Annotated in this window: 99 protein-coding genes and 2 pseudogenes (2 of these 101 cut by a window edge); 58 read left to right on the plus strand and 43 right to left on the minus strand. The window is 70.4% G+C overall.

The genetic code is table 11. The annotated features are described in order from the left end of the window. Positions 1–576, plus strand: partial view of an alpha/beta hydrolase gene (locus HUT18_RS22910; RefSeq protein ID WP_176102442.1) — the final stretch only. 1,029 nt of this gene lie to the left of the window's left edge; only the last 576 of its 1,605 coding nucleotides appear in the window; the start codon falls outside the window, past its left edge; the stop codon is at positions 574–576. Between the two features lie 46 nt (positions 577–622). Here the strand turns inward: HUT18_RS22910 and HUT18_RS22915 are convergent, their stop codons facing one another. Continuing rightward, a complete protein-coding gene (locus HUT18_RS22915; RefSeq protein ID WP_176102443.1) occupies positions 623–1,411 on the minus strand; it encodes a phosphatase in 789 nt (262 codons plus the stop codon). A gap of 219 nt (positions 1,412–1,630) precedes the next feature. On the opposite strand from HUT18_RS22915, the gene speB reads away from it, so the two are divergent. From speB to HUT18_RS22940, 5 genes are all read left to right on the plus strand, one after another. Continuing rightward, a complete protein-coding gene (speB, locus tag HUT18_RS22920; protein ID WP_176102444.1) occupies positions 1,631–2,638 on the plus strand; it encodes an agmatinase in 1,008 nt (335 codons plus the stop codon). Positions 2,639–2,941: 303 nt separating this feature from the next. Further along, complete coding sequence (locus HUT18_RS22925) at positions 2,942–3,889, plus strand: serine hydrolase (protein ID WP_176102445.1); 948 nt, start codon at positions 2,942–2,944, stop codon at positions 3,887–3,889. 96 nt (positions 3,890–3,985) lie between these two features. Then, complete coding sequence (locus tag HUT18_RS22930; RefSeq protein ID WP_254878760.1) at positions 3,986–7,813, plus strand: ABC transporter ATP-binding protein; 3,828 nt, start codon at positions 3,986–3,988, stop codon at positions 7,811–7,813. 126 nt (positions 7,814–7,939) lie between these two features. Beyond that, entirely contained in the window at positions 7,940–8,347 is a 408-nt protein-coding gene (locus HUT18_RS22935) for a hypothetical protein (protein ID WP_254878761.1), read from the plus strand. Between the two features lie 244 nt (positions 8,348–8,591). Further along, positions 8,592–10,007 carry a S28 family serine protease gene (locus tag HUT18_RS22940; protein ID WP_176102447.1) on the plus strand — a complete coding sequence of 472 codons (1,416 nt, stop codon included), beginning with the start codon at positions 8,592–8,594 and terminating at the stop codon, positions 10,005–10,007. Between the two features lie 208 nt (positions 10,008–10,215). Here HUT18_RS22940 and HUT18_RS22945 read toward each other — a convergent pair whose 3' ends face one another. The 4 genes from HUT18_RS22945 to HUT18_RS22960 all read right to left on the minus strand — a co-directional run bounded on the left by HUT18_RS22945 (position 10,216) and on the right by HUT18_RS22960 (position 15,887). After that, entirely contained in the window at positions 10,216–12,045 is a 1,830-nt protein-coding gene (locus HUT18_RS22945; protein WP_176102448.1) for a glycoside hydrolase family 3 protein, read from the minus strand. 483 nt (positions 12,046–12,528) lie between these two features. Beyond that, entirely contained in the window at positions 12,529–13,356 is an 828-nt protein-coding gene (locus HUT18_RS22950; protein ID WP_176102449.1) for a sugar phosphate isomerase/epimerase, read from the minus strand. Beyond that, a complete protein-coding gene (locus tag HUT18_RS22955; RefSeq protein WP_176102450.1) occupies positions 13,353–14,327 on the minus strand; it encodes a bifunctional helix-turn-helix transcriptional regulator/GNAT family N-acetyltransferase in 975 nt (324 codons plus the stop codon). Before HUT18_RS22955 ends, HUT18_RS22950 begins: the two co-directional genes overlap by 4 nt. 513 nt (positions 14,328–14,840) lie before the next feature. Then, positions 14,841–15,887 carry a LacI family DNA-binding transcriptional regulator gene (locus HUT18_RS22960; protein WP_176102451.1) on the minus strand — a complete coding sequence of 349 codons (1,047 nt, stop codon included), beginning with the start codon at positions 15,885–15,887 and terminating at the stop codon, positions 14,841–14,843. 433 nt (positions 15,888–16,320) lie between these two features. On the opposite strand from HUT18_RS22960, the gene HUT18_RS22965 reads away from it, so the two are divergent. Then, complete coding sequence (locus tag HUT18_RS22965; RefSeq protein WP_176102452.1) at positions 16,321–18,552, plus strand: ATP-dependent RecD-like DNA helicase; 2,232 nt, start codon at positions 16,321–16,323, stop codon at positions 18,550–18,552. A 305-nt stretch (positions 18,553–18,857) separates the two neighbouring features. Further along, positions 18,858–20,174, plus strand: a complete 1,317-nt coding sequence (locus HUT18_RS22970) for a citrate synthase (protein ID WP_176102453.1) — start codon at positions 18,858–18,860, stop codon at positions 20,172–20,174. A gap of 766 nt (positions 20,175–20,940) precedes the next feature. Here HUT18_RS22970 and HUT18_RS22975 read toward each other — a convergent pair. The 4 genes from HUT18_RS22975 to HUT18_RS22990 all read right to left on the minus strand — a co-directional run bounded on the left by HUT18_RS22975 (position 20,941) and on the right by HUT18_RS22990 (position 25,529). Continuing rightward, positions 20,941–23,262, minus strand: coding sequence for a cation-translocating P-type ATPase (locus HUT18_RS22975; RefSeq protein WP_176102454.1), 2,322 nt, complete (start codon positions 23,260–23,262; stop codon positions 20,941–20,943). Positions 23,263–23,374: 112 nt separating this feature from the next. Then, positions 23,375–23,680, minus strand: a complete 306-nt coding sequence (locus tag HUT18_RS22980; RefSeq protein ID WP_176102455.1) for a heavy-metal-associated domain-containing protein — start codon at positions 23,678–23,680, stop codon at positions 23,375–23,377. A gap of 431 nt (positions 23,681–24,111) precedes the next feature. Continuing rightward, positions 24,112–24,306 carry an AlpA family transcriptional regulator gene (locus HUT18_RS22985; RefSeq protein ID WP_176102456.1) on the minus strand — a complete coding sequence of 65 codons (195 nt, stop codon included), beginning with the start codon at positions 24,304–24,306 and terminating at the stop codon, positions 24,112–24,114. Positions 24,307–24,629: 323 nt separating this feature from the next. Then, the gene (locus HUT18_RS22990) at positions 24,630–25,529 is read right to left on the minus strand and encodes a sugar phosphate isomerase/epimerase (RefSeq protein WP_176102457.1); all 900 of its coding nucleotides are present in this window, start codon (positions 25,527–25,529) and stop codon (positions 24,630–24,632) included. Positions 25,530–25,791: 262 nt separating this feature from the next. Between HUT18_RS22990 and iolC the strand changes: the two genes are divergently transcribed. From iolC to HUT18_RS23010, 5 genes and pseudogenes are all read left to right on the plus strand, one after another. Continuing rightward, positions 25,792–26,778 carry a 5-dehydro-2-deoxygluconokinase gene (gene iolC, locus HUT18_RS22995; protein ID WP_303246585.1) on the plus strand — a complete coding sequence of 329 codons (987 nt, stop codon included), beginning with the start codon at positions 25,792–25,794 and terminating at the stop codon, positions 26,776–26,778. 148 nt (positions 26,779–26,926) lie between these two features. Beyond that, a complete protein-coding gene (iolB, locus tag HUT18_RS33315) occupies positions 26,927–27,748 on the plus strand; it encodes a 5-deoxy-glucuronate isomerase (protein ID WP_217710512.1) in 822 nt (273 codons plus the stop codon). Next, positions 27,745–29,631 (plus strand): 3D-(3,5/4)-trihydroxycyclohexane-1,2-dione acylhydrolase (decyclizing), encoded by a 1,887-nt coding sequence (gene iolD, locus HUT18_RS23000; RefSeq protein ID WP_217710513.1) that lies wholly within the window; start codon positions 27,745–27,747, stop codon positions 29,629–29,631. Before iolB ends, iolD begins: the two co-directional genes overlap by 4 nt. A 132-nt stretch (positions 29,632–29,763) precedes the next feature. Further along, the gene (locus HUT18_RS23005; RefSeq protein WP_176102459.1) at positions 29,764–31,272 is read left to right on the plus strand and encodes a CoA-acylating methylmalonate-semialdehyde dehydrogenase; all 1,509 of its coding nucleotides are present in this window, start codon (positions 29,764–29,766) and stop codon (positions 31,270–31,272) included. Positions 31,273–31,393: 121 nt separating this feature from the next. Continuing rightward, a pseudogene (locus HUT18_RS23010) lies at positions 31,394–31,735 on the plus strand (helix-turn-helix domain-containing protein); the annotation flags it as partial. Positions 31,736–32,350: 615 nt separating this feature from the next. Here the strand turns inward: HUT18_RS23010 and HUT18_RS23015 are convergent. Then, positions 32,351–33,433: a HAMP domain-containing sensor histidine kinase gene (locus tag HUT18_RS23015; RefSeq protein ID WP_176102460.1), complete on the minus strand. Its 1,083-nt coding sequence runs from the start codon at positions 33,431–33,433 to the stop codon at positions 32,351–32,353. After that, a complete protein-coding gene (locus HUT18_RS23020; protein WP_176102461.1) occupies positions 33,426–34,121 on the minus strand; it encodes a response regulator transcription factor in 696 nt (231 codons plus the stop codon). The genes HUT18_RS23015 and HUT18_RS23020 overlap by 8 nt, the downstream gene beginning before the upstream one ends. Positions 34,122–34,253: 132 nt before the next feature. Here HUT18_RS23020 and HUT18_RS23025 point away from each other — a divergent pair, with 132 nt between their 5' ends. Together HUT18_RS23025 and HUT18_RS23030 are read left to right on the plus strand one after the other, a co-directional pair. After that, the gene (locus tag HUT18_RS23025; RefSeq protein WP_176102462.1) at positions 34,254–34,982 is read left to right on the plus strand and encodes a M15 family metallopeptidase; all 729 of its coding nucleotides are present in this window, start codon (positions 34,254–34,256) and stop codon (positions 34,980–34,982) included. A gap of 153 nt (positions 34,983–35,135) precedes the next feature. Then, positions 35,136–36,278 carry an endonuclease/exonuclease/phosphatase family protein gene (locus HUT18_RS23030; protein WP_217710514.1) on the plus strand — a complete coding sequence of 381 codons (1,143 nt, stop codon included), beginning with the start codon at positions 35,136–35,138 and terminating at the stop codon, positions 36,276–36,278. Positions 36,279–36,550: 272 nt separating this feature from the next. Here the strand turns inward: HUT18_RS23030 and HUT18_RS23035 are convergent, their stop codons facing one another. Then, positions 36,551–37,159 carry a ClpP family protease gene (locus tag HUT18_RS23035; RefSeq protein WP_176102464.1) on the minus strand — a complete coding sequence of 203 codons (609 nt, stop codon included), beginning with the start codon at positions 37,157–37,159 and terminating at the stop codon, positions 36,551–36,553. A 1-nt stretch (position 37,160) separates the two neighbouring features. Then, complete coding sequence (locus HUT18_RS23040) at positions 37,161–37,814, minus strand: ClpP family protease (protein WP_176102465.1); 654 nt, start codon at positions 37,812–37,814, stop codon at positions 37,161–37,163. Between the two features lie 240 nt (positions 37,815–38,054). Here HUT18_RS23040 and HUT18_RS23045 point away from each other — a divergent pair, with 240 nt between their 5' ends. Continuing rightward, positions 38,055–38,585 carry a hypothetical protein gene (locus HUT18_RS23045; protein WP_254878762.1) on the plus strand — a complete coding sequence of 177 codons (531 nt, stop codon included), beginning with the start codon at positions 38,055–38,057 and terminating at the stop codon, positions 38,583–38,585. Between the two features lie 37 nt (positions 38,586–38,622). Here the strand turns inward: HUT18_RS23045 and HUT18_RS23050 are convergent, their stop codons facing one another. Beyond that, complete coding sequence (locus tag HUT18_RS23050) at positions 38,623–39,900, minus strand: HNH endonuclease signature motif containing protein (RefSeq protein ID WP_176102466.1); 1,278 nt, start codon at positions 39,898–39,900, stop codon at positions 38,623–38,625. A gap of 213 nt (positions 39,901–40,113) precedes the next feature. Here HUT18_RS23050 and HUT18_RS23055 point away from each other — a divergent pair, with 213 nt between their 5' ends. Continuing rightward, positions 40,114–40,533 (plus strand): hypothetical protein, encoded by a 420-nt coding sequence (locus tag HUT18_RS23055; RefSeq protein WP_176102467.1) that lies wholly within the window; start codon positions 40,114–40,116, stop codon positions 40,531–40,533. Between the two features lie 467 nt (positions 40,534–41,000). On the opposite strand, the gene HUT18_RS23060 is transcribed toward HUT18_RS23055, so the two are convergent. From HUT18_RS23060 to HUT18_RS23070, 3 genes are all read right to left on the minus strand, one after another. Then, entirely contained in the window at positions 41,001–41,339 is a 339-nt protein-coding gene (locus tag HUT18_RS23060; RefSeq protein WP_176102468.1) for a hypothetical protein, read from the minus strand. Further along, on the minus strand, positions 41,332–41,994 hold the full coding sequence (gene msrA, locus HUT18_RS23065) for a peptide-methionine (S)-S-oxide reductase MsrA (protein ID WP_176104746.1): 663 nt from the start codon (positions 41,992–41,994) through the stop codon (positions 41,332–41,334). The genes HUT18_RS23060 and msrA overlap by 8 nt, the downstream gene beginning before the upstream one ends. Before the next feature lie 111 nt (positions 41,995–42,105). Continuing rightward, entirely contained in the window at positions 42,106–43,224 is a 1,119-nt protein-coding gene (locus HUT18_RS23070; protein ID WP_176102469.1) for a hypothetical protein, read from the minus strand. A 148-nt stretch (positions 43,225–43,372) separates the two neighbouring features. Between HUT18_RS23070 and HUT18_RS23075 the strand changes: the two genes are divergently transcribed. Continuing rightward, complete coding sequence (locus tag HUT18_RS23075; RefSeq protein WP_176102470.1) at positions 43,373–44,530, plus strand: cystathionine gamma-synthase; 1,158 nt, start codon at positions 43,373–43,375, stop codon at positions 44,528–44,530. A 193-nt stretch (positions 44,531–44,723) separates the two neighbouring features. Here the strand turns inward: HUT18_RS23075 and HUT18_RS23080 are convergent, their stop codons facing one another. The 3 genes from HUT18_RS23080 to HUT18_RS23090 all read right to left on the minus strand — a co-directional run bounded on the left by HUT18_RS23080 (position 44,724) and on the right by HUT18_RS23090 (position 46,201). Then, positions 44,724–44,975 carry a hypothetical protein gene (locus tag HUT18_RS23080; protein ID WP_176102471.1) on the minus strand — a complete coding sequence of 84 codons (252 nt, stop codon included), beginning with the start codon at positions 44,973–44,975 and terminating at the stop codon, positions 44,724–44,726. Further along, positions 44,972–45,532 (minus strand): RNA polymerase subunit sigma-70, encoded by a 561-nt coding sequence (locus HUT18_RS23085; RefSeq protein ID WP_176102472.1) that lies wholly within the window; start codon positions 45,530–45,532, stop codon positions 44,972–44,974. The genes HUT18_RS23080 and HUT18_RS23085 overlap by 4 nt, the downstream gene beginning before the upstream one ends. A gap of 171 nt (positions 45,533–45,703) precedes the next feature. Then, on the minus strand, positions 45,704–46,201 hold the full coding sequence (locus tag HUT18_RS23090; protein ID WP_254878763.1) for a MarR family winged helix-turn-helix transcriptional regulator: 498 nt from the start codon (positions 46,199–46,201) through the stop codon (positions 45,704–45,706). A gap of 215 nt (positions 46,202–46,416) precedes the next feature. Between HUT18_RS23090 and ilvA the strand changes: the two genes are divergently transcribed. The 3 genes from ilvA to HUT18_RS23105 all read left to right on the plus strand — a co-directional run bounded on the left by ilvA (position 46,417) and on the right by HUT18_RS23105 (position 50,096). Continuing rightward, positions 46,417–47,646, plus strand: a complete 1,230-nt coding sequence (ilvA, locus tag HUT18_RS23095; protein WP_176102474.1) for a threonine ammonia-lyase — start codon at positions 46,417–46,419, stop codon at positions 47,644–47,646. Between the two features lie 594 nt (positions 47,647–48,240). After that, entirely contained in the window at positions 48,241–49,245 is a 1,005-nt protein-coding gene (locus HUT18_RS23100; protein WP_176102475.1) for an ATP-binding cassette domain-containing protein, read from the plus strand. After that, positions 49,242–50,096, plus strand: a complete 855-nt coding sequence (locus HUT18_RS23105) for an ABC transporter permease (RefSeq protein WP_176102476.1) — start codon at positions 49,242–49,244, stop codon at positions 50,094–50,096. The genes HUT18_RS23100 and HUT18_RS23105 overlap by 4 nt, the downstream gene beginning before the upstream one ends. A 107-nt stretch (positions 50,097–50,203) precedes the next feature. Here HUT18_RS23105 and greA read toward each other — a convergent pair whose 3' ends face one another. After that, complete coding sequence (gene greA / locus HUT18_RS23110) at positions 50,204–50,701, minus strand: transcription elongation factor GreA (protein WP_176102477.1); 498 nt, start codon at positions 50,699–50,701, stop codon at positions 50,204–50,206. A gap of 239 nt (positions 50,702–50,940) precedes the next feature. Continuing rightward, positions 50,941–51,378 carry a DUF4307 domain-containing protein gene (locus HUT18_RS23115; RefSeq protein ID WP_176102478.1) on the minus strand — a complete coding sequence of 146 codons (438 nt, stop codon included), beginning with the start codon at positions 51,376–51,378 and terminating at the stop codon, positions 50,941–50,943. Positions 51,379–51,580: 202 nt separating this feature from the next. Here HUT18_RS23115 and mca point away from each other — a divergent pair, with 202 nt between their 5' ends. Together mca and HUT18_RS23125 are read left to right on the plus strand one after the other, a co-directional pair. After that, the gene (gene mca, locus HUT18_RS23120; protein WP_176104747.1) at positions 51,581–52,441 is read left to right on the plus strand and encodes a mycothiol conjugate amidase Mca; all 861 of its coding nucleotides are present in this window, start codon (positions 51,581–51,583) and stop codon (positions 52,439–52,441) included. Further along, positions 52,434–52,691 carry a hypothetical protein gene (locus tag HUT18_RS23125; RefSeq protein WP_176102479.1) on the plus strand — a complete coding sequence of 86 codons (258 nt, stop codon included), beginning with the start codon at positions 52,434–52,436 and terminating at the stop codon, positions 52,689–52,691. The genes mca and HUT18_RS23125 overlap by 8 nt, the downstream gene beginning before the upstream one ends. Before the next feature lie 115 nt (positions 52,692–52,806). Here the strand turns inward: HUT18_RS23125 and HUT18_RS23130 are convergent, their stop codons facing one another. Further along, complete coding sequence (locus tag HUT18_RS23130; RefSeq protein WP_176104748.1) at positions 52,807–56,025, minus strand: tetratricopeptide repeat protein; 3,219 nt, start codon at positions 56,023–56,025, stop codon at positions 52,807–52,809. A 200-nt stretch (positions 56,026–56,225) separates the two neighbouring features. On the opposite strand from HUT18_RS23130, the gene HUT18_RS23135 reads away from it, so the two are divergent. The 3 genes from HUT18_RS23135 to HUT18_RS23145 are packed head-to-tail and all read left to right on the plus strand — an operon-like array spanning position 56,226 to position 59,497. Then, positions 56,226–56,621 (plus strand): DUF4357 domain-containing protein, encoded by a 396-nt coding sequence (locus HUT18_RS23135; RefSeq protein WP_176102480.1) that lies wholly within the window; start codon positions 56,226–56,228, stop codon positions 56,619–56,621. A 55-nt stretch (positions 56,622–56,676) separates the two neighbouring features. Beyond that, positions 56,677–58,311, plus strand: coding sequence for a DUF262 domain-containing protein (locus tag HUT18_RS23140; RefSeq protein ID WP_176102481.1), 1,635 nt, complete (start codon positions 56,677–56,679; stop codon positions 58,309–58,311). After that, positions 58,301–59,497, plus strand: coding sequence for a type II toxin-antitoxin system HipA family toxin (locus HUT18_RS23145; RefSeq protein ID WP_176102482.1), 1,197 nt, complete (start codon positions 58,301–58,303; stop codon positions 59,495–59,497). Before HUT18_RS23140 ends, HUT18_RS23145 begins: the two co-directional genes overlap by 11 nt. Before the next feature lie 293 nt (positions 59,498–59,790). Here HUT18_RS23145 and HUT18_RS23150 read toward each other — a convergent pair whose 3' ends face one another. Continuing rightward, complete coding sequence (locus HUT18_RS23150; protein WP_176102483.1) at positions 59,791–60,516, minus strand: FadR/GntR family transcriptional regulator; 726 nt, start codon at positions 60,514–60,516, stop codon at positions 59,791–59,793. A gap of 435 nt (positions 60,517–60,951) precedes the next feature. Here HUT18_RS23150 and HUT18_RS23155 point away from each other — a divergent pair, with 435 nt between their 5' ends. The 3 genes from HUT18_RS23155 to HUT18_RS23165 all read left to right on the plus strand — a co-directional run bounded on the left by HUT18_RS23155 (position 60,952) and on the right by HUT18_RS23165 (position 64,721). Continuing rightward, a complete protein-coding gene (locus HUT18_RS23155; protein WP_176102484.1) occupies positions 60,952–61,995 on the plus strand; it encodes a substrate-binding domain-containing protein in 1,044 nt (347 codons plus the stop codon). Between the two features lie 105 nt (positions 61,996–62,100). Then, positions 62,101–63,690, plus strand: coding sequence for a sugar ABC transporter ATP-binding protein (locus HUT18_RS23160; RefSeq protein ID WP_176102485.1), 1,590 nt, complete (start codon positions 62,101–62,103; stop codon positions 63,688–63,690). Further along, on the plus strand, positions 63,687–64,721 hold the full coding sequence (locus HUT18_RS23165; protein WP_176102486.1) for an ABC transporter permease: 1,035 nt from the start codon (positions 63,687–63,689) through the stop codon (positions 64,719–64,721). Before HUT18_RS23160 ends, HUT18_RS23165 begins: the two co-directional genes overlap by 4 nt. A gap of 99 nt (positions 64,722–64,820) precedes the next feature. Here the strand turns inward: HUT18_RS23165 and HUT18_RS23170 are convergent, their stop codons facing one another. Further along, entirely contained in the window at positions 64,821–65,216 is a 396-nt protein-coding gene (locus HUT18_RS23170; protein WP_176102487.1) for a RidA family protein, read from the minus strand. Between the two features lie 175 nt (positions 65,217–65,391). Between HUT18_RS23170 and HUT18_RS23175 the strand changes: the two genes are divergently transcribed. Together HUT18_RS23175 and HUT18_RS23180 are read left to right on the plus strand one after the other, a co-directional pair. Then, positions 65,392–66,471, plus strand: coding sequence for a YafY family protein (locus HUT18_RS23175; RefSeq protein ID WP_176102488.1), 1,080 nt, complete (start codon positions 65,392–65,394; stop codon positions 66,469–66,471). Positions 66,472–66,588: 117 nt separating this feature from the next. Beyond that, positions 66,589–68,607, plus strand: a complete 2,019-nt coding sequence (locus HUT18_RS23180) for a serine/threonine-protein kinase (protein WP_176102489.1) — start codon at positions 66,589–66,591, stop codon at positions 68,605–68,607. Between the two features lie 92 nt (positions 68,608–68,699). Here HUT18_RS23180 and HUT18_RS23185 read toward each other — a convergent pair whose 3' ends face one another. Beyond that, positions 68,700–69,878 (minus strand): acyl-CoA dehydrogenase family protein, encoded by a 1,179-nt coding sequence (locus HUT18_RS23185; protein ID WP_176102490.1) that lies wholly within the window; start codon positions 69,876–69,878, stop codon positions 68,700–68,702. A 368-nt stretch (positions 69,879–70,246) separates the two neighbouring features. On the opposite strand from HUT18_RS23185, the gene HUT18_RS33935 reads away from it, so the two are divergent. Beyond that, complete coding sequence (locus HUT18_RS33935; RefSeq protein ID WP_368661571.1) at positions 70,247–70,402, plus strand: hypothetical protein; 156 nt, start codon at positions 70,247–70,249, stop codon at positions 70,400–70,402. Positions 70,403–70,497: 95 nt separating this feature from the next. Here HUT18_RS33935 and HUT18_RS23195 read toward each other — a convergent pair whose 3' ends face one another. Continuing rightward, the gene (locus HUT18_RS23195; RefSeq protein WP_176102491.1) at positions 70,498–71,064 is read right to left on the minus strand and encodes a Uma2 family endonuclease; all 567 of its coding nucleotides are present in this window, start codon (positions 71,062–71,064) and stop codon (positions 70,498–70,500) included. Positions 71,065–71,250: 186 nt separating this feature from the next. On the opposite strand from HUT18_RS23195, the gene HUT18_RS23200 reads away from it, so the two are divergent. After that, entirely contained in the window at positions 71,251–73,329 is a 2,079-nt protein-coding gene (locus HUT18_RS23200; RefSeq protein WP_176102492.1) for a thioredoxin domain-containing protein, read from the plus strand. Between the two features lie 116 nt (positions 73,330–73,445). Next, entirely contained in the window at positions 73,446–74,000 is a 555-nt protein-coding gene (locus tag HUT18_RS23205) for an SUKH-4 family immunity protein (protein ID WP_176102493.1), read from the plus strand. Between the two features lie 87 nt (positions 74,001–74,087). Here the strand turns inward: HUT18_RS23205 and HUT18_RS23210 are convergent, their stop codons facing one another. Continuing rightward, positions 74,088–74,819 (minus strand): Mut7-C RNAse domain-containing protein, encoded by a 732-nt coding sequence (locus tag HUT18_RS23210; protein ID WP_176102494.1) that lies wholly within the window; start codon positions 74,817–74,819, stop codon positions 74,088–74,090. Positions 74,820–75,215: 396 nt separating this feature from the next. After that, positions 75,216–75,965 carry a hemolysin III family protein gene (locus HUT18_RS23215; RefSeq protein ID WP_176102495.1) on the minus strand — a complete coding sequence of 250 codons (750 nt, stop codon included), beginning with the start codon at positions 75,963–75,965 and terminating at the stop codon, positions 75,216–75,218. Positions 75,966–76,213: 248 nt separating this feature from the next. Here HUT18_RS23215 and HUT18_RS23220 point away from each other — a divergent pair, with 248 nt between their 5' ends. The 3 genes from HUT18_RS23220 (at position 76,214) to HUT18_RS23230 (ending at position 79,287) form a co-directional block, all read left to right on the plus strand. After that, positions 76,214–78,046 (plus strand): phosphoenolpyruvate carboxykinase (GTP), encoded by a 1,833-nt coding sequence (locus tag HUT18_RS23220; RefSeq protein WP_176102496.1) that lies wholly within the window; start codon positions 76,214–76,216, stop codon positions 78,044–78,046. Positions 78,047–78,254: 208 nt separating this feature from the next. Beyond that, positions 78,255–78,659, plus strand: a complete 405-nt coding sequence (locus HUT18_RS23225; protein WP_176102497.1) for a DUF4440 domain-containing protein — start codon at positions 78,255–78,257, stop codon at positions 78,657–78,659. Positions 78,660–78,879: 220 nt separating this feature from the next. Then, entirely contained in the window at positions 78,880–79,287 is a 408-nt protein-coding gene (locus HUT18_RS23230; protein WP_176102498.1) for a PPOX class F420-dependent oxidoreductase, read from the plus strand. A 12-nt stretch (positions 79,288–79,299) separates the two neighbouring features. Here HUT18_RS23230 and HUT18_RS23235 read toward each other — a convergent pair whose 3' ends face one another. Then, positions 79,300–79,728: a hypothetical protein gene (locus HUT18_RS23235; protein ID WP_176102499.1), complete on the minus strand. Its 429-nt coding sequence runs from the start codon at positions 79,726–79,728 to the stop codon at positions 79,300–79,302. Between the two features lie 258 nt (positions 79,729–79,986). Between HUT18_RS23235 and HUT18_RS23240 the strand changes: the two genes are divergently transcribed. Continuing rightward, positions 79,987–80,277, plus strand: a complete 291-nt coding sequence (locus HUT18_RS23240) for a hypothetical protein (protein WP_176102500.1) — start codon at positions 79,987–79,989, stop codon at positions 80,275–80,277. Positions 80,278–80,358: 81 nt separating this feature from the next. On the opposite strand, the gene HUT18_RS23245 is transcribed toward HUT18_RS23240, so the two are convergent. Further along, positions 80,359–81,570, minus strand: coding sequence for a pyridoxal phosphate-dependent aminotransferase (locus tag HUT18_RS23245; RefSeq protein WP_176102501.1), 1,212 nt, complete (start codon positions 81,568–81,570; stop codon positions 80,359–80,361). Between the two features lie 130 nt (positions 81,571–81,700). Here HUT18_RS23245 and HUT18_RS23250 point away from each other — a divergent pair, with 130 nt between their 5' ends. Beyond that, a complete protein-coding gene (locus HUT18_RS23250; protein ID WP_254878764.1) occupies positions 81,701–82,342 on the plus strand; it encodes an alpha-ketoglutarate-dependent dioxygenase AlkB in 642 nt (213 codons plus the stop codon). 44 nt (positions 82,343–82,386) lie between these two features. Here HUT18_RS23250 and HUT18_RS23255 read toward each other — a convergent pair whose 3' ends face one another. The 3 genes and pseudogenes from HUT18_RS23255 to HUT18_RS23265 all read right to left on the minus strand — a co-directional run. Beyond that, a complete protein-coding gene (locus HUT18_RS23255; RefSeq protein WP_176102503.1) occupies positions 82,387–83,709 on the minus strand; it encodes an alanine racemase in 1,323 nt (440 codons plus the stop codon). A 113-nt stretch (positions 83,710–83,822) separates the two neighbouring features. After that, on the minus strand, positions 83,823–84,038 hold the full coding sequence (locus tag HUT18_RS23260) for a helix-turn-helix transcriptional regulator (RefSeq protein ID WP_254879079.1): 216 nt from the start codon (positions 84,036–84,038) through the stop codon (positions 83,823–83,825). A 123-nt stretch (positions 84,039–84,161) separates the two neighbouring features. Further along, positions 84,162–84,272, minus strand: a pseudogene (locus HUT18_RS23265) (DNA-binding protein); the annotation flags it as partial. Between the two features lie 94 nt (positions 84,273–84,366). On the opposite strand from HUT18_RS23265, the gene HUT18_RS23270 reads away from it, so the two are divergent. Then, positions 84,367–85,845 (plus strand): Nramp family divalent metal transporter, encoded by a 1,479-nt coding sequence (locus tag HUT18_RS23270; protein ID WP_176102504.1) that lies wholly within the window; start codon positions 84,367–84,369, stop codon positions 85,843–85,845. Between the two features lie 110 nt (positions 85,846–85,955). On the opposite strand, the gene HUT18_RS23275 is transcribed toward HUT18_RS23270, so the two are convergent. Continuing rightward, on the minus strand, positions 85,956–86,804 hold the full coding sequence (locus tag HUT18_RS23275; RefSeq protein WP_217710515.1) for a polysaccharide lyase family 7 protein: 849 nt from the start codon (positions 86,802–86,804) through the stop codon (positions 85,956–85,958). A 198-nt stretch (positions 86,805–87,002) separates the two neighbouring features. Further along, the gene (locus HUT18_RS23280) at positions 87,003–87,785 is read right to left on the minus strand and encodes an FHA domain-containing protein (protein WP_176102505.1); all 783 of its coding nucleotides are present in this window, start codon (positions 87,783–87,785) and stop codon (positions 87,003–87,005) included. 252 nt (positions 87,786–88,037) lie between these two features. Between HUT18_RS23280 and HUT18_RS23285 the strand changes: the two genes are divergently transcribed. The 12 genes from HUT18_RS23285 to HUT18_RS23340 all read left to right on the plus strand — a co-directional run bounded on the left by HUT18_RS23285 (position 88,038) and on the right by HUT18_RS23340 (position 100,284). Beyond that, positions 88,038–89,924, plus strand: coding sequence for a serine/threonine-protein kinase (locus HUT18_RS23285; protein ID WP_254878765.1), 1,887 nt, complete (start codon positions 88,038–88,040; stop codon positions 89,922–89,924). Positions 89,925–90,222: 298 nt separating this feature from the next. Then, positions 90,223–91,188, plus strand: coding sequence for a hypothetical protein (locus HUT18_RS23290; RefSeq protein WP_176102507.1), 966 nt, complete (start codon positions 90,223–90,225; stop codon positions 91,186–91,188). Positions 91,189–91,242: 54 nt separating this feature from the next. After that, positions 91,243–91,950 carry a Flp pilus assembly protein CpaB gene (gene cpaB / locus HUT18_RS23295; protein ID WP_176102508.1) on the plus strand — a complete coding sequence of 236 codons (708 nt, stop codon included), beginning with the start codon at positions 91,243–91,245 and terminating at the stop codon, positions 91,948–91,950. Between the two features lie 91 nt (positions 91,951–92,041). Beyond that, a complete protein-coding gene (locus tag HUT18_RS23300; RefSeq protein ID WP_176102509.1) occupies positions 92,042–93,670 on the plus strand; it encodes an AAA family ATPase in 1,629 nt (542 codons plus the stop codon). Between the two features lie 137 nt (positions 93,671–93,807). Beyond that, on the plus strand, positions 93,808–94,122 hold the full coding sequence (locus HUT18_RS23305) for a TadE/TadG family type IV pilus assembly protein (RefSeq protein WP_176104751.1): 315 nt from the start codon (positions 93,808–93,810) through the stop codon (positions 94,120–94,122). Positions 94,123–94,275: 153 nt separating this feature from the next. Next, complete coding sequence (locus HUT18_RS23310) at positions 94,276–95,619, plus strand: CpaF family protein (RefSeq protein WP_176102510.1); 1,344 nt, start codon at positions 94,276–94,278, stop codon at positions 95,617–95,619. A 58-nt stretch (positions 95,620–95,677) separates the two neighbouring features. Then, on the plus strand, positions 95,678–96,619 hold the full coding sequence (locus HUT18_RS23315; protein ID WP_176102511.1) for a type II secretion system F family protein: 942 nt from the start codon (positions 95,678–95,680) through the stop codon (positions 96,617–96,619). Between the two features lie 7 nt (positions 96,620–96,626). Continuing rightward, the gene (locus HUT18_RS23320; RefSeq protein WP_176102512.1) at positions 96,627–97,517 is read left to right on the plus strand and encodes a DUF5936 domain-containing protein; all 891 of its coding nucleotides are present in this window, start codon (positions 96,627–96,629) and stop codon (positions 97,515–97,517) included. Between the two features lie 569 nt (positions 97,518–98,086). Beyond that, on the plus strand, positions 98,087–98,326 hold the full coding sequence (locus HUT18_RS23325) for a hypothetical protein (RefSeq protein WP_176096592.1): 240 nt from the start codon (positions 98,087–98,089) through the stop codon (positions 98,324–98,326). Continuing rightward, positions 98,323–98,964 carry a pilus assembly protein TadG-related protein gene (locus HUT18_RS23330; RefSeq protein WP_176104752.1) on the plus strand — a complete coding sequence of 214 codons (642 nt, stop codon included), beginning with the start codon at positions 98,323–98,325 and terminating at the stop codon, positions 98,962–98,964. The genes HUT18_RS23325 and HUT18_RS23330 overlap by 4 nt, the downstream gene beginning before the upstream one ends. A gap of 32 nt (positions 98,965–98,996) precedes the next feature. Further along, positions 98,997–99,587: a hypothetical protein gene (locus HUT18_RS23335; protein WP_176102513.1), complete on the plus strand. Its 591-nt coding sequence runs from the start codon at positions 98,997–98,999 to the stop codon at positions 99,585–99,587. A gap of 4 nt (positions 99,588–99,591) precedes the next feature. Then, the gene (locus HUT18_RS23340) at positions 99,592–100,284 is read left to right on the plus strand and encodes an OmpA family protein (RefSeq protein ID WP_176102514.1); all 693 of its coding nucleotides are present in this window, start codon (positions 99,592–99,594) and stop codon (positions 100,282–100,284) included. Positions 100,285–100,302: 18 nt separating this feature from the next. Here HUT18_RS23340 and HUT18_RS23345 read toward each other — a convergent pair whose 3' ends face one another. After that, positions 100,303–100,755, minus strand: coding sequence for a hypothetical protein (locus tag HUT18_RS23345; protein WP_176102515.1), 453 nt, complete (start codon positions 100,753–100,755; stop codon positions 100,303–100,305). Between the two features lie 533 nt (positions 100,756–101,288). Between HUT18_RS23345 and HUT18_RS23350 the strand changes: the two genes are divergently transcribed. Beyond that, positions 101,289–102,107, plus strand: a complete 819-nt coding sequence (locus tag HUT18_RS23350) for a hypothetical protein (protein ID WP_176102516.1) — start codon at positions 101,289–101,291, stop codon at positions 102,105–102,107. 129 nt (positions 102,108–102,236) lie between these two features. Here HUT18_RS23350 and HUT18_RS23355 read toward each other — a convergent pair whose 3' ends face one another. The 5 genes from HUT18_RS23355 to HUT18_RS23375 form a co-directional block, all read right to left on the minus strand. Next, positions 102,237–103,259, minus strand: coding sequence for a 1-acyl-sn-glycerol-3-phosphate acyltransferase (locus HUT18_RS23355; protein ID WP_217710516.1), 1,023 nt, complete (start codon positions 103,257–103,259; stop codon positions 102,237–102,239). Beyond that, positions 103,256–104,011, minus strand: a complete 756-nt coding sequence (locus HUT18_RS23360) for a GNAT family N-acetyltransferase (RefSeq protein ID WP_176102517.1) — start codon at positions 104,009–104,011, stop codon at positions 103,256–103,258. Before HUT18_RS23360 ends, HUT18_RS23355 begins: the two co-directional genes overlap by 4 nt. A 406-nt stretch (positions 104,012–104,417) precedes the next feature. Further along, complete coding sequence (locus HUT18_RS23365) at positions 104,418–106,406, minus strand: glycoside hydrolase family 3 protein (RefSeq protein WP_254878767.1); 1,989 nt, start codon at positions 106,404–106,406, stop codon at positions 104,418–104,420. A gap of 266 nt (positions 106,407–106,672) precedes the next feature. Beyond that, positions 106,673–106,864: a hypothetical protein gene (locus HUT18_RS23370; protein ID WP_176102519.1), complete on the minus strand. Its 192-nt coding sequence runs from the start codon at positions 106,862–106,864 to the stop codon at positions 106,673–106,675. Positions 106,865–106,873: 9 nt separating this feature from the next. Beyond that, positions 106,874–107,725 (minus strand): helix-turn-helix transcriptional regulator, encoded by an 852-nt coding sequence (locus tag HUT18_RS23375; RefSeq protein ID WP_176102520.1) that lies wholly within the window; start codon positions 107,723–107,725, stop codon positions 106,874–106,876. Positions 107,726–108,010: 285 nt separating this feature from the next. On the opposite strand from HUT18_RS23375, the gene HUT18_RS23380 reads away from it, so the two are divergent. Further along, a complete protein-coding gene (locus tag HUT18_RS23380) occupies positions 108,011–108,511 on the plus strand; it encodes an ATP-binding protein (RefSeq protein ID WP_254878769.1) in 501 nt (166 codons plus the stop codon). Between the two features lie 50 nt (positions 108,512–108,561). Here the strand turns inward: HUT18_RS23380 and HUT18_RS23385 are convergent, their stop codons facing one another. Then, positions 108,562–109,074, minus strand: a complete 513-nt coding sequence (locus tag HUT18_RS23385; protein ID WP_176102521.1) for a DinB family protein — start codon at positions 109,072–109,074, stop codon at positions 108,562–108,564. A 306-nt stretch (positions 109,075–109,380) separates the two neighbouring features. On the opposite strand from HUT18_RS23385, the gene HUT18_RS23390 reads away from it, so the two are divergent. From HUT18_RS23390 to HUT18_RS23405, 4 genes are all read left to right on the plus strand, one after another. Continuing rightward, complete coding sequence (locus HUT18_RS23390; protein WP_176102522.1) at positions 109,381–110,460, plus strand: helix-turn-helix transcriptional regulator; 1,080 nt, start codon at positions 109,381–109,383, stop codon at positions 110,458–110,460. Between the two features lie 1,048 nt (positions 110,461–111,508). After that, a complete protein-coding gene (locus HUT18_RS23395) occupies positions 111,509–112,270 on the plus strand; it encodes an isoprenyl transferase (RefSeq protein WP_176102523.1) in 762 nt (253 codons plus the stop codon). A gap of 544 nt (positions 112,271–112,814) precedes the next feature. After that, complete coding sequence (locus tag HUT18_RS23400; protein ID WP_176102524.1) at positions 112,815–114,137, plus strand: PhoH family protein; 1,323 nt, start codon at positions 112,815–112,817, stop codon at positions 114,135–114,137. 417 nt (positions 114,138–114,554) lie between these two features. Further along, positions 114,555–114,923 carry the 5' portion of a transglycosylase SLT domain-containing protein gene (locus tag HUT18_RS23405; protein ID WP_176102525.1) on the plus strand. Its footprint extends 366 nt past the window's final position, so 369 of the gene's 735 nt are visible here — the first part of the coding sequence; it begins with the start codon at positions 114,555–114,557; its stop codon lies off the right edge, out of view.

Genomic DNA, 114,923 nt, shown 5'->3' on the forward strand with positions numbered 1-114,923 from the left:
GCGCAGACCGGCATCATCTCCGCGCTCTACAGCCAGGAACAGTGGCCCTACCTCGCCGCCGGACTCAACGAGGCCATGAACAAGGGCACCGGAGATCTGCTGCTGCTCCTCGCCGACTCCTACAACGGCCGTGACCGGAAAGGCCGTTACAGCACCCAGGGCCCGTCCAACCGTGCCGTCAACTGCGTGGACGACAAGGAGCGCTACTCGGTCGAGGACGTCGAGCAGAGCCTGCCCGCGTTCCGCGAGGCGTCCCCGGTGTTCGGCGACTCGCTTGCCTGGGGCATGTACGGCTGCACCGGCTGGCCGGTGAAGGGTGAGACGAACGGTCCCGAGGTCTCCGCGAAGGGTGCGGCGCCGATCGTGGTGATCGGCAACACCGGTGACCCGGCCACCCCGTACGCGGGCGCCCGGAAGATGGCCGAGGCGCTCGGCAAGGGCGTGGGCGTCAACGTGACGCTGAAGGGCGAGGGTCACGGCGGCTACAACACCGGCAACCCGTGCCTGCAGAAGGTCGTGGACGGCTACTTGCTGAACGGCAAGGTTCCGGCGCCGAACACCACGTGCACCGCCTGAGGTTCGCCCGCGGCGCCACCGCGCGGGCGCCGTACGCGGTGGTGGGTCAGAGCAGTCCGGCCGTGCCCAGCAGATACGCCGTCAGCGGGTCGTAGTAGCGCGGGCTGCGGACGTGGTCGTCCAGCGGGACCACGACCTGGAGGGTGCCCTCGGCCTCGCCGAGGAAGAGGGCGGGGTCGTTGCTGTCCGCGTAGCCGACCGCGTCGATGCCGCGCTGACCGGCGCAGCCCGCCCAGCCGTGGTCGGCGACCACGAGGTCGGGCAGGGCCAGGCCCTCGGCGGCCAGAGAGTCGAGGATCGCGGCCATCGGCGCGGGGGAGTGGGTGTGCCAGAGGGTGGCGCCGCGTTCCAGGACGGCGACGTCCGCGAACTGGAAGACCATGCCCTCGTCGGCCATCAGACCGTCCGGGATGACCACGATGTCGCAGCCCGCCGCGCGCAGCGCCTCGGCGGTGGCGCGGTGCACGTCGAGCAGCCCGCCGGGGTGGCCGGTCGCGAACAGCACCCGCTGCCGGTCGGCGGCCGCCTTGCGCAGGCGGCCCGCGAGCCGGTCGAGGGCGTCCACGGTCAGCTCCGGGTCGATGGTGTCCTGGCCCTGCCGGTGCTCGGGGTCGTCGTTCACACCGCAGCGCTCGGCCATCACGGCCAGGACGTCCTGCTCGTCGCCCCAGCGGTCGCCGAGTTCGAGGCCCAGCCAGTAGTGCCGGTCGCCGTTCGCGAGCTTGCGGTAGTGGGAGAGGTTGTTCTCCCGCGGCGTGGCGACGTCGCCGGCGATACGCGTACGAACGAGATGGGCGACCAGATCGGCGCGGCTGGGGATCCCGGGTATTGGCATGCCCACCATTGTGCCGTCGACGGCTCCGCGGACGCCCCTCCTCCGCCCCGCTGGGACGCGGGTCACCCGCGATCGCCCGGGAACATCGGCGGCCAAGGCCTTGTGAGACAGTGCGCCGGGCGCCGCATTGACCCGGAAACGTACACTTCAGCGCCGCGTCCGCCCACCGGCGGGCCCGGTACCGTGCAAGCGCCACAAAGCGTAGGAAAGGCCTTATCGATGAGCAGCGACGCGACCTCCCGGCACACCGGGGCCCCGGCCGGTCCCGCGGAGCCCGTGGGCCCCGTTGATTCCTCCCGTATCCCGCGCTACGCGGGACCGGCGACCTTCGCGCGGCTGCCGCGCCTGGACGAGGTCGGGCGGGCCGGGGTCGCCGTGGTGGGTGTGCCCTTCGACTCCGGCGTCTCCTACCGGCCCGGCGCCCGGTTCGGCGGCAACGCGATCCGGGAGGCCTCGCGCCTGCTGCGCCCGTACAACCCGGCCCAGGACGCCTCGCCGTTCGCGCTGGCCCAGGTCGCGGACGCGGGCGACATCGCCGCGAACCCGTTCAACATCAACGAGGCCGTCGAGACCGTCGAGGGCGCCGCCGACGAACTGCTCGGCACCGGCGCCCGGCTGATGACGCTCGGCGGCGACCACACCATCGCGCTGCCGCTGCTGCGCTCGGTGGCGAAGAAGCACGGCCCGGTCGCGCTGCTCCACTTCGACGCGCATCTGGACACGTGGGACACGTATTTCGGCGCCGAGTACACGCACGGCACCCCGTTCCGGCGCGCGGTCGAGGAGGGCATCCTCGACACCGAGGCGCTGTCCCACGTCGGCACGCGCGGCCCGCTGTACGGCAAGAAGGACCTGGACGACGACGCCAAGATGGGCTTCGGCATCGTGACCTCGGCCGATGTGATGCGGCGCGGCGTGGACGAGATCACCGACCAGCTCCGCCAGCGCATCGGCGACCGGCCGCTGTACATCTCGATCGACATCGACGTGCTCGACCCGGCGCACGCGCCCGGCACCGGCACCCCCGAGGCGGGCGGCCTGACCTCCCGCGAACTCCTGGAGATCCTGCGCGGCCTGGCCTCCTGCCACCTGGTCTCGGCGGACGTGGTCGAGGTGGCGCCCGCGTACGACCACGCCGAGATCACCTCGGTCGCCGCCTCGCACACCGCGTACGAGCTGACCACGATCATGGCGCGGCAGATCGCGGCGGAGCGCGCGGGCGCCTGACGGGGCGCCTTCCGGACGCCCGCGCCGGTCCGCACGCCCGGCGCAAGTCGATCAACGTCGTGCGCGGGGTGCGACCCGCCCGCGACGGGAGAGACCGCTCACACCGGGGCGCCGCCCGAGGCTCAAGCAAAGGGCCGGGGCGGCGCCCCGCGACTGTCTGAGATGTGCGCTACAGCAGCACGTGTCCCGGTTCGCCCACACTGGCAGCCGTTCGTACGGCGAGTGGGCACCGGAATTCCCCGGCGCCGGTGCGGTCCGCACCGGTCGTTGCCCTCGCCCCTGTTCAGGAGCAAGGGAGTTCCGATGTCGCATGTGCCGCCTAGGCGTGCCCGGATTCTCGCGGGCACCCTCACGGCCTCCGTCCTGGTGCCGCTGGCCGCCTGCGCCTCGGCGACCGCGGCGACGGGGACCGAGGGACGGGGCGGCGCCGAGCGGCAGGGCCCCCGGGTGGCCTGCGCCTCGGGTCAGGCCGGGCTCGCCGAGCGTCTGGAGCGGGACATCGACCGGGCGCTGCACGGCCGCGCGGGCACGGTGGCCGTCTCGGTCCACGACCCCGGTACGCGGACCTCCTGCGCCCTGCACGCCAAGAGCGCCTTCGACTCGGCCAGCATCGTCAAGGTGACCGTGCTCGCCGCCCTGCTCCGCACCGCCGAGCAGGAGCACCGCGCGCTCACGGCCGAGGAGCGGGACCGCGCCGAGGCCATGATCACCGAGTCGGACAACAAGGCGACCTCGGCCCTGTGGAAGCAGCTCGGCCGCGAGCGGATACAGGACTTCCTGGACGCCGCCGGAATGCGCGACACCGTGCCGGGGCCCGGCCGCTTCTGGGGCCTGACCCGGGTGACCGCCGAGGACGAGCAGCGGCTGCTCGACCTGATCACCCGCGCGAACCCGGTCCTGAGCGACGCCTCCCGCGCCCGCCTCCTGGAGGACATGGCCGCGGTCGTCCCCGACCAGCGCTGGGGCACCCCCGCCGGAGCCCCCGCCACCGAACTCGCCCACCTCAAGAACGGCTGGCTCGAGCGCGAGAAGCAGGGCTGGCGGGTGCACAGCATCGGCGCCTTCCAGGGCGCGGGCCGCGCGTACACGATGACCGTGCTCACGCAGGGCAACAAGAACTTCGCGTACGGCGTCGACACCATCGAGGGGGTCGCACGCGCCGTGCACAAGGAGCTCGGCAACGCCGACGCTCCGGCGCGTGCGCTGCCGCTGCTCCAGCCCGTACGCCCGCCCGCGCTGCTGGCCCAGTGACGCCGCTGGTCCACGCGATTTGTTGCAGTGGGATGAAATCACCGCTCGCGGATGTTGGTGCCTTGCGGCAGGACAACGGGGACGGGAGGCATCCGGGTGGCACGCGAGGTGCGACACGAGGACCGGCGGGCAGCCGGCCAGGGCACGAGCAGCGACGGCACGGACAGTGACGGCACGGGCCGGAGTGATGCCGCCCAGGGCTGGGCCCGGCGGCTTTTCGCGTATGCCTGGCGGCACCCGGCGGACGTGGTGCTCTCGCTCGGTGCCTCGCTGCTCGGCATGGGCGTCATGGCGCTGGTGCCGCTGATCACGAAGGTGATCATCGACGATGTGATCGGCGACAAGAGCCGCTCCATGGGCGTCTGGGCCGCGGTCCTTATCGCCGCCGCGGTCGTCGTCTACGCCCTCGCCTATCTGCGCCGCTACTACGGCGGCCGGCTCGCCCTCGACGTGCAGCACGAACTGCGCACCGAGATGTACGACGCGATCACCCGGCTCGACGGACGCCGCCAGGACGAGCTGTCCACCGGGCAGGTCGTGGGCCGGGGCACCAGCGACCTCCAGCTCATCCAGGGCCTGCTCTTCATGTTGCCGATGACCATCGGCAACGTCCTGCTCTTCCTGGTCTCACTCGTGATCATGGCCTGGCTCTCGCTGCCGCTGACCCTGGTCGCCCTCGCGGTCGCCCCCGGCGTCTGGTTCATCGCCAAGCGCAGCCGCAGCAAGCTGCATCCGGCGACCTGGTACGCGCAGGCCCAGGCGGCCGCGGTCGCCGGTGTGGTCGACGGTGCCGTCTCCGGGGTCCGGGTGGTCAAGGGCTTCGGGCAGGAGGAGCAGGAGACCGGCAAGCTGCGGGAGGTCGGGCGCAAGCTCTTCGCCGGGCGGCTGCGCACCGTACGCCTCAACTCGCGCTACACCCCCGCGCTCCAGGCCGTGCCCGCGCTCGGCCAGGTCGCGATGCTGGCGCTCGGCGGCTGGCTGGCCGTGCGCGGCCAGATCACGCTCGGCACCTTCGTCGCCTTCTCCGCCTACCTCGCCCAGCTCGTCGGCCCGGTGCGGATGCTGGCCGTGGTGCTCACCGTCGGACAGCAGGCCCGCGCGGGTGTGGAGCGGGTGCTCGAACTGATCGACACCGAGCCCAGCTTCGAGGACGGCCACAAGGAGCTGCCCGCCGACGCCCCGGCCGGGGTCGAGTTCGACGACGTCTCCTTCTCGTACCACGGCAGGGACGGCGCCGAGAGCGCCCGGCCGGTCCTGGACGGGCTCAGCTTCGAGATCCGCCCCGGCGAGACCCTGGCCGTGGTCGGCGCCTCCGGCAGCGGCAAGTCCACCGTCTCGCTGCTGCTGCCGCGCTTCTACGACGTCACCCACGGCGCCGTCCTCATCGGCGGCCACGACGTACGCGAACTGACCCTGTCCTCGCTGCGGGCCGCGATCGGCCTGGTGCCCGAGGACAGCTTCCTGTTCTCGGACACGGTGCGCGCCAACATCACGTACGGCTTCCCCGACGCCACCCAGGAGCAGCTGGAGAACGCGGCCCGCGCCGCACAGGCGGACCGTTTCATCGCCGACCTGCCGCAGGGCTACGACACCAAGGTCGGCGAGCACGGCCTGACCCTCTCCGGCGGCCAGCGCCAGCGCGTCGCGCTCGCCCGCGCCATCCTCACCGACCCGCGTCTGCTGGTCCTCGACGACGCCACCTCCGCCGTGGACGCCCGCGTCGAGCACGAGATATTCGAGGCGCTGCGCAGCGTGATGGCCGGACGCACCACGCTGCTCATCGCCCACCGCCGCTCCACCCTGAACCTCGCCGACCGCATCGCGGTCCTGGACGGCGGACGTCTCGCCGACATCGGTACGCACGACGAGCTGACCGCGCGCAGCGCCCTGTACCGCAGGCTCCTGACCGACCCCGACGAACTGGGCGCCGCCTCGCCGGGCCACGTCGCGGCAGCTCAGGGCCCGGACCCGGAGGCCGAGGCGCGCGCGGTGCGCGAGGAACTGGACGCCGAGTTCGACGCGGAGCGCGGCCTCACCCCGGCCTTGTGGAGCGGGGACCGCGAGCCCCGGGACACCGCCATGGAGGGCATGCCCTCCACCCCCGAACTGCTCGCCGAGGTGGACCGGCTGCCACCCGCGACCGACACCCCGGACGTCGACGAACGGCGGGCCGTCACCCCCGAGGACTCCTACGGACTGCGCCGCCTGCTGCGCGGATTCGGCGGACCGCTGCTGTTCGCGCTCGCGCTGGTCGCGGCGGACGCGGGGATGGGCCTGCTGTTGCCGGTACTGATCCGGCACGGCATCGACGAGGGCGTGAACGAGCTCGCCCTCGGCGCCGTGTGGACGGCCTCCCTGCTGGCACTGCTCGCGGTCGGCGCCCAGTGGGTGGCCCAGACCGGGGAGACCCGGGTGACCGGCAGGACCGGCGAGCGGGTGCTCTACGCGCTGCGCCTGAAGATCTTCGCGCAGCTCCAGCGGCTCGGCCTCGACTACTACGAGCGCGAGCTGACCGGGCGGATCATGACCCGGATGACCACGGACGTCGACGCCCTGTCGACCTTCCTGCAGACCGGTCTCGTCACGGCCTTCGTCTCCGTGGTCACCTTCTTCGGGATCATGGTCGTGCTCGTGGTCATCGACCTCCAGCTGGCACTCGTCGTCTTCCTGACCCTGCCGCCGCTGATCGTCGGCACGTACTTCTTCCGCAAGAAGAGCGTGCAGGCCTACGAACTCGCGCGGGAGCGGGTCTCGGCGGTCAACGCCGACCTCCAGGAATCCGTGTCCGGCCTGCGCATCCTCCAGGTCTTCGGGCGCGAGGCCTCGGGCCGCGAGCGGTTCGCCGAGCGCAGCTTCGCCTACCGCGAGGCCCGGGTGCACGGCCAGTGGCTGATCTCCGTCTACTTCCCCTTCGTCCAGCTCCTTGCCTCGGCCGCGGCGGCCGCCGTGATCGTGGTCGGCGCGGGTCGTATCGACGAACGCAGCCTGTCCACCGGCGCGTTGGTCGCGTATCTGCTCTACATCGACCTCTTCTTCGCCCCCGTCCAGCAGCTCTCGCAGGTCTTCGACGGCTACCAGCAGGCCTCCGTCTCGCTCGGCCGCATCCAGGAACTCCTGCGCGAACCGACCTCCACCCGTACCGCTGACAAGCCGCTCGACGTCGGCGCGCTGCGCGGCGAACTCGCCTTCGAGGACGTCGACTTCGCCTACGGCGACGAGGAGGAGGCGCTCACCGGCATCCGTCTGCAGATACCCGCGGGCCAGACCGTCGCCTTCGTCGGCGAGACCGGCGCGGGCAAGTCCACCCTGGTCAAGCTGGTGGCACGGTTCTACGACCCGACCGGCGGGCGGATCACCGTCGACGGCATGGACCTGCGTGACCTCGACCTCACCGGCTACCGGCACCGCCTCGGCGTGGTCCCGCAGGAGGCCTACCTCTTCGTCGGAACCGTGCGCGACGCCATCGCCTACGGCCGTCCCGGGGCGAGCGACGCCGAGGTGGAGGCGGCCGCCCGTGCGGTCGGCGCGCACGAGATGATCGCCCGGCTCGACGGCGGCTATCTGCACGAGGTGGCCGAACGCGGCCGCAACCTCTCCGCCGGACAGCGCCAGCTCATCGCCCTCGCCAGGGCGGAACTGGTCGATCCGGACATTCTGTTGCTGGACGAGGCGACCGCCGCACTCGACCTGGCCACCGAGGCCCAGGTGAACCAGGCCACCGACCGTCTCACCGGCAAGCGCACCACGCTCGTCGTGGCCCACCGCCTGAGCACCGCCGCCCGCGCCGACCGGGTCGTGGTGATGGACGGCGGCCGCGTCGCCGAGGACGGCACGCACGACCAACTCCTCGCCGCCGATGGCCGGTACGCGCGCCTGTGGCGCACTTTCATCGGTGAACCGGCCGAGGTGCGAGCCGCGGGCTGACCTGCGAATGGGCGGTTCCCCGGCACATGGAGCCCGAAATTTCAAGGGAAGCCGAGGGAACCGCCCCCTCCCGTACGGCGTCCGTACACCAGTACGCTGTGGCGCAAGCGGCGGGAGGGGCCAGAAATGAGCAGTGGAGGAACGCATCGCCGTCGGCGCATGCGGCGGCCCGTGGCCGTCGCCGCCGTGCTCGGCGCGAGCGGCCTCGTCGCGCTCATCGGCTCGGGCGTGCACTCGGCGGGTGCCGCGGAGCTGTGCAACGGCCACAAGGCCCGCACCCTGACCTTCAAGACCGGCGAGGTCCGCGTCTACCGCGAGAAGGGCTACGTCTGCGCCGTGGCCGTCGCCAAGAAGCCCGGCGTCAAGCAGAAGATGTCCGTCTCGGTGCAGGCCCGCGGCAGCGCGGCCGTCCAGGACGAGGGCGAGTTCAAGTTCCACGCGGGCCCGGTGAAGGTGCACGCCGGACACCGCTGCGTCGCGGTGCGCGCGGAGATAGGGCGCAGCGAGGTCAGCTCCGGCTGGATCCTCTGCTAGCGCATTCCGCCCCCGCCGGCCGTCGGCTCGGCCGGCCCTCTCCGGCTCTCCCCGGCCCGCAAGCGGAATCTCCCGTCACCACCTGCTCGGCCCAACGCCGCATCCGCTTCCCCGGGTGGACCACCACCTGTGTAACAGCGACCTCACAGCTGCCCTGCGATGTGCCCTACGCCCCGTCAACCTCTGGTGTCACCTCTGCACCTCGGCTAGGTTCCGGGCACACCTGTGTCAACTAGGAGGGTGCATGCGCAAGGCGCTCAGATGGATGCTTGCGACCAGCCTGCTGATAGGCAGCGCCGGCACGGTTTCGGTGGCCACCGCCGCGGAACCGGAGTCCACCGACATCAAGGACCGGCTGCTTGCCGTCAAGGGCATGAGCCTGGTCGAGGAGAAGCCGTACGACGGTTACCGGTACTTCGTCCTCAACTACACCCAGCCGGTCGACCACCGGAACCCGTCCAAGGGCACCTTCAAGCAGCGCATCACCGTGCTGCACAAGGACACCGACCGCCCCAACGTCTTCTTCACCAGCGGCTACAACGTCTCCACGAATCCGAGCCGCAGTGAGCCGACGCAGATCATCGACGGCAACCAGGTCTCGATGGAGTACCGCTTCTTCACTCCCTCGCGACCCGAGCCCGCCGACTGGTCCAAGCTCGACATCTGGCAGGCCGCGAGCGACCAGCACCGTATCTACGAGGCCCTCAAGCCCATTTACGGCAAGAACTGGCTCGCCACCGGCGGCTCCAAGGGCGGCATGACGGCCACCTATTACGAGCGCTTCTACCCCAAGGACATGAACGGCGTCGTCGCCTACGTCGCGCCCAACGACGTCAAGAACGACGAGGACTCGCGCTACGACGAGTTCTTCGAGAACGTCGGCACCAAGGAGTGCCGCGACCGTCTCAACGCCGTGCAGCGCGAGGCCCTGGTGCGCCGCGAGCCGCTGGAGAAGCTGTACGCGGACTTCGCCGAGAAGGGCAACTACACCTTCAACACCGTCGGCGACCTCGACCACGCCTTCGAGGGTGTCGTGCTCGACCTGGTCTGGGGCTTCTGGCAGTACGGCATGGAGGCCGACTGCGACAAGGCCCCCGACGCGAAGACCGCCACCGACCAGGCGCTGTTCGACTACATCAACGAGGTCGGCGGCTGGAGCTCCTACAGCGACCAGGACCTGGCCAGGTACACGCCGTACTACTACCAGGCCGGTACGCAGCTCGGTTCGCCCGACATCAAGCTCCCGCACCTGGAAGGCCTGACCCGCTACGGCTACCAGCCGCCGCGGAACTTCGTGCCGCGTGACATCCCGATGAAGTTCGACCCGACCGCGATGCGCAAGGTCGACAGCTGGGTGCGCCACAACGCCAAGTCGATGATGTGGGTCTACGGCGAGAACGACCCGTGGGGCTCCGAGCGCTTCCGCATCGGCAGCGGCGCCAAGGACTCCTACATCTTTACCGCGCCCGGTGCCAACCACGGTGCCAAGGTCGCGGGCCTGGTCGACAAGGACAAGGCCAAGGCCACCGCGCGGATCCAGGCCTGGGCGGGCGTCGCCCCCGCCTCGGTGAAGGCGGACCCGTCGAAGGCGAAGCCGCTGGCGCCGTTCAACGCCAAGCTGGACCGCCAGGACATCCAGCGCAACAGCCTGCGCCCGTAACCGGCGCCCCGGCCCCGCACCGTCGAACGGTCGCGGACCGGGACCCGGCACGGTAACCGTCGCCCTCCGACGGCTGAACAGGGACCGCAGCCCGGCACCACTGCACATCGGTGCCGGGCGGCGGTCCTTGTCGTCTCTCCGAGTCGTCTTTCCGCGCTGTGGCGGGGACGGGCGCCCCGAGGCGTGCGGCGCCGGCCCCCACCGCGGCTCAGTACGACAGGCCGTACCCCACCGGATACAGCACCTGGGCCGGGTCGTCCGCCCGCTGCACCGGGACCGGCAGGCGGCCCTCGGGTTCCGCCGCGCCCGCGATGACCCGGGCGGCGGCCCGTACTTCGACATCGGTCCAGGAGTAGGCGGCCAGGACCGCGTCCGCGGACGGGAGGCGGGCCACGTCGTAGGGGTTGCGGACGGCGACCACGACGACCGGCAGGCCCTTGGCCGCGAGCGCGTCCACCAGCGCCCGCTGCCCGCTTCCCGCACCGACGTTGTACGTGGCCACCACCACCGCGTCCTGCCCCTCCGCCGCGGCCAGCGCCCGGTCGATGTCCGCCTGCTGCGGGGCGGTCCCGGTGGACACCGAGGCGGTACGGAACCCGAACGCGCCGAGCTCGCGGGCGAGTACCCCGGTCGGCGGCCCCGTGGTGCCCGAGGGCGAGGCCGGATCGGCGCCCATCACAAGGACGTTGGGATGGGTACGGCGCCGCAGCGGCAGCACCCGGTCCTTGTTGACCAGCAGGGTGGTGGTGGACTCGGCGATCGAGTCGGCCGCCCGGAGGTGGGAGAGGGTCCCCACGACGTCGAAGACCCGGGACTCGTCCACATAGGGCTGCTCCAGAAGCCCCAGCTTCGCCTTCAGCCGCAGAACGCGCAGGATCGACTCGTCCAGGCGTGCCTCGGTCAGCTCCCCGCCGCGCACCGCTTCGAGCACCGCGGTCCACGCCACCTTCAGATCCGGCGGGTTGAGCAACTGGTCCACTCCCGCCTTGAGGGCCAGTACGGGCACCCGGTCGTCGCCGTACTTGGTGCGCACCCCCTGCATGCCGAGTGAGTCGGTGACCACCACGCCGTCGTAGCCGAGTTGTTCGCGGAGGATGCCGGTGAGGATGGGGCGGGAGAGGGTGGCCGGATCGCCCGAGGGGTCGAGGGCGGGAACCATGATGTGCGCGGTCATCACCGAGTCGATGCCCGCCGCGATCGCCGCCTTGAACGGCGGCGCGTCCAATTGCTCCCACTCGGCCACGCTGTGCTCGATGACGGGGAAGCCGTAGTGGCTGTCCGTCTCGGTGTCGCCGTGTCCGGGGAAGTGCTTGGACGTCGCGGCCACCGAGGCGCCCTGGTACCCCTCGACCTGCGCGGCCACCAGCCGGGCCACCGACCGTGGTTCGCTGCCGAACGAACGCACACCGATCACGGGGTTGGCCGGGTTGACGTTGACGTCCGCGACGGGGGCGTAGTTCTGCCGGATGCCGAGCGCACGCAGTTCGGTCCCCGCGATCCGGGCGGCGCCCCGGGCCCGGGAGCGGGAGCCGCCCGCGCCGAGGGCCATGGCCCCGGGCAGCAGGGTGGCGGGCTTGCCCACCCGGCAGACGATGCCGTGCTCCTGGTCGGTGGAGATGAGCAGGGGCAGACCGTTCGGCAGGGCGAGTCCTGCCTTCTGGATGCCGTTGCTCAGCGCGGCGATCTGCCGCGGCTCCCGGGTGTTGTGCGCCCAGGTGAAGTAGATGATGCCGCCGACGTGGTAACGGGCGATCAGTTCCGCCGCTGTACGGACCCCGATCTCCTTCAGGTTCGCGTCGATGTCGGCCTGGTCCGGGGCGGTCGCGGAGTGCCCGTACACCCGCATCACGAAGAGCTGGCCGACCTTCTGTTCCAGACTCATCCGCGAGATGAGCCTGCGCAGGGCGGCGTCGTCGTAGCGGCTCGGCTGCTGGGCGGCGGCGGGGGAGAGGGCACCGCCGACCGCGAGCGCGGCGGCGCCCGTGGCGGTGGCGGTGAGCAGGGCGCGTCGGGTGGTACCGGAGTTTCGGTCGTGCACTTGCACTCCTTCCGGAGGAGTCCCGGCGAGCCGGGGGCGGGGCAAGCGCGGGGCGCGGCCGCCGGGCGCGGCAACGTCCGTGCTTCCTTTGCGGGTTGACGAGAACTGCCGAAGGAAACTGCGGAACTGCTCAGGGGGAGCGGAACTTCCCCATGACTGAAAGAAACTTCCGTGGAGCACGGATAGCCGGAAATTTTCTGCCGGTCAAGGGTGGGCGGGGGCGTGGCGCGGAGGAGAGGCCGCGCCCGCCTGGTCCTCCGGCGCCGCGCCCGCCGGTCCTCTGGCGCCGCGCCCGCCCGGCCTTCCGGTGCCGCGCAGCCCGCCCCGGGCCCGCCGCACCCACGCCGCGCTTCCCTCTCCGGTTCGTCTCCGCGGTTCGCCTCCCCGGTTCCTCTCTCCGGTTCGTCTCCCCGGCCTCCGGTTTCGTCTCCGGTCTCCGCTTTCCTCTCTCCGGTGCCGCGCATTCGTCTCACGCAGCCCAGCTCACCGGCGCTTCGCAGCCCCCTCCCCGGCCTGCTCCACCAGGCCCGCCAGATGTGCTCGCCCCGCGCCCAGCAACGGCCCCAGCGGTGCCGCCTTTTCGTACCAGCGCTTCTCGTACTCCCAGCACAGCCAGCCCTCGTAGTCCGGGCCGCCGAGGACGGACAGGCACTCGGCGAGCGGGAGCACTCCCGCGCCGAGGGGCAGGGGGGTGGTGTCCTCGGCGGAGGCGATGTCCTTGACTTGGACGTAGTCGGGGACGTTGCCGAAGGCCTTCAGGCTCTCGGTCGGGGTCTCGCCGCCGAGCCAGGTGTGCATCACGTCCCACAGTGGGCCCGCCGTACCCGGCCCCGCCGCGTCGAGGACGCGGGCCACGTCCGCCGCACGGCGGTGCGAGTCGTGGGTCTCCATGAGGACGCGCACTCCGAGCGGTTCGGTGAACACCGCGGCCGCCGCGAGACGTCGTGCCGCCACGGCGTCGGCCTCCTCCCGTGGGGCGTCGCCACCGCCGGGGAACACCCGGACGAAGCCCGCGCCGAGGTCGTGGGCGAGCCCGGCCAGGGTGCGGATGTCGTCCAGGACGGGCTCGTCGGGGCCGGGCTCGGCCACCTGCGCGTATCCGGCGACCGCGCTGACCGCGATGCCCGCCGCGGCGAACTGCCGTGCCGCCGAAGCGCGTTGGGCACTGTCCAGGCCGGGGTGTACGGGTTCCTCGGGGTGGGCGCGCAGTTCGACGCCCGCGTAGCCGTGCGCGGTGGCCAGAGCGAGTACCTCGTCGAGAGGGCGGCCGGGCAGGCCGAGGGTGGAGAACGCGTAACGGGGGCCGCTCATGCGGGTGCCTCCTGCTTGTCGTGCTGCTTGTGCTCGGGCTCGTCGAGCCGCAGTCGGTAATCATGTCCGACCAGGTCGGCGCCGAAGGAGTGGTGCGGCTGTTCCGCGATGAGCTCGAAGCCGTGGCGGCGGTAGAGCGTGGCCGCCGCGCGCAGGACGTCGTTCGTCCACAGCACGAGTTCGCGGTAGCCCGTCCGGCGGGCGAAGTCCACGCAGGCGCGTATCAGTTGGTCGCCGACACCGTGCCCACGCGCGTCCGGTTCGACGAGCAGCAGCCGGAGCCGAGCGGCGCCGGGCTCCCGGTCCCGTACGCACAGCACGCAGCCGACTCGACGTCCGTCGAGCTCGGCGATCCAGACCTGCTCCAGGTCTGGGTCGTGGTCCTGCGCGAAGTCGGCGACGATACGGGCGACCAGTGCCTCGTACTCGCTGTTCCAGCCGAACTCGGCCGCGTACAGGGCCCCGTTGCGCTCCACGATCCAGCCGAGGTCACCGGGGGCGGGCCCACGCAGCAGAACCTCGCCGCCACGTCTCGTACGGGCTGCCTCGTCGCCGCCGCGCTCCAGAGTCTCCCGGACGGTGTGCAGGGCCTCGGTGAGCGGAGCGTGCGCACTCGCCGGTACCTCGGCGAGCAGGGTCGCCACCGCCTCGCGGGAGCGTTCGTCGAGCACGGCCGCGGCCTCGCGGCCGCGTTCGGTGAGCGTGACCCGGCGACGTCGCGGGTCCCTCGCGGAAGGGCCGCTCTCGACCAGTTCGTCCTTCTCGAACTTGCCCAGTATCCGGCTCAAGTACCCGGCGTCCAGGGACAGTTCGGAGCGCAGGTCGGCGGCGTCCGTGCCCGCGGAGTGCGCGAGTTCGTACAGGACGCGGGACTCGGTCAGCGTGTACGGAGCGTGCAGGTGGCGGCTGTAGTCGAGGGCGCCTATCAGGTTTGTGTAGAAGCGGTTGAAGGAGCGGACCTCCTGGATCACCGGTGCCCGGGTGCCGGGGGTGGTGCCGGATTTCCGGCCCGTGGGCGGAGGGTCCGGCGGGTACGGAGGTTCCGGTGGGTCCGGAGGTTCCGGCGGACTTGGGGAAGTGCGTGCGTCGGGCGGGCTCGGGAGAGCGTGTGTGTCCGACGGGTCGAGCGTCTGGGAGGGGTTCGGCTTCTTCGGGTGACGGTGGCTCGGCATGCTGACTCCTGGTGATTACCTTTGACTGAGTCAAACGTAAGCCTCCGGAAGCGGCCCGGGAAGCCCGCAGGGAGGGACTCCCGATCCCAGGATCGCCAGTCCCTCCCCGTGCGCGCACCGTTATGCCAGGTCAGCGCGGTCCTGCCGTAACGGCATCGCGCCGCGGTGACACCGTCATGCCTCGGGCCGAGCCATCCTCTCCGCGAGCCAACCCCCTCCGCGCACTCCGCCCCGCCACGCGTCGGTCCGCAGCCCGCTCAGTCCCGCCCACGCGGGTTCGTCGCCCCTCCGCGCGCCATCCCCCTCCGCGCGTCAGCCCGCCCGAACCGGCCCCGTAGACCCCCGCACCCTCAACTCCCCGGTCACCGGAATCACTTCCCCCGCCCGCCCCTCCTGCCCGAGGGCCAGTCGCCCGGCCCGCTGCCCCGCCTCGGTCAGCGGCAGGTGCACGGTGGTCAGCGAGGGCACGGCGTCGGAGCTGAAGGGGAGGTCGTCGAAGCCGGTCACTGAGACGTCGCCGGGGACCGAGATTCCGGCGTCGCGCAGGGCGGCGCAGGCGCCCAGGGCGAGGCTGTCGTTGGCGGCCACCACCGCGGTCAAATCCGGGTCGCGCGAGAGGAGTTCTTGCATGGCGTGGTAGCCGGAGCCGCGTTCGTAGGAGGCGTGCACGGTGAGCGGGGCGGGGTCGGGGAGCTGGTGCGCGGCCAGCGCCTCGCGGTGGCCCTCGAGACGGTGCCGGGTGGTGGTGCGGTCCTCGGGGCCCGCGATGCAGGCGATGCGGCGGTGGCCGAGGGACAACAGGTGTGCGGTGAGTTCGCGGGCGCCCGCCCGGTTGTCGAACGGGAGCGCGATGGACGGGGTGTCCTTCAGCGGGGGCCTGCCGCACAGCACCACCCGGGTCCCCGACTCCTCGAGGCGCCGTACCTTCGCGGCCAGCGCGCCGGTGTGCTCGCGGTCCTCGGTGCCGCTGCCGGTGAGTACCACCGCGGCGGCGCGCTGGCGCTGGAGCAGGGTGAGGTACGTCAGTTCGCGTTCCGGTGCGCCGCCGGTCGCGCAGACCACCGCGAGCCGTTCCCCGCCGCCCCGGCCTCCGCCGGAACCGATCTGCGACTGCACCGCCGCGGCGATGATCCCGAAGAAGGGGTCGGCGATGTCGGCGACCAGGATGCCGACCAGGTCGGAGGTGGCGGCGGCCAGTGCGCTGGCCGGTCCGTTGACCACGTAGTCGAGGTCGGCCACCGCGCGCAGCACGCGTTCCCTGGTGGGCCCGGCGACCGGATAGTTGCCGTTCAGCACCCGGGAGACGGTGGCGGGGGAGACCTGTGCGCGTGCCGCCACGTCCGCCAGGGTCACAGTCATCCGGTCGTCCTCCGCCCGTCGTTCCTGCCGTTCCACTGTTCCGGCCGCGCCGCCCGGGCCGCCGTACTCGCCGCCCGCGACCTTCGCACCTGCCGGTCGCTCCCCGAAGCCCAGGCTCTCGAAGCCCACAGGCTGCCGAAGCCCAGAGGTCTCGAAGTCCACAGGCTCCTGAAGTCCACAGGCTGCCGAAGCCCACAGGCTAGGGCACGACCGTTCCCGCCGCGCCCCCTCGTCCCAGGCCGACCACCAGGGACGTCTCCGCGGCGACGGGCGCGACAGCGGCCCCGAACCCCGCGCCCGCACACGAACCGTGGCGCTCCGGACATCCCCTCCCTCCCGGACACCCGGCAGCACCGTCCGTCCCGAACCCCGGCAGCACCGTCGATCCCGAACACCCGACCCCGCTGTCGGTGGCGGGCGGTAGCGTCGGGGCATGTCCGGTCTCGCGGTGATCGAGGGTGTCCTTGAGCGGATCACGTATGCCAACGAGGACAACGGCTACACGGTCGCGCGCGTGGACACCGGGCGCGGTGGCGGCGATCTGCTGACGGTCGTCGGCTCGCTGCTCGGTGCCCAGCCCGGTGAGTCGCTGCGGATGGAGGGCCGCTGGGGCTCGCACCCGCAGTACGGCAAGCAGTTCACCGTCGAGAACTACACCACCGTGCTGCCCGCGACCGTCCAGGGCATCAGGCGCTATCTCGGCTCGGGCCTGATCAAGGGCATCGGGCCGCGGATCGCCGACCGGATCGTGGAGCACTTCGGCCTTCGGACCCTGGACATCATCGAGGAGAGCCCGGGGCGGCTGGTCGAGGTGCCGGGGCTCGGGCCCAAGCGCACCAAGCTGATCGGTGCCGCCTGGGAGGAACAGAAGGCCATCAAGGAGGTGATGATCTTTCTTCAGGGTGTCGGCGTCTCCACGTCGATCGCGGTGCGCATCTACAAGAAGTACGGGGACTCCTCCATCGACGTGGTGCGCCACCAGCCCTACCGGCTCGCGGCCGACGTCTGGGGCATCGGCTTCCTGACCGCCGACCGCATCGCCCAGTCCGTGGGCATTCCGCACGACAGCCCGGAGCGGGTGATGGCGGGGCTCCAGTACGCGCTGTCGCAGTCCACCGACCAGGGCCACTGCTTCCTGCCCGAGGAACAGCTCATCGCGGACGCGGTGAAGCTGCTCCAGGTGGACACCGGCCTGGTCATCGACTGTCTGGACCGGCTCGCGGGGCAGGAGGAGGGCGTCGTCCGCGAGAAGGTGCCCGGGCCGGAGACCGGCGAACCGGTCACCGCGGTGTACCTGGTGCCCTTCCACCGTGCCGAACTCTCCCTGTCCGCCCAGGTGTCGAGACTGCTGCGGACCGAGCAGGAGCGGCTGCCCGCCTTCCGGGACGTCGACTGGGACAAGGCGCTCGGCTGGCTCGCCGAGCGGACCGGCACCGAACTCGCCCCGGAGCAGCGGGAGGCGGTCCGGCTCGCGCTCACCCGGCGGGTGGCCGTGCTGACCGGCGGCCCGGGCTGCGGCAAGTCCTTCACGGTGCGCTCGGTGGTGGAGCTCGCCCGCGCCAAGAAGGCCAAGGTGGTCCTCGCCGCACCCACCGGCCGGGCCGCGAAACGGCTGTCGGAGCTGACCGGGGCCGAGGCCTCCACCGTGCACCGGCTGCTCGAACTCAAGCCGGGCGGGGACGCCGCCTACGACAAGGACCGGCCGCTCGACGCCGATCTCGTCGTGGTGGACGAGGCCTCGATGCTGGATCTGCTGCTCGCGAACAAGCTGGTCAAGGCGGTGCCGCCGGGCGCCCATCTGCTGTTCGTCGGCGATGTCGACCAGTTGCCCAGCGTCGGCGCGGGCGAGGTGCTGCGCGATCTCCTGGCGCCCGGCAGCCCGGTGCCCGCGGTGCGGCTCACCCGGATCTTCCGGCAGGCGCAGCAGTCCGGTGTGGTCACCAACGCCCACCGCATCAACTCCGGTACCCCGCCGCTCACTTCCGGCCTGGACGACTTCTTCCTGTTCGTCGAGGAGGACACCGAGGAGGCGGGCAGGCTCACCGTCGACGTCGCGGCCCGCCGGATCCCGGCCCGCTTCGGGCTCGATCCGCGGCGCGACGTCCAGGTGCTTGCGCCCATGCACCGCGGGCCCGCCGGTGCGGGCAACCTCAACGGCCTGCTCCAGCAGGCCATCACGCCCGCCCGGCCGGACCTGCCCGAGAAGCGGTTCGGCGGGCGTGTGTTCCGCGTCGGCGACAAGGTCACCCAGATCCGCAACAACTACGAGAAGGGCGCGAACGGCGTCTTCAACGGCACCGTCGGCGTGGTCACCTCACTGAGCATCGAGGATCAGCGGCTGACCGTACGTACCGACGAGGACGAGGAGGTGCCCTACGACTTCGACGAACTGGACGAGCTGTCGCACGCCTATGCCGTGACCATCCACCGCTCGCAGGGCAGCGAGTACCCGGCGGTCGTCATCCCGGTCACCACCAGTGCCTGGATGATGCTCCAGCGCAATCTCCTCTACACGGCAGTCACCCGCGCGAAGAAGCTGGTGGTGCTCGTCGGCTCGCGCAAGGCGCTGGGGCAGGCGGTACGGACGGTCTCGGCCGGGCGCCGCTGCACCGCGCTGGACTTCCGGCTGTCCGGGGCGGGCAGCCTTTCCACAACGGCCGGTTGAGTCCGGTCCCGGGCGGAACTCCGGTCGATGTCCCGGTGCGGAGAGCGCGCGGCAACCGGTTGCGGGCGGCAAGCGGAGGCGGTTCGTCCCGCTTCTTTGTGCCCATGAGAAAATTTTGATCGATCAAATCGTAGGAAAGGTCACACTGCTCTTCCGGAACCAGGGCGAAGCCGGGCAGGATGAGCAGGTTGCGCGGCACTGAGTGCCGCCAATAGGCCTAATGGTCGACCCCGAGTGCACTCTCCTGAGCCAAATGGGGGAGGGTAGAGACAGTCAGGGCACCTCGAAGATGAGGCACTACGTCGGTGAGGGAAGACGTGAGCGACAACACCCAGAAAAACGGCGCGGTAGTAGTCCAGTACGGCGACGCTGAGTACACCTACCCGGTGGTCGACAGCACCGTTGGCGACAAGGGCTTCGACATCGGGAAGCTCCGCGCCCAGACCGGGCTGGTCACCCTGGACAGCGGATACGGAAACACGGCCGCGTACAAGTCCGCAATCACTTATCTCGACGGCGAGAAGGGGATCCTGCGCTACCGGGGCTACCCGATCGAGCAGCTCGCCGAGCGCTCCACCTTCCTCGAGGTGGCGTACCTGCTGATCAACGGCGAACTGCCGACGGTCGACGAGCTCGCCACCTTCCGGAACGAGATCACGCAGCACACCCTGCTGCACGAGGACGTCAAGCGCTTCTACGACGGCTTCCCGCGTGACGCCCACCCGATGGCGATGCTGTCGTCGGTGGTCAGCGCGCTGTCCACGTTCTACCAGGACAGCCACAACCCCTTCGACGAGAAGCAGCGTCACCTCTCGACGATCCGGCTGCTCGCCAAGCTCCCGACGATCGCCGCCTACGCGTACAAGAAGTCGGTCGGCCACCCGGTCGTCTACCCGCGCAACGACCTCGGCTACGTCGAGAACTTCCTGCGGATGACCTTCTCGGTGCCGGCCGCGGAGTACGACCTCGACCCGGTCGTGGTCGCCGCCCTGGACAAGCTGCTCATCCTGCACGCGGACCACGAGCAGAACTGTTCGACGTCCACCGTGCGCCTGGTCGGCTCCTCGCAGGCGAACATGTTCGCCTCGATCTCGGCGGGCATCTCGGCCCTGTGGGGTCCGCTGCACGGCGGCGCCAACCAGTCCGTCCTGGAGATGCTGGAAGGCATCAAGGCCTCGGGCAGCGACGTCGACACCTTCATCCGCAAGGTGAAGAACAAGGAAGACGGCGTGAAGCTCATGGGCTTCGGGCACCGCGTCTACAAGAACTTCGACCCCCGGGCGAAGATCATCAAGTCGGCGGCGCACGACGTCCTTTCGGCGCTCGGCAAGAGCGACGAACTGCTCGACATCGCGCTGAAGCTGGAAGAGCACGCGCTGGCCGACGACTACTTCGTCGAGCGCAAGCTCTACCCGAACGTGGACTTCTACACCGGTCTGATCTACCGGGCCATGGGCTTCCCGACCGAGATGTTCACCGTGCTGTTCGCGCTCGGCCGGCTGCCGGGCTGGATCTCCCAGTGGCACGAGATGATCAAGGAGCCCGGATCCCGTATCGGCCGTCCGCGGCAGATCTACACGGGCGTCGTCGAGCGCGACTTCGTCCCGGTCGAGGAGCGCTGAGCCGCCGGACACCCCCCAAGGCTCGGCATTACCGCGGTTCACCGCACCTGAGGCAGTCCGCTCCCGGTTCCGGGATGCGGCCGAGGCAGGGCAGCCTTTCGGCGCCCGCGACCTCTCGGCCGCTTTCCGGGCCGGACGCGGAAAAGCGCCCCGTCACCGATCCCCCCACGGGTCGGCAACGGGGCGCTTTCCATGTCCCGGTGCGGATTCCCCCCACGGGATCCGGCCGGGCGCCTGGGTGCAGCGTCCGCGCTGGTGCGGTCCGCCGGGACCCGTACGTACGGGAGGGCCGCTCAAAGCTTTCCCGTGCACGTGTCCCGGCCAACGCTGCTACTACCGGAGAACGTCCCCCAAGACGCTCCCCTGATGTCGGAAACGTCCCCCAAGACACTTCCGCCATCGCCCTCTTAGACTCGCAGCCCCCTCCGAAGGTTACGTAGCGTCCAGTGTGATCTACGTCTCTCGCACGTGTTCTCCACAAGTGCGAGCCCCATCGGCGGGTGATCGCGGCTCAACAGTAAGGAAGTTGAGCAGGATCTGTGAAGGGCGGTATCCAGCCTAGCGGGCCGCTGACCGTAACGGGATGCCTGGTCCCGAATTCGGTGAAGGTTCTTGGGGAAAAGCGTGTCCGGCCCGACCGGATCCTTGCTTTTCGCGGCTCCATGGGTGTCCGAATCTCGGCGTTCGGCGTTCGATATGCGGCACCGCATATGCAAGGTGTGACGCATGCTACGCGATGAGTGATGCCGTGGAGGGTCCGCCTCCACTACCGGAACGTGCGCAGCCGGAGGCTGTTGCCGACCACGAAGACCGACGAGAAGGCCATCGCGGCCCCGGCGATCATCGGGTTGAGCAGACCGGTGGCGGCCAGCGGAAGGGCGGCCAGGTTGTAGCCGAAGGCCCAGCACAGGTTGCCGCGGATCGTGGTCAGCGTGCGCCTGGCCAGCCGGATCGCGTCCGCGGCCACGCGCAGATCGCCCCGGACCAGGGTCAGGTCGCCCGCCTCGATGGCGGCGTCGGTGCCGGTGCCCATGGCCAGGCCCAGATCGGCGGTGGCGAGGGCGGCGGCGTCGTTGACCCCGTCGCCGACCATGGCCACCGTCCGGCCCGCCTTCCGCAGCCGCCGCACCTCGGCGACCTTGTCCTCGGGCAGCACCTCGGCGATCACCTCGTCGATGCCGACCTCGCGCGCGACCGACTCGGCCACGGTGCGGTTGTCCCCGGTCAGCAGTACCGGTGTCAGCCCAAGGGCGCGCAACTCGCGCACGGCTTCAGCGCTGGTCTCCTTCACGGTGTCCGCCACCGTCAGAACGCCGCGCGCCACCCCGTCCCAGGCGACCGCCACCGCGGTCAGCCCCGACTCCTGCGCCCGCCGCGCGGCGGCCTCCAGGGAGCCGGGCAGCGCGATGCCCTCCTGGTCGAGCAGCCGTACGCGGCCCACCAGGACCCGCCGTCCCTCGACCGTGCCGCGTACGCCGAGCCCCGCGAGGTTCTCGAAGTCCGTGGGGGAGGGGAGCGTACCGATGCGTTCGGCGGCGCCGGCCGCAAGGGCGCGCGCCACCGGATGCTCCGATGCATCCTCCAAGGCCCCCGCGAGCCGCAGCAGTTCCCGCTCCTCGGTCCCTTCGGCGGTCCACACCCCGGCCAGGGACATGCGCCCGGTGGTCACCGTCCCCGTCTTGTCGAGCACGACGGTGTCGACGCGACGGGTCGACTCGAGGACCTCGGGCCCCTTGATGAGGATGCCGAGCTGCGCACCGCGCCCCGTGCCGACCATCAGCGCGGTCGGCGTGGCCAGCCCCAGCGCGCACGGGCAGGCGATGATCAGCACCGCGACGGCGGCGGTGAACGCGGCGGTTGGCTCCCCGGTGACCGCCAGCCAGGCGCCCAGCGTGCCGGCGGCGATCAGCAGCACCACGGGGACGAACACCGCGGAGATCCGGTCGGCGAGACGCTGCACGGCCGCCTTGCCGTTCTGCGCCTCCTCCACCAGGTGTGCCATGCGCGCGAGTTGGGTCTCCTCGCCGACCCGGGTGGCCTCCACCACGAGACGGCCGCCCACGTTGACGGTGGCCCCGGCGACCGGGTCGCCGACCGTGACGTCCACGGGCACCGACTCACCGGTGAGCATCGAGGCGTCCACCGCCGAGGCGCCCTCGGTGACCACTCCGTCCGTGGCGATCTTCTCGCCGGGGCGCACCACGAACAGCGCGCCCGGCTTCAGTTCGGCCACCGGCACCCGGACCTCGCGGCCCCCGCGCAGTACCGCGACGTCCTTGGCGCCGAGCCGGAGCAGCGCCCGCAGCGCGGCACCGGCACGCCGCTTGGCCCGCGCCTCCAGGTACCGGCCGAGCAGCAGGAAGGTGACCACTCCCGCGGCCACTTCGAGGTAGAGCGTCGATCCGGCGTCGCCCCGGGACAACGTCCAGCTGAAGCCGTGCCGCATGCCCGGCATCCCCGCATGACCCCAGAACAGGGCCCACACCGACCAGCCGAAGGCGGCCAGCGTGCCCAGTGAGACGAGGGTGTCCATCGTCGCGGCGGCGTGCCGCGCGTTGGTGAACGCCGCCCGGTGGAAGGGGAATCCGCCCCAGACCACGACGGGCGCCGCCAGCGTGAGACTCAGCCACTGCCAGTTGTCGAACTGCAGCGAGGGCACCATCGACAGGAGCGCCACCGGCAGCGCGAGGACGGCACTGATGCCCAGACGCTGCCGCAGGGCGAGGAGTTCGGGATCGTCCTCGCCGCGCGCGACCCCGCCCCCGCCCCCGGCCCCGACGCCGTCCTCGCCCGCGTCCGGCTCCGGCTCGGGGTCGGGCGGCGCCGGTACCTCGGCGGTGTAGCCGGTCCGCTCCACGGTGGCGACGAGAGCGGCGACCGAGACCTCCGGGGCGTGCCGCACCCTGGCCTTCTCGGTGGCGTAGTTGACCGTGGCGCTCACCCCGTCCATCCGGTTGAGCTTCTTCTCCACCCGCGCCGCGCAGGAGGTACAGGTCATCCCGCCGATGACCAGTTCGGTCTCGATCTCGGCTCCGGTCCCGGTGGCGGCGGGAGCGGTCACCGGCGGCCCGGCTGCTGTGCTCGTCATCGTCCGTGCTCCAAGGCTGTGCTGTGGACCGGGCCGTACGGGACCGGATCGCGGCGGACCGGCGACGGGTACGGCCCGGCCGCCCGGCGCTGTCACCGGGCGGGGGCGGGGCTCAGGCCGCGCCGGTGAGCTCGTAGCCCGCCTCGTCCACGGCCGCGCGTACCGCCTCCTCGTCGAGCGGCGCCGCGGAGACGACCGTAACGGTGCCCGCCGAGGCCGAGGCCACGGCCGAGGTCACCCCGGCGAGCGCGGAGATCTCGGCGGCCACGGCGCCCTCGCAGTGTCCGCAGGTCATCCCGCTGACACGGTAGACGGCCGTCACGCCCGCGGCGCCCTGGTCCTGGCAGCTGCCCGCCGAGGCGGACCCGCCACAGCAGGAGCCGGAAGCGGTCGCGGCGGTCTCGGTCTGAGCGGTCATGTCGTTCTCCTCGGTTCTCGGCGAGGCCGGTCGGCGCTCTGTCCGGCGTACGGGCGCGGCGCCACGCGGCCGGCACCGCTTCCGCACCGCTCCAGGACTGGCTCGAAGCGTGCGGTGCCGCGCCACGTGGGCGCACGCCACAGGCGTAGCGTGCGGGGAGCGGCCCGTTTCCGTGCCCTCTCCACGCTCCTTACGTTATACCCCTGGGGGGTATAAATCCAAGCGATGCGGCCCGTTGGCGCCCGACCATTTCGCCGGTCGCTTCACAGGGTGTGCGGGTACGCGCGCTGCGTACGTGAGGTGAGGCCCGTCGTAGCCAACCGCGCACCCCGTGAAGGCGGCGCCCGCCCTGGGGCATGCGAAAGCCCCGCCGCCGGATCTTCGGCGACGGGGCTCGCGGCGCGCTCGGCGCGAACGTAGGGGTGGGTTCCTCACCTGCCGCGGCGGTTGCCCGGCCGGGCGGCGGCCCATCTGCGGACCGTGTCCGCGTACCAGTAGGGCCTCCCGCCCTCGACGTGATCGGGTGCGGGCAGCAGTCCGTGCTTGCGGTAGGAGCGCACCGTGTCCGGCTGTACACGGATGTGCGCGGCGATGTCCTTGTACGACCAGAGCCTGCGGTCCGTCATCTGCACCTCCATTGCGCGCGTCGGCAGCGGACCGTGTGGACCGCCGGTGGAGCCGGACGCGCGGGTGATCTTCAGCCTCCGCCCGGTCAACGACGCGGCCCGGCGCCGGTCGGGCCCTGTCGGCGCTGTGTGACCCAAAACCCGCGTAGGCGTGACAGTTGTGACCAAAGGCGGGCTTCTGTGACGAGAGTGATGCGAAGTGCCCCGGGGCGGAGTGGCGTTCGGGCATGCGTCGGGGGCCCGGCTCAACTACCGGGCCGCACCGCGTGGTTCACCGCGTCCGGACCACCAGGGTCACCAGGGGCGCGCGCGGCGACAGGGCCTCAGGCCCCGCACCCCCGCAGATACGCCCGTGTCCGGCGGGCGATCGGCTCCGGGCGGTCCGGCTCGCACGGGTACATGTCCTGCTCGACGATGGCGAACAGGTCGACGTCGAGCCGCTGGGCCGCCTGGAGTACGGGTTCCAGTGCGGGCACCCCGGACGGCGGCTCGCACATCACGCCCCGGGCCACCGCGGGCCCGAACGGCAGCTGTTCGGCGTGTACTTGGGCCAGGACGGCCGGGTCGACCTGCTTGAGGTGCAGATAGCCGATGCGCTCGCCGTAGGTCTCGATGAGCCGCACGCTGTCGCCGCCGCAGTAGGCGTAGTGCCCGGTGTCCAGGCACAGCGAGACCAGTTCCGGGTCGGTCGCGTCGAGGAAGCGGGTGACGTTCTCCTCGGTGTCGACATGGGTGTCCGCGTGCGGATGCACCACGGTGCGCAGTCCGTACCGTTCGCCGACCTCCCGTGCGAGCCGCTCCGTCTGCGCCGCCAGCGTGCGCCACTGCTCGGCGGTGAGCGTCCGCTCCTCCAGGACCTCGCCGGTCTTGTCGTCACGCCAGAAGGACGGGATGAGGACGAGGTGACCGGCCCCGGAGGCCTCGGCCAGCGCGGCGACCGAGGACACGTGCCGCCAGGTCGCGTCCCACACCTCGGGCCCCCGGTGCAGCCCCGCGAACACGGTCCCCGCGGACACCTTCAGGCCCCGGCTGCCCGTCTCCTCGGCCAGCCGTGCGGGGTCGGTGGGCAGATAGCCGTACGGACCCAGCTCGATCCATTCGTACCCGGTCGCCGCCACCTCGTCCAGGAAACGCCGCCAGGGCACCTGCCGTGGATCGTCGGCGAACCACACACCCCAGGAGTCGGGGGCCGAACCGATCCGGATACGCGACAGGGTCGTCATGCCCGCCAGCGTCACCGGGCGCCGAGCGGAGTGTCAAGAAGCCCTGCCCGCGGCGGCCCGCCACCCCGTGCCTTGGCCGGGAGACTCTTCTCCCTCCGGACGTCCGGTTGTCAGGACAGGTGTGCCCCGCCGTGCTTTGGTGGAGGCCGGAGCGCGTACGCGGGCGCGCGCGTGGGCAGGGGTTGCGCCGGTGCGCGCCCGGACGCGGGCGGGCCGGAACAGGGGAAGGGAAGCACTGGTGGGCGACGGGCACGACCACAACCTGGAAGCAGGGGCAGTCAGCGAGGAGAAATCCTCCGAGGCCGCCCCCTTCGATGTCCTGACCATGGGCCGGGTCGGCGTGGACCTGTACCCGCTCCAGTCCGGGGTACCGCTCGCCGAGGTGAGCACCTTCGGCAAGTTCCTCGGCGGCTCGCCCACCAACGTGGCCGTGGCCGCCGCCCGCCTCGGCCGCCGCACCGCGGTGATCACCCGGACCGGCGCGGACGCCTTCGGCCGCTACGTGCGCCGGGCGCTCGGCGAGTTCGGCGTGGACGACCGCTGGGTCACCGAGGTGCCCGGGCTGCCCACTCCGGTCACCTTCTGCGAGATCTTCCCGCCGGACGACTTCCCGCTCTGGTTCTACCGGCAGCCCAAGGCCCCGGACCTCGAAATCCACCCGTACGAAATGGACTTGGCCGCCGTGACCGAGGCGCGGGTGTTCTGGGTGACGGGCACCGGCCTGTGCGAGGAGCCGAGCCGTACGGCGACCCTGGCCGCGCTCGCCCACCGCGACCGGCGCGGCATCACCGTCTTCGACCTCGACTGGCGCCCCATGTTCTGGCGCTCGGAGCCCACCGCGGTGTACGCCGAGGCCCTCGGCGGGGCCACCGTCGCGGTCGGCAATCTGGACGAGGTGGAGATCGCCACCGGCGAACGCGACCCCGAGCGCGCCGCGCGCGCCCTGCTCGCCGCCGGACCCGAACTCGCCGTGGTCAAACAGGGCCCCAAGGGCGTCCTCGCGCTGCATGCCTCCGGCGCCCGCGCCGAGGTCCCGCCGCTGCCGGTCACCGTGGTCAACGGGCTCGGCGCGGGCGACGCCTTCGGCGGTGCGCTGTGCCACGGGCTGCTGTCCGGCTGGGAGTTGGAGCGGACCATGCGCTACGCGAACGCCGCGGGCGCCATCGTCGCCGGACGGCTGGAGTGCTCCTCCGCGATGCCGCGCGACGAGGAGGTCGCGGCGGCCCTCGCGGCGGGGGAGGTCCGGTGAGTCGGCCGGGGACGCGGGTCCGTCGGTGGCACGGTGGGGCCCTGGCTCCCGCTCGCGGACAGCGGCCGACCGCGACCGCGGGCCGATGACGGGAGAAAGCACGACCGGCGAGGAGTGGGGGACAGGTGACTGGAGGTAGGAGATACCCATGAGCGACGCCCGGCCCCGGCTCCATCTCCCGCGCGGCACCGCCGCCGACGGCCCGTACGAGCTGAGCATCGGGCCCGGGGCGCCGGGCGCCGAGTACACGGCACTGCGGGTACTGCGGCTGCCGCCCGGCGGCACCCATGAGTTCGCGAGCGGCGACTGCGAGTGGATCGTGCTGCCGCTGGCGGGCGGCTGTGTGGTCGACATGGACGGCGTGAGCTTCGAACTCACGGGCAGACAAGGCGTGTTCGCGAGCCCGAGCGACTTCGCCTATGTGCCACGCGACACCGGGGCACAGCTGCACAGCAGGGCGGGCGGCCGCTTCGCCCTGGCCGGGGCGCGCTGCGAGCGACGACTCACGCCGCGCTACGCGCCAGCCGCCGCGGTCCCCCCGGAGGAACGCGGCTCGGGCCAATGCGCCCGCCAGGTACGCGGGTTCGCCGCCGCGGACGCCTTCGACTGCGACCGGCTGATCGCCGTGGAGGTGCTCACCCCGGCCGGACACTGGTCCTCCTACCCGCCGCACAAGCACGACGAGGAACGCCCCGGCGTCGAGACCCGGCTCGAGGAGATCTACTACTTCGCCATCGAGGGCGCGCACGGCCTCGGCTACCAGCGGATCTCGCCCTCCCGTCCGGGCGGCAGCGACCTGCTCGCCGAGGTCCGGGACGGCGACGCGGTGCTGGTCCCCGACGGCTGGCACGGCCCCTCGATCGCGGAGCCCGGCCACGCCATGTACTACCTGAACGTCATGGCGGGCCCGGGCCCCGAACGCGCCTGGCGCATCTGCTTCCACCCCGACCACGAGGAGGGCTACCGGTGACCGGCACCCGCAGACTGACCGTCGCACAGGCCCTGATCGCCTTTCTGGCACGGCAGTTCACCGAACGGGACGGCGTACGCCACCGGCTGATCAAAGCCACCTGGGGCATCTTCGGACACGGCAACGTCGCGGGACTGGGCCAGGCCCTGGTCGAGTACCCGGACCTGATGCCCTTCCACCAGGGCCGCAACGAACAGGCGATGGTGCACGCCGCAGTCGGTCACGCCCGCCAGAGCGGCAGGCTGAGCACCCACGCGGTCACCACCTCCATCGGCCCCGGCGCCACCAACCTGGTCACCGGGGCGGCCCTGGCCACCATCAACCGCCTGCCGGTGCTCCTGCTGCCCGGCGACACCTTCGCGACCCGCCCCGCCGATCCGGTACTGCAACAGCTCGAAGTCCCTTACGCGGGCGACGTGTCGGTCAACGACTGCCTGCGCCCCGTCTCCCGCTACTTCGACCGGATCACCCGCCCCGAGGCCCTCGTCCCGGCCGCGCTCGCCGCGATGCGGGTCCTGACCGACCCCGCCGAGACCGGGGCCGTCACCCTGGCCCTCCCACAGGACGTCCAGACCGAGGCCCACGACTGGCCCGAGGACTTCTTCACCGAGCGCGTCTGGCACATCCGCCGCCCCGCCCCCGATCCGGCCGAACTCGGCGCCGCCGTACGGGAGTTGCGGGCCGCACGGCGTCCGCTGATCGTGGCGGGCGGCGGAGTGCGGCACAGCGGCGCCGAGGCCGCGCTCGCCGCCTTCGCCGAGTCGACCGGCATCCCCGTCGCGGTCACCCAGGCGGGCAAGGGCTCCCTGCTCCACGACCACCCCCGCGACCTCGGCGGCCTCGGCCACACCGGCACCGCCGCCGCCAACGAACTCGCCCGCACCGCCGACCTGTTGCTCGGCATCGGCACTCGCTGGACCGACTTCACCACCGCCTCCGGCACCCTCTTCACCGCCCCCGGCGCCCGCTTCGTCAACCTCAACATCGCGCCCTTCGACGCACACAAGATGAGCGGCACGACCCTGATCGCCGACGCCCGCACGGGACTTGAGGCACTCGCCGAAGCCCTCCCCGGACACCGCGTCGACGAGTCGTACGCAGCCGCCTGCACAACTGCCAAGCAACAGTGGGAACTTCGCGTCGACGAGGCCTACGCGGCCCCCGACCTCAGCGCCGCACCCACCCAGACCCAGGTACTCGGCGGCCTCGACAGCCTGCTCGGCCCCGAGGACATCCTGATCAACGCCGCCGGCTCACTCCCCGGCGACCTGCACAAACTCTGGCGCCCCCGCTCCCACGACCAGTACCACGTCGAGTACGGCTACTCCTGCATGGGCTACGAGATCCCCGCCGCGATCGGCGTCCGGCTCGCCGCCCCGGCCCGCCCGGTCTGGGCGCTGGTGGGCGACGGCACGTACCTGATGATGCCCACCGAACTGGTCACCGCCGTCCAACTCGGCCTGCCCATCAAGGTGGTTGTCCTCCAGAACCACGGCTACGCCTCCATCGGCGGCCTCTCCAGGTCGGTCGGCGCCGAGGGATTCGGCACCGCCTACCGCTTCCGCGCCCCCGACGGCACCTACACCGGCGACCCTCTCCCCGTAGACCTCGCCGCCAACGCCGCCAGCCTCGGCCTGCGCGTACTCCGCGCCACCACCGTCGCCGAGCTGCGCACCGCCCTCGCCACCGCGCGTGCGGCGAGCGAGCCGACCTGTGTGTACGTGGAGACGGCGCCGGACCCGGGCACGGGCCCCGGCAGCGTGCCACCCGCCGAGGCCTGGTGGGACGTACCGGTGGCTCAGACGGCGAGCCGTCCGGAGGCGGTACGGGCCAGGGAGGAGTACGAGCGGCGGGTGGGGGGTCGGCGGTGGGCGTTGGGGTGAGGGGCGGCCGCACGAGCACCGTGCGCCTTGCGTGAGCCAACGAGCCGGACAGACGGGTTAGTTGAACGAGCCGTACGAGCCGTACGAACTGAGCGAGCCGAACGAACTGAACGAGCTGAAGGAGAGGCCGAGATGGCGGAGACGATCGTGGGCCACTGGATCGGAGGCAAGCCTGTGGCGGCGAGTTCCGCCGCGCGTACGGGCCCCCTGACCGACCCCGCGACCGGCAGGGTGACCGGGCGGGTGGCCTTCGCCGAGGTGGCGGAGGTGGACGCGGCGGTGGCCACGGCCAAGGAGGCGTACGGGAGTTGGGGCACGTCCTCGCTCGCGCAGCGCACCTCGGTCCTGTTCGCCTTCCGGGCGCTGCTGGACGCGCACCGCGACCAACTGGCCGCGCTGATCACGGCGGAACACGGCAAGGTGCACTCCGACGCTCTCGGCGAGGTGGCGCGCGGCCTGGAGATCGTCGAGCTGGCGTGCGGGATCACGACGCAGCTCAAGGGCGAGCTGTCCACGCAGGTCTCCAGCGGTGTGGACGTGGCCGCGATCCGGCAGCCGCTCGGCGTCGTGGCGGGCATCACGCCGTTCAACTTCCCCGCCATGGTGCCGATGTGGATGTTCCCCATGGCGATCGCCTGCGGCAACACCTTCGTCCTCAAGCCGAGCGAGAAGGACCCCTCGCCCTCCCTCCTGCTCGCCGAACTCCTGGACCGTGCGGGCCTGCCGGGCGGAGTGTTCAACGTCGTCCAGGGCGACCGCGTCGCCGTCGACCGCCTCCTGGAACACCCGGACGTAGCGGCCGTTTCCTTCGTGGGCTCCACACCCGTGGCCCGGCACATCCACGCCACGGCCTCGTCAAACGGCAAGCGGGTACAGGCACTTGGCGGCGCCAAGAACCACATGATGGTCCTGCCCGACGCCGACCTGGACGCGGCGGCGGACGCCGCGGTCTCGGCGGCCTACGGTTCGGCGGGGGAGCGCTGCATGGCCGTCTCGGCGGTGGTGGCGGTCGGCGCTTCCGGCGACCAACTGGTCGCGAAGATCAAGGAACGCGCGGCCAAGGTCCGTATCGGCCCCGGCACCGACCCCGACTCCGAGATGGGCCCGCTGATCACCGCCGCCCACCGCGACAAGGTGGCCGGGTACGTCCGGGACGCGGCGGCCCAGGGCAGCGAAGTCGTCCTGGACGGACGGGACTTCACCGTCGAGGGCCACGAGGGCGGCCACTGGCTCGGCCTGTCCCTCCTGGACCGCGTACCGGTCACCGCCGACGCCTACCGCGACGAGATCTTCGGCCCCGTCCTGTGCGTCCTGCGCGCCGAGACCTACGAGGAGGGCCTCGCCCTCATCAACTCCTCGCCCTACGGCAACGGTTCGGCCATCTTCACCCGCGACGGCGCCGCCGCCCGCCGTTTCCAACTCGAAGTCCACACCGGCATGGTCGGCGTCAACGTCCCCATCCCCGTCCCCGTCGGCTACCACTCCTTCGGCGGCTGGAAGGACTCCCTCTTCGGCGACCATCACGTCTACGGCAACGACGGCACCCACTTCTACACCCGGGGCAAGGTCGTCACGACGCGCTGGGGGGATCCGGCGGCGGGGGCGGTGGGGGTGGATCTGGGGTTTCCTCGGCATGAGTGACCGGGGGGTTGCCACCGCGAGCGGCGCCGTGACTGCCCGCGCCCGACCGCGACCACCCGATTTCGCCCCCGGCGCAACGCCACCACCTTCCCTGCGGGCGTCGGCCTCCTAACCTGGAGAGGTGAGCAGCCCTGCGCCCAACTCGGCCCGTGTCATCGCGCTGCGTCCTCTGGCGGCGGCGCCAGTCGGCCTGCCTCAGGCGCCCGGGGGCGGCAGACGGTCGGTGAAGGAACCGTTGTGGCGGCACATCGTCGGGGGTGTGTTGCGGCGGGAGCGGCTCGCTCAGGGGCGCACCCTCAAGGATGTGGCCGACGCGGCGCGGATCTCGATGCCGTACCTCTCCGAGCTGGAGCGCGGACGTAAAGAGGCGTCCTCCGAGGTTCTCGCCGCCGCCGCGCAGGCGCTCGGCCTGGGCCTTGCCGACCTGCTCGCCCTGACGCACGGTGAACTCCTGCGTCTCGCCCGCGCGAAGGCGACGCCGCTGGCGAAGCCGAGGCAGCGGCCCAGGAGCGTCAACGGGCTTGCCGGGGTTGGCGTGCGGGATGCCGCGACGGTCGCGGGGACGGTCACCGGTGACGCGGCCGAGGCCGCACCGGACGAAGACGAAGAGGCGGGCGAGGGCCCGGCGCGCGGTGTCGGTGTGGCCGATCCGCTCGCGGACGGGCAGGACGAGCAGCTCCCGGCAGGCGACGAGGGTCAGGTCGGCGGCGGGGACCTGGAGGGCATCGACGGCGATGACCTGGAGGGTGCGGAGCCCGCGTCCACGGAGGGGGCGGGGGCGCCGGCCGCGCCGATCGAGACGGACGGTGCGGTGGCCTCGTACGTAACGGAGTTGGGCGGGCGTCGGGCCGCGGGGCGGTCGATCCTCGACCGGGCTGCCGACCGTTCCGATTCCCTCGGTTCCTCGGGTTCCTCGGGTTCCTCGGATTGCTCAGATCTGCCCGATTCCTGGGATCTTGCGGATCGAGTCGAGCGGACCGCTCCGCACCACGGCGCCGTACTGCTCGCGCTGCGCGGCGAGGTACCGCTCGCCGCCTGAGGCGCGCGACTGTCCCGTCACCCGTCACCCGCGGGCCTCTCACCTCGCGGCGTACGGCGACGCCGCGGGGAGTTCCACCGTGATGCGGATTCCGCCGGTGGGGCGTGGGGTCAGGGTGAGAGTTCCGTCGTGTGCCTGGGTGATGGTTTTGACGATGGCCAGGCCGAGGCCGACTCCCGCATGGTCGGTGTGGACGCGCTCGGTGCCGCGCTGGAAAGGCTCGGTGAGGGTCGAGAGCAGGTGGGGAGTGAGCTGCTCGCCGGTGTTCTCCACGGTGAAGACGACGGTGTGGGGGCGGATGCCGGTGTGGACCCACACGTGGCCGCCTTCGGGCAGGTTGTGGACGATCGCGTTCTGTACGAGGTTCGTGGTCAGCTGGAGCAGGAGCGTCGGCGATCCGCTCGTGAGGGCGATGTCGCCGCTGGTTTCGAGGGTGACGCCGTGCTTTTCCGCGAGAGGGAGGAGCGTTTCGGTGGCTTCTTCGGCCATGAGGGACAGGTCGACGTGTTCGCGGGTGAAGGCCCGCTGCTCGGCGCGGCTGAGCAGGAGCAGTGCCTCGGTGAGGTCGATGGCCCGGGTGTTGACGGTGTGGAGGCGCTCGACGAGCTCGCCGGTGTCGTGGTGCGGATCGGTGCGGGCCACGTCGATGAGCGACTTCGAGATCGCCAGCGGGGTGCGCAGCTCGTGAGAGGCGTTGGCCGCGAACCTGCGCTGCTCCGCGACGTGCGATTCGAGCCGTACGAGCATCGTGTCGAAGGCGTCGGCGAGTTCACGGAACTCGTCCTCGCGGCCCGGCAGTTGAATGCGATGGGAGAGTGACCCGTTCGCGGCCGTGCGGGTCGCGTGCGTGATGCGGTTCAGCGGGGCGAGCATGCGGCCGGCGAGGAACCACCCTCCGACGAGGCCGAACACCAGCAGGAACAGCATCGTGGTCGACGCGATCGGCGCGAAGTCGCGTACGACGGACAGGCTGTAGCCGGGTTCGAAGACGAGCCCGACGTGCTTCACACGCGTCAGGAACCACCACCCGGCGACGAGCATCAGGGCTCCGGCCACCATGACGAATCCGGTGTAGCTGAGGGTGAGTTTGAGGCGCACGCTCAGCCCGGGCCGCCTACCCACGGCTCCCTCCCTCGCTTTCGGCGCCGGGGGCTGTGTCGATGCGGTAGCCGACGCCCGGCACGGTGACGATGAGCCAGGGTTCGCCGAGACGCTTGCGCAGGGCCGAGACGGTGATGCGTACGGCGTTGGTGAACGGGTCGGCGTTCTCGTCCCACGCGCGTTCCAGGAGCTCTTCGGCGCTGACGACGCCTCCTTCGGCGGCGACGAGGACTTCGAGCACGGCGAACTGTTTCCGGGTGAGCGCGACGTAGCGGTCGTCGCGGTAGACCTCGCGGCGGAAGGGATCCAGCCGCAGACCGGCGATCTCCCGTACGGGGGGCCTGTTGTGCGCCCGCCTGCGGTCGAGTGCCCTGAGCCGCATGACGAGTTCACGGAGTTCGAACGGTTTGGTGAGGTAGTCGTCCGCGCCGAGTTCGAACCCGGAGGCCTTGTCGTCGAGTCGGTCGGCAGCGGTCAGCATGAGGATCGGCATGCCGCTGCCGGAGGCGACGATGCGGCTGGCGATCTCGTCGCCGGACGGTCCGGGGATGTCGCGGTCGAGGATGGCGATGTCGTAGGTGTTGAAGCCGAGCAGCTCCAGAGCGGTGTCGCCGTCACCGGCGATGTCGGCCGCGATCGCCTCCAGACGCAGGCCATCGCGGACGGCTTCGGCCAGGTAGGGCTCGTCCTCGACGATCAAGACACGCATGTTCTCAAGGCTACGAGTCGGCACATATCGTCGGCGTATCGAAAACCGCATACGTGCCGGCAACAGCGCGTTGCCTTCACTGGCGGCGTGACTCGAACCCCAGCATCAGCACGGACAACACCCCGGCGGGTAATGCCCCGGCGGGTTCGCTGGCTGATGGTCGTCGGCCTGACCGTCGGCACAGCGGTGATCGCCGGAGCGGTCCTCGCCCACCAGGCGCCGGAGTCCTCGCACCCCCACCGGTCGTCCGCTGGCGATCCTCTTTCGTCCCGTTCGCCGTCCGCGCCTTCCCCGCCGCTCTCGTTGCCCCGGCGCCCGTCGGGCGCGGGGCCCTCGACGGCGCCCGGAAGCGAGCATCGTGATGCCAGCCCTGGTGATGCCCGTGGTGATGGCCGTGGTGACGGCCCGAGCCAGGCCGACGGGGCCGTCCCCGACGGTGTGACGGTCTTCGACGACGCGATTCCGGCGGTGGCCAACCTCGACCCCGGTCTGCTCAAGGCCCTCCGCCGGGCCGCGAAGGACGCCGCCGCCGAGGGAGTCGAGTTCCAGGTCAACAGCGGCTGGCGTTCCCCGGAGTATCAGGAGCGGCTTCTTCGCGAGGCGGTCTCCACGTACGGGTCCGAGGAAGAGGCCGCGCGATGGGTGGCCACCCCGGCGACGTCTCCTCATGTGTCGGGGGAGGCGGTCGACATCGGGGGCGCCGATGCGACGGCGTGGCTGGCCGGGCACGGCGCCGCGTACGGGCTGTGCCCGATCTACCGGAACGAACCCTGGCACTACGAACTGCGCGCCTACGCGATCGACCGTGGCTGCCCCGGGATGTACGCCGACCCCACCCGGGACCCGCGGATGCGGCGGTGAACGGCTTGCGGGACGCCGTGAACAGCGCGACAGGGCGACCACAGCGCGACAGCAAGACAGTGCGACGACAGCACGGACAGAACGAACAGCACACACAGAACGAACAGCACGGACAGAACGAACAGCATGAAGAGCAGTGAGCGAGGACGGGCGATGACGCAGGTGGAAACGGCGGAGACCGGGAAGGGCGGCGGTCCGGCGGAGACAGGTGCGCCGGGTACCCGAGCCGGTGCCCCGGCGGCCGGAATCGGCGGAACGTGGCGCGCGCGTACGCAACGGGCGATCCGCGTCCTCCGCGTCCTCCGCGTCCTCCGCGTCCTCCGCGTCCTCCGCGTCCTCCGCGAGCCGGAGCCTTGGCAGCGCGGCCTGGTGATCGCGGCGCTGGCCCTCGTGTTGGGCCTGCTCATGCTCTGGCACGCGCGGATCACCGACCGTCGTGGCCTCGGCAGTCTGGTGGAGACCTTCCTGCCGTGGTTCGGCCTGTTCGTCCCGGTGCTGCTTGCCGCCGCGTTGTGGCGCCGTTCCGCCTCCGCCGTGGTCGCGCTGCTGCTGCCGACCTTGGTGTGGCTGAATCTCTTCGGTGGGCTGCTCCGCGACAAGTCCCAGTCGGGCGGTGACCTCACGGTGGTCAGCCACAACGTCGCCGCCGAGAATTCCGACCCGGCCGGTACCGCCCGCGACTTGGCCGCCTCCGGCGCGGACGTACTGGCACTGGAGGAGATCAGTCAGCAGGCCAGGGGCACGTACGAGAGCGAGTTGGCGAAGGCGTACCCGTACCACTCCGTACAGGGCACGGTCGGGTTGTGGAGCAAGCTGCCGCTGTCGGACACCCGGCCGGTCGACACCGAGCAGGACGTCGGGCCGCTGGGGGACGCCAAGCTGGCCGACACCCGGGCGCTGCGCACCACGGTGGCCACCGAGCACGGGCCGCTGGCGGTGTACGTGGCCCACTTGGGGTCCGTACGGATGAGTCCCAGGTCGGGCTTCGGGACGGAGACGCGGGACAGAAACGCCCGGGCGCTCGGCGAGGCCCTCGCCGCCGAGCGGAACGAGCGGGTGGTCCTGCTCGGTGACCTGAACGGGACCATGGACGACCGCGTGTTCGACGCCATCACCTCGCGGATGCGCTCCGTCCAGGACGCGGCCGGGCAGGGCTTCGGCTTCACCTGGCCCGCGGAGTTCCCGGTTGCGCGGATCGACCAGATACTGGTCCGCGGCGTGGAACCGAGGAGCGCGTGGCTGCTGCCGGAGACCGGTAGCGACCACTTGCCGGTGGCGGCCGAAGTGAGCTGGTGAACGTCAACACTGAGTCACAGTTGGCTTCCTGTACCGGGCGGTGCTGCGGTTCGACCGCTTCACGCCGGCCTATTCGCCCGAGGGCCCTGTCATCGACTGGACCGGAGAGTTCGACGCGTGGCTCGATCAACTACGGCCAACGGCCCGCCCTGAGACCGGCGCCCGAAGCATGGGCGCCGGTCTCATGTTGTCGTGTCGCGGCCGCCGCTCGCCCGCATCAGGCACGCCCCCCCCGGGGCAGCGGCTTCAGGTAGCCGCCCCCGGCAGGACCTTCAAGCAGCCGCGTGCCCTGTCCGCTTGCTGAGCACCTCGTCGGCCAGCCCGTAGGCCACCGCCTCGGCGGCCGTGAAGACCTTGTCCCGGTCCATGTCCGCGCGCAGGGTGGCGATGTCGTGGTGGCTGTGGCGGGCCAGGACCTCCTCCACCTGGGAGCGGATCCGGAGCATCTCCTTGGCCTGGATGCTGAGGTCGGCGGCCGTGCCCTGCTGGCCCCCGCTGGCGGGCTGGCGCAGCAGAACCCGGGCGTGCTCCAGGATGAACCGGCGGCCCGGGTCGCCGCCCGCGAGCAGGACGGCGGCGGTCGAGGCGGCCTGCCCGACGCAGAAGGTCGAGATGGGCGCGCCGACGAAGCTCATCGTGTCGTAGATGGCCATGAGCGAGGTGTACGAGCCGCCGGGGGAGTTGATGTAGATCGCGATCTCCCGGTCCGGGGCCGAGGATTCGAGGTGCAGCAGCTGGGCGATGACGACGTTCGCGACGCCGTCGTCGATCTCAGTCCCGAGGAAGATGATCCGCTCGGAGAGCAGGCTGCTGTAGATGTCGTACGCGCGCTCGCCCTGGGTGGTCCGCTGCACGACGGTCGGAATCGTGTACTGGCTCATCTCAGATCCCCGTCTTCCGCCGCGAGCCCGCGGGCCGTACGTCGTCCATGCTCGCCACGACCCCGTCGACCATGCCGTAGGCCTTGGCCTCCTCGGCCGTGAACCAGCGGTCGCGGGCGCCGTCCCGGGCGATGGTCTCCTCGCTCTGGCCGGTGTGCGAGGCGGTGATCCGCTCGATGGTCTTCTTGATGAACTCCAGGTTCTCCGCCTGGATCGCGATGTCGGCGGTGGTGCCGCCGATGCCCCCCGAGGGCTGGTGCATCATGATCCGCGCGTTCGGCAGCGCGAAGCGCTTGCCCGGAGTGCCGACACTGAGCAGGAACTGCCCCATGCTCGCGGCGAATCCCATCACGAGCGTCGAGACGTCGTTGGGGATGAGCTGCATGGTGTCGTAGATGGCGAGCCCGGCGGTCACCGATCCGCCGGGGCTGTTGATGTACAGACTGATGTCGGTACGCGGATCCTCCGCCGACAGCAACAGCATCTGCGCACAGATCCGGTTCGCCGAGACCTCGTCCACCTGCGTACCGAGGAACACGATCCGCTGGTGAAGCAGTTGGGCGGCCAGATGGTCGTCGAACCGGGAAGGCTGCGTGTCGCCCTCCTCGGCCCGGGGGCGCAGGGCTGGGTTCCAGCCCGTGGTGAGTACTGACATGGACCCTCCTCGTGGGTACGGCGCACTCGGCGTCGACGCGTATGTCCACTGTCGGAGAGGGAAGGGCGCGGGGTAAGGCATCTTGGCCTGCGGCAGATTTGCTGAGAGCAGAGGGCGCGGGAGGTGCGGAGGCCGGAGGTTCCCCCCGGCCGGACTCTTCCCTGGACGAGCCGCCGGAGGCGAGGGCAAGACTGCCAACACACCAGCCCTTCGGCGAAAGGGAGTTGAGAGACTTCCGCCATGGGATCTTGGGGCACCTTGGGGCCGGCACTGTTGTCTCTCGCCGGTGTCGCGCTCGGCGCGAGCGGGTCGCTGTTCGGTCAGTACCTCGTCTCGCGGGCGAGCACCCGACAGGTCGAGGTGCAGGAAGCGGCCGCTCACCGCGCGGAACTCAAGGGCGCGGTGCTGAAGTTCCTGAGCGTTGCCGCACGGGTGGAGAAGGTCGCCTTCACGCGCGAGGACGGTGCGGCGGGTGACGAAGCCGCCGGTACGGAGGATCGCGACAACAGGGCCGGTGCCGCCCTCGGTCGACTCGACGAACTAGTCGACGCTGTGTGGCTCGCCCAGGCCGAGATCGACTTGGCCGCCAGGAGCGAGCCCCTGCGGGGCGCCACCTATCGGTATGCGTTCCGCCTCGCCGAGACGGCCCGAGGGGAAACGACCGACGCGTCCGAACTGCGCGGGCCGCAGGTCGAGTTCATGGATGCTGCTTATGGGGACATGTGGCCGGGGTTGCGACGGACGGACGGGCGTCCCGTCACGCCTCGGTGAGACGAACCTTCCGCCTTTGGACACACAGGGCGCCGCTTCACGCGTCGGATACCACCTCGGTCCCCTCCGGAACGCCCGTCGAGCGGCCGGTCCGGTCAAGCCTCTGCAGACGCTGATGCCGCTCCGCCGCCACCCGGAGCAGCAGTTCCTTCAGCTCGTGCCGGGAGCGGCCACGGGTCTTGGTGGCATGGCAATTGGGGCACAGAGCGATCATCTGGCTCGGATGGTCACGTCCGCCCTGAGCCAGGTCCTCGATGTGGTCGACGTCCAGGATGGGCAGGCCTCGGTCGGTGCGGTCCTGGGGCTCGCCGGTGCACCGCGGGTTCTCGCAATGGTCGCCACTGCGCCACAGGACCGCTCTGCGGGCGGCGGGCAACCGTAGCGGACTGTTCCTGCGTTCTTCCCGGCGTCCGGAGCCGTCGGCAGCCTCCCGATTCTCCGCCAGTTGGCACCAGCGGAGATACTGTGCGGCCGTCACCACGGGGTCGTCCTGCCCGCCGAGTTGCTGCTTCTCGTAGGCGTCTTCGGCATCCTCGACGACCGTCTCGAGGTCGAGACGGAGTTCCCGCAGCAGCCAGGACTCGTCGAGGCCGGTGAAGAAGCGGTCGGTAAGTGTGTCGATCAGCGAGGCTCTGGCGAGTCCGGAGACACGCAGCAGCTCGTACGCCGCCGTCGGGAGACCGCCCGTCGGCTGATGTTCCTCGAACCACCGACGCAACTTGGCGTCCCCGTGGGCGACGGGAACCACTCCGGAATGACCCTCGAGCGTCCACAACCCCGCCTGGTAGAGCGCGAGTACTGGGTAGTCCGGGCGGGGTCTCTCGCCGCGCAGGCCATGGCGTCGCAACAGGTCGGTCAACGCCTCGTACGTCTCCTCCCAGCTCAATAGCCGCTGCTCGCCGCGCATCGCGCGGGCGGCGGCCCACAGCAGAGTGATCGGCTGATACAGGCGCGGCTCGGAGGAAGCACGATCCGGGGCGAGGACGCGCACCCGCTCGACGAGGCCATCCACAGTCGGTTCACCGATGGCGGCCAGGCGGACGACCTGATACCCGCGGTCAGCGAGGAGTTTGACGGCGTGATCGCGCCCGCCGGAGAACTCATTGGGAGCCAGCGGCCGTTGCCCCGGCAGGAAACCGTGGGCCGCTCCGACCACGGCCTTCGAGTCGTAGTGCCTGCCGTCCTTCACCAGGAAGTACGTCTTGGCCGGTTGGAAGTCGTACTGCGCCAGAAAGGAATCCCTCCCCAGCCGGTCGCACTCCGCGAGTGCCTGATCGATCTCTGTCCTGCCGATGTCACTCAACGCCACGACCACACGGTAACCGGGGGCTCTGACATCGCGAGTCCGATCTGCTTGCTGCGTCTCTCAACCGGCTTACCCGTACGACCTGTTGGCGGCATTGGTTCTGGCGGGTGCTGGCCGAAAAGCCAGGCTTGCCCGCGTGCTCCTGCCCCAGCAGGTTCGGCCGCGCCCGGTGCAGGGAACCCCAGGATCAGAAGTGTGTGGCGATCCTGGGGGGCGGGCTCGGTGACACAGCAGAGGAGTCAAGAACACGACGCCGAGACGATTGCCCTGCTCATGCGTGAGTACGACTCACTCCGGTGCGAGATCTCGGAGCGCGTGGCGGCGAGGATGCAGGTACTGGGATTCTCGGGCGTGATTGCCGCCCTCATCACCACAGGAGGGCTCTCCCCGCACGGGCCCAACCTTTATCTCGGCTGCCTCAGCCTCATCCTCGGTCTGGTCTGGCTGCGGGACACCAACTTGGGCATCCAGCGCATCAGTAGGCACCTTCGAGATGTCGAGGCAGAGGTGAACCGTCTGTCGACGCGCGCCTACGGCAGCAGTCCCCTGTCGTGGGAAACAGCCCGGCACGAGAGCAGACGGACGGAGCGGCCCGCCTGGCGCTTCATCGGGCGCATCGGTGGTTGGACCACGCGTGACTGACCAGTCCCTTGCATCTCGACGCGGTACGGGTGTAGCCGACAGATGAGCGGCCGTCCCTTGTCGGCTCCTGCCTCCGGATCTGACGCTGAACTGGCGCCGCTCCGGCGCCACTTCCGTGCCCCTGCATCCCGCTTCGATGTGGGACCTGGCTGGCGGTCCCTGGTGCTGCGGTGCCATGAGGCGGTCGTTGCGGAGTTCCCCGAGTACGAGCTTCTGGCAGTGAAGCAGAAGTGGGCGGCCCTGGCGTTCCAGGCTTCTCCGCGGCCGTGGAAGCGGGGCGGGAACTGGACGCATGACGAGGCAGACAGGCTCCGTGCACTGGTGGCCGAATTCGCGGTCGCCAGCGAGCACGTCTGCGAACGCTGTGGCAATGCCGGAACGCTCCGTGAAACCCGGCCGATTGAGCTGACCCTCTGCGATGTGTGCGAGTCCGTCGTGGGGCCGGAAGGCCTCCTGTAGGGGCTCGCTCAGCGCTTCAGGAAGCGAGGCTCCGGCCACGTGGTGATCGGCTCGCTGGACGCCGAGTAGATCTCCAGGAGCGAGAGATAACCGTCCTTGGTGAACACCATGACCCCGGCGTCGTCCGGCACGGAGTACCAGGCATCTGCAGCCGGGTTCCCGTGCGCCGGGGCTGGTGGCACCGCCGCGCGGTCCACCGTCAGATCGACTGTCACACAGCCGCAACCGCACCGGTCCGTCACTCGCGCATGCGGAATCTGGGCGCGCAGAGCGCTGCTCACCGGATCGGGACCGGCAAGCAGCGAGTCCAGCGTCGCCGTCGCGTGGGGCGAGAGGGGTTCAGCCATCGGCCTTCGCGACCCCGACCGGGCAGGACACCCCCGTCCCCCCAATCCCGCAGTACCCCGCCGGATTCTTGTCCAAATACTGCTGGTGGTATCCCTCCGCTACGAAAAACTCCCGGCCCTCGGCAGGCAAGATCTCCGTAGTGATCGTGCCGTGGCCCGAGCCGGTCAGGACCTCCTGGTAGCGGGTGCGGGAGGACTCGGCCGCCGTTGCCTGGGCGGGGGTGTGGGTGTAGATCGCCGAGCGGTACTGGGTGCCGACGTCGTTGCCTTGGCGGAAGCCCTGGGTGGGGTTGTGGGACTCCCAGAAGAGCTTCAGGAGGGTTTCGTAGCTGACCTTGGACGGGTCGAAGACGACGCGGACCGCCTCGGTGTGGCCGGTCAGGCCGGAGCAGACCTCTTCGTAGGTGGGGTGGAGGGTGTGGCCGCCTTGGTAGCCGACGAGGGTGGTCCAGACGCCGTCGGTCTGCCAGAACTTGCGTTCCGCGCCCCAGAAGCAGCCCAGGCCGAAGTCCGCGGTCTCGTAGCCCTCGGGGTAGGGGCCGAGCAGCGGGGTGTCGAGGACCGTGTGGCGCTCGGGCACGGTGTACGTGGGCTCGGGTCGTCCCTTCAGCGCCTGGTCGGGGGTCGGGAGCACGGGCGTACGGCCGAACAGCATCTGGTCCTCCTCGGGGTCTGACAAGGGGAACGTACGGGGGCGCGCGGGCATTCCGTACGCCCGGGTTGGGGGTCCTCGGTGATGTCCTCGGTGTCGCCCTCGGTGTCGTCCTCAGTGACGCAGGGTGGCCGGGTTGCCACCGTTGGCCTCGTAGCCCGCCACCGCGAGGGCGCGGTAGACCGCGTAGTCGGCCGCCGGGTCGGGGGACAGGGTCCAGGGGAGGGCGCCCACATGGCCGTCGATGTGCAGGATCTGGTCCATCGCCTCGCCCCAGCGTTCGCCGCGGACCAGGAAGAAGAGGAGCAGGTGCCGTACGTGGGGGGTGGTCGGGTCGTCGTGGCGTGCGTGGTGCACGGCGTACTGGGCGCCCTCGACGGCCTTGGTGACGACTTCGCTCTGGTAGAAGCCGCGTACCAGGTTGACGTCCGGCAGGTGCTCGAAGACTGCGAACAGGGGCAGCGCGGAGAGCAGCGAGCCCTGGGGCGCGCGGGCCGCGGCGGCGTCGGTGAAGTGGTGGGCGAGGTCGCGGGTGCCGTGCCACTTCTCGCACCAGTAGTGCAGCGCGGCGAGATGGGCGCCCATGTGCGTCGCGTTGCGGTCCAGGATCTTGAGCCAGAGCTGCTCGAACTCCTCGCGCGGGTAGGCGAGTCCGCGCGCGATGGACAGTTCGACGATGTACGGGACCGGGTCGCCGGGGGCGAGCAGCGCCGCCTCGGCGCAGGCACCGCGGGCCTCCTCCAGGATGATGCGGAACTCGTCCGTGCCCGCGGTGGCGGTGCGCCAGGCCTGCTGGACCAGGAACTCCGCGTACACCGCCGCGCCGCCCGCGTCCTTGGGCGCCTCGGTGCGCCAGACCCGGAGCCACTGGCCGCCCGGGTTCTCGCTGACGCCGCCGGGGCGCTGGGCCAGTTCCAGCGAGGCCATGCCCGCGAACGCCTGGACGCGCTGCCAGCGCGCTTCGCTCTCCGCCTCGGTGGCCTGGAGGAGCTGCGAGGCGACCCGCCAGTCCTGGCTGTGCTGGAGGTGCGCGAGCACCTGCTCCAGGTCCTCGTCGGGGCCCGGCAGCCGTACGTCCAGTTCCTCCTGGCGGAGGAAGCCGTAGGCGGCGGGGTCCGCGGCGTCCGGCGCACCGGGCGCGACCTGGCGTATGCCCCCGCGCCTGCGCAGCAGTACGGGGCCGAGCGCGGCGAAGAACAGCAGCACGGCCATCAGGACCCAGAGAATCTCCATGCCTCCAAGCGAACCAGACAGGCACGACAATTGGCGAACTTGTCCACAGGGCCTCAGGACCTTCTGTCCACAGGCCCGGTCGCGGGCTTTTCCACAGGCACGGCCGGACCGTCATCGGAAAGCCTTTCGTCGGACTACGCTCGGGCCCATGAGCGACTCGCACACCACGCAGAGCTTCGAGACCGTGGCGATCCACGCGGGCAACACCGCCGATCCCCTCACCGGCGCGGTCGTCCCGCCGATCTACCAGGTCTCCACCTACAAGCAGGACGGCGTCGGCGGACTGCGCGGCGGCTACGAGTACAGCCGCAGCGCGAACCCGACGCGTACCGCCCTGGAGGAGAACCTCGCGGCCCTGGAGGGCGGCCGCCGGGGTCTGGCCTTCGCCTCGGGCCTGGCCGCCGAGGACTGCCTGCTGCGCACGATCCTGGTGCCCGGTGACCACCTCGTGATCCCCAACGACGCCTACGGCGGCACCTTCCGGCTGTTCGCCAAGGTCGCCAAGCGCTGGGGCGTCGAGTACTCGGTCGCCGACACCTCCGACCCGGCGGCGGTGCGCGCGGCCCTCACGCCCCGTACCAAGGCGATCTGGGTGGAGACGCCGTCGAACCCGCTGCTCGGCATCACCGACATCGCCGCGATCGCCGACGTGGCGCGGACCGCCGGTGCCCGGCTCGTCGTCGACAACACCTTCGCAAGCCCCTACCTCCAGCAGCCGCTGGCTCTCGGCGCCGATGTGGTCGTGCACTCGCTGACCAAGTACATGGGCGGTCACTCGGACGTCGTCGGCGGTGCGCTGGTGGTCTCCGACCCGGAACTCGGCGAGGAGCTGGCCTTCCACCAGAACGCCATGGGCGCGGTGGCCGGTCCGTTCGACTCCTGGCTGGTGCTGCGCGGCGTGAAGACGCTGGCCGTACGCATGGACCGGCACTGCGACAACGCCGGGCGGATCGCCGAGCTGCTGACCCGGCACCCGCAGGTGACGAGCGTGCTCTACCCGGGACTGCCGGACCACCCGGGGCACGAGGTCGCGGCCAAGCAGATGCGCGCCTTCGGCGGCATGATCTCCTTCCGCGTCAAGGGCGGCGAGCAGGCGGCGGTCGAGGTCTGCAACCGGGCCAAGGTGTTCACGCTCGGTGAGTCGCTGGGCGGCGTCGAGTCCCTGATCGAGCACCCGGGCCGGATGACGCACGCCTCCGTCGCCGGTTCCCAGCTGGAGGTCCCGGCCGACCTCGTACGGCTGTCCGTCGGCATCGAGAACGTCGACGACCTGCTCGCGGACATCCAGCAGGCGCTGGGCGGTTGACAGTCCTCGGCGGTCCGAGGTCCAGGAGGGACGTTGCCGCCCAAGGCAGTTGAGGTCCTCATCCGCCGAGGTCCGATGAGATTGGCAGAGATCCGCTGAACTCCGTTGAGTGCGGCGAAAGTTGAAGCCCGCCGCCCACGAGCAGAGTTCGGCGCCCACGAGCAGAGCCCGCCGAGCTCACCGACGCCGCCGGTCACCACCCCGTGAGCGGCGGCGTCGTGTCCGAGGGAGGTTCCACCCACGGGTGGACGGTGCAGGCCCACACCGTGAAGGCGAGGGCCGCGGCGAGCAGGACGAGCCAGAGGATCCGGCGGGCGAGGGTCCGGCGGCGCAGCAGTCGTTCGCCGCGGTGCACCGCGTGGGCGTGGGCGTCGGGCGGCAGTGCGACGGCGACCCCTTCGAGGAGTCTGCGCACCGTTTCCGCGCGGCGGTCGGCGGCGCTCATGGCAGCGCCGCCTCGGTGCCGCCGCGGGGAGTGCCGGGACCGGCGCCCGCGCCCCGTGCGCTGCCACGCGCCGGGTGCAGGACATTGGCGCAGGCGCGGTCGCAGATCTCGCCGACGCGCTCCGGCGGCAGGGCGAGCAGCGCGGCGCACTGTTCCTCCGCCACGCCCTCGTACATCCGCAGGGTGAGGATCAGCCGTTCCTGCGGGCGGAGCGCGGCGAGCACACCGGCCGGGGGCGCGGCCGTACGCCGTGTCCGTAGCCGCGGTATCCGTGGCAGCTGTCGCGGGTACCAGGCGGTGCGGGCGAAGCGCAGTGCGAGCAGGGCGCGGGCGTGGTCGTAGGGGTCGTCGTCGTGCAGCCGGTCCCAGACGGCGTAGGTGTGCGCGAGGGCGTACGCGAGGAGGCGGCGGGCGCGGGGGTTGTGCGCCGGTTCCTCGGCGGTGAGCAGGGTCGCCGTGCGCAGCAGGCGGACCGCCGTGCCCGCGACGAAGGACTCGAACTCGTGGGCGCGCCGGGCCGATTGACGCTGCGACCGGCTCCGCGGCGGTTCTCGCACGGCTGACTCCCTCCCGGCGCTCCACCCGCTGCCCCGGCGGTCGGGCGGCCGGGCGAGCGGACGGCCGCCCCTCGTCTCATCTGAGAGCGGTTCGGCGTCCGGGTCAAGAGAGGGGACGAGGCCGGGGCGGGCGAGCGGGCCGCGAGGGCGGCCCGCCGCGTGGCCGCCCGGTCAGGAGCCCTGCGGCAGCTCGGCCGAGAGCGGAACGGTTCCGGCGGCCATCCGGGCCGAAAGGGCCAGGTTGAAGCGGGTGAGCAGGGTGCAGAAGCGCTGCCGGTCCTCGGGCGCCCAGTCCCCGGTGAGCTCGTCCATCAGCTCCCGGCGCGAGGAGCGGACCTCCTCCAGGCGGGCGACGCCGCGCGGGGAGAGCTGGAGCACGACGGCGCGGCCGTCCTCGGGATGCGAGGTGCGCTTGACCAGTCCGCTCTCGACCAGCGGGGCGACCTGACGGGTCACCGTGGAGGAGTCGATTCCCATGCTCGCCGCGAGCGCCTTGACGCCCATCGGGCCTTCCTTGTCCAGCCGGTTGAGCAGCAGATAGGCGGCACGATCCATGGAGTTGCGCAATTTCCCGACCCCGCCGAGGCGGGTCTGTTCGGCGCGGCGCGCGAACACCGCGACCTCGTGCTGCAGAGCATCGAGGAGGCCGGTGTCGCCGGCGGTAGTCATGTCCTGAGTTGGGGGCATGGCCGGGGGCTCACTTCATGTATGGGAGTGGGATGGGGGACAGGGTACGCGGAGACCGCTCAACTCGTACCGCCGCTGCACAAACCAGTCTGGACACGACCACATCACGGGTCAGGCCTGTTCAGGGGCTTGACCGCTGGCCACGACGTGCTGACACGTGCCCGCACGGAGGGCCCCTCTCCTGCCAGAATCGAGCCATGAACCACCGCACCGGCAGGTCCCTTCCCACGGTCACCCTCGACGACGTACGCGGCGCCCAGAAGATGCTGTCCGGAGTCTCCCGGGTGACCGCCATGGAAGGCAGTAGACATCTGTCCCGGCTGGTGGGCACACCGGTCCACTTCAAGTGCGAGAACCTCCAGCGCACCGGTTCGTTCAAGCTGCGCGGTGCCTATGTACGCATCTCCGGACTGCTGCCCGAGGAACGCGCCGCCGGAGTGGTGGCCGCCAGCGCGGGCAACCACGCCCAGGGCGTCGCCCTCGCCTCCTCGCTGCTCGGTGTCCGCTCGACCGTGTTCATGCCGGTGGGCGCCCCGCTGCCGAAGGTGGCCGCGACCCGCGAGTACGGCGCGGAGGTGCGGCTGCACGGCCAGGTCGTCGACGAGACGCTGGCCGCGGCCCAGGAGTACGCCGCCCGTACGGGTGCCGTCTTCATCCACCCCTTCGACCACCGGGACGTGATCGCCGGGCAGGGCACGGTCGGTCTGGAGATCATCGAGCAGTGCCCCGAGGTCCGCACGATCCTGGTGGGCGTCGGCGGGGGCGGACTCGCGGCCGGGATCGCGGTCGGCGTGAAGGCGCTGCGCCCCGACGTACGGGTGATCGGCGTGCAGGCCGCGGGCGCCGCCGCATACGTGCCCTCGCTCGCCGCCGGGCATCCGGTGTCGGTGCCGCATCCGGTGACCATGGCCGACGGCATCAAGGTGGGCCGCCCCGGAGACGTGCCCTTCGGGATCGTCTCCGAACTCCTCGACGACGTGCTGACGGTGACCGAGGACGAACTGTCCAGCGCGCTGCTGCTCTGCCTGGAGCGGGCCAAGCTGGTCGTCGAACCCGCGGGGGCCAGTCCGGTCGCCGCGCTCCTGAGCGCGCCGGAGTCCATCGACGGGCCGGTGGTGGCCGTGCTCTCCGGCGGCAACGTCGACCCGCTGGTGCTGCAACGGGTGCTGCGGCACGGCATGGCGGCCGCCGGCCGCTACCTCTCGCTGCGGCTGCGCCTGCCGGACCGACCGGGCGCCCTCGCCACGCTGCTCGGCGAACTCTCCGGCGCCGACGCCAACGTGCTCGACATCTCGCACGTACGCACCGACCCCCAGCTCGGCCTCAGCGAGGTCGAGGTCGACCTGCACATGGAGACCAAGGGCACGGAGCACTGCGCGGCCGTGACGGAGCGGCTGCGGGGGGCCGGGTACACGATCATCGGCTGAGCGGCGCGGCACCGGACAGGTACGGGCGGCCGCCTGTTGGAGACCGCCGGTTGCCCGGCGGGAACTCCGGGCAACCGGCGGCAGTTCGGGGCCCGGTGGCGCGCTGGGCGCGTACTTCCGGGTCCGGTGCGCGGGCACTGTGCGCGTACGGCGTGTGCGTACGGCGTACTCGTACGGCGTGCGGTGTCGGTACGGGCCGATGGGGCCCGGGGGCGAGCGGTGTGTGCGGCGGGGTTCCCGCCTTTTCGCAGGTGCGGGCCGGTCCGGTGCGGTGATCAGGTCCGGCTGTGGGGCTCAGTGTTCCCGCCCGCTTCGGGCGCTGTCGTTGGCGTGTTCCGCACACATTCTTTTCCTGCAGCGCACTCTCGGGGCTGTCGTCCCGTGCGCCCGAGGCCGGGCCCGGGGCATTGTCAGACCCGGACCGTAGGGTTCCCATAAATGGCTTGAGGCAACGCGATGTATCGCGTTAACGTGTGGCACCCGCCACTCGTGTGTCCGGCTTTCCCTCAGGAAACGCGCATTGTGCTGCCCGGTCCGCTCGAGTCCGCAGTGAGCCACCCGTGCCGAGGTGGCCCGAACCCTTGGAGTTGCCTCATGCCAGGCGCCATCCATGCAGAAGGTCTGGTGAAGACCTTCGGCGACGTCAGGGCTCTGGACGGCGTCGATCTCGACGTGCCCGAGGGCACCGTGCTCGGCCTGCTCGGACCCAACGGCGCCGGGAAGACCACCACGGTGCGCTGCCTGACGACGCTGCTGCGTCCCGACAGCGGCCATGCGACGGTCGCCGGGATCGACGTGCTCAAGCACCCCAACGAGGTCCGGCGCTCCATCGGTCTGTCCGGCCAGTTCGCGGCCGTCGACGAGTACCTCACCGGGCGCGAGAACTTGCAGATGGTGGGCGAGCTCTACCAGATGCGGTCGAAGGCGGCGAAGGCGCGCGCGGTCGAACTCCTGGAGCGCTTCCACCTGACCGACGCCGCGGACCGGTCGACCAAGACCTACTCCGGCGGTATGCGGCGCAGGCTCGACCTGGCGGCGGCCCTGGTGGTCTCCCCGCCGGTGATGTTCATGGACGAGCCGACCACCGGTCTGGACCCGCGCAACCGTCAGGAACTGTGGGACGTCATCCAGGAACTCGTGGCGGGCGGCACCACACTGCTGCTGACCACGCAGTACCTGGAGGAGGCGGACCACCTCGCGCACGACATCGCCGTCGTCGACCACGGCCGGGTGATCGCCCGTGGCACGGCCGACGAGCTGAAGGCCCGCACCGGCGGTGAGCGCGTCGAGGTCGTCGTGCACGACCGCGAGCACCTCACCACCGCCTCCGAGATCCTCACCGGATTCGCCAAGGGCGGCCAGATCACCACCGAACAGCACACCCGCAAGCTCACGGTCCCGGTGACCGGCGGCGCCAAGCTTCTCGCGGAGGTCATCCGCGAACTGGACGCCCGGGGCGTCGAGATCGACGACATCGGCCTGCGCCGCCCCACCCTCGACGACGTCTTCCTCTCGCTGACCGGCCACCACGCCGAGGAGAAGAACGACAACGGCGGGTCCGCCGACCCGTCCCCGACCCAGAAGGAGAGCGACAAGTGAGCGGCGCGACCGACACCCTGACTCCGGCGTCCGTCAAGGGCGGTGGCATCGGCAGCTCCGTGCGCGACTCGCTCGTCGTGGCGCGGCGCAACCTGATCCGTATGACGCGGATCCCCGAGATGATCATTTTCGGTCTGATCCAGCCGATCATGTTCGTGGTGCTGTTCACCTACGTGTTCGGCGGATCCGTCGAGGTCGGCGCCTCCACCTCGCCCGACGACTATCGCGAGTTCCTGATGGCGGGCATCTTCGCCCAGACCGTCACCTTCGCGACCGCGGGCGCCGGTGCGGGCATCGCGGACGACATGCACAAGGGCCTCATCGACCGGTTCCGCTCGCTGCCGATGTCACGCGGTGCGGTGCTCACCGGGCGGACGCTCGCGGACCTCGTACAGACCGCGCTCACCATCGTGGTCCTCGCGATCGTCGCCCTGCTCGTCGGCTGGCGGGTGCACGAGAACTTCGGCAAGGTGCTGCTCGGCTTCCTGCTGCTGCTCTTCCTCGGGTACGCGTTCTCCTGGATCGGCGCCCTGATCGGCCTGACCGTACGCACCCCCGAGGCGGCCACCTCCGGCGGACTGATCTGGCTGTTCCCGCTGACGTTCGTCTCCAACGCCTTCGTCGACGCGACCAAGCTGCCGGGCTGGCTCCAGCCGGTCGCGGAGTGGAACCCCTTCAGCGCCACGGTGCAGGCCTGCCGCGAACTGTGGGGCAACCAGCCCCCCGGCTACCAGGCCCCGGACTCCTTCCCGATGGAGCACCCGGTGATCACCTCGGCCCTGTGGTCGCTGGCCATCCTGGTCTTCTTCCGCACGCTGGCCGTGCGCAAGTACCGCAAGGGTGCTGTCTGATACGGCCGTAACGCCGAACGTAACGCCGAAGCGCACTCACACCGCCGCCCCCGGTTCCGCATCATGCGGAGCCGGGGGCGGGCGCGTAGGTGAACCGGGGTGGCGGATCAGCCGGTGTACGGCTTCGCCTCCAGGATCTTCACCGAGGCGAGCTTGCCGTTGGGCAGCTCGTACTCGACGGTCTCGCCGACCTTGTGGCCGTTGACGCCGCTGCCGAGGGGCGACTGCGGGGAGTACGTCTCGATCTCGTCGCTCGCGTACTCGCGGGAGGCCATGAGGAAGCTGAGGGTGTCGTCCTCGTCGCCGTCGAAGGCGATGGTCACCACCATGCCCGGGGCGATCACGCCGGTGGCGGCGGGGGCCTCGCCGACCTTCGCGTTCTCCAGGAGCTGGGTCAGCTGGCGCACACGGAGCTCCTGCTTGCCCTGCTCCTCCTTGGCCGCGTGGTACCCGCCGTTCTCGCGCAGGTCGCCCTCCTCACGCGCTGCCGCGATCTTCGTGGCGATCTCGGTACGCGCAGGACCAGACAGGTACTCCAGCTCGGCCTTGAGCTGGTTGTACGCCTCCTGGGTGAGCCAGGTGACGTTGTCGCTGGTCTGGGTCACAGGTGCTCCTCGTAGGTGCTGGGAAATACAAATCATCGCCCTACCCAGAAGCATGTTCCTTCATGGAAGGGCGAAACCACGAGCCTAACAATTCCCCGTGGAAAGGGGGAGGACATAATTCATCAGGGATACGTCAACGCAGGTCAGTGGCGTTGTGACGAAGAACTGGCCCTGTCGTGGAGGCCGGGTGACGCACCCCGGGGAAGCACGCGTACACGGTCCGTGCGCCGGGGCGGGAGTCAATCCGCCTGGCAGCCCACGAGCTCCGCGCTGGTGCCGCGCTCGGTGGTACGCAGCGTGACGACCTTGTCCACGCGGCCCTTGTTCTCGTCGAAGCGGAAGTCGGCCCGGCCGACCTCGGCGCCGTCGGCGGAGCGCGAGCGCAGGGTGCAGTAGCCCTTCGCGTCCGCGTCCTTGCGGACCTCCAGATGGGCTTCCACGGCGCGGTCCGAGACCACCTTGAACTTGATGACCTCGCCGCTGAGCCGCTGCCCGTTCACGTAGTCCCAGCCGAACCAGCCGACGACGGCGAGCAGGACGACGCCGAGTGCCGCACCCACGGCCTTGAGCTTCCGGTCGGCGCTCTCGTCCGGGCGTTGGGAGGAGGTCCGCCCGTAACGCCCCTCGGGGCGTCGGCCGGTGCCCGTCGTCCGCTCGGGTTCGACCGCGGAATTCATCGCTCGTCCTCTCGGGGAGCCGGGGGCCCGGAATTATTCGGCGCCCGGTTCCGTCACTATAGAAGCCCAGGAACGTCACCCGACCGTCGGCCCGTGACGGAGCCCCGGGGGAGGGGCGCACGAGCCGGCAGCGGACCAGTGTGCCCACGGGTCGTTTGAATACATCACGAGGGATCGAGCCTTGACTGAGCAGCTGCGACTGATGGCGGTTCACGCCCACCCCGACGACGAGTCGAGCAAGGGCGCGGCCACCATGGCCAAGTACGTGTCCGAGGGGGTGGACGTGCTGGTGGTGACCTGCACGGGCGGTGAGCGCGGTTCCATCCTCAACCCCAAGCTCCAGGGTGATCAGTACATCGAGGAGAACATCCACGAGGTACGCAGGAAGGAGATGGACGAGGCCCGCGAGATCCTGGGCGTACGCCAGGAATGGCTCGGCTTCGTCGACTCGGGACTGCCCGAGGGCGACCCGCTGCCGCCGCTGCCCGAGGGCTGCTTCGCCCTGGAGGACGTGGACAAGGCGGCCGGGGAGCTGGTGAAGGCGATCCGCGATTTCCGTCCGCAGGTGATCACCACCTACGACGAGAACGGCGGCTACCCGCACCCCGACCACATCCAGACCCACAAGATCTCGATGGTCGCCTTCGAGGGCGCGGGCGACGCCGAGAAGTACCCGGAGTCCGAGTTCGGTCCCGCGTACCAGCCGCAGAAGCTCTACTACAACCAGGGCTTCAACCGTCCGCGCACCGAGGCGCTGCACCAGGCAATGGTCGACCGCGACCTGGAATCGCCGTACGCGGACTGGCTCAAGCGCTGGGACAAGATGGGCATTCCGGAGCGCACCCTGACCACGCACGTCGAGTGCGCGGACTTCTACGAGATCCGTGACAAGGCTCTCATCGCGCACGCCACCCAGATCGACCCGGACGGGGCCTGGTTCCGCGTACCGATGGACATCCAGCGGGAGGCCTGGCCCACCGAGGAGTACGAGCTCGCGAAGTCGCTCGTCGATACCTCCCTCCCCGAGGACGACCTCTTCGCGGGCATCCGCGACAATGCCTGACATGAGCGCAAGCGCAAGCCTCGCAATGACCCGGCTCGTCCCCCTCGCGAAGGAGGTGGACGAGAACAAGGTGACGCCCGGTGTTCTCGGCTTCCTCGTCTTCGCGGTGATGGCCCTGGCCGTGTGGTTCCTGATGAAGTCCATGACCCGGCACATGAAGAAGGTCGACTTCCAGGAGTCCCCGGAGGCCGCGGCGTCGAAGGACACCGGAGCCAAGGCGGCCGAGAGCGCCGCCGCCAAGCGGGGCTGACCTCTCGCAGCCAAGCGGTCCCGGTCCCTGCCGACCGGGGCCGCTCACGGCTGTCCGGCCACGACCGGGGCCGCCGGGGGCCGCCCGGCCACCGGGGCGGCCGGACTGTACGGACTCACCGCCCGGTGGACACCGGGACCCCCATGATCTCCCGCGCGTGGCGGCCCGGCACCATGCCGAGGCTCCATGCCTGCCAGCCCGCGTCCAGGTCCACGCCGCGCTCCAGGAGCAGGGCGTACGCCTCCAGACAGTCCTCCAGGCGGGCGTCCCGGGCCGGATGAGCGGCGGCTCGTAGCTGGATCAGTTCCTCCTGCGCCACGGCCGTGCCGATCTCGGTCCCGCCGGGGGAGGCGTACGGCAGCAGCGTGCAGCGCAGGAACAGGGCCCAGTCCTCGCCGCGCCGGTCGCCGTATCCGGAGAACAGGGCCGCGGCCTCGTCGCACAGACCGAGCGCCTGCTGGCTGCGTGCGTTCCCGGCGTCCACCACGGCGAGTTCGAGCAGGGTCCACGCTTCGCCGTGCGCGCCCCCGATCCGCTGGAAGTCGGCGCGCGCGTCCACCAGGAGCTGCCGGGCGAAACCGCTGTTGCGCAGTGAGCCGGTCTGCGCGGCGCGCAGGTCGCGCGAGGCGCGCGCGGAGTGGTGCCGCGCGCAGGCGAGCCCGTACACATCGCGCATCCGCGAGAACATCGTCCGCGAGCGCTCCAGTTCGCGTACCGCCTCCTCCAGGCGGCCGTTCTCCTCCAGCGCCTGGCCCAGGTAGTACAGGCTCCACGCCTCGCCGCGGGCATCCTCGTTCTCGCGGTGCTGGGCCGCTGCCCTCGTGAGCTGCTCGACCGCGGCCGAGGAGTCGCCGTCCACCAGCCGGGCGCGTGCGAGCTGGGTCAGTGCCCAGGCCTCGCCGCGCTGGTCGCGGACCCGCCCGTACAGGTCGAGCGCGGTACGCAACTCCTCCTCGGCGGGCGCCACTTCACCCCGGCGCAGACAGACCTGCCCGAGCTGGAAGTGCGCCCAGGCCTCGCCGTGCACGGACTCGCTCTCGCGGTGCAGCTCCAGCGCGGTGTGCAGCAGCGCCAGGGCCTCGCCGAGGCGTGCGCGGTCGCGTTCCACGGCGGCCAGCGCGTGCAGGGTCCAGGCCCGGTCACCGGCGAGCGCGGGTACGGACTGGAGGTCCAGCGCCTCGCGCAGTTTGTCCGCCGCCCCGGCGAGGTTGCCCTGGTGGTGCAGGGTGATGCCGAGCGAGCACAGGGCGCGGGCGGCACCGGCCTCGTGGTGGGCCTCGAAGTAGAGGTCGACCACCGAACTCAGCGTGGTGCGCGCGGTGTCCAGCTCGCCGAGCTGCCGGGCCGCGATACCGGTACGCCACTGCACGCTGCGTACGAGCAGGCCCTGGTCGACCGCCTGGGTGAGCTCGTTGATCTCGCCGAGCCGGTACAGGTCGCCGCGCAGCAGGCAGTAGTCGCACAGCGCGCCGAGCAGGTTCAGTACGGCGCCCTGGTCGACGCCCTCGGCGTGGCGCAGCGCGGCGGTGATGAAGCTGGACTCGTCGTCCAGCCAGCGCAGCGCGGCGTCCAGCGAGCCGAAGCCGTGCGGGCCGACCGCGCTGGAGTGGAAGGCGCTGTCCGCACGGGTGGAGGTCTTGCCGTCCACAAGGCGGATCACCGAGTCGGCGAGTTCGGCGTAGTTGACGATCAGCCGTTCCTGCGCGGCGGTGCGCTCGGCGGGCTCCTCCTCGTCCCGCAGCCGGGCCCCCGCGAAGGCGCGTACGAGATCGTGCAGCCGGTAGCGGTTGCCGCGGACGTGGTCGAGCAGTCCGGCGCCCGCCAGGCGCTCCAACTCCCGTGCGGCGGCGGGCTCGTCGGTGGCAAGGAGTGCGGCGGCAGCGGCGGCGCCCAGCGAGGCGCGCCCGGCCAGGGCCAGCCTGCGCAGCAGCCGCCGTCCGGTGTCCGACTGGTCCCGGTAGCGCAGCCACAGCACCCGCTCGACCGGTTCCACGGTGGCGTGCGCGGTGAGGTCCTCGGCGAGCGCGCGTGCGGTGCGCGGTCCGATCGCCGAGCCCGCGATACGCAGCGCCAGCGGCAGCCCGCCGCACAACTCCCGTACGCGCGGGGCGGATTCGGCGTCGTAGGGACCCGAGGAGTCCTCGGCCGACTCGCGCAACAGCTCCTCGGAGCCCACCTCGTCCAGCGGTTCGACCGGCAACTGGTGTACCCAGGCGCCGAGTTCGGCGGAGAGTTCGAGCGGCTTGCGGGTGGTGACCAGGATCAGCGACTCGGAGCGCTCGGGGATCAGGGTGCGTACCTGCTCGGGGTCCACGGCGTCGTCAAGGACCACCGTGACCTCCAGACCGGTCAGATGCTGCTGGTACAGCTCGGTCAGCCGTCTCAACTGCTGTTCAGGAGAAGACCGTTCGCGGAACAGGAGCTGCTCGCGGGGTGCGCCGAGCCGGTTGAGCAGGTGCAGCAGGGCCTCCCGGGTGGACAGCGGCGGCGCGTCCGGGCTGTCCCCGCGCAGGTCCACCACACAGGCCCCGCGGAACTGGTCCTTGAGATCGTGCGCCGCGCGTACCGCGAGCGTGGTCCGGCCGGATCCGGGCGCCCCGTGCAGCACCACCACGGTCGGCTTGGTCTGCGTACTGGCGCGGGCGGCGTGCACCCACTGCCCGATCCGTGACATCTCCGCCCGCCGCCCCGCGAACGTGCCCGCAGGCTGCGGGAGTTGACCGAAGGACCGCTCCAGTACGGTACGTCGCCTGGCCGCCGCGCTCTTGTCCGTACGGCGCAGCTTCGGCGCGGCCTTCTTCGTACCGGTGGCCGCGTTCAGTACCCGCTGCTGGTCCAGGAAGGGCCGGATGCCGCGTACTTCGAGCGCGGTCAGCCACTGCAGGCGCAGCTGTTCGGGCCCGCCGGGCTGATTGCGCGCCCCGGCGTGTCTGCTGGCGGCGGGCAGATGGGCGGCGGTCACCTTGGCGACGGTGGTGGCGGCGCCCACCACCGCGGCGGTCGCCCCGGCGCCCAGCGCGGTACCCGTCCCGGTGCCCAGCGCCAGGTCGGCCACCGCCGCTCCGACCGCGGCAACTCCCGCCACCAGCAACGGAGTCTTGCCGCCCTGCTGCGCGAACCGCTGCCCGAAGGTCGGCGCCGTCGCCCGTGCCTCGTCCAGCGCCCGGGTGTACGCCTCGTACTCCTCACCCGCGGCCTGCGCCATGGTGTCGAGTCCGGCCCGGGCCCGCGCGAGCAGCACCTGCCCGTCCTCGCGCCCGCCCGAGCGGCGCACCTCTTCCTCCACGGCCTGGACCAACAGCCTCTCGGCATCGGCCCGATGGTCGTCCCGCATCCCGTCCCCCTCGCGCCCGCGTGTCTGATCCGTCAAGTGCGTGATCCGTCAAGTGTCGTGCGTGGGAGGCCGGAAGGCGAGGGAGCGCACTTGTGCGCTCGCCGGACGGGGGCCGGGTGGCTGTTCGTGATTGCGCCGCGCAAGAGCGAAGCGTTATGCTTTCTGCTGTGACAGTGAAACGGATGGAGAGTGAGAGTCGAATGAGTCGGACCATCCGAGTCGACGACGAGGTCTTCGCCGAGTTGCAGAGCCGGGCCGAGCCCTTCGTGGACACGCCCAACGCGGTCTTGCGTAGGCTGCTCCATCTGGACTCGGCCGGGACCGACTGGGCCGCCCGGCCACAGGGGCGCGACCAGTCGCTCGCACCGCTCATCGCCGCCGGCCGACTGCGTGCCGGACAGCGGCTCGTCTGGCGGCGGCGCAACCTGAAACAGGTGCACCATGCGGTCGTACTGGAGGGCGGCGACCTGCGGCTGGAAGACGGGAGTGTGCACAGCACCCCCTCCAGTGCGGCCACCGCCCTCGCGGGAAATCAGCAGAACGGCTGGAAGGCGTTCGCCACCGAAGACGGCGCCCTTCTCTCGAGCCTGCGCTGAGGCACGGTTCTTTGAATCTGATGAGACGCGACACTCGGGCGCAGGGAGACAGATGATGGCGGGAGTGACCCAGCCGAAGGTAAGCCGCGTCGATGCGCTGGAACTGGTCGAGTGGGCCAGGGCCGGACGCATCCGCATCCCGCAGTTCCAGCGCTCGTACGCCTGGGACGCCTCGGACGCCGAGCGACTGTTCGACAGCATCCTGCGGGGGTATCCCATCGGGAACCTGCTCATGTGGCGAAAGCCCGCGCCTGCCGGCCGGGTGACACTGGGCGAGTGGAGCGTGGACGCGGACGAGCGGTCCGACGCCCTGTGGGTCGTCGACGGTCAGCAGCGGCTCACCACGCTGATCGGCGCTCTCACTGCTTCCGAGGACACGGTGGACCGGCGTTTCCGGATCTTCTACGACCTGCAGGAGGAGAAGTTCGTCTCCGCGTCCCATGCACAGCGGCTACGTGATTCGTGGCTCCCGATGTGGATCGCTAAGGACAACCGCATTCTGATCGCCTGGCAGCGGGAACGCCCCTGGCTGACCGTGGAACAGTACGACCTCTGTGATGCGGTGAGTACAGCCCTTCGTACGTACGAAATCCCCATGTACGAGATCGAGGGCGACGACGAGAAGGCCCTCACCGAGATCTTCGACCGGATGAACACCTTCGGGAAGGCACTCAAACGAGCCGAAATCTTTCGTGCCCTGCACTCGGCTCCGCTCGATGTGCAGCCCTCCGGACTCGACGCTCTGGGCGAGCGGGTCAACGCCCTTGAGTTTGGCACCTTCCCGCCCCAGTTGCTGATGCAGAGTGTGATGGCGGTGCGCGGCGGCAAGGTGGACCGTGACTTCAGGCAGGAGTTCAAGGACGACGAGGACCTCCACAGCGCGTTCGCGCAGACGGAGAAGGCGCTGCGCCTGGTGGTGGACTTCCTGCGCACGGACGCAGGGATTCCGCACCGCCGCCTTTTGCCGTACGCGTTGTTCATTCCCGTACTCGCGCGCTATGCGGCCCTCTTCGGACGTCCCCGGGGGAGGGGCGCGGAACTGCTGCGGCGATGGATCTGGCGTGGCTCCGTTGTGGGAGTGGCCCCGCAGGGCAACACCGTGGGGCTGCGACGCAACGCGGGGGCGGTGGACGAGGACCCCGTGGACAGCGCCAACCGGCTCCTGGAAATGCTGCCGCCGGGCGGGGAGCGCTGGAAGCCCGACCTGTCCCAGACCGCTCTCAACCGTGCTCAGGCGAAGCTCAACGTGCTGGGGATGCTGTCCACGAAGCCCGTGCTCCTCGTCGACGTGGACCGGGCCGAGGGACATCACTACGCCGCGGGTACCCGAATCGAGCGGACAGGGCTGCTCACGGACCTTCTCAATCAGGGAGGATCACCGCTCGTCCCGGTCCTGCCGGGGGCGGAGACCATCGCGGGCAGACTGCTGCACCCCGCCGTACCTGAAGACTACGGGGCCCTGCTGTGTGACGTGACGGACGAGACCGTGCTGCGCTCCCACTGTCTGGATCCGGCCGCGGTCGAGGCTCTGCGCAGCGGCGCACCGGCCGGGTTCCTCCAGCGACGCTCGGAACTGGTGGCAGAGGCGATCGCCCGCCACGTACAGAGCATGGCCCTGTGGGGGTTCACTGATGGCCCCGAACCAGAAGACTGGTTCGCAGACGTTCCCGGAGACGCCAATGCAGAGTGATGTGACCGCCTCGGTCTTCCTGCGAGACCGTCGCGTCGGGGTCCTCGGTTACCACAAGGGCAACACCTGGTTCGAGTACACGGACCTGTCCGTCGATCATCCCGTCCTCGGGCAGGGCTTTGAGCGTGATCCTCGCAAGCGCCGCACGGGCAGTGGCAGTGCACCCGAGTGGTTCGCCAATCTTCTCCCCGAACCGGGCAGTGGGCTCAGGCAGTTGGTGGCGACCGAGCTCGGCCGCCGGAGCGTGCACGACTTCGTCCTGCTCTGCCACCTTGGCGAGGACCTGCCCGGTGCCGTCCGTGTCGTCCCCGACGCCAAGCTCGACGGGCTCCCGGACCATGAGTCGACGGACAGACGCGCGCCCGACCACGAGCATGCCCTGCGTTTCTCACTCGCGGGCGTCCAGCCCAAGTTCTCCATGCGGTACGAGGGCAAGGCCCTCGTACTGCCTGCGAGCGGGAGTGGTGGTGACTGGATCGTCAAGTTGCAGGACCAGCGCTACCCAGACGTGCCAGCCAACGAGTACACCATGTTGCAGTGGGCCGGCCGGGCGGGGATCGAGGTCCCCGAGTCCCGTCTCGTGCCCGGCACAGAGGTCCGGAACCTTCCTGATGCTCTGGTCCAGCCCGGGACGGACGTCCTCGCGGTCCGGCGCTTTGACCGGACGGACGACGGTCGCGTCCACCAAGAGGACTTCGCGCAGGTGCGTGAGGTATCGGCCGAAGCCAAGTACGACAAGGCCAACTACGAGGGCATCGGACGCGTGATCGGCGCGGTGTGCCCGGCCGAGGACGGCATCGAGTACGTCCGCAGACTCGTGGCCATGGTGGTGATGGGCAATGCCGACGCTCATCTCAAGAACTGGACACTGCGCTATCCGGGGGCCGGGCAAGCACGGCTGTCCCCCGCGTACGACCTCGTCTGTGTCACCGCCTACGACGGTCCTCCCCACAAGCTCGCGCTTCCACTGAGTGGAACAACCAACAGCACGGCGATCAACGTGGAGAGTTTCCGGCGCCTGGCACCCGCTCTGGGGCTCAAGCCCGAGTTGGTCACGAAAACGGTCCAGGAGACCGCGGAGGCCCTCGCCACGACCTGGCACGAGGTCAAAGTCCAGTGCCCGGTACCGGCTTTCGTGGTCGCCACCGTCGAGGAGCGCCTGCGGTCCCTGCCCTTGGTGTCGTGAATGGCGCGACGGAATGCCGGTCACGCCACGAGGCAGTGACTGCCTTTCACGGCGATTCACCTTCTCCTATGCGTTTCTGACAGGGCGTCTACTGTTGCCTGCGCACCGGTTCGTGGCCGTGAAGGGACTGATCGGCTTGGGTACCGGAACGCGATGACCTCCGGTACCCAGGCCGCGGCGATGCAGCGGGCGCGTTGGGAGGCGGAGGCGATCGCCAAGATCGAGCACCAGAACGTAGTGACGGTCCACGACCAGGTGGAAACCGACAACCAGGTCTGGATCGTGATGAAATGCTACGAGGCGGGGTTGTCGCCCTCCGGTTCCGGCTTGTGGATGAGGACGTCCAGATCGGCGGCCGACTGGATGAGCAGCCGCCGCGTGGCGTCCTCGGCGGCGTCCGGGGCACGGTCGCGTACGGCGTGCATGATGGCCCGGTGCGGGGGCACCGGATCGTCGTAGCCGCCGGTGCTGTGCACGAGGTGGTCGCGGACGCGCAGCCCGGCCTCGATCACCACGGACATCCTGGTGAGGAGTTCGTTGTGCGCGGCGGTGAGCAGCGCTCGGTGGAAGGCCACGTCCGCCTCCACCGCCGCCTCGATGTCGGTGCCCGCCTCTCCCATCGCCACCAGTGCGTCCGCCATCGCCGCGAGGTCGCTCTCGTCGTGGCGTTCGGCGGCCAGGCGGGCGGCGGCCGGTTCCACGATCAGCCGGACCTCGCCGACATTGGCCAGGAAGTCGCTGTCGGCCGCCCGTGCGCGCTGCCAGCGCAGCAGGTCGCTGTCCAGAAGGTTCCAGTCCGCCCGGGGCCGGACGAACGTGCCGCGTTTCTGCCGGGAGTCGATGAGGCCCTTGGAGGCCAGCACCCGCAGCGCCTCGCGCAACACGGTCTTGCTGACCTCCAGTTCCCGCTCCAGACGGTCCGGGTAGAGGGAGCCGCCCGGCGCGTAGGTGCCGGCGACGATGCGCTGGCCGAGGACGTCGACGATCTGCTGGTGCAGTCCCCGTGCCGACCGGTTCATGGCGGGTTCCTCCTCGCCGCGCCTCGCCGTTGGCGGCTACCCGGCGCGGAAGATCGCTGTGCTTGTCATGAGGAAGCTTTGGGGACGGACCAACCGCCGTCCAACGCGGGGGTGATGCCTGCGACGTACGAGGCATCCGAGGGCGCCGGGGCTGTCCGGCCCCGGCATGGCGCACACCGTACCGCTGGGCATTAATTATGCAAACATCTTGACACCGAGTGTCCTGGCTCACAGGATTTCGGCGCAGGGCGTGACCTGCCTCGCCCCGTGTGCCCTCTCCGTGATCTCGCGCCGCCCGGAGCGGACAGCGCAACTCCCGTACGGCTACGGGCACTTGAGCTCTCGTGCGCCCGGCCGTGCCGCCAGTGCACCAGCGCCACGCCGTCGTGTGGCGGAACCGCCTTCTCCGCTCGCCACCCATTTTCTGGAGCCGTCATGCCCAGCACCACGCACCGCCGAACTCTGGCCACCGCCCTCGGACTTGTGCTCCTCGTGGGTGCGAGTACGGCGTGCTCCTCCGGCAAGGAAGAGGTCAAGGACGACAGCGTCGACAAGGTCGAGGGCAAGATCTCCCTGACCTACCTTCAGAAGCAGGGCGACCAGGAGTACTTCATCGGCGAGGCCGCCGGGGCCAAGGCGAGGGCCAAGAAGCTCGGCATCGGGCTCAAGGTGGTCAACCTCGGCAACGACGCCAACAAGACCGTCAGCGAAGTGCAGTCCGCCGTCGCGCAGAAGACCAACGGCGTCATCATCGTCGTGCCCGACCCGGCCGTCGGACCGCAGGTCGTCCAGACCGTCAGAAGCGCGGACGTGGCCCTGCTCACCTCCGACGACCAGATCTGTTCCACCGGCCCCGACCCCGTCGACTGCAAGGAAGCGGACCTGGTGCCGCGGATCGGCTTCAGCGGCGAGCAGATGGGCACCGAGGTCGGCAAGCGCGCGGCCGAGGAGTTCGAGAAGGCGGGCTTCGATCCGGCCGACACGCGCGTGGTCTCCGCCTGGAAGCAGGACGTCACGGTCTGCGGGGACCGGGTGAAGGCGGCCAAGAAGGCCTTCGACGCCGCGGTACCGGGCGTGAAGACGATCAATGTGCCCACGGACAACACCCCCACCGGCGCCCAGGACAAGATCGCCGCGACCGTCACCGCCAACTCCAAGGTCAAGCACTGGGTGGTGTGGGGCTGCAACGACGAGAACGTCATGGGCGGCGTCACCGCCCTGCAGAACTCCGGCGTCAAGCCCGCCGACGTGGTCGGTGTCGGCCTCGGCGGCTACCTGGCCTGCAAGGAGTGGCAGACCGACAAGCCCTCGGGCATGAAGGCGGCCCTGTTCATCAACGGCAAGGACGTCGGCGCGCTGGCCGTCCAGACGATGTACGACAAGCTCAAGAACGGCAAGGACTTCCCCAAGGAGGCCTTCGCCCCGACCACCATGGTCGACCCCAAGAACTGGAAGTCCTCGGGCCTCACGTGCAGTTGACCCCCGCTCCCCGGCGTCGGCACCCACCCGAGACCCCGCGTGCGCGTGCCGGCGCCGGATCCCTTCGACCAGCTTCCCCGCCGACGCGTCCGAGGTGACCTCACGATGAGCGCAGTCCCCCCTTCCGACTCGGGCCGGCAGCCGCCGGACGCGCCCGGCCCGCCGCAGGCGGCTGCCCTAGGTGTCGCCGGGGTCACCAAACGCTTCGGCGCCGTACAGGCCCTGACCGGCGTCACCCTCGACTTCCCCGCCGGACAGGTCACGGCCCTGATGGGGGAGAACGGCGCGGGCAAGTCCACCCTGCTGAAGATCCTCACCGGCGACCACCAGCCCACCGAGGGAACGGTACGGATCGACGGCGAGGCCCTCACGCTCGCCTCGCCCGCCGACGCGCGCGCCGCGGGCATCCGGATCATCCCGCAGGAACCGGAGATCATCCCGCACATCTCGGTCGCCGAGAACGTCTACTCCGGCGCCCTGCCCCGTAAGTTCGGCCGGATCCTGGACCGGGCCGAACTGCGCCGCCGGATCGAGGCCGACCTTGAGCGACTCGGCTTCGCCGACGTCCTCGACCCGGACCTGCTCGGCTCCCGGCTCACCCCGGCCCAGCGTCAACTGGTCGAGATCATGCGCGCGTTGACCGGTACCTCCAAGGCGCGGCTCATCGCCTTCGACGAGCCCACCTCCTCGCTCTCCGAGGGGGAGGTGGAGGCGCTCTTCACACTGATCCGCCGCCTGCGCGCGCAGGGCATCGCCGTGGTCTACGTCTCCCACCGCATGCAGGAGATCTTCCGGCTCGCCGACCGCATCGCGGTACTGCGCGACGGGGCCCTGGTCGGCGTACAGGAGGCGAGCGCCACGAACGAGGGCGAGCTGGTGCGGATGATGGTCGGACGGGACCTGTCGACCATGTTCGTACGACAACGGGTGGCCACCGACCGCCTCGTACTCGACGTCGAGAACCTCACCACCGACGACGTCACCGGCATCAGCCTCCAGGTGCACGCCGGGGAGGTGGTCGGGCTCGCGGGTCTGATCGGCGCGGGCCGCTCCGAACTGGCCCTGGCCCTGGCCGGGGACCTGCCCGTGCACAGTGGCAGCGTCACCCTCGACGGCGTCGAACTGCCGCCGGGCAGACCCGCGGCGGCGATCCGGGCCGGGCTCGGACTCGCCCCCGAGGAACGCAAGGCGCAGGCGCTGTTCCTGCGTCAGTCGGTCCGCGAGAACACCTCCCTCGTCGTCCTCGACCGGCTGCGCCGCCTGCGGTTCGTCAGGCGGGCCGAGGAACGCGCCCTGGCCGAGGAGTACGTGGACCGCCTGCGGGTGCGCACGCCGTCGATCAACCACGAGGTGCGCAAACTCTCCGGCGGCAACCAGCAGAAGGTCGTACTCGCCCGCTGGCTCGCGCACCGGCCGAAGGTGCTCATCCTCGACGAGCCCACCCGCGGCATCGACGTGGGAGCGAAGGCGGAGATCTACCAGATCATCGCCGACCTCGCCGCGGACGGCGTGGCCGTCCTTGTGATCTCCTCCGAACTCCCCGAGCTTCTCGGCCTCGCCGACCGCGTACTGGTCATGCAGGGCGGCCGGATCACCGGCGAACTCGGCCACCGGGAAGCCACCGAAGAGTCCATCCTCGCCCTCGCCATGGCCGACGACATCGCCGGCGCCAGTGCCTCTGGAGCAACCTCATGACCAGCACCACGACCACCGCCGACCCGAAGGGGGGCGCCGAGGAGCCGCGACGCTCGCGCGGCCGCCGCGCCCTCGCCGGTCTCGACAGCCAGAACATCAGCCTCGTCGGAGCCCTCGCCGTCGTGCTCGTCCTGTTCGGCCTGCTCAACGACAACTATCTGAGCTGGTCCAACATGCAGGTGATCGCGGAGGCGGCCACCATCACCGGACTGCTGGCGATCGTGCAGACCGTGGTCATCATCTGCGCCGGACTGGACATCTCGGTCGGCTCGCAGGTCGGCGTCGCCTCCGTGGTCAGCGCCATGGTGTTCACCAGTACCGGCTCCAACGCCTTCCTCGGCATGGCCGCGGCCGTCGGCGTCGGCCTGCTCGTAGGTCTCGTCAACGGCCTGGTCATCGTCTACGGCAGGGTCAACCCGACGATCGCCACCCTCGCGGGTCTGGCGGCCTACAAGGGGCTCGCCCAACTCCTGTCCGACGGACGGGCGCAGGGCTATGTCCTCAACGACGACACCTTCATCTTCCTCGGCCGCGGAAAGATCGCCGGACTGCCGGTCATGGTCTGGATCCTGATCGTCGTCGCGCTCGCCGTGCACCTGCTGCTCAAGTACACCGACATCGGCCGCAACCTGTACGCCATCGGCGGCAACGACACCGCCGCCCGCCTCGCCGGAATCAAGATCAACAAGTATCTGATCTGCGTCTACGCCCTGATCGGGGTGGTGGCCGCGATCGCGGGCATCCTGCTGACCGCGCGTACCGGATCGGGTCAGCCGGTCTCCGGCAGCGAGGGCCTGGAGCTCAAGGCGATCACCGCCGCGGCACTCGGCGGCGCCGCACTCAAGGGCGGCAAGGGCGGCATCGGCGGCACCCTCCTGGCCGTCGCCCTCCTCGGCTGCCTGGAAAACGGACTCACCGTCCAGGGCATCAACACCTTCTGGCAGAACGTCGCCCAGGGCGCCCTGCTCGTCGCCGCCGTCGTGATCCAGCAGCGGCGCAGTGGGGAGCGGGCCATCGGGTTGCCGCACTGAGACGGGGCGTACCGGGGCGTTCGTCCCGAGCCGGGTCGTACTGAGCGGTCGTACCGTGCCGGGGCGGGCGGCTGCTTCCGGACAGTCGCCCGCCCGCTCTCACGCGACGGCGGTCCCCTCCAGCTCGACCATCTGGCCGGGGACCGCCAGTCGCGTCACCTCGACCATGGTGGTGGCCGGCGCGACCCCGGCGGCGCCGAGTCGTCCCGCGAGTACGCCGTAATGCCGCAGCAGCAGATCGACGTCGGTCGTGTAGACGCCCAGCCGGACCAGGTTCGCGAGCGACATACCGGCCTCGGCGAGCACGGCCTCGACGTTGTCGACGCTCAGCGCCAACTGCCCCGCCATATCGCCCTCGTGCTCGGGCCTGCCCTCGCTGTTCATCGCGGTCTGCCCCGAGACGTACAGGGTCCGTGCGTGCCCGGAGACCACCTCGCCCTGGTTGAAGCCCAGGTCCACCGACCACGTCACCGGGTTGATCGCAGTGCGTTGCATCGCCGCTCGCTCCGTTCGGTTCACTGACAGTGCATGCGCCCAACAGCCGTGTGGCCAGCGGGCTTTGACGTCGTGTGCTCGACGTCCTGGGCAGGAGCCTCGCAAGGAATCACGACATCCTCTGTCAGGTATCGCCGCCGGATTTCGCCGCCAGGTGTCTCGGTAGGGTTTTCGTATGCGCGCCGACCGGCTGGTCTCCCTGGTGCTCCTGCTGCGTCGGCACGGCCGGCTGACGGCGGACGCCCTGGCCCGTGAGCTGGAGGTGTCCACCCGTACCGTGCTGCGCGACATGGAGGCACTGTCCGCGGCCGGTGTCCCGGTCTACGCCGAACGCGGACGGCACGGCGGCTTCGCCCTGCTGCCCGATTTCCGCACCGCGCTCACCGGGCTCAACCACGACGAGGCGCTCGCCCTCGTGGTCGCCGGATCACGACGCGGCGCCCAACTCTTCGGCCTCGGACCGGCGCTGGCCTCGGCGATGCTCAAGGTGGTCGACGCCCTGCCCGAAGGCCTGCGGGACCACGCGGCCGAGGCCTCGCGGCGCGTGCTCATCGACCCGGAGACCGACCTTCTCTCGCGCCGCGTGGACGCCGAGGAGGACGTGCCCGACGCCGTGGTGGCCGAGGTCCGGCGCGCGGTCTTCACCAGACACAAGCTGCGCATCCACTACGCGGCTCCGGAGCGCACCCCGACATGGCGCACGGTCGACCCGATCGGCCTGGTGACCGTACGCGGCCACGGCTACCTGCTGGCCACCCGCGCGGGCGCCGACCGCACCTACCGGCTCTCCCGCATGCTGGCCGCCGAGGAACTCGATGCCCCGGCGCAGCTGTCGGACACCGTCGACCTGGACCGGACCTGGCAGGAGCGCAGCACACGGTTCAGGAACGGCGGTGACCAAGTCGTCGTACGGATACGGGTGGACCCGGCCCGGCGGGACGAACTGGCGGGCACCGCACTGGCCGTGACTCCTTGCGCGGAGGAGCCGGAGGAGCCGGAGGAAGCTGAGGGATCCGAAGCGGCCGCGCAGGTCGAGGGAGCGGCGGAGACCGCGAGGGGCGAAGAGACCGACATGGACGGCTGGCTTCGGCTGGACGCGTTCTTCCAGGACTCCCGGCACGCCGAATGGGCGCTGTGGCAGCTCGGTACGGACGCGGAGGCCCTGGCGCCGCAGTGGCTGCGCACCCGCCTGCGCGAGCGCGCCGCTGCGATGGCCGCGCGTTATGGGGGGTTGGGGGATCGGCCTGAGAAGTGAGGCCCGCTGGGGCGCGAGGTGGGCGATGCGCCAAGAGCGGAAAGCGATTCACCTTCTCCTGTGCACTTCTGACGGAGCGTCTACTGTTGCAGCTCCAGGGAGTGCGCAGGGGGTCGCATGCACAGCCAAGACGGGGCCGGGGGCGGCGCGGCGGACGGGGCCGACGAGGGGCCCGATGCCGGCCGGGCGGGCGACGATCCGCGGCGCGCGGATTCCGGGGAGCCGCAGGAGTGGCCCTGGACGCCGCCCCGAGCGGCCGAACCCTCCCCGGGACGCGCCCAGTTGGTGATCGAGGGTCGCTACGAGCTGCTGGAACCGATCGGCAGCGGCGGCATGGGCGAGGTGTGGAAGGCGCATGACCGGCGGCTGCGCCGGTTCGTCGCCGTGAAGGGTCTGCTCGACCGAACCGCGATGACCTCCGGCAGCCAGGCCGCGGCGATGCAGCGGGCGCGCCGGGAAGCGGAGGCGATCGCCAAGATCGAGCACCAGAACGTGGTGACGGTCCACGACCAGGTGGAGACCGAGAACCAGGTCTGGATCGTGATGAAGCTCCTGGAGGCCAGGTCCCTGGCGGATCTGCTGGGTGCCGAACGGACTCTCGCCGAACCGAAGGCGGCGGACATTGGTCTCCAAGTCCTCCAGGGCCTGCGGGCGGTGCACGCGGCGTCGGTCGTCCACCGTGATGTGAAGCCGGGAAACGTGCTGGTCCGGGACGACGGGCTCGCGATCCTGGTGGACTTCGGGATCGCCACGTTCGAGGGCGCCGCCCAGGTGACCCGGTCCGGCAGCGTCATCGGGACGCCCGCCTACCTGGCGCCCGAACTCTTCGCCCCCGGCTCCGCCGGCCCCAACGCTGCGTCCGACCTGTGGGCGCTGGGGATCACGCTGTACGAGCTGGTCAAGGGCCGTGTCCCCTTCGGCGGAGGCGAGGTCTGGGAGGTCCAGGAGAACATCCGGCAATCCCCGGACCCCGACCTCCAGGGCGCCTGGCTCCTGGCCCCCGTGATCCAAGGGCTGCTGATCACGGACCCCGCCGAGCGCCTGGACGCGTCCACGGCGGAGGTGATGCTGCGGGAGGTGCTCGCCGCCTCGCCCACGCGGCAGGCGGTCCAGGCCGCGGCGGCCGTCCGCCCGCCCAGGACCGCCTCCGAACCGGATCCCGGTCCTGCTTCCGAAGCCCCCGGGTCCGTCGAAGCCGACCCCGACCCCGACGCCTCCGCCCCGGCCCCCGCGACGCCGAGCGGCAAGCGCAGCCCTCGCCGCCGCGGCCCCTGGATCGCGGCGGCTGCGGCCCTGTGCGCGGCCCTGCTGGCCACGACCGGCTGGCTCGTGGCGAAGGACGAGAAATCGGACGCGCCGTGGAAGAGCGAACACTCCCAGCTGTTGATCGGGGCCAAGAAGGATCAGCCGGGTCTCAGCTTCTACGACGCGAAGACGAAGACGTGGTCGGGCTACGACATCGACCTGGCCTACGCGATCGGCGAGGCCATGGGGTACGAGAGGGACGAAGTCCGCTTCTTCGATGTGACGACCCAGAACCGCGACGACCAGCTGTGGAACAGGGACGTGCACCTCGTCATCGCCTCGTACAGCATCACGGACGACCGGAAGAAGGGCGTGGGCGACGCGTTCCCGGTCGACTTCGCGGGCCCGTACTACGCGGCGAGCGGGGGGTTCCTGGTACGTGAGAAGTCCAGCCATGCCCCCATCAGGAACCCCGGCGACCTGATCCGCGGCCATCGCGAGGTGTGCACCGCGGACGACTCGACGTACAAGGAGGATCTGCCCCGCGAGGGCTACACCGTGACGAAACCTCTGCCCGCCACCTACCAGGAGTGCCTGGACGAGCTGCTGGACAAGAGGTCGCCCGTCTACGCGGTGGCCTCCGACGACGTCATCCTCGCGGGCTACGTCAAGCAGAACCCGGGCCGGGTCAAGCGGCTGGTGAGCACCGGAGGCTCGGAGGAGTACGGCGTGGCGATGCGCCCCGGGAACCCGACCCTGAAGCGTGAGGTGTGCTCGGCGCTGCGGGAAATCCTGACCGGCAAGGTCTGGGAGGGCATCTACCGGAAGAACCTCTCCGGCCTGCTGGGCGACGACACCCCGCCGGGGCGACCGGATCTGACGGAATGTTAGATCCGCTCGCCCGGGCGGGACGGCGCCCCGGTGGACCGCTTCGTCGCCTCACCGCCTCGCCGCCTCGCCGCCGTGGGGCCGGCACCGGATGGTCAGGCCAGGTCGAGGAAACTCCACCGGGCGTCCGGCTGGGCACCGCTCAGCCACTTGCCGCAGTTCTGGAGCACGACCGGGCTCGACGTGATGTGCTGCGTGCCCGTGGCGAGGTCGCGCAGGAAGCGGTCGACCGGGCCGCGGCGGATCGCCGCCGAGCCGGCCCAGCGGTGCACGGTGCGGCCCACCTCGTGCACGGTCGTGGTGGTGTGATTGAGCACGAGCCGGATCAGGGTGTCCTGCTCCGTACTGGGCAACTCGCCCTTGTCCAGGGTTTGTTCGACGTCCTGCCACACCTCGTTCACCCAGGCACGGGCCGCCCGCAGCCCGGCTTCGGCCGTCGCGAACTCGGCGTGGAACTGTGAGGTGTCGACTGCGGCGCCCCGCGAACCGGTCCGCGCCGCGGCGACCTTCTTCATCTCGTCCAAGAGCCGCCGGCCGACGCCGAGGGCCCACCCCGTGTGGCCGATGGCGGACATGTTGACCAGGCCGAGGCGGTAGACGGCGCCGCCGTTGACCGGGGTGTCGGTCGTCGCGACATAGGTGTACTCGCTCGGGACGTACACGTCGGTGCAGTGGTAGTCGATGCTGTGCGTCGCGCGCAGCCCGAGCACGTCCCAGTTGCCGTCCAGGGTCACCTGCGACTTCGGCATCGCGAGGACCCGCAGCTCACCGGTGCCCTCGACCAGGATCGCGCTGTGGATGTGGGTGGCGTGCGCCATCCCGGAGGCGAACTGCCACTGGCCGCTGACCCGGTAGCCGCCCTCCACGGGCACCGCCCGGCCCGGGCGCGTGCCGTGCCCGGACAGCAGCGCGTACTTCCCGTTCGGCACGTCCGGGAACAGTTCGGCCGCCGCGTCCTCGGCGAGATACGCCGCGGTGGTCCCGGTCATGAGCTGCAGCGCGAACATGGTCCACCCGGCCGAGGCGTCGTGATAGCTCGCCCGCTCCGCCGTCTCGATCAGCTGCCGCGGCGCGAACTCGTACCCGCCGAGGCTCAGCGGCAACTCGGCCCGCACGATCCCGGTGTCGAGCAGCGCCCGCGCCGTGTCCTCCGGCAGCCTCCCCAACTCCTCGGCGGCATCGGCCCGTTCGTCCAGCATCCCGCCGAGCGCGTCGATCCGCTCGAGCACCCCCGCCAGCTCCGTACTGACATGCAGTCGGCTCTTGTCCCCCATGGAATTCCTCTCCCTGTGGTCGGTTTTCCGATCGTCCCACGGGTGTTCCGCACACCTGCCCGGTCCGGACAGCTCTCCAGGAAGCGCGCGGGGCGGTGTGCCCGTACTGTTGTTGGTCGGCTACTGCGCGTGTCACTGGTCCCAGTCGCTGAGCACAACATGTCGACATCCGCTCGGTTCGTGGCGCTCGGTTACACGCCCGAGCCTGATGTGCTCGTGGTGCACGCGGGTGCACTTGGTCCCGGTGATGCCTTCGTCGACCAGAAGCACGTCCACTTCGTGGCCGAGAGTGTGTCCCGCTCGACGGTCGGGCAGACTACGGGCGCAAGCTCAATCAGTACGCGGCGCGCGGGATCCCGACGTACCTGATCGTCGATGTGCTGACCGGAGAGTGTGTGCTCTACCAGGCCCCGAAGGGCGACGAATACACCTCGGCGGTGCCGTACCGGTTCGGTGAGGAGATCGGGTTCTCCCTCGCGGGAGTTGCGGTGACGGTGCGCACCGACTTCAAGAAGATTCGCTGACGTCTGCGAAGTCGGCGTTTTCCCCTCGCCTCGCCGTGCTTGGGTGGGGCGGGCCGCCTCTGCGACGATGCCGGAGAAGCAACCTTCCAGCGCTGTCAGACGATTCCCAGATCCACCGTGACGGAGAAGGGCGCGGCGGCCTTGATCACGCCGGTGAACATCTCACTGTCCCTGTAGGCCTTGGTGGCAGGGTCGAGAACATAGGTGTAGACGATCGGGACGCCAGTGGCGGTCTGTTCGATGCGCCAATAAAAGGGAATGCCGGCTCTGGCGTACTGATCCACCTTCACGATCCGGTCGGTGGTCTCCGAGCCCGGCGACACGACCTCGACCACAAGGAGCACATGCTCTGGACGGGTGGGCGTGAGGTCGATGGTGTCAGCCCGGTACACGGTGACATCCGGACGACGGTTGGTGAGCGGCACGTCCTGCAAACGGACGTCGAAGTCCGTGTCGGCATTCCAGTCCGGACCCGCGGCAGCGTCCAGCGCATTGGCCAGGATTCGGGCCAGCCGGTTGTGCCGCTTGGAGGCGCTCGGGATCACGACGACCATCCCGTCCACGATCTCAATGCCGGCGCACTGCTCCTCGGACCAGGAGTCGTACTGCTCCGCGCTGATCTGTGAATGCATCCACGCGGGTGCGACCATCTCGGCGGTCATGGCGTACCTCCTTCGAGGACGTTCGTCAGTTCCGGCGCTCCTCGGCTCAGCGTACTGTCCTCCGCGGGCGAGGCACCGGATCCGGCGAGCGCGCGCAGTGGCCGCACCTGAGGCAGGCGTCCGAGAGGGCTGCCGCCCCGCACGGGCGGCCCGTCGGGCAAGTGGCCATGTGAGAGGCTGGATCGCATGAACCGGTTGGCTGGCGTGACCTCGCCCTACCTCCTTCAGCACGCTGACAATCCGGTCGACTGGTGGCCCTGGACGCCGGAGGCCTTCGAGGAAGCAAGGCGGCGCAATGTGCCCGTGCTGCTGTCGGTCGGCTACTCCGCCTGCCACTGGTGCCACGTGATGGCCCACGAGAGCTTCGAGGACGACGTCACCGCCGCCTATCTCAACGAGCACTTCGTGAGCGTCAAGGTGGACCGCGAGGAGCGGCCCGACGTGGACGCCGTGTACATGGAGGCCGTGCAGGCGGCCACCGGGCAGGGCGGCTGGCCGATGACCGTCTTCCTGACTCCCGACGCCGAACCGTTCTACTTCGGCACCTACTTCCCGCCCGAGCCGCGGCACGGCATGCCCGGATTCGGGCAGGTGCTCGAAGGGGTGCAGAAGGCGTGGGCCACGCGGCGCGAGGAGGTGGGCGAGGTCGCCGCGAAGATCGTGCACGATCTGTCCGAGCGGGACGTGTCCTACGGCGACGGCAGTGCGCCCGGGCCCGAGGAGCAGGCCGCCGCGCTGCTCGCGCTGACCCGCGACTACGACGCGGGGCACGGCGGCTTCGGCGGGGCGCCCAAGTTCCCGCCGTCCATGGTGATCGAGTTCCTGCTGCGTCATCACGCGCGTACCGGTTCCGAGGGTGCGCTGCAGATGGCGCTGGACACCTGTGAGCGGATGGCCAGGGGCGGTATCTACGACCAACTCGGCGGCGGGTTCGCGCGTTACAGCGTCGACCGTGAATGGGTCGTGCCGCACTTCGAGAAGATGCTCTACGACAACGCGCTGCTCTGCCGGGCCTACGCGCACCTGTGGCGGGCCACCGGCTCGCAGCTCGCGCGCCGCGTCGCCCTGGAGACCGCCGACTTCATGGTCCGTGAACTGCGCACCGCCGAGGGCGGGTTCGCCTCCGCTCTGGACGCGGACAGCGAGCCTCCGCTCGGCCCCGGTGCGGGCGACGAACCCGAGGGAGAGCGCCCGCACGAGGAGGGCGTCTACTACGTATGGACGCCCAAGCAGCTGCGCGACGTCCTCGGGGACAAGGACGCGGTGTTCGCGGCCGAGTACTTCGGGGTGACCGTGCAGGGCACCTTCAGCGAGGGCGGCAAGGGAGCCTCGGTGCTCCAACTTCCGCTCAAGGACGGGCTGGTGGCCGAGGCGGGGCAGATCGAGTCGATCCGGTCGCGGCTGCTCGCGGCGCGCGCCGAGCGCCCGGCGCCGGGCCGCGACGACAAGGTGGTCGCCGCCTGGAACGGCCTGGCGATCGCCGCCCTCGCCGAGACCGGCGCCTACTTCGACCGCCCCGACCTGGTGGAGGCCGCACTCGGCGCCGCCGACCTGCTCGTACGGGTCCATCTGGACGAGCACGCGCGGCTCACCCGTACCTCCAAGGACGGCCGGACGGGCGCCAACTCCGGTGTCCTGGAGGACTACGGGGACGTCGCCGAGGGGTTCCTCGCGCTGGCGGCGGTCACGGGGGAGGGGGTCTGGCTGGAGTTCGCCGGGTTCCTCCTCGACCACGTACTGATCCAGTTCACCGACCCCGACACCGGGGCGCTGTTCGACACGGCCGCCGACGCCGAGTCACTGATCCGCCGCCCGCAGGACCCGACGGACAACGCCACGCCCTCGGGCTGGAGCGCCGCCGCCGGGGCCCTGCTCGGCTATGCCGCGCACACCGGGTCCGAGGCCCATCGCACCGCCGCCGAGCGGGCGCTCTCAGTGGTGAAGTCGCTCGGCCCGCGCGTACCGCGGTTCATCGGGCAGGGGCTCGCGGTCGCCGAGGCGCTGCTCGACGGGCCGCGCGAGATCGCCGTGGTGGGCGGCGCGGGCGGCGAGTTGCACCGGGCGGCACTGCTCGCCACCGCGCCCGGCGCTGTCGTCGCCGCGGGCGGCCCCGACAGCGAGGAGTTCCCGCTGCTCGCGGACCGTCCGCTCGTCGACTCGGCCCCCACCGCGTACGTCTGCCACCACTTCGTCTGTACGGCGCCCACCACCCGGGCGGCCGAGCTCGCGGACCAAGTGGGCGTACGTCAGGGCGCGTTGGGCTGACGCGTTCTGGACCGTGCCGCCAACTCCCCCTCTAAGGTGGTCGGTTCGCGCCGCTTTCGGTGATCAAGACCGGATGCGGCGCGAGCGGACCATCACGGGAAGGAAGCGCGGAAGCTGTGGCCACGCACGAGGAACTCATATCCCTGTACAGCGAGGACGGCGTGATCCTCCTGGACGAGGCGGCCTCGAAGGCGCGGGGCCTGCCCGACGAGGAGGCGGCACAGCTCGCCCGGACCGGACTGCCGACCTTCGTGGACGTGCTGTTCACGCTGAAGGTGCGGGGTGCGCCGAGGGTCTTCAGCCTGCTGCCGGTGGAGACCGGCGAGGAGACCGTCGCCGTCTTCATCCTCGGCGGCCCCACCGACGACGCGGCGCTGCGCTACTTCCTCGACCTGCGGCGCGGCTACGTGGTCCTGCTCGCAGGCGGCCCCGAGGGCTCCCAGGCCGAGATCGTCAACGCCACCCTGGCCGACTTCACCGAGTTCCTGTACCGCGTCTCGCTGCACAAGCAGGAGACGGCCCAGGTCCCGGTGAGCGTACGCAGCAGCCGGGCGCGGGAGCTGCGCACCCGGCTGGCCGCGCGTGATCCGCTGGCCTTCGCCGCGCCGGACAGCTGGTGGTCGATGATCATGGACGCGCTGGAGGGGCCCCGCCGCCCGGACGCCGCCTGACCCGGCCCGGCGGCCGGACCCGGCCCGACCCGCTTCCGTCGCCGGGCCTCTGCCCCTGCCTCTGCCCCCCGCCCCGCCGTCAGTACCTCACCCGCTGTCGCCGAACTCCGCCAGCGCGCCCGCCACGATCGACTCCAGCTTGCTGTGGTGTGCCCCGCGCCAGTACACCCGCCCGCAGCGCTCGCACTCGGCGAAGGCGTCGTACGTGCGCTGGGTCCCGCTTTCGAGACGATCGGCGACCTCGTCCTTGCGGGCCTGTTCGAGGGGGCCGTTGCAGGCGGTGCAGCGGGTCCAGGGGCGCAGCTCGGGGGCGAACCTGCCCAGTACGTCCCGGAGTTGTTCGTCGGGCCGGTCGCTGTAGACGTACGCGCCCGCCCACAGTTCGCGCCGCCTCAGCAGTCCTCGGTCCCGGCTGAGCAGTACGCGCCGTTCGGCCGCCGAGCGGGACGCGAGCGCCGGGTCGCCGATGTCCTCGGACTCGTAGGCCGTGTCCACGCCGAGCAGGCGCAGCCGCCGCGCGAGGGTGCCCAGGTGTACGTCGAGCAGGAAGCGCAGTTCGGCGCCGTCGATCCGCTGCGGCCTGGCCACCGCGCGTACCTCGATCCGTTCGCCGCCGCCCGGCACGTACGCCGTCCGAGCCTCGCGCCCGTCCACCAGGAGCGTCCCGACCTCGGTCAGCGGCACACCGAGCGACTCGACCAGGTGACCGAGGCTGGAGGAGCCGTCGGTCCGCAGCGGTGTGCTGCCGTCGCGGCGGCCGTGCGACACGAACAGGCCCAGCTCGGGGGCGAATTGGATGTGGATCTCCGGTCCGTTCACCGGCTCAGAATGCCACGCGCCCGGTGGCGCGGCCCGGGGTTTTCCGCCCGGCGGCGGGCCGCGCCGTACGCGAGAGAGCCCGGCCGGACTCCGCAAAGAAGACGGAAAATGCGCGCAAAGAAATTCGGGAAAGGGGGGGCCGTGGAGATCCGGCGGGAAACGCGCGGACCGGCGGGGAATCACGGATGGGCGCGCACCCGGCAAGAGCCGGGAAACATCCGAGGAAATGGAGCGGATAAGGGGAAGTGCGGGTGCGTCGAAGGCGAGCGAAGAGATCTCCGGGAACCCCGTACAGAGCGCCCCTTGCCTGGGATCTCGCGCATCTCGTGCATCTCGTGCACGAGAAAGGGCGGCCACGGCGCCGGGCCGTAGCCGCCCTGGGGCGGGGGAGAGGTCCTATGCGTGCTGGTAGGCGACCAGGGAGATGCCGACGTAGTGCACGACGAAGGCGGCCAGCGTGAAGGAGTGGAAGACCTCGTGGAAGCCGAACCAGCGCGGGGAGGGGTTGGGGCGCTTGAAGCCGTAGATCACTCCGCCCGCGCTGTAGAGGACGCCGCCGGTGATCACCAGGACCAGGACCGCGATGCCTCCGGCCTGCATGAACTCGGGGAGGTAGAAGACCGCCGCCCAGCCCATGGCGATGTAGCAGGGGGTGTACAGCCAGCGAGGGGCGCCGACCCAGAAGACCCGGAAGAGGATGCCCGCCGCCGCGGCGGCCCAGATGCCCCAGAGCAGCCACTGGCCCTCGTCGCCGAGCAGCAGGATCGTGAGCGGTGTGTACGTACCGGCGATGATCAGGAAGATGTTGGCGTGGTCGAGCCTGCGCAGCACGCCGTCGGCGCGCGGGCCCCAATTGCCGCGGTGGTACAGGGCGCTCACACCGAAGAGCAGGCAGGCCGTGAGGGTGTAGATGCCGCAGGCGACGCGCCCGCGGGGGGAGTCGGCGAGTGCGGTGAGCACCAGTCCGGCGACGACCACGGCCGGGAACATTCCCGCGTGCAGCCAGCCGCGCAGATGTGGCTTGAGCAGGGCGGCCGTCTGCAGCGCGGCCGCCTTCGCCGGGGAATCGGACGCCTTGGGGGTGGGCAGGGATGAGGGGTCACAGGCCTCGGTCGTCCCGAGCGCGTCAGGGGCGGGAGTGCTCATGGGCCCGATCGTACCTACGCATCCGTAGGTCGCATGTATAGGGACTGACGGGAATCTGGCGGAGTGGTGATGCTCACTTTGCTCAGGTGTGAAGCCCTCTGGACAGATGAACCCGGTGCGACGCATGATCTCAAATGAGAGCGGTCGGCACCGGATGAGCGGTCACGAAGCATCCGGGTCGCAGCCCCCACGGGGCACTCGTCGAACACGGGGCACTCCAACTCAAAAACCCTCACTTAGGAGCAATCGTGGCGCGCGACAACGCGGCTCCCTCAACCGTTCCCACCTCTCACCAGGGGCTGATCGCCTGGGTGAACGAGATCGCGGACCTGACCCAGCCGGACAACGTGGTCTGGTGCGACGGAAGCGAAGCCGAATACCAGCGCCTGGCGGACGAGCTGGTGGCGAAGGGCACGTTCAAGAAGCTCGATCCGGTCAAGCGCCCCAATTCCTACTACGCGGCCTCCGACCCGACCGACGTCGCGCGCGTCGAGGACCGCACCTTCATCTGCTCCGAGAAGGAAGAGGACGCGGGCCCGACCAATCACTGGAAGGCCCCCGCCGAAATGCGCGAGGTCTTCGAGGGCAAGGAAGGAAAGGGAGGAATCTTCCGCGGTTCGATGCGCGGGCGGACCATGTACGTGGTGCCGTTCTGCATGGGCCCGCTCGGCTCCCCCCTGTCGGCACTCGGCGTCGAGATCACCGACTCCGCCTACGTCGCCGTCTCCATGCGCACCATGACGCGTATGGGCCAGGACGTGCTCGACCAGCTCGGCGACGACGGCTTCTTCGTGAAGGCCGTGCACACCGTGGGTGCGCCGCTGGCCGAGGAGGACGAGGACGTGCCGTGGCCGTGCAGCACGACCAAGTACATCTCGCACTTCCCCGAGGCCCGCGAGATCTGGTCCTTCGGCTCCGGCTACGGCGGCAACGCCCTGCTCGGCAAGAAGTGCTACGCGCTGCGCATCGCCTCGGTGATGGCCCGCGACGAGGGCTGGCTGGCCGAGCACATGCTGATCCTCAAGCTCACCCCGCCGCAGGGCGAGTCGAAGTACGTGGCGGCCGCCTTCCCGTCGGCCTGCGGCAAGACGAACCTCGCCATGCTGGAGCCGACGATCTCCGGCTGGACCGTCGAGACCATCGGTGACGACATCGCCTGGATGCGCTTCGGCGAGGACGGGCGGCTGTACGCGATCAACCCGGAGGCGGGCTTCTTCGGTGTCGCGCCCGGCACCGGCGAGCACACCAACGCCAACGCCATGAAGACGCTGTGGGGCAACTCGGTCTTCACCAACGTCGCGCTGACCGACGACGGCGACGTGTGGTGGGAGGGCATGACGGAGGAGACTCCGGCGCACCTCACCGACTGGAAGGGCAACGACTGGACCCCCGAGTCCGGCGTCCCGGCCGCGCACCCCAACGCCCGGTTCACCACCCCGGCCTCGCAGTGCCCGATCATCGCGCCCGAGTGGGAGGACCCCAAGGGCGTGCCGATCTCGGCGATCCTCTTCGGCGGCCGCCGCGCCTCCGCGGTGCCGCTGGTCACCGAGTCCTTCGACTGGAACCACGGCGTCTTCCTCGGTGCGAACGTCGCCTCCGAGAAGACCGCCGCCGCCGAGGGCAGGGTCGGCGAGCTGCGCCGCGACCCGTTCGCCATGCTGCCGTTCTGCGGCTACAACATGGGTGACTACATGGGTCACTGGGTCGACGTCGCCAAGGGCAAGGACCAGGCGAAGCTGCCCAAGATCTACTACGTCAACTGGTTCCGCAAGAACGACGCGGGCAAGTTCGTCTGGCCCGGCTTCGGCGAGAACAGCCGTGTCCTGAAGTGGATCGTGGACCGCCTCGACGGCAAGGCCGAGGGCGTCGCGTCCCCGATCGGCGTACTGCCGACCAAGGCCGCGCTCGACACCGACGGCCTCGAACTCTCCGACACCGACCTGGAGTTCCTGCTCACGGTCGACAAGGAGGTCTGGCGCGAGGAGGCCGCCCTGGTCCCCGAGCACCTGAACACCTTCGGCGAGCACACCCCGAAGGAACTGTGGGACGAGTACCGCGCGCTGGTGCAGCGCCTGGGCTGACCCGCGCCTGCCTGCGGCTCCCCGTGGGAGCCGTGTGAGACCGTCGCCTCGCCCCGCCGGAGCCGTTCGCTCCGGCGGGGCGAGGCGCGTTTGTGGGCCGGGGGGGGGGCAACTTTCCGTCGTATCGGGGCACTTGCGGGACAACCCGAGGCGCGCGAAGCTTAGGTGTCAATTATTTAGGTTCGTATGCTTGCGAGAGGGGCCTACGTTGTCCGAGGTCAAGGCCGAGCTGGATCGGTTGATGGACACCTTCATGGGCGCGTTCACCAACACCGGGGGCCGGGTGCCGAACCTGGAGGTCATCCGCGAGGTGTTCATCCCGGAGGGCATGATCATCGCCAACGTCGGGGCCGAGCCCAGGATTTACGACCTCGACGGCTTCATCGAGCCGCGCGCGAAGATGCTCACCGACGGCAAGCTGACGGAGTTCTCCGAGTGGGAGGTCTCCGCCGAGACCAAGATCGTCGGAACCGTCGCCCATCGCTTCAGCCACTACCGCAAGTCCGGCTGCCTCGACGGTGAGCCCTTCGAGGGGGCGGGCCACAAGACCACCCAGTACGTGCAGACCAAGGCGGGCTGGCGGATGTGCTCGATGGTCTGGGACGACGAGTAGGGAGATCCGGTCGACCGGGACGACGGGCGGGGCTCGACTCGTCGTCCCGGACGCTCTGCGCCTGGCTCGCCAAACCAATAGCCGCCGCAATAGGCCCAGTTGGCCCGCCCCGCCCGGAAATTCCCTGCGGCGCACGGCTGTTGAGAGCGATGTGCCTTGAGAAGGCGCGAACCGGTGTGCCCCGTACGCCGGTTCCCCGGCGTACGAAGGGCGATCGACCGTGGCAGCGGCACTCTCCGAGGAACTGAAGAAGTACATCGACGAGTCGCGCGTCTTCGCGACGGTGGCGACCGTCCTGCCGGATGGGCAGCCGCACCTCACCGTCGTATGGATCAAGCGGGACGGTGACGACCTGCTGTTCTCCACGACCGTGGATCGCGTGCAGGGCCGCAACCTCGCCCGCGACCCACGGATCACGGTGATGATCAACCCGCCGGAGAACCCGTACACGTACGCGGCGATACGCGGCACGGTCACGCTCACCCCCGACCTCACCAAGGAGATCGTGGACGAGCTGTCGCAGAAGTACACCGGGCAGAACTACGCCGACTTCAACCCGGCCTCGGTGAACGATGGGGACCGGGTCATCGTGCGAGTGACACCGGTGAAGGTGACCGGTCGGCTGTAAGGGTCGTATTGGCTACGCGGCGGCGGGGTGTGCCACTTCCGTGGCCGCCATGGCCGCCGCATGCGCCTCCATCCGTTCCGCCGCCAGGATCGCGGCGGAGGTGTCGGCCCGGGAGGCGGCGACCACCAGGGCGCGCCCGGCGATGGTGTGGGCGCGGCGGTGCAGGGCACGTCCGCGCTCGGTGTCCGTGGCCCTGCCCGCGAGGTCGGCGCGGGCGGGACGGCCGCCGCGCAACCGGGCGACCTGGGCGGCGAGTTGCTCGGCCGCACCGGCCAACTGCCCGTCCGCGTCGCCGAGTTCGCGCAATTCATCGGTGACCGCCAGAAGCGCCGCCAGGTGCCCGCCGAGCTGGATGTCCAGCTCCTCCTCGCGGGTGCGGTGCGGAAAGTCGGAGTCGTCGGCCATCGTGTGGACCGACTTGGTACGGATCGGCTCGTACATGGATGGCCTCCCAACCGTGTCAGGAAAACATCCTACATTAGATTCAGTCTAAAGTTGAGTCCTGTCGGAGTGTGGCTGCGCGATCCCCGCCCGTAGTCGGCTCGCGGCGGTGGCGTGAGGACGGTCCGCGCGCGGTCGCCGGGACTGTTCAGGCCGCGCGGACGGGGAGACGATGGAGGCATCGGCAGCCGCGCCGCCGTCGCCGTCCGGGGTGGCGGCCGGGGAGACGCGGCCGAGCGTCATCGAGGTGGCGGAGCCATGCGCATGCTGATGCTGGCCAGGATCGACACCGAAAAGGGAAACCAGGCCATCGCCAACGGCACGATGCCCAAGCTGATGCAGACGATCCTGGCGGAACTCAAGCCGGAGGCGGCCTACTTCGGGCCCCTGGACGGGCGGCGGACCGCCTTCCTCTTCTTCGATCTGCAGAAGGTCTCCGACCTCCCGCGCCTCGCCGAGCCCTTCTTCGGCGAACTCGGCGCGGACTGCACCGTGATGCCGGTGATGAACGCCGAGGACCTCACCGCGGGCATCTCTCGGATGAAGTGAGCGACGGGCACGCGAGCGAAGCGGCTCGTACCCGCCTCAGTGCCGCCTGTGTCGGTGCTGCCCGCTTCAGTGCTGCCTGTCTCAGTGCTGCCCGTATCCGTCCAGGAAGCGACCGATGCGGGTCACGGCGTCGGTGAGGTCGCTGGCCGTGGGGAGCGTGACCACGCGGAAGTGGTCGGGCTCGGGCCAGTTGAAGCCGGTGCCGTGGACCACCATGATCTTTTCCGCCCGCAGCAGGTCGAGCACCATCTGGCGGTCGTCCTTGATCTTGAAGACCTTGGGGTCCAGGCGCGGGAAGAGATACAGCGCGCCCTTGGGCTTCACACAGGTCACGCCGGGGATCTGGGTGAGCAGGTCGTAGGCGGCGTCGCGCTGTTCGTGGAGCCGTCCGCCGGGCAGGACCAGATCCGAGATGGTCTGCCTGCCGCTGAGCGCCGCCACCACGCCGTGCTGGCCCGGCATGTTCGCGCACAGCCGCATGTTGGCGAGGATCGTCAGGCCCTCGATGTAGGAGTCGGCGTGCTGGCGCGGGCCGGAGATCGACATCCAGCCGACGCGGTAACCGGCCACGCGGTACGCCTTCGACATGCCGTTGAAGGTGAGCGTGAGCAGGTCGGGGGCGATGGCGGCGGTGGGGGTGTGCGTGGCGTCGTCGTAGAGGATCTTGTCGTAGATCTCGTCGGAGCAGACGAGCAGGCCGTGGCGGCGGGCGATGTCGGTGAGCGAGCGGAGCATCTCCTCGCTGTAGACGGCGCCCGTCGGGTTGTTCGGGTTGATGATCACCAGCGCCTTGGTGCGGTCGGTGATCTTCCGCTCCAGGTCGGCGAGATCGGGCATCCAGTCGGACTGCTCGTCGCACCGGTAATGCACGGCCGTGCCGCCGGACAGGGAGACGGCGGCGGTCCACAGGGGGTAGTCGGGGGCCGGGACGAGGACCTCGTCGCCGTCGTCGAGGAGTGCCTGCATCGCCATGACGATCAGCTCGGAGACACCGTTGCCGACGAAGACGTGCTCGACGTCCGTCTCGATGCCCAGGGTCTGGTTGTGCATGACGACGGCCCGCCGGGCCGCGAGCAGCCCCTTCGCGTCGCCGTAGCCGTGCGCCCCGGACAGATTGCGGAGCATGTCCTCGAGGATCTCCGGCGGACACTCGAAGCCGAACGCGGCCGGGTTTCCGGTGTTCAGCTTGAGGATGCGGTGACCCGCTGCCTCCAGTCGCATCGCCTCCTCGAGAACCGGGCCCCGGATCTCGTAGCAGACGTTGGAAAGTTTGGCCGACTGGATGAGCTGCATGTCCGTGAGGATACGGGCCGGTAACGCGCCATGCTCCGTGTTTTCCGCCACGCGAGAAGTCCGCCCTGGTCGGGCTCGCCCCGGTATTCGATTCGTCCATACGTTCGATTCCCGCGCTACGCTGGACCGCGTGGCACACCTCCAGGGCTCCCTCTTCGACCAGGTCGACACCGACCGCCCGGACGAGATACGGCTGCGCCCGCTCACCGGCCTCGCCCGTACGGCCCTCGGCCGGGGCGCCTGGATCGACGTACTGCCCGGCTGGCTCGCGGGCGCGGACGCCCTCTTCGCCGAGCTGGAGCGCACCGTGCCGTGGCAGGCGGAACGCCGCCGCATGTACGACAACACGGTGGACGTTCCCCGGCTCCAATGCTTCTACCGGGAGGGCGAGCACCTCCCGCACCCGGTTCTGACCGAGGCCCGCGAGGCACTCGGGCAGCACTACCGCGACGAGCTCGGTGAGCCCTTCGTCACGGCGGGCCTGTGCCTGTATCGCGACGGCCGGGACAGCGTCGCCTGGCACGGCGATCGCACGGGGCGCAGTTCGCACCAGGACACGATGGTCGCGATCCTCGCCCTCGGCACCCCGCGCGACCTGGTGCTACGTCCCCGCGGCGGCGGCCCCACCGCCCTGCGCCGCCCCCTCGGCCACGGCGACCTGCTGATCATGGGCGGCTCCTGCCAGCGCACCTGGGAACACGCGATCCCCAAGTCGGCGCACGTCGCCGGGCCGCGGATCAGCGTGCAGTTCCGTACGCGCGGGGTGCGGTAGCCGCCTTTCCGGCGGGCCCTACCCGGAAGGGCTTGCCCCGCCCCTCAGAAGTACGTCCGTACGAACTCCGTCACGGCGCCGTCCTCCCGCACCACCGGAATCAGCGGCCACTTCTCGAAGACGGTGCACGGGTGGGAGACGCCGAGGGCGACCCAGTCGCCCACCTCGATCGCGTCGACCGCGTCCGCCCCCTCCGTGCCTTCCGTGCGCAGCCAGGCGTGCTGGTCCGAGAGGCGGGTCACCTCGATCCCGGTGGCCGGGCGCTCGCGGCCGTCGCGTGCGGAGCGCACGGCCAGGACGCGGGGCAGGCCCAGGTCGTACGAGACATCGCGCTTACCGGCGTTGACGAAGGCCTGGGTCGACGAGGGCCGCGAGACGACCTGGGCCCACAGGCGCAGCGCCGGGCGCAGCGCGCCCTCGTCCGGCAGCCGGTTGAACGGGGTGACCTCGCCGTAGCGTCCGTCGTCGTGCGTGACGTAGGCGCCGGAGCGCAGCAGCTTGAGCAACGGGCGGGAGAACTGCGGGAGTTGGGCGAAGGAGTCGGCGACCGCGTCGAACCATTCGCTGCCGCCCGCGCTGATCACGATCTCCTCGGCGCCCTCGAACAGGCCCTCGCCGTCGAGCGCGACGGTCAGCCCGGTGAGACGGCCGAGCCACTCGCGCACCCGGGGCAGCGTCGCCTCGGGCACATCGGCCTCGTACCCGGCGACCCCCACCAGCCGCAGCGTCTCGGTGGCCGCCACGGCACGGGCCACGTCAAGCGCGTCGGCCTCGGTGCGCACACCCGTACGAGCACCCTCACCGGCGGCGAGTTCGATCACCACCTCCACCGGACGCCGCGCCCCGCTCAGGGCCTCGTCCATGAGCCGGACGCCGCGTACGGAGTCCACGTAGCACAGGAGCCGGAAGCCGGGGTCACGGTCGAGTTCCGCGGAGATCCAGGACAGGGCGGCGGCGTCGACGACCTCGTTCGCCAGGAAGACGCGCGGCGTGCCGAACGCCCTTGCCACGCGCACCTGATGGGGCACCGCGAGCGTGATTCCCCAGGCGCCGTGGGCGAGCTGGCGCTCGAAGAGCTGCGGGGCCATCGTGGTCTTGCCGTGCGGGGCGAAGGCCAGGCCGTGCCGCTCGGCATAGGTCTGGATGAGTCCGAGGTTGTGCGCCAGATGCTCGGCGGACAGCGTGAGCAGCGGAGTGGTGAACCCGCCGGTGTACAAGTCCCGCTGCTGGGCGGCGAGTTGGCCGACGGTGAGGCCGTCGGCGTTTGGGGGGAGGCCTTTGAAGCGGTGGTCGATGCGCTCGTGCGCCAGGTCCGCAAGGCGGCGCCGGCCGTCCTTCGGTCCGGCTGAAGGGTCCGTGGCGGCCATGGGGCTACCGTCCTCCGTGTGTTCCTCGGAGCTCATCCGTGGGCCTCCGCTTCGTACTCGTACAGGTGCAACCGCAGCATACGGACCTGTCGTACCGGCGGAGACCGGGTGACTCAGGCGATGGCCGCGATGTCTCCGTCATCGAAGTAGATCGCCTGATGCAAACGCCCACCCAGTGCGGCAGCGAACCGAGCGAGCACATCCTGGCCGGAGATGTGGCCCCGCTCGATCTGCGACACCCGCCCCTTGGTGACGCCCATACGCTCGGCCACGTCGTGCTGAGTCAGTCCTCGGGCTCGCCGCAGCTCCGCCAGGCGGCGGCCGGTCATCTCCGCGAGAAGCTCTTCCTTGCCGGCCCTTACGGCCTCCTCGCCGCCCGCACGGTCAACGTGCTCGGCGCGAATGTCCTGCCAGCGCGTGTAGCCGCTCACAACTGCCCTCCTTCTTCCCGCTTCCCGGGTTCTTTCCTTCACATAGATCTCGTAACGCTCTTCAGCCAGCGGAATCGCCTCCCGGTACCAGTCGTTCCACCGACCCGCTTTGTCTCCCGCCACGAGCAGAATGGTGCAGCGCCCGCCCATCCAACCCTGCCCCCCAGGGGGTGAATGCGCCCGGGCCCCCTTGTGCCATACCGCCATCTGCGCTTTCTTCCTGCCCATGGCGGACACAGCGAAGAACACCGGTGGGTCAGGGCCGCACGATCCGGGGCCGACGGCGCCGCAGGCCGGGCACGCGGCGGCCGGAGGCGGGACCGGAGGTGGCCAGGAGGCGGTGCCGCGCAGATCCAGCTGGCGGTACATCGGTCCGGGGATCGTCGTCGCGGCGACCGGTGTGGGCGCCGGTGACCTGGTGGCCACGCTCATCGCGGGCAGCAACTTCGGCTACACGCTGCTGTGGGCGGCGGTGCTCGGCTGTCTGGTCAAGATCTCCCTCGCCGAGGCCGCGGGCCGCTGGCACCTGGCGACCGGACGCACCCTCTTCGATGGCTGGGCGAGCCTGGGCCGCTGGACGACCTACTTCTTCGTCGTCTACGTCGTGCTCTGGGGCTTCGTCTACGGAGCCGCCGCCATGTCGTCGAGCGCGCTGCCCTTGCAGGCGCTGTTCCCCGACGTCTTCCCGGACTCCTGGTCGATCAAGCCGTGGGGCGTGCTGTGCGGCCTCGTCGGGCTGGTCTTCGTCTGGTGCAACAAGTACGCGGTCTTCGAGAAGGTCATGACGGTCCTGGTCGGCGTCATGTTCGTGGTGACCGTCTACCTCGCGATCCGGGTCACGCCCAACCTCGGCGACGCCTTCGCGGGACTGCTGCCGGTACTGCCCGACGAGGAGGACTCCGTCCTCAACACCCTCGGCCTGATCGGAGGCGTGGGCGGCACCATTACCCTTGCCGCGTACGGCTATTGGGTCAACGCCAAGGGCTGGACGCACACCGGCTGGATGAAGGTGATGCGGCTCGACAACCGGGTCGCGTATCTGACCACGGGCGTCTTCGTGGTGGCGATGCTGTTCGTGGGCGCCGAACTCCTGCACTCCTCGCAGATCGCGATCGCCAGTGGCGACAAGGGCCTGATCGACCTCACGGCCGTCCTGGACGACAAGTACGGCACGGCCACCGCCAAGCTCTTCCTGGTCGGTTTCTTCGCCACTTCCTTCACCTCGCTCATCGGCGTCTGGCACGGAGTGAGCCTGATGTTCGCGGACTTCGTGGCGCGGTACCGCGGGGGAGGGGCGGGGGCAGGGGCCGGGGCCGGGGCACAGGCGGGCGCGGGCACGGACGCGGACGCGGGCGAGGAGGCCCGGACCGGACCCGAGGTCGGAGTGACGGCCGAGGAGGTCGCCTCCGGCAAGCCCGAGAAGTCCCTCGCCTTCCGCGGCTATCTGCTCTGGCTGACCTTCCCGCCGATGATCCTGCTCTTCCAGGGCCAGCCCTTCCGCCTGATCATCATCTACGGAGTCCTCGGCGCCGCCTTCATGCCCTTCCTCGCCCTGACCCTGCTCTGGCTGCTCAACTCCTCGCGTACGCCCGCCGCTTGGCGCAACGGCCGGCTCAGCAACACGATGCTGCTGGTCGCCGGGCTGCTCTTCGTGGTGCTGTGCGGGCAGCAGATCTGGGAGCAGCCGTGGTCGGAGTTCTTCTGAGCCCGATTCCGTTGAGTCCGATTCCGTGTCCGATTCCGCGTCCGAGGCCGTAGGGACACGGCGGGCGTGCCCGGCCCGGCAGCCACGCCGGGCCGGGCATGCCCCGGGCCTCAGTCCTCGTGCGTGACCTTCACGTCGTGGATCTCGACCTCCCCGTAGTTGCCGTCGTCGCAGGGGGAGGAGTTCTCGCAGTTCGCCTGCGTGTACGCGCCGGTCTTGAAGTAGTTGCTGGAGTCCTGGTGTTCGAGGGTGGTCTCCAACTCGCCGTTGAAGTACACCTCGATCTCGCCGTCCTCCACCACGTACTTGACCTCGAAGACCGTGCCGAGCTCGTAGTCGTCGGTGATCAGGTGGTGGTGCGTGGTGTCGCCCTCGGTGAGGTAGAGCTTCGAGCCCTCCAGACGCAGCGCGGTGACGTCGTCGTCGCCGCCGTGGATCTGTGCGCCGACCACGTGCGGCTTGTCCTCGGGCAGGTGGGTGAAGGCCTCGCGCACGGTCAGGGTGTGCCTGCCGTCGGTCGAGGACCACTCGATCTCGTCCCCGCCGTCGCTCTCCATCTCCCGCAGTTCCGTACGGGGGTTGCTCGAACCGCCGGTGGTGACGCCGTCGACGGGTGCGCGGAACCGCACCGCCTCGCCGTCCTCGGCGACCGTGAAGTAGGGGTCCTTGACGTAGTCGTCCAGCTCGGGCTGGAAGATCTCGGTGGGCTTCTCGTTCTCACCGATGGGCAGCGTCAGTTTCCAGTTGCCCAAGTCCAGTACCTCGGACGGCAGTTCGGCGTCGCGGTCGCCTTCGCCCGCGGCGGCCGTACGGGCTCCGGGGCCGGCCGGCGCGTCGGCGGCCTGTACGGACGCCGGTACCAGAAGCGCTGTCAGTGCCGCGGCGGCGGGCAGGGCGGCCGTCAGGGCGAGCCGTCCGCGGCGGCCACGGCCGAAGCGGGAAGAGCCGGTGTCTGTCACGGGGTTGACCTCCGTAGGGGTACGCCGGGTTCGCGCGGGCCAGGGCCTGTCCGGCGGCCCGGCACACGGCCCGGGCCCGCGGTGTGTCGGAGGCGACCCTAGGCAGGGGCGTTGGGAGGGGTCCCAAATGGCGGGAACCGCACGCCAGTTGCCGGGCGCGTCACGAGGTGAGCGAGCGCCCAAGGGTCCGGCCCGGGTTCACGAGGGGTCGGGCGGCCCGAATTCGTCGAGGAGGTCCAGGTCCGGCGGCACCAGGGTGGTCGACTCCACGAGGCCTCTGAGCAGGTTGTGCAGGAGGCCGTTGTCCGAGGGACGCTCCTCCGGATTGTCGTGCACCAGCGGGTACTTGAAGCCGGTGCGGTGCAGCCGGTGGCGTACCAGCTCCACGCGGTACTCGATCCTGCGGACGTTCCAGTTGGCGTCCGGGCGGAGGTGGGCGAGCTGCTCGGCGGCCCGGCCGTAGGTCAGCGGCCGCGGGTCCGGCTCGTACTCCAGGTACTGCCGTCCGAGCACCACGAGCAGCAGCCGCTCGTCCTCGTTCAGCGCCCACCGCTGCGGCTGTACGGTCTCCTCCCTGCGGTGGGCCACCGGGCCCCGGTCGTCGTGGTCCGCGACATACAGCTCGACCAGGTGCTCGCGGTGGCCCGAACCCTTCACGAACAGCGGGGTGTAGCCGGTGGCGAGCGGAATCGGTTCGGAGCTGGCGTGCATCATCAGGCCCCGGGGCAGCCGCAGGAGTTGCTGCCCGGTGTTGCGCAGCCACCAGTGGCCCTCGCGGTAGGTCAGTTCGCCGTGCCGTCTGCTCACCCGCCGGTCGTCCACGCCGACGGCCAGTTGGGTGTCCGGCTTCTCCCCGCGTCCGAAGCGGATGGTCAGTCCCGGCCGCGGCGGGGCGGTGAGATCGTCGCTGACCGTGCGCGCGTGCAGGGTGCCGGGCCGCCCGGGCGGGACGCCACGGGCCAGGCTGTCGGAGCCGCTCATCGCCGCCTCCTCTAGGTCGCTTCCAGGTCGCTACAAGGTCCTCGAGCCGCTCGAACAAGGGGGCGGGTACTGGCCATTCGCCGAATTCAGGTCAGGGAGCCGGTGGATTGAGACAGGTGCGTGGCGGGGCGAGGGCCCCGAGCCCTGCAAATGGTACGGAAGCGGCGGGCACCGCTTCCCGTGCGCGCTACATTCGGTCCGTGTTCCGGCACAACAACAGCGACCGCGGTCGTTCGCGAAGGGAGTGTCGTTGTGCACCGGGGGGAGAGGGTCGGTAAGTACCGGCTCACGAACGGCCCCGTCGAAGGCGGGCGGGGAGCCGTCTGGTTCGCCGTCGACACCGAGCTGGGCCGCAGTGTCGTACTCAAGCGGGCCAAGCTGGAGAGCAGCAGCCAGAGCGCCTTCGACGAACTGCTCGCCGAGGCACGGGCATTGGCGAGATTCAGCCATCCGCATGTGGTGACCCTGTTCGACGCCGTCCGTACCGGCAAGGACAAGCGGGCCACGTTCTGGCTGGTGATGGAGCATGTGAAGGGCGGCAGCCTGGACGTCCCGGTGAAGCTCGCCCCGCAGCACGCCGCGGCCGTCGGCGCCCAGATCGCCGACGCGCTGGCCGCCCTGCACGCCAAGGGACTTGTGCACTGCGACGTCAAGCCCGCGAACATCGTGATCACCGAGGACCGGGTGGCCAAGCTCGCCGACTTCGGCGCCGCCTACCGGGTGGACTCCAGTGTCACGATCACGCCCAACGGGCAGCTCAGGCTCACCCCCGCGTACGCCGCTCCGGAGGCGTTCCGGGGCGCTCCCGAGCGCGCCACCGACGTGTTCTCGCTCGGCGCGACCCTCTACACCCTGATCACCGGAACTCCGCCCCTGCGCGGGCCCGGACAGACGGTACGGATCGAGGCGCTCAGCCCCCAGGTCGGGCCGCTCGGCGCACTGCTCACCGACATGCTGCGGCCCGACCCGAAGTCCCGGCCCACCGCCGCCGCGGTGCACAGCGCGCTCACCGGCCACGCGGCCGGGGCACTGGACCTCGCCACGCTGCCTCTTGAGCGGATCACCAAGCCCCTGTCCGTGGTGGACCTGCCCACCGAGGTCCAGCCCCCTGCCCCGTGGCACCGGACCGCTCTCCCTGGACGCCGCGGGCTGCTGACGGCCGGTGCCGTCGCCGTGGTGGCGCTGGCCGTCGGCGCCACGGTGCTGTGGGCGAGCGGGTCCGGCGACGGCGACGAGACGGACGCGGCGGCCCCGTCCCCGTCGCCGAGCACTTCGGCCCGTACCGAGCCCGCCTTCCTCGGCGACCCCCGTACGGCCGACCCCTGCGCCCTCCTCGACGCACGGGTGTTCCCCTCCTACGAGGACGCCCAACTCGACCGCTACCAGGGCAACTTCAACCGGTGCGACGTACTGCTGCGGGAAGGCCGCACGGATGTCGTGGACGTCCGGGTCGAGCTGGACTCCGATCCGCTGCCCGAGGCGGAGAAGCGGAGCACGAGGGGGCGGGTCGTCGTCGTGGAAGCGCCCGGCGAACCCAAGGAGTGCCTGCGCACGCTCGCCGTCAGCGGTGCACAGGGCGGCAGTCTGCGGATCACCGCGGTCGCCAGGAAGCCCGACAAGGTCAAGAAGGACCTGTGCGACAGCGCCGACGCCGCCGTGGACTACGCGGTGAACCAGCTCAACGACGGTGACATCGACCGGCGTTCGCCCGCCTTTGCGTCCGACTCCCTTGCCCACGAGGACGCGTGCTCGCTGCTCGACGTCGCGGCGCTGGGCAAGCTGCCCGGCGTCGACGCCCGGAACCCGGAGGCCGGGTTCGGCGACTGGTCCTGCCAGTGGACGTCCACCACCAACGACGTGGAGGTGGACCTCCAGTTCGACCAGGGCGGGCTGGCGCGCGGACCGAAGGAGGAACGCACCAGGATCGGTGGCCGTGAGGCCGTCGTCCTGCCGGACAGCGAGGGCGACGGGTCCTGCCGCGTCGAGCTGGTGCATCGCGAGTACCTCGGCCCGGACCGGGTGGAGGGCACCGAACGGGTGGCCCTCGTCGCCAAGGGGGAGGGCCCCAAGGGCTTCAACCACTGTGCTCTGGCGAAGGACTTGGCGAAGTCGGCGGCCGAGTCCCTGTCCTCGCGCTGACCGATCCGTACGAAGGTGGTCCGTACGCGGCCGATCCGCACAAGAAGATCCGTACGACGCTGATCCGTACGAAGCGGGTGACGCGTGCCGACCCGATCGAGTGTGAGCAAAGCCATAGGAACAACGCGACTTGACGCATGTGCTGTGCAATCCGTGCCCCGGCGTCGCCCCGGCCAACGATCTGCCCGAGACTGGTGTGGCCAACCGCCCTGCGTGGATATGGTGCAGATGCAGGAGAAGTCACAGTGCGAGGTGAGGCGGTCGCAGGCCCGCCACAGGCAGGGATGGGGGTGCGCGGGTGCCGACCGCCGTAGCCGTTACCAGTGCTGACCTGGTGCTGCCGTCCCTGGACCGGCACACGCCGTCCGCCGCGGTGCTGCAGTCCGCCGTGCAGGCGCCCAGAAGTGGTGCCGTCGCGGGACTCACGAAGGGGTCCGGCGGTGCGCACGGCCGCGGACAGCAGGGCGGCGGCGAGTTCTCGCTGGACCGGCTGCTCGCCGAGGTCTCCACGCTGCTCGACCACCACGGGCATGTGATCGTGCTCTGCCCCGCCTCCGCGCCCCAGCCCGTACTGCACCGGCTGCACACCGTGCGCTCGGTCCTGGAGACCGACCGGATCGCCCTGCTGCGTCCCGCGCTGCCACCGCTCGGGCTCGCCGTACTCGCCCTGCAACTACGGCAGTTGAGCGTCTGCGACTTCAGTCCGGGTGTGCTCGCCTCCGCCGCCCGGCTGCTCACGCACTACATCTACGCCGGCGCCGTACTCGGCTCGGTCACCAAGCTCGACCGGGTGCCGGTGTCCCTGGGCTCGCACGCACGCTCCTGGGTACCGGGCTCGCAGTTCGCCGTACTGGCCACCCCCGAACCCCAACTCCTGCGGCTCACCGGGCAGAAGCCCCAGGCACAGGCCGCCCCGAAGGGCCCGGCGTTCGGGACGCGGCTGCTCGTCGCACCCGGGCAGCTCGACGCCGACTGGCTCACCTCCACGCTCGCCCCGGCCTGGCAGGTGCAGGACGTCACGCACACCCGGCAGCCGGCCGAGTCGGCCGAGTGGTGGGGCACCGCGAAGCTCGCCGAGTTCGCGGCCGCGATCGGGGACATCTCCGTGCTGTACCAACTGGTCTCGTCGGTACGCCGGGACCGGTGCCACTGGTGCGGACTCGAACTCATCGGCGACCGCTGCGGGTTCTGTGCCGCGCCCCTGCCACCACCACCCGAGCTCACCGCCTCGGCCGCCCGCGCCCTGCCCACCGGCGTCGGCTGAGGCCCGCAAGCCGCTCCCCGTCCCGTACACGTCCCCGATCGAGGTACTCCGGCCATGAACTCACGCCAGCGACGCGGCGTCATCCTGCTGGTGGTCTCCCTGCTGTGCGCCCTCGGTGCCTTCGCGGGCGTCCTTTCGGTGATCCGGGACGCGAACGCCGAGGTCGGCCCGAAGGTGACGGCGTACCGGCTCAAGGGCGACGTGGAACCGTACAAGGAACTCGACGCCGAGCAGTTCGTGAAGGTCTCGATGCCCGAGCGCTGGCTGTCGGAGACCGCGGTCACCAATCTGCGCGAGATACGGGGCAAGATCGCCGTCACCACCCTGCGCAAGGGCTCGCTGCTGCAGGACGACATGATCGTCGAACGGCCCCGACTGGAGCCCGGGCAGCAGGAGATCGCCATCATGATCGACGCCGCCACGGGTGTCGCCGGCAAGATCGACCCCGGCGCCTCGGTGAACATCTACGCCACCTTCAAGGCCGAGGACGAGGGCCAGCGGGACCAGTCGCGGATCATCGTGGCGAACGCCCGGGTGATCGACGTCGGTGAACTCACCCCCTTCGACCGCGACCAGGACGACCGGCGCCGCGAGGACACCGAGGCGGTGCCGATCACCTTCGCGCTCGACACGGCGGACGCCCAACGTGTCGCGTACGCCGAGTCCTTCGCCACCCACGTACGCCTCGCGCTCGTCGGCAAGGGCGGCGACTCCGCCGTACCGCCGAGCGAGCGCACGTACACCCTGGACAAGGACAAGTAGGCCCGGGCATGAGCGAGTCGAGAGCACAGGCGCGGCAGCAGGGCGCGGCGAGTCCGCGACGTCGCCGCGGCGGGAACGAGAGGAGGCCGGTATGAGCGTCCGCGTGCACTCCGCCGTGCCCGACCCGGAGTCGGCGCGCGCCCTGGCCACGCTGCTCGGGCAGTTGCCCGACACCGAGGCGGCGCCGCCGATGCCGGACTCCACCTCCCTGGTCGACACCCTGGACCGGCTCGCCGCCGAGTCCCTGGACGAACTGCCCGAGGTCGTCCTGGTCCACGAGCGCGTCGGCCCGGTGCCCGCCCTGGACCTGATCCGCGATCTCGTACTGCGGTTCCCGGCGGTCGGCGTCGTCCTGGTCACCGCCGACACCAGTGCCGGGGTCCTCACCGCCGCCATGGACTCCGGCGCCCGCGGCATCGTCACGCTGCCGCTCGGCCACGAAGCCCTCGCCGAGCGGGTGCACGCGGCGGCGGCCTGGTCGGCGGGCATGCGCAAACACCTGGGCACCTCCGCGGAGAGTCTCGGCGGCGGACCCGGCGGCCGGGTGGTCACCGTCAGCGGCGCCAAGGGCGGCGTGGGCACCACCCTGACCGCCGTCCAACTCGCCCTGGCCGCACGGCAGTCGGGCCGGTCGGTGGCGCTGCTCGACCTGGACCTGCAGTCCGGCGACGTGGCCTCGTACCTCGATGTGCAGTTCCGCCGCTCGGTCGCCGACCTCGCCGCGATCGCCGACATCACCCCGCGCGTGCTCCAGGACGCGGTCTTCGTCCACGAGACCGGCCTCGCGCTGCTGCTCGCGCCCGGCGACGGCGAGCGCGGCGAAGAGGTCACCGACCGCGTCGCCCGGCAGGTGCTCACCGCCCTGCGCAGCCGCTACGACCTCGTGGTCGTGGACTGCGGCTGCCAGATGAGCGCGGGCAACGCCGTCGCCGTCGAAGTCGCCGACCAGGCACTGCTGTTGGTCACCCCGGACGTCGTCGCGGTACGCGCGGCCAAGCGTCTGGTCCGGCTGTGGGACCGGCTCCAGATCCGCAAGGCCGAGGAGACCGTGACCGTCCTCAACCGCTACGCGCGCGGCTCGGAGATACAGCCGTCCCTGGTCGAACGCGTCACCGGCACCCGGGTCGCCCGTACCGCGGTCCCCGCCCACTTCAAGGAACTCCAGTCCGCCGTGGACGCCGGACGCATGCAGGACCTGGACCCGCGCTCCACCGTCCGGCAGGCCCTGTACGCGCTGGCCGGTGAACTCCAGCTCGCCGCACCGGAGGCCGCGGACCACAAACGGCGCGGCGGCGGCGCGCTCGCACTGCGCAGGCGCGAGGCCAAGGGCGACCGCGGCGCCGTCACCCTCGAGTTCGCGGGCATGTTCCCCATCCTGCTGACGCTCGTGGCGATCCTGTGGCAGTGCGCCCTGTACGGCTACACGTACTCGCTGGCGGGCAACGCCGCCGACGAGGGCGCCCGCGCCGCCACCGCCGCCGTGATCGCGGGCGAGGACCCCGCCGCGGCCTGCCGCACCGCCGCCCGCGCACATCTCCCCGACGCCTGGCAGGACGCCGCAGTGAGCTGCGCCGACGAGGGCGCCGTGTGGAAGGCCCAGGTCGACGCCAAGGTGCCGCTGTTCCTGCCCGGCTTCGACGCGGGCTGGGAGGTCTCCGGCGAGGCCGGGGCGGCGCGCGAGGGCGAGGAGGCCGCCGGTGCGGGCGGGGGAGCGGGCTGATGCGGGCGGCGCTGGGTGCGGGGTTGGCACGGAGGCGGCGTGGTGCGCTGCGTGTGGGGCCGGTCCGGCGGCAGTGTGGCGCGCTGCGCGCGGGACTGGTCCGGCGGCGGCGTGCGGCGGACGACCGGGGCGTCTCGATGCTGGAGTTCGCGGGCTTTCTGCCCATCCTGCTGCTCGTCGGAATGGCCGCCATCCAGCTCGGGTTGGTCGGTTACTCGGCCAGTCAGGCGGGCTCCGGCGCCCGCGCGGCGGCGCGTGCCGCCTCGCAGGAACGCCCGGGACAGGCCGCGGGCCTCGCCGCGATGAGCGACTGGCTGGACGCCCGGGTCGGCATCAGCGGCGGCGCCGACACCACGACCGCCACGGTCACCGTCCAAGTCCCCACCCTGCTGCCCTTCGTGGACACCGACTGGTCCGTGACCCGCAGTGCCACCATGCCGAACGACGAGTGAACGGGCGCCGGGTCGCACGGCGTTGACCGTCCCCTCGGCCACCGACGAATGAACCTCCGCACTACCGACGAATGAGCAACCGCACCACCGACCACTGAACATCCGCGCCACCGAAGAGTGAACATCCGTACCACCGAAGGGAGTTGAGAACACATGAGCCTGAGGTCGCGTATCGCGCAGCCCGAGGAGGGCGGCGGGCCCGGTCGGGAGGACGGGCGGCTCGTGGCCGCCTACCGGGCCAAGCTCCTGGAGGAGATCGACCTCGCGGAGATGTCCTCGCTCTCCGCCGCCGAACGCCGCTCCCGTCTGGAACGCGTCCTCGGGCACCTCATCAGCCGTGAGGGCCCGGTACTGTCCACCCACGAACGCGGCCAGCTGATCCGCCGCGTGGTGGACGAGGCGCTCGGCCTCGGCGTACTGGAACCGTTGCTCGCGGATGCCTCCATCACCGAGATCATGGTCAACGGCCCCGACTCGGTCTTCGTCGAACGCGGCGGCCGGGTCGAACAGCTCCCGTTGCGCTTCGCCTCCGACGAGCAACTGCTCCAGACCATCGAACGCATCGTCTCCACCGTCAACCGCCGCGTGGACGAGTCGAATCCGATGGTGGACGCCCGGCTGCCCAGCGGCGAACGCGTCAACGTCATCATCCCGCCGCTGTCCCTGACCGGCCCGACCCTCACCATCCGGCGCTTCCCGCGCGCCTACACGCTCCCCGAACTCATCGGCCTCGGCTCCCTCGACGAGCAGATGCTGATGCTCCTCGCGGCCTTCGTACGGGCCCGGTTCAACGTGATCGTCTCCGGCGGCACCGGCTCCGGCAAGACCACGCTGCTCAACGCGCTGTCCGGACTGATCCCGTCCCACGAGCGCATCATCACCATCGAGGACTCCGCCGAACTCCAGCTCCAGCAGGAGCATGTGATCCGTCTGGAGTCCCGGCCGCCGAACGTCGAGGGCAAGGGCCAGGTCACCATCCGCGACCTGGTCCGCAACTCGCTGCGGATGCGGCCCGACCGGATCATCGTCGGCGAGGTCCGCGGCGGCGAGACCCTCGACATGCTCCAGGCCATGTCGACCGGCCACGACGGCTCGCTCGCCACCGTGCACGCCAACACGGCCGAGGACGCGCTGATGCGGCTGCAGACCCTCGGCTCGATGTCCGAGGTGCAGATCCCCTTCGAGGCGCTCAAGGACCAGATCAACTCCGCCGTGGACGTGGTCGTCCAGCTCGCCCGGCACAGCGACGGCTCCCGCAAGATCGCCGAGATCGCCCTGCTCGTCTCGCACGGCCGCGACGAGTTCCGGATGGTGCCGGTGACCCGCTTCGTCCCCCACCCGCTGGCCGCCGACCGCGTCGTACGAGGCCACTTCGAGCACCTGCCACTGCCCCGCGAAACCGCCGAGAAGCTGCACCTGGCCGACGAGCCGGTGCCTCCGGCCTTCGGGGTGGGGCAGCCGCCGGGGCCCTATCCGCCGAGGCAGGCCATCGGATGAGCCCCCGCCCGACCGTCCCCGCCCGCGTCCCTGCCCCCGCCCCCGCCCGGAGCCCGGCATGAACAGCCCCGCCGTTCTGGCGCTCGGCGCCACCGTCCTGACCGGCACCCTCGCCGTCGCGGGACTGCACACCTACGCCTCCGGGCGGGCCCAGCGCCAGGCCCTGGTCGACCGGCTCTCCGGCGAGGGCGCCGCCGGCGCGCCACCGGGCAGGGCCCGCCGCTTCGCCGGGGTGGACCGCAGGCTCCGCGGCACCCGGCTCGGCCGCTCGGTGCAACAGCGGCTCGCGGCCACCGGACTCGACGTCACCCCGGGCGAGTTCCTCGTCTACGTGAGTGCCGCGGTCGCCGCGCTATGGCTGATCGCGGCGGCGGCCCTGGCGCCCTTCTTCGGCCCGATCGCCGGACTCGTCGCCGTCTGGAGCGCCGTACTCTTCCTCAACTGGCAACGCCAGAAGCGGATAGAAGCCTTCATCGGCCAACTCCCCGATGTGGCCCGCCTGTTGGCCAACGCGACGGCGGCCGGTCTGGCGCTGCGCACCTCCCTCACCATGGCCGCCGAGGAACTCGAAGCCCCGGCGGGCGAGGAACTCTCCCTGGTGGCCGACAAGTTGACCCTCGGCCGCAGCGTCGAGGAAGCCCTGGACGAACTCGCCACCCGGCTGCCCTCCCGCGAACTCAGCGTCCTCGTCACCACATTGGTCCTGGCCAACAAGGCGGGCGGCTCGGTGGTCAGCTCCCTGCGCAACCTCACCCAGACCCTGGAGGACCGCAAGGAGACCCGGCGCGAGATCCGCACCATGCTCTCCGAGGTCAACGCCACCGCCTTCACGGTCCCCCTCCTCGGCCTCGGCTCGCTCCTCCTCATCAACTCCTCCAACGAGGGCGCGCTCGCCAAGGTGACCGGCTCCCCACTCGGCCAGGGACTGATCCTGCTCTCCCTGGCCCTGTACGCGGTCGGCTTCCTCGTCATCCGTCGCCTCGGCAAGATCGAGGTGTGAGCCCGTCATGACCGCCGTGCTCCTCGCCGCCCTGATGGCGCTCGCCGTCGCCGGATTCTGCTACGGCGTCAAGCTGTACCGCGCCGACGCCAAGCTCCCCGACGACCTCGCCGTGGCCCTGGAGGTGGGCGCCTCCCGCGTCTCCACGGCGGGCTCCGCCGTGGACCGCCTCGGCATGCGCTTCGCCCCGCTCGTCCTGCGGCTCATGGGCCCCAAGCGCGTCGCCGCCAAACGCCGCCGGATCGACATGGCGGGCAACCCCGGCGGCCTGACCCTCGACCGCTACGCGGCCCGCCGCGCGGTCTACGGGATCTTCGGCGTCGTCATGGGCCTGGTCTTCCTCACGAACGACCAACTCCTGTTCGCCCTGATGACCCTCGTCTTCGGCCTGGTCGCCGCCGACGCCCTGATCTGGCAGGCCATCCGCGAACGCCGCGAGGTCATCGACCGCACCCTGCCCGACTTCCTCGACGTCCTCGCCGTCGTCGTCTCCGCCGGACTCGGCTTCCGGCAGGCACTGGAACGCGTCGCCGAGAAGTACGAGGGCCCCTGGGCCGACGAACTCCGTATCACCCTGCGGCAGATGGACATGGGCGTCAGCCGCCGCCAGGCCTTCGACGAACTGCGCAAGCGCAACGAGTCCGAGCAGGTGGGCCAGTTCGTCTCCGCCCTCCAGCAGGGCGAGGAACTCGGCTCCCCGATCGCCGAGACGCTCATCCAGATCGCCACCGACATGCGCCGCACCGACGCCCAGAACTCCCGCCGCCGCGCCGCCCGCACCATCCCCAAGGCGACCATGGCCACCCTGGTCTTCATGCTCCCGGCCACCATGATCCTCATCGCCACCGGCATGTTCCTCGGCTCCGGCTCCGACTTCGGCTCGATCCTCGGGGAGTGACCATGGCTGTACGGCTGTCGCGTCGCCCGCCTTCGCACCTGCAATCAACTAGGGGCAATTCTTTGCGGGTTTGTCATCCATACGTCTCCACGGACCCCGAAGATGGGCCACACTGCGCGTGTACGGATCGTGTGGGGACGATTGCGTTGGCGGGGACCGCGTCGACAGGACCCGGCCTGCCCGACCCGTCACGTGACGGATCAGGTGGCCGATCGCACGGCGGACGGTGCCACGGCCCGGGTGGGGGTGAGACGGTGGTGAACACGGCACGGGAGCGGAACGTGACACTCCCGGCACCCGGAGCCCGTTTCACGGGCCCGCACATCGCGCAGAACCACAACAGCCGTACCGGCAACGGGGCTCACCCGCCCCCACGGCACCGCCGCCAGCGGTACCGGACGTCCGGGGCGGCACACGGGGGGTGGTGTCGGTGAGGACCGCGGCCATAAGCAGCCGCCGCACGGTCGGCGGGCCGAAGCGCCGGGCACGCATGCCCGGCACCGACGTACGCGACGACACGTACGGGGCCCACCAGGGCCGCGGAACAGGGCGGGACGGAGAGGGACAACGTGACGAAGGAACTGTGGCTGAGAGCGGCGGTGGGCACGGAACGCTCACTCGCCACCTGGGCACGCACCGTGTCGACCCGGATGCGGGGGCGGGAGCGGGATGCGGGGGCTGGGTTTGTGGAGTATGCGGGGTTGATGATTCTGATCGCGGGGATCTACACGCTCATCGATCAACTCGGCCTGGACGGCAAGATCTCCGAAGCGATCGGCAACGCGGTCAACGACGTCATCGGCGCCTGACCGAGAGGTCTTTCGGGTCCGACCGGGGCTCGACACTTCCCCTCTACATCTGGTTGACCGCGATCATCCTGTTCGTGGCCCTCGCCTTCTTCGCCTTCGCTCAGGCGGCAGTTGCCCGCAGCGGCGCCCAGTCGGCGGCCGACGCGGCCGCTCTGGCCGCGGCCCAGGACAGCAGGGACGAACTCCTCGACGGACTCATCGAGGCGATCGAGAACGGCGACGACGGTGACGAGGACGGTGACGACAACCAGGACGGCGGGTGGCCGGACTGGCTCGACGGGACCGACTTCGAGGGTGCCGGAGCCAGGGGCGCCGCCGAAGCGCTCGCGGCGGACAACGACTCCTCGGTCACGGGTTTCGGGGCCGCGGAGGCGAACGGTCTGCCGGGGTACCGGGTCGAGGTCCGGACCAACTACACGGTCGGCGACTCGATCATCCCGGGCACCGAGGCCAAGCACGCGAAAGCGGACGCGGTCGCCGTGATCGAGCCACGCTGCGACATCGACGAGGACGCCGATCCCAAGAAGCCGGTGGAACTCGACTGCGACGGCGACCTCATCGAGATCGACCCCGAGGACTTCGATCCGGACGATCTCCCCGACGCATCCACCCTGTTCGCCGTGCACTTGGCCGAGTGACAGTGACAGAACGAGACAAGGAACCCGTACCGATGAATCTTCGGCACACCATGAAGGGCCGCAGGGCGCTCACTGCGGTGGCGCTCACGACTGGACTGGTCCTCGCGGTGGCCGGGTGCGGCGGAGACGGCGACGACAAGGACCCGAAGAGCGAAGGTGGCAAGTCCTCCGCGCCGGAGAAGAACGACGACACCGCTGAGGACCCGAAGGAGCCTGGCGAGGGCCAGGACCCGACCACGGTGCAGGGCAACGGGATCAGCGTCACGGTGACTTCCGCCGTCCGCGAGCAGGGCGGTTTTCTCACCCTCAGCGGCCAGGTGACCAACAACAAGTCCGGGATATGGGTCGGTAGCGAATGGCGCAGTGACGAGTCCGAGCTGAAGAAGAACGGCGGCTCACTCGCGGGCGCCAGCCTGGTCGACTCCACGGGCAAGAAGAAGTACCTCGTACTGCGTGACACCCAGGGCCGGTGCCTGTGCACCGTCTTCCAGGGCGGCATCGATCAGGGCGAGACCATCGACTGGTTCGCGCAGTTCCCCGCGCCACCGGAAGGCACCGCGAAGGTGCAGCTCCAGCTGCCGACGATGCCGCCGGCCAACATCGAGATCACCGAGGGAGAGTGAAGCCATGTCCTCCGCCCCTCGCTACGGCACGAAGGCCACCGCAACGGCCTTGACCGCCACCGCCCTTGTCCTGACTCTCGCGGTGACCACCGGCACCGCCCAAGCCGACGACCCCGACCCCAGCGTCCCGCCCGGCAGCGTCACTTCGCAGGCGCCGCCGAAGGTGGACGCGGCGAGCCCGGGCCTGAGGCTGGAGGCCGGAGCGACGCTGGCGCCCGCGAAGGTGCTGGACATCAAGTCGGTGGTGGAGGACACCGGCGGTGAGGAGCGCCGCGAGGACACCAACCTGGACGTGAAGTTCGCGCTCCAGGCGGAGGTCCTGTTCCCGAAGGACAGCGCCCGCCTCAACCCGAGCGCCCGTGCGCGGATCGAGGCCATCGCCGAGGAGATCAAGTCCCAAGGCTCCGGAGTGGTACGGGTGTTCGGCTTCACGGACGACCTGGGCACCTACGAGCACGGCAAGGAACTCTCCCGCAAACGCGCCGAGGCCGTCCACGACGTACTGGCCCCGGGCCTCGGCCCCGACGTGACCTTCCACGTCCGCGGCTACAGCGAGGACTACCCCATCGCGGAGAACACCAACGAGGAGGGCCGCCGCAAGAACCGGCGGGTGGAGATCAGCTTCCCGCGGGGCGGAGCGACGGCCCCTGAAGCAGAGGCAGAACCTGCGGGCTCCGAGCCGGCAGGTCCTCTCTGAGCGACGAAAGTCTCGTCGTTACTCAGGTTTGAAGCACCGCGAATACACGTCGAAGGCGATCAAAGGTTCGGTGCCTGCATCCAGACCCCGCAACCATTCGGCGTGCATTTGCGTGCGGGTCTTCATGTGCACGGCCAGAATCTCGAGGGTTCGGGCCTCGCTGCGATTCGGGCCGTTCTTCACGATCTTCCATCCGCGTTTGGGGAGTTCGCGAGCGAGGTTCGACATACCCTTTTGGAGGCTTGCATTGTTCACGCCATAGAGCGACCAGGGATGCCGAACGATCTGCAAGCTCCCCTCTTCGTTGTCATCGGACTTGCAATTGCTTGCCATGGGGCCAGGTGCTGTGGTTTTCCCGCGAACGTGGAGTATGTCGTAGAGACCGCTCGACAGCGACTTGACTTCGGTAAGCACTTCTTGAGGGGGTCGACTTTTCGGTTGGTAATCCATGCCGCTCGCATGGTCTTCCATCGAACATGCTGGGGCGATCAGCGCTAGGGCTAACGCCAAGGTGGTGAGCCCAAGGGGGCGTCGCCTTGCGTTTCGTGGCGTCATTGACGCGCCTCCCGGAAGCTCATTGAGGTAGGAATCAGTCGCTTGACTGTCTCTGGGGTGATCTTGCCGCTCAGCTTTGTCTACACAGCATTCTTCGGCTGTGACAAACCGCCTGGGCACGCGGCCCCCACTACCTCGGCCTCGCCCTGCCGCACCCGCCACCAACGCCCCCCTACGCCGTGCGCTGCGCGAACGCCACCACGACCCGGTGGAACGGGGTGAACCTGCTGGCGCGCGTCAACCTCTGAGCAGGCGCGCAGCGACCCCCGAGCGGGCGCGCGGCGGCACCGTTCGCGCGCCCGCCACCCTTCGCACAGGCAACCCATGTCCAGAAAATCCCCTCCTACCGGGTGACCGCCCCGCCGGGCGCCCCGCACCGAGGAACCCTCCTTGTGGGCCCGTACGTCCAACCGCCCCCGCCCGGGGCGACCACCCGCTCAGGAGATCCCGTGCCGAAGCCGACGAAGACCACGCAGGTGCAACGCCGAACAGACAGCCACGTACGACAGTGGGGCGGGGCGGCCGAGGCCGCGCCCCGGACGGCCGCAGACGGGACGACCCCGCGCACGCACACGCGGCGGACCCCGTGGCTCCGGACCGCCGCCTCCCTCGCCCTGCTCCCTCTCCTCGCCGTCGCCCTGACCGCGTGCGGAGGCGACGACGAGGGCGGCGACAAGGCCAAGGACCCTGCGTCGTCCGGGAGTCCGTCGGACAAGCCTTCCGGAACGCCGACCGGAAAGCCCTCCGCAAAGCCCTCCGGAAGCCCCGACGACGGTCAGGAGCTCGGCCCCGGTGAGAGCGGCCGGGGCGAGGTCGCCAACCGGAAGACCGAGACCACGTACGTGGCGGGCGCGCAGAAGGTCGACATCGGTACCGAGGCCGACGCCAGGAAGCTGGTGGACGATCCGGCGCTGGTCGAGGGCAAGGTGCCCGCGACCGCCTACCTGAAGCTCACCAACGACGACGGCGGCACCATCGCCGGACATCCGCGGATCGGGGACATCCGGCTGACCGCCGACGGGCAGCCGGGCACGCCCCTCGACAGCGCCGAGGTGCGGGGCAAGGACGTGCCCCCGGCCAAGGGCTGTGAGACACCGGAGGAGATCACGAACTGGAAGGAAGGCGAAAGCCATGTCTTCTGCGAGACGTTCCTGATCCCCAAGGGCGCCGTGAAGGTGCTCGTTCAGTGGGTGAAGGACCCGGCCGACGGCTTCACGTACTCCTGGGACTTCACCGTGCGGGCGGACGGCGGCCCGCGGACACCCTGACCCGCGCGTCCTGAACCACGCCTTCTGACCCGCGCACCCGCACCCGCCAACCCGCACCCGCCAACCCACACTCACCCGCGGATTCCCGGGCGATGTGCGCCGTCCCAAGGGCGGCGCACATCCCGCCGGTCAGCCCACGGCCATCCGGGCAGGCTCGTCCTCGGGCTCGGCTGCAGCCGCATCCGTACGAACGTCAGCAGTCGCATCCGTACGAACGTCGGCAGCCGCACCCGTACGAACGTCAGCAGCCGCACCCGTACGAACCACGGTTACCGCCGCCCCCGCCCGAACCTCGGCGGCAGCCCCCGCCCCGGCCCCCGTCCGAACCTTCGCCACAGCCCCCGGCCCCGCATGCATCGGCGCCAGCTCCCCGTTGATCACCAACCGTGCGTCCTGGGCGAGTTGGCGCCGGTCGGTGCCGCGTATTGGCGGGTGGGCGGTGACCCGTACCGTCATGTCCGCCGCGCCCGCCACCCTGCTCAGCGAGGCGGTGAAGTTCTCCACGCCGAGGAAGCCGGCCCAGCGGGTGCGGCGCGGGCCCTGGAAGTAGTCGATGGTCACCGGGCGCACGGGGGCCCCGGCGTCGACGGCGGCCTGGAAGCTGGCGCGGTAGAAGCCGCCGCCCGCGACCGAGCACCAGGTGGTGGCCTGCGGGAAGACGAGGACGGAGCGGCCGGAGGCGAGCAGCCGGGTCATGTCCTCGATCATCAGCGGGAGTTCGCGTACCTTCTCGCGGTGCACGAACCGGGTGCCGAGGCGCCGGGCCAGGCCGCCGATCACCGGCCACCCGCCGACCTGCTGTTTGGCCAGGATGGTCATCGGCTCGACGGCCAGCATCGTGATGACGTCGATCCAGGAGATGTGGTTGGCGACGATCAGCGTGCCGGTGCCGCCCGACTCCTCCTTGGGCACGCTGAGCGGACCGGTGTCGCCGACGATCCGCAGACCGACGCCGTCGAGCACCGCCCGCGCCTTGGCGCGCACCACTTCGGGCTCCGAGAGCCGCTTGCCCGCCGCCACCGCGCCCGCGACCGTGTACGCGAGGGCGGCATAGCGGCGGCCCCGCACGGCGGGGGAGACGGACGCCGTGGAGCGGCCCGCACAGCTCGGGTCGCAGACCGGCTCCAGGGGCCAGGGGTTGAGCGGATTCACTGCACTTCCCCGAGGAAGTAGCGCCGGTAGCGGTCGTTGAGGCGGTCCATGTCGAGCAGGACGAAGAAGTCGGCGACCCCGAACTCCGGGTCGTGCGCGGGCGCACCGCACATCCACGCGCCGATCCGCAGGTAGGCACGGAGCAGCGGGGGCAGTTCGGCGTACGAGGGACGCTCCACCGCGGCCTGGGCCGAGGGCACCCACGGGCGGCGCGGGTGGACCCGCAGCTCGGTGGGGGAGGCGTGCTTGGAGTTGCCGAGCAGCCAGGCGTTGGAGGCGGCGACGCCGCCGTCCGACAGCGGCACCGAGGCGCAGCCCGCGAGATAGCGGTGGCCGGAGAGCAGGACGTAGCGGGCCAGGCCCGACCACATCAGGTTGATCACCGCGCCCGAGCGGTGGTCGGGGTGCACACAGGAGCGGCCCGTCTCGATCATCGAGGGCCGGACCTCGTCGAGCGCCCGCAGGTCGAACTCGCTGTCCGAGTAGGAGTGCTGGAGGCGGCCGGGCGGCAGCAGCCGGTAGGTGCCGACGACCTCGCCGCTGGTCGTGTCGGTGACGATCAGGTGGTCGACGCGGTCGTCGTACTCGTCGATGTCGTGGCCAGCCAGCGGTGTGCTCAGCGCGGCGCCCATCTCCTCGGCGAACACCTGGTAGCGCAGCCGCTGCGCCGCGCGGATCTGCTCCTCGGTGTCCGCGATGGAGGTGACGTAGTTACTGGTGTCGGGCGTCGTGCCCGTGGATGTCAGAAGCATGTCTCGCCGTACTCCCATGGCCGGGCCGGAGACCTCCGTGTATGCGGGGGGCCCACGGCGGTGCGCTCGATACACAGGGGGACGGGCACCGTTCGCTTCGCGCCACGGTCACTGGCACGCCGGGTCGGTGTCTGGCGTATCGAGTCCTACGGGTGTCCTGCCAGGGAGCATCGGTTCGCCGGGTGTGCACGCGATGAATGCCACGAGAAGCCGGGCGGAAGGGCGGACCTCTGAAGTGGCGTCGCCTCGCGGAGTTCGTGATGTGGCCGAAACCGTACGCACGTACCCGCGCGCGGCCCAAGGGGATGCGCCGCCCTCGCGCCGCTTACGCACCGGCTGCGTGCCGCACCGCCGCCCGCAGGTCACAGGCGGTTCGGCGGTGCGGCCCGGGGTGGCGGCGCGACGGTCAGCGGCGGGCGCTCAGCCCGAATCCGTACCGGAACAGCGGGTCGTAGTCCGTGTCGCCGACATTGATGGGTTCCTGCGCCTCGCTGCGCGGCCAGGTGACCGGGAGCTTGCCGGTGAACGGCGTGCGGCCGAAGAGCACATCGGCGACGCCGCCGCCCTCGGCGCCCGGCAGCCACGACATGACGAACGCGTCCGTCTTCGCGAGCTCGTCGGTCACGATCTGCGGCCGCCCCGCCACGTCGAGCACCACACAGGTCTCGATCGCCCCGCACACCCGGTCGATGTTCGCCTTGTCCGCGGCCGAGAGGTTCAGCGTGTGCCCGCCGTTGCCGACATCACCCATGCCCTCCGCGTACGGGGTCTCGCCGACGACCACGACTCCGACATCGTTGCCCTCGGTCGGCGCCGCGGCGTCCTGGCTGTACGTGACCTGCTCGGCGTGCTCCTTGATGCCGCCGAGGATGGTGGTGCCGGGGAAGTGGCCGTTGCCGGACTGCCCCTGCCAGGTGACCGTCCAGCCACCGGCCTGGTTGCCGAGGTCGTCGGCGTTGACGCCCGCCACGTAGATCTTCTGCGACTTCTTCAGCGGCAGCGCGCCACCCGAATTCTTCAGCAGCACCTGCGACTTGGCCACCGCCTCACGGGCCACCGCACGGTGCGCGGGCGAGCCGATGGTGTCCGCGTTCGAGCGGTCGGTGTACGGCTTCTCGAACAGCCCGAGCCGGAACTTCGCCCGCAGGATCCGGCTCACCGCGTCGTCGATACGGGACGTCTCGACCCGCCCCGCCTCGACCTCCTTGATCAGCGTCTCGACGAACTTCGGTGCCGCGTACGGCTCCATGAACATGTCCATCCCGGCGTTGACCGAGGCCCGCACCTGCGCGGCGTAGTCACCGGGCAGCTGGTGGATGGCCTCCCAGTCACTGATCAGAAAGCCGTCGAAGCCGATCTTGCTCTTCAGCACATCGGTGAGCAGCTCCTTGTGCGCGCTCATCTTCACCGGCTTGCCGTCCCCGGCGTCGGTCCACTTCACGCTGGAGTACGAGGGCATGATCGTGCCGACGTGATGCTTTCGCACCGCCGGGACGTACGGCGCCAGGTCGATCCGGTTGAACGACTCGTGGTCGGTGACGGTGACACCCTGGTCGAGCGTGTACGTCCCCGTCGTCGAGGTCCCGTACTCGGTGTCCCCGTCGCCCGCGAAGTGCTTGGCACTGGCCAGCACCCGGTCCGGCCGCGCGAGGTCCTCCGGCCGGGTGCCCTGGAGCCCGTCGATCGCACTCTCCATCCGGGTCACCAGATCCGGGTCCTCCCCGTAACTCTCGTACGAGCGCCCCCAGCGCACGTCCCGCACCACGCACACACAGGGCGCGAACGCCCACTGCGGCCCGGTCGCCCTGGTCTCGGTGGCCGTGATCTCGGCAGCCCTGCGCACCAGTTGGGGATCGCGGGTGGCACCCATGGCCATGTTGTGCGGGAAGACGGTGGCACCGACCAGATTGTTGTGGCCGTGCACCGAGTCCACTCCGTAGAGCAGCGGAATACCGAGCCGGGTGGCCAGCGCCTTCTCCTGGTAGGCGTCCACCATGTCCGCCCACGCCTCGGGGGTGTTGGGCTTCGGCGTCGAGCCACCGCCGGAGAGCAGCGACCCGAGCCCGAGCCGGGTGATCTGGTCCCGGTCGCCGTCCACGGCGGCGCGTTCGGCCTGGGTCATCTGGCCGACCTTCTCCGCGAGCGTCATCCGCCCGAGCAGGTCGGCGACGCGCCGGTCGACGGGCAACTTGGCGTTGCGGTACGGCGCTTGGGCTTGTGGGCGGGGGTCGGTGGCCGTGGTCCGGTCGTCGGAGGAGGCATCCGCTCCGGCGGCGGTCGGCGCGGTGAGGGCCCCGGCCAGCAGGGCGGCGGTGGCGAGCAGTGTGCCGGTGAGCCGGGAACCGGTTCTGCGCCGCTGTCGGGTGCCGGGGGTGCGGGGGGTGTGGGGGTGCATCAAGACGTCCATCCCTGACTTGGGACCGGTCGCCCGGAACGTCAACGTCCCCGCCCCGGGTGGACCGATCGACGACGGCGGCCGCCCGGGCCCTCCGCACCCGCGGACGACGTGAACGGCCGGGCGCCGACATGCCCCTGACGTCTCCACGGCACCCGGCACCGAATTTCCCGGCTCACCGAGAGAGTGTCAAGACTTCAAGCAAGCACCGTCAGATGTCGCGCTCATTCTTCAAGTAGTGAACAAGAGCACCCGGTTCAACCGGTTCACAGCAGGTGGTCGGCCTTGCCTGCCTTGATGTCCGTGATGAGGGTGCGGAGGGCCTCGCGGGTGTCCTTGAGGTGGTTCTCCTCCTGCCCGGCGATGGCGAGGTAGGCGTTGCCTTCGGGGTCGGTGCCTATGCGGAAGCAGTTGGAGCCCTCGGCGCAGAACGGTTCTTCCCAGCGAATGTCGGCCATGTGTTCCCTCTACAGGTCGCGGGCGATGTGGTGAACGAAGTCTCGCGACTGCTCGGGCGGGAGCGCAATCTGTGCCATTCGGTCAAGGTGCGAGCGGTACTTGTCCAGTTGGGCTTGCGCGTCCGAGAACTCCGGGCCGTGCGCCGAGTCGAGCTGCACGGTGTCGAGGTTCGGCACCCCGTCCTCGAAGTAGATCACCGACTGACCGGCGCCCGGGAACACACCGGCCTTGAAGGGAATTGCCCGTAGCTCCACGTTCTCCATCTCCGAGCTTTCGCAGAGCAGTTCCAGCTGGGGCCGCATCACCTTCGCCCCGCCGAACTCCATGCGGAGCGCTGCTTCATGCACATAACCCACGTAGTGGAGTGGGGAGTTGCGGTGCAGCGCCTGCTGACGCTGGAGGCGAAGGGCGACGCGGAGTTCTATTTCGGCGGGCTCCAGTGCCGGCAGGGCTGCCGCGAAGATCGTGCGCGCGTACCTGTCCGTCTGAAGCAGGCCAGGCAGATGGATGGAAACGCCGACTCTCAACTTCCTTGCGTGCCATTCAAGTTCGGCGATGTCGAGCAATCCGACGGGGAGCTGACCCCGGTACCCCTCCCACCAGCCCTTGTCCTGATCGCTCGCCATCGCTGCGAGCGCGTCGATGTACGACCCGTCCTCGCAGGAGTAGTTGCATGCCAGCTTGCGAATGCGCTCGGGTGTGATGGTCCGAGTTCCCGATTCGATGTTCGAGACCTTGGTGCGGTCGACTCCGAGGAGTCCCGCTGCGAACTCGGTCGACGCACCTGCCGCGAGGCGCATTTTTCGTAGCTCGGTTCCGAGTCGCTTCTGGCGCTGTGTGGGCGTTCGCCTCGGTGGCATGCGTCTCCTCCGGTCCGTCTTCGTTGCCAGTGTGCCCGCTGCTCACACCACGCTCCACGAGATCGACAGGGGGCAAATCCGTTGAGTGAGTGGCACATTGTCACTCGCGACTCTACAGTGAGTGATGCATCGGTTACTCAACTGTCGAGTTCCGGAAGCGCATCACACCCCTGCCCGCACTCCATCCCTGGGATGGGCAGGGGCGTCAGGGAGACAAGCCACCGTTCGCCGACGTACGCGTGACCGTCGCACGTCCACCACCCCACCCCCGAACGGGAGTTGACCATGTCCGTACGCGCCACCGCCTGCCCCGACCGTCTCGACCTGGACGTGGCCGGAGAACCGCTCACCCCCGACTCACTCACCTACAGCGTGACCCTGCCCGCCGCGCCCGGCAGCGCCGCCGTGGCGAGGGCGACCGTACGTACCGTGCTCGCCGCCCACGGGCTCGCGGACATGGCGGACGCCGTACTGCAAGTGGTGGGCGAACTGGCCGCCTGCGCCTGCCGGTTCACACCCCACACCGAGATGTACGTGTCCCTCCGCTACCGGGAGGAGGCCCTGCGGGTGATCGTCCACGACGGCCACCCGCGACACCTGCACCCCAAGCTGGCAGCGGCCTGCGAATCGCGGCGCCGGGCGGCGTTGCGCCTGCTCGCCGTGGTCGTACGGTCCTGCGGCGGGGAGTGGGGCTTCGGCGACGCCCGCGAACCCGGGGGCGGTACGCGGATGTGGGCCGTGTTGCCGCGTGGGGGAGCGGCAGCCTTCGGCGAGGTCGGCAAGTAGCTTGCCGCCAGGGCCGGTTGAGGGTCGGCGGACCGGCCCGTACGCAAGGTTCAGGAGCGGTTGTGATCCCCGGTCGCCCCGTCGATCAACTCCCGCAAAATGTCGATGTGCCCCGCGTGCCGGGCCACTTCCTCCACCATGTGCACGAGGACCCAGCGCAGCGAGACGCTGACGCCCCGCCAGGAGGTGCCGAGGGCATCGAGGGGGAGTTCCGTGATCACCGCGTCGGCGGCGGTGCGGGCGCGGGCGTGGAAGGCGAAGATCTGGTCCGGGGTCTCGCCCTCGGTGAGGCTCATGTCCTGTTCCGTCGCCGGATCGAACCACAGGGGCTCCACCTCGCGGCCGAAGGTCTCGCAGAACCAGCCGTACTCGACCGAGGCGAGATGCTTCAGCAGGCCGATCAGATTGCTTCCGGACGGGGTCATGGGGCGTCTGAGCTGTTCCTCGTCCAGGCCCCGGAGCTTCCAGAGGATGGCGTCACGGTGCCGGTTCAGGCTCGTGAGCAGGCAGCTTTTCTCGTCGACGGTGGCGGGGTCCTCCGCGGCGGTGGGGTTCGGCGTCATGGCGCGAACGTAACAGCGGGGGCTGACAGGGCTCGCGTAGGTCGCTCTGCGGGCGCCGCTGCTTTACGTGGGAGGCCGCTGATTTCCTAGACAACTTTTGAGTCAACTCCCCTACTGCATACGGACGGTCGGACCGTACGGTGACTGCGACCAGAGAAGGAGCGTGGGCGGCTCGAAACGAGGGCGCGTACTCCCAGAGGTGGGTGGCGGGCTCGTGCCCGGGGGCGAGGTGCTTGTCAGTGCCGCCTGCAAGGATCGAGAAGGTCGGTCATGCCGGGCCGGCCGCGGAATTGCTCGGGGGTAGTCGTGATACGGATCCATCTGACACCGGACGCGCTCGTCACCACGCGTTTCGTCGTCTCGCCGCTCAAACACCTCCGGCTGATCCTGGACTCGCGCTTCCCCGCCGTGCCCGTCGACGGCTACCCGGCCTCCGGTGACGTCGTCACGGCGATCCGTGAACTGAAGCTGCGCAGGCTGGGGTTGTTGCGCGGATTCGTGGACGACTTCCCCTGGCTGCCGTCCGTCCCGTCCGCCTTCCGGCCCGAGCTGAGTGACGAACTACAGATGCTGACGAAGGCACACGCCGATCTGGTGCCGCGCCTGACGTCCTATCTCAACCGGAGCGGCCAGATCGCCGGAGCCGAACAGGCCGCGCGGGCAACGGAGTTGCGTGGGCTGCTCGAAGCGCGCGGGCGGGAATTCACGGATGCACTGTTCGACGAGGCCTACCAGCTCTTCCAGCGCGTGCTCGCCCCGCACTGGTCCGCCATGGCCTCCCGCGTGGAGTCCGAGATCGACTTCCGCGGACGGGTCGCGGCCCGCGGTGGCGTCGGCGCCATGCTGAGCCGGCTGCACCCGGCCATCGACGCCCACGGCGACGTCATCCTGATCCGCGACCGCCGCGATGTGGCCACCCGGGTGCGCGGCCAGGTCACCTTCTATCCGACCGCCATCGGTCCCGTGCACATGGTCGACCTGGGCCGGGCCGAGACCGCCTCGCCGGTCGCGATCAGCTACCCGGTCGGCCGCCGGGAGGAGACGGGCACCGTCGCCGAGGGCGGCCTGGACGATGTGCTCGGCCAGTCGCGGGTGCGCCTGCTCACCAGCCTCTCCGAGCCGCGCACCACCTCGCAGCTCGCCGGGCTGCACCAGCTCAGCCCGTCCACGGTCTCGTACCACCTGTCCCGGCTGCACGGCGCGGGCCTGGTGACGCGCACCCGGATGGGCAGCAACGTCTACTACCAGTGCTCGCCCAAGGCGGACATCTTCGCCCAGCGGGCCACCGTTTCCCGGTACGGAACGCCTCGACGGGTGCCTCGTCAGGGCGGCGGTGGCGGCGGTGCGCAGGACAACAACACGGACCGGACCTCGGGCAAGGCCTGACGGGCCGGAGGCCGGACACGGGTCGGGGCCCCGGCCCCCTCGGTGAACTTGCCGTCGAGCCGGGCGACCGGACCGCAAAATGGCCGCGCCGCCAATAGCCCGAAGCGCCCCGGGAAGCAGGCCCGCCCCGGCACTTGGACGGAGGCGGGTGGACGCCTGGATTTCTCGCATCGTTACCCGGGTGGCCTCGCGGCCGAGTGCGACTGTCCCGTAGATTCACGTCTCGGTAATTCGCGCAAGCAAAGCCATCTATAGAGCTGCGCGGCGGCACCGCGCAGTGGAGGGGGCTGCGCGGTGCCGGAGCGGCGCCCCGCATCCACGGCGGCGACGCGCCGACGGTGGTGTCGGTCACGCGCGTGCGCCCTCTTGTGCGCCCAATGCGCCCGAAGTCCGCGGAACCCTTGCGGCGACTGGGATCGCGACCTCCGGGCCCGTCCCCGAAACGGTGGCTCACCGCCCTTTCTCGGACTCGGAGAGTAATAGGGGCACGCCGATGCACGCGGCGCAGCTCACCAAGGGTTATGGTGGAAACCCCCCCTCGGGCCGGCCCGTCTCCCCCCCCCACGGGCCGGCCCGTTCTCTTTCCTCCGGGTTCCTCCGAAGGCCCTCGAAATCCCTCGGGATTTCCCCGGACCGGGCGCACGCCATCTGCGAGCCCGGTCCGTTCTTCGTTTCCGGCCGTCACGTCCCCGCTCCCGAGCCGTTCCGCCCGTCTCCCATCTCCCGGCGCCTGGCGTCCCCCTTTTCCCCGTGAGCGGAACCGGAACCTCCGGCTCGCGCGTCATGACGTACGAGCCCATGGTGTGCCCAGGGTCCGGCCCGGACGGCGAGGCCGTGGCCTGTGGCCCCGCCCACCCGGATGGGCTGGAAGGGCCTCGTCGGCGGTAGGGTCCCCTCCGGGGGAGTGCCATCAAGGGCCGCGTGAGCGGACCCGGGGCCTATACGCCGCGCCCGGAATCCCGGAGACCACCGGGGGTCGCGGTCCCGCGCCCACGGCGAACGTATCGGCGTTCGGGGGCGGTGCCCCATGAGTGAGAGGTGAGACTCGGTGAACTTGCGCGACCTGGTGTACAGACTTTACGCACGCCGGGTGGAAGGCCGACTCGATCACGATCAGGTGCCGAAGCACATCGGCGTGATCATGGACGGCAATCGCCGCTGGGCGAAGGCGGCGGGCAGTACGACCGCGCACGGGCACCGCGCAGGAGCCGAGAAGATCGGTGAGTTCCTCGGCTGGTGTGCCGAGGCCGACGTCGAGGTGGTCACGCTGTGGCTGCTCTCAACGGACAACTTCGACCGGCCCGGTGAGGAGCTCGGTCCGCTGCTCGGGATCATCGAGAGAGTCGTCCGTTCGCTGGCGGCGGACGGGCGCTGGCGCGTGCACCATGTCGGCAACCTCGACATCCTGCCGACGCCGATGCGTCACGTGCTGAAGGAGGCCGAGGAGGCCACCTCCCACGTCGACGGGATAACCGTCAACGTCGCCGTCGGCTACGGCGGCCGTCAGGAGATCGCGGACGCGGTCCGCTCGATGCTGCTCGACCAGGCCGACCGGGGCGCGACCCTGGAGGACGTCGCCGAGGTCGTCGACACCGACATGATCGGCCAGCACCTGTACACCAGCGACCAGCCCGACCCGGACCTGGTCATCCGTACCAGTGGCGAACAGCGGCTGTCCGGCTTCATGCTCTGGCAGACGGCCCACTCCGAGTACTACTTCTGCGAGGTCTTCTGGCCCGCGTTCCGCAAGGTCGACTTCCTGCGTGCCATGCGTGATTACGCGGCCAGACACCGGCGTTACGGCGGCTGAGCGAGGGCGGAACGTACAGCCGGATGATTTCATTTCCGTCATTCGGTGTAATTCCGGCATGTCGCACGCCCCGTCAAACTCCTCTTTCTCTCACCTCCCCCTGCGCCCCATTTCCTGGCGCACCTCCCCGCCTCTCGCACCGCCCCTCGCCCCTTCGCGCCCCCGGCGCACGGGAGTTCGGCCCGGTGCGTGTCACCCGTGCGGCGGTCGTCCCGTACGCCCGGTTTGTGCGAGTAACCAAGAGTTCACATACACGCCGTCATATGCCATGGCATGGCGGCCCCCGGGAGAGGGAATAAGCCAGGCAGGTCGACGCCCGTGCACGACAGGGTGGGGCGTCGTATCTCAGCGGACGGCATGGGGCCGTCCGTCCGGGAGGCCCTTTGCACCAGGACGACCGCGTGAGAAACGCGGGCGACGTGGAGGGCCGGCGTTCGGCCCGCGCAGCGGGAGCCGAACCCGGTCCTGAATTCGCGGGCTTCGGGGGAGACCCCGGCCGGTCCGCGACACTCCCCGCACCTCATCCGAGGGGGTACGTCCTTCCGTGGTGACCAGCACAAAGCGCCACAAGCCAGACCGGCGCACCTACGTTCTCGACACCAGCGTCCTGCTCGCGGACCCCAACGCCATGGCCAGATTCGAGGAGCACGAGGTCGTGCTCCCGATCGTGGTGGTCACGGAGTTGGAGGCCAAGCGGCACCACCCCGAACTGGGCTACTTCGCCAGGCAGGCGCTGCGCCTGCTCGACGACTACCGGGTCCGTTACGGGCGCCTCGACGCACCGCTCCCCATCGGGGGCATGGGCGGCACGCTACGTGTCGAACTCAACCACTCCGACCCGGGCGTACTTCCGGCCGGTTACCGGTTGGGGGACAACGACTCACGGATCCTGGCGGTCGCGCGCAATCTCCAGGCGGAGGGGTACGACGTCACGGTCGTCTCCAAGGATCTGCCGCTGCGCATCAAGGCGTCCTCCGTCGGACTGCTCGCCGAGGAGTACCGGGCCGAGCTGGCGATCACCGACTCGGGCTGGACCGGCATGGCCGAACTCGCCCTCCCCGGCGAGCAGGTGGACCTGCTCTTCGAGGAGGAGACGCTGTACGTGCCCGAGGCGTCCGAACTGCCCGTGCACACCGGTCTGACTATCCAGTCGGAGCGGGGCAAGGCACTCGGCCGGATCACTCCCGAGGGCAACGTCCGTCTGGTGCGCGGGGATCGCGAGGCGTTCGGCGTCAAGGGCCGCAGCGCCGAGCAGCGCATCGCCCTGGACCTGCTGCTCGATCCCGAGGTCGGCATCGTCTCGATGGGCGGCCGGGCCGGAACGGGCAAGTCGGCGCTTGCGCTGTGCGCGGGTCTGGAGGCGGTCCTTGAGCGGCGCCAGCACCAGAAGATCATGATCTTCCGGCCGCTGTACGCGGTGGGCGGTCAGGAACTGGGCTATCTGCCGGGCAACGAGTCCGAGAAGATGAGCCCTTGGGCGCAGGCGGTCTTCGACACGCTCTCGGCGGTCACCAGCCGCGAGGTCATCGAGGAGGTCACCGCGCGCGGCATGCTGGAAGTGCTGCCGCTGACCCACATCCGCGGGCGTTCGCTGCACGACGCCTTCGTGATCGTGGACGAGGCGCAGTCGCTCGAACGCAATGTGCTGCTCACGGTGCTGTCCCGGATCGGCGCCAACTCCCGTGTGGTGCTCACCCATGACGTCGCCCAGCGCGACAACCTGCGGGTCGGGCGCTACGACGGAGTCGTCGCCGTCGTCGAGAAGCTCAAGGGGCATCCGCTCTTCGCGCATGTCACCCTCACCCGTTCGGAGCGGTCGCAGATCGCCGCACTGGTGACCGAAATGCTGGAGGACGGGCAGATCTGACCCGGCTGTCCGCAACAGATATTTTTGTCGCGGACAGCACCGATTCGCCCCCGCCGTCGGGGAGTTGGCGCCGCTCGGAAAGGCCGCAGAGCCTAGCCGGGCGGCGCCTCGGCGTCTGCTGGTTTCCGCAAAGTGCCTGGGACAAACGGCCTGTGAGCTTTCACACCCCAACGGGAATTGCCTTGCGCCCCGGTGCTAGGGCAGAGTCTGGGTCCTGTCAGGCCCCGCATACGACACACGTGTGTCTCCAAGGCACACACACAACAGAACTCCATAGAGCTCGTCGTATGCCGCCCGAGCACCACACGGCGCTTCTGCAGCAGAAGTTGCCCACCGGGCCCGTGCCTCCCGTGACCTAGCAAGTGGGAGGCCAGCGTCAGGGGCACGATTGCGTCCGCGAGGTCACCTAAGCGGGCGATGCTGGAAGGAAACCGTGTGAGCCGGATTTCGGTCCGGGGATTCGCAGTGGCTTCGGCTACCGCGGTCACCACTGTCGGCGCCGTCGTGGGCGTTGCCTCGGGCAACACCCAGCACCCCTCGAACCAGAACGACTTCGAGGCGACGGCAGGCGACGCGACCCTCCTCGCTGACATTCCCGCCGGCCAGCAGGCTCAGGTGCAGACCGCCTCGCTGAGCCAGCAGGCGGACGCCCAGGCGCTCGCAGCCGACACCGCGGCGAAGAAGTCCGCGGAGGAGGCGGCCCGCAAGAAGGCCGCGGACGACGCGGTCTCCAAGCAGAAGGCCGCAGAAAAGGCCGAGAAGGCCGAGAAGGAAGCCGAAGAGCGC

The sequence above is a fragment of the Streptomyces sp. NA04227 genome (genome assembly GCF_013364195.1).
In the GTDB taxonomy this organism is placed as follows: domain Bacteria; phylum Actinomycetota; class Actinomycetes; order Streptomycetales; family Streptomycetaceae; genus Streptomyces.

Bases quoted from the DNA above. Each gene is read 5' to 3' on its own strand.
- HUT18_RS22915 (WP_176102443.1), bottom strand. From the start codon at position 1,411: ATGCCAATACCCGGGATCCCCAGCCGCGCCGATCTGGTCGCCCATCTC.
- speB (WP_176102444.1), top strand. From the start codon at position 1,631: ATGAGCAGCGACGCGACCTCCCGGCACACCGGGGCCCCGGCCGGTCCC.
- HUT18_RS22925 (WP_176102445.1), top strand. From the start codon at position 2,942: ATGTCGCATGTGCCGCCTAGGCGTGCCCGGATTCTCGCGGGCACCCTC.
- HUT18_RS22935 (WP_254878761.1), top strand. From the start codon at position 7,940: ATGAGCAGTGGAGGAACGCATCGCCGTCGGCGCATGCGGCGGCCCGTG.
- HUT18_RS22940 (WP_176102447.1), top strand. From the start codon at position 8,592: ATGCGCAAGGCGCTCAGATGGATGCTTGCGACCAGCCTGCTGATAGGC.
- HUT18_RS22950 (WP_176102449.1), bottom strand. From the start codon at position 13,356: ATGAGCGGCCCCCGTTACGCGTTCTCCACCCTCGGCCTGCCCGGCCGC.
- HUT18_RS22960 (WP_176102451.1), bottom strand. From the start codon at position 15,887: ATGACTGTGACCCTGGCGGACGTGGCGGCACGCGCACAGGTCTCCCCC.
- HUT18_RS22965 (WP_176102452.1), top strand. From the start codon at position 16,321: ATGTCCGGTCTCGCGGTGATCGAGGGTGTCCTTGAGCGGATCACGTAT.
- HUT18_RS22975 (WP_176102454.1), bottom strand. From the start codon at position 23,262: ATGACGAGCACAGCAGCCGGGCCGCCGGTGACCGCTCCCGCCGCCACC.
- HUT18_RS22980 (WP_176102455.1), bottom strand. From the start codon at position 23,680: ATGACCGCTCAGACCGAGACCGCCGCGACCGCTTCCGGCTCCTGCTGT.
- HUT18_RS22985 (WP_176102456.1), bottom strand. From the start codon at position 24,306: ATGACGGACCGCAGGCTCTGGTCGTACAAGGACATCGCCGCGCACATC.
- HUT18_RS22990 (WP_176102457.1), bottom strand. From the start codon at position 25,529: ATGACGACCCTGTCGCGTATCCGGATCGGTTCGGCCCCCGACTCCTGG.
- iolB (WP_217710512.1), top strand. From the start codon at position 26,927: ATGAGCGACGCCCGGCCCCGGCTCCATCTCCCGCGCGGCACCGCCGCC.
- HUT18_RS23005 (WP_176102459.1), top strand. From the start codon at position 29,764: ATGGCGGAGACGATCGTGGGCCACTGGATCGGAGGCAAGCCTGTGGCG.
- HUT18_RS23020 (WP_176102461.1), bottom strand. From the start codon at position 34,121: ATGCGTGTCTTGATCGTCGAGGACGAGCCCTACCTGGCCGAAGCCGTC.
- HUT18_RS23025 (WP_176102462.1), top strand. From the start codon at position 34,254: ATGCCCCGGCGGGTTCGCTGGCTGATGGTCGTCGGCCTGACCGTCGGC.
- HUT18_RS23030 (WP_217710514.1), top strand. From the start codon at position 35,136: ATGACGCAGGTGGAAACGGCGGAGACCGGGAAGGGCGGCGGTCCGGCG.
- HUT18_RS23035 (WP_176102464.1), bottom strand. From the start codon at position 37,159: ATGAGCCAGTACACGATTCCGACCGTCGTGCAGCGGACCACCCAGGGC.
- HUT18_RS23040 (WP_176102465.1), bottom strand. From the start codon at position 37,814: ATGTCAGTACTCACCACGGGCTGGAACCCAGCCCTGCGCCCCCGGGCC.
- HUT18_RS23045 (WP_254878762.1), top strand. From the start codon at position 38,055: ATGGGATCTTGGGGCACCTTGGGGCCGGCACTGTTGTCTCTCGCCGGT.
- HUT18_RS23060 (WP_176102468.1), bottom strand. From the start codon at position 41,339: ATGGCTGAACCCCTCTCGCCCCACGCGACGGCGACGCTGGACTCGCTG.
- msrA (WP_176104746.1), bottom strand. From the start codon at position 41,994: ATGCTGTTCGGCCGTACGCCCGTGCTCCCGACCCCCGACCAGGCGCTG.
- HUT18_RS23070 (WP_176102469.1), bottom strand. From the start codon at position 43,224: ATGGAGATTCTCTGGGTCCTGATGGCCGTGCTGCTGTTCTTCGCCGCG.
- HUT18_RS23075 (WP_176102470.1), top strand. From the start codon at position 43,373: ATGAGCGACTCGCACACCACGCAGAGCTTCGAGACCGTGGCGATCCAC.
- HUT18_RS23080 (WP_176102471.1), bottom strand. From the start codon at position 44,975: ATGAGCGCCGCCGACCGCCGCGCGGAAACGGTGCGCAGACTCCTCGAA.
- HUT18_RS23090 (WP_254878763.1), bottom strand. From the start codon at position 46,201: ATGACTACCGCCGGCGACACCGGCCTCCTCGATGCTCTGCAGCACGAG.
- ilvA (WP_176102474.1), top strand. From the start codon at position 46,417: ATGAACCACCGCACCGGCAGGTCCCTTCCCACGGTCACCCTCGACGAC.
- HUT18_RS23100 (WP_176102475.1), top strand. From the start codon at position 48,241: ATGCCAGGCGCCATCCATGCAGAAGGTCTGGTGAAGACCTTCGGCGAC.
- HUT18_RS23115 (WP_176102478.1), bottom strand. From the start codon at position 51,378: ATGAATTCCGCGGTCGAACCCGAGCGGACGACGGGCACCGGCCGACGC.
- mca (WP_176104747.1), top strand. From the start codon at position 51,581: ATGGCGGTTCACGCCCACCCCGACGACGAGTCGAGCAAGGGCGCGGCC.
- HUT18_RS23125 (WP_176102479.1), top strand. From the start codon at position 52,434: ATGCCTGACATGAGCGCAAGCGCAAGCCTCGCAATGACCCGGCTCGTC.
- HUT18_RS23130 (WP_176104748.1), bottom strand. From the start codon at position 56,025: ATGCGGGACGACCATCGGGCCGATGCCGAGAGGCTGTTGGTCCAGGCC.
- HUT18_RS23135 (WP_176102480.1), top strand. From the start codon at position 56,226: ATGAGTCGGACCATCCGAGTCGACGACGAGGTCTTCGCCGAGTTGCAG.
- HUT18_RS23140 (WP_176102481.1), top strand. From the start codon at position 56,677: ATGGCGGGAGTGACCCAGCCGAAGGTAAGCCGCGTCGATGCGCTGGAA.
- HUT18_RS23145 (WP_176102482.1), top strand. From the start codon at position 58,301: ATGCAGAGTGATGTGACCGCCTCGGTCTTCCTGCGAGACCGTCGCGTC.
- HUT18_RS23150 (WP_176102483.1), bottom strand. From the start codon at position 60,516: ATGAACCGGTCGGCACGGGGACTGCACCAGCAGATCGTCGACGTCCTC.
- HUT18_RS23155 (WP_176102484.1), top strand. From the start codon at position 60,952: ATGCCCAGCACCACGCACCGCCGAACTCTGGCCACCGCCCTCGGACTT.
- HUT18_RS23160 (WP_176102485.1), top strand. From the start codon at position 62,101: ATGAGCGCAGTCCCCCCTTCCGACTCGGGCCGGCAGCCGCCGGACGCG.
- HUT18_RS23165 (WP_176102486.1), top strand. From the start codon at position 63,687: ATGACCAGCACCACGACCACCGCCGACCCGAAGGGGGGCGCCGAGGAG.
- HUT18_RS23170 (WP_176102487.1), bottom strand. From the start codon at position 65,216: ATGCAACGCACTGCGATCAACCCGGTGACGTGGTCGGTGGACCTGGGC.
- HUT18_RS23175 (WP_176102488.1), top strand. From the start codon at position 65,392: ATGCGCGCCGACCGGCTGGTCTCCCTGGTGCTCCTGCTGCGTCGGCAC.
- HUT18_RS23180 (WP_176102489.1), top strand. From the start codon at position 66,589: ATGCACAGCCAAGACGGGGCCGGGGGCGGCGCGGCGGACGGGGCCGAC.
- HUT18_RS23185 (WP_176102490.1), bottom strand. From the start codon at position 69,878: ATGGGGGACAAGAGCCGACTGCATGTCAGTACGGAGCTGGCGGGGGTG.
- HUT18_RS23195 (WP_176102491.1), bottom strand. From the start codon at position 71,064: ATGACCGCCGAGATGGTCGCACCCGCGTGGATGCATTCACAGATCAGC.
- HUT18_RS23200 (WP_176102492.1), top strand. From the start codon at position 71,251: ATGAACCGGTTGGCTGGCGTGACCTCGCCCTACCTCCTTCAGCACGCT.
- HUT18_RS23215 (WP_176102495.1), bottom strand. From the start codon at position 75,965: ATGAGCACTCCCGCCCCTGACGCGCTCGGGACGACCGAGGCCTGTGAC.
- HUT18_RS23235 (WP_176102499.1), bottom strand. From the start codon at position 79,728: ATGTACGAGCCGATCCGTACCAAGTCGGTCCACACGATGGCCGACGAC.
- HUT18_RS23240 (WP_176102500.1), top strand. From the start codon at position 79,987: ATGCGCATGCTGATGCTGGCCAGGATCGACACCGAAAAGGGAAACCAG.
- HUT18_RS23245 (WP_176102501.1), bottom strand. From the start codon at position 81,570: ATGCAGCTCATCCAGTCGGCCAAACTTTCCAACGTCTGCTACGAGATC.
- HUT18_RS23255 (WP_176102503.1), bottom strand. From the start codon at position 83,709: ATGGCCGCCACGGACCCTTCAGCCGGACCGAAGGACGGCCGGCGCCGC.
- HUT18_RS23260 (WP_254879079.1), bottom strand. From the start codon at position 84,038: ATGACCGGCCGCCGCCTGGCGGAGCTGCGGCGAGCCCGAGGACTGACT.
- HUT18_RS23270 (WP_176102504.1), top strand. From the start codon at position 84,367: ATGGCGGACACAGCGAAGAACACCGGTGGGTCAGGGCCGCACGATCCG.
- HUT18_RS23280 (WP_176102505.1), bottom strand. From the start codon at position 87,785: ATGAGCGGCTCCGACAGCCTGGCCCGTGGCGTCCCGCCCGGGCGGCCC.
- cpaB (WP_176102508.1), top strand. From the start codon at position 91,243: ATGAACTCACGCCAGCGACGCGGCGTCATCCTGCTGGTGGTCTCCCTG.
- HUT18_RS23300 (WP_176102509.1), top strand. From the start codon at position 92,042: ATGAGCGTCCGCGTGCACTCCGCCGTGCCCGACCCGGAGTCGGCGCGC.
- HUT18_RS23305 (WP_176104751.1), top strand. From the start codon at position 93,808: ATGCTGGAGTTCGCGGGCTTTCTGCCCATCCTGCTGCTCGTCGGAATG.
- HUT18_RS23310 (WP_176102510.1), top strand. From the start codon at position 94,276: ATGAGCCTGAGGTCGCGTATCGCGCAGCCCGAGGAGGGCGGCGGGCCC.
- HUT18_RS23315 (WP_176102511.1), top strand. From the start codon at position 95,678: ATGAACAGCCCCGCCGTTCTGGCGCTCGGCGCCACCGTCCTGACCGGC.
- HUT18_RS23320 (WP_176102512.1), top strand. From the start codon at position 96,627: ATGACCGCCGTGCTCCTCGCCGCCCTGATGGCGCTCGCCGTCGCCGGA.
- HUT18_RS23335 (WP_176102513.1), top strand. From the start codon at position 98,997: ATGAATCTTCGGCACACCATGAAGGGCCGCAGGGCGCTCACTGCGGTG.
- HUT18_RS23340 (WP_176102514.1), top strand. From the start codon at position 99,592: ATGTCCTCCGCCCCTCGCTACGGCACGAAGGCCACCGCAACGGCCTTG.
- HUT18_RS23345 (WP_176102515.1), bottom strand. From the start codon at position 100,755: ATGGAAGACCATGCGAGCGGCATGGATTACCAACCGAAAAGTCGACCC.
- HUT18_RS23360 (WP_176102517.1), bottom strand. From the start codon at position 104,011: ATGCTTCTGACATCCACGGGCACGACGCCCGACACCAGTAACTACGTC.
- HUT18_RS23365 (WP_254878767.1), bottom strand. From the start codon at position 106,406: ATGCACCCCCACACCCCCCGCACCCCCGGCACCCGACAGCGGCGCAGA.
- HUT18_RS23370 (WP_176102519.1), bottom strand. From the start codon at position 106,864: ATGGCCGACATTCGCTGGGAAGAACCGTTCTGCGCCGAGGGCTCCAAC.
- HUT18_RS23375 (WP_176102520.1), bottom strand. From the start codon at position 107,725: ATGCCACCGAGGCGAACGCCCACACAGCGCCAGAAGCGACTCGGAACC.
- HUT18_RS23380 (WP_254878769.1), top strand. From the start codon at position 108,011: ATGTCCGTACGCGCCACCGCCTGCCCCGACCGTCTCGACCTGGACGTG.
- HUT18_RS23385 (WP_176102521.1), bottom strand. From the start codon at position 109,074: ATGACGCCGAACCCCACCGCCGCGGAGGACCCCGCCACCGTCGACGAG.